Raw genomic sequence first — 114,779 nt, 5'->3', positions numbered from 1 at the left:
GCCGTTCAGGAACAGATGCACCGCCAGGCGGAATGGCGGATGGCCGACATTTCGCGCGCCAAGGCCGATCTCGAACGCCTGCGCAGTGAACTCATCGAAACGCTCAACGAAGACACGTTCGGCCCCCTGCTCGTGGAAGTGGTGGCCCGCCGCCTGAAAGCGACCGCCGCCGAGGCCGACCGGCTGGCGCAGGAGCAGATGCGGCAGGAGGCCAAGGTCCGCGAGGAGGCGCTGCGCCTGAAGCGGGCCGAACGCATGCACGAGAACGTCTCGCGCCAGTATGACCGGCACCAGGAGCACATCATGGTCGCCGGTATCCTGGAAGGGATTGCCGCCCGGCTTTCCCATGCGAAGGACGACGAGCCCGGCGCGCCGGGGGATGCAAGCCTCACATAAGCAAAGTTTCGGACAGTCACGGCCGATCATTCCTCAATCCGTGACTGTGTGAGATGGCCATCCAACCTCCCTCAGATATCGTCCTCGACGTCATGCAGGCGGCGGACCCGGCCAAGGCGCAGAAGGTGACCGCCAACCTTCAGCGGCTGGCGACCTCCGCGTCCTCCGGCGTGTTCGACACGATGGTGCAGGGCGTTGCCGGGGGCTTTTCCGGCGGCCTCTCGTTTGCCTCCACCAGCACCACGTCGCTGCACAATCTGACCAATCTGTCGAAGCGGCCCGGTGCCGAGCCCGGCGAGGCCGCCTCCGAGCTGATGGCGAAGGCGGGCAACGACCCGCTGCGCAAGTTCGAGGCCATGGTGCTCTCCACGTTCGTGGAAAGCATGCTGCCTAAGTCCACGGCGGTCTATGGCGCCGGCAACGCCGGCAATGTCTGGCGCTCCATGCTGGCCCAGAAGATGGGTGACCAGGTGGCGGAAGCCGGCGGCATCGGCATCGCCAAGACCATCGCGGCGCGCCATCCCGAGATGCGCACCGTGAGCGGCGCCCAGGTGGCCGGCGCGCCGACCGCCGCGGCGGCCCGGCTGACGACGGTCCAGCCGTCGGGCGGCGAGGCCGACAAGGATACGACCACCGGCACTGACATTTCCATTTGAGGATGGCTGCAATGAGCGACAAGTCCGTTGAAGGCGAAAGCCTTGGTTTCTCTCTTGCGGCCCAGCTCGCCTGGACCGACGTGGATGCGCCGATCGCCGAGCTGAACGCCCCCGATCAGCCCGCCCTGTCGCCGGAGATGGCGACGCTGGTCAGCTCGCTCGACCGGCTGGAGATCGTGATCGATCAGGAAACGGCCGCTCTGGAGGCCCACCAGCCTGTCGATCTGGCGGAGATGAACCGCCGCAAGAGCCGCAGCCTGCTGGAGCTCAGCCGAGCGCTGCGCGGCCTGCCGGACGACGTGGATTCGAGCCTTGGCGAGCGCTTGACGGGCATCAAGGCCAAGCTCACGCGCAACTGCGAGGTTCTGGCCATGCATCTGGCTGCGGCGCGCGAAATTACCACCATTTTGAATGGGGCTTTGCGGGCCGCTGAGTCCGACGGCACCTACAGCACCGCACTGCTCGGGGGACGCACGGCATGATCAAGTTCGTGGTCATCGGCGTCTGGGTATGCGCGGTGACGCTGGCCTCGAGCTATGGCGCGGCCTATTGGGCCGCGGGCGCCAACCTCGGTAAGGCGGAAGACCCTTACCTGCCAGGGCTCGAGTACAAGCGCGTGCCGACCATCACCGTGCCGATGATCATGGACGGCCAGGTGAAGGGCTATGTGATCGCAAAGCTCGTTTTCACCGCCGACGCCGGAACGCTCAAGAAATTAAGTGTCGATCCGGTTGTATTTGTGGTCAACGACGCCTTCTCGGAAATCTATAATAACGGTCGTGTCGAGTCTGGGAAAATCTCCAAGTACAACCTGAAGGACATGACCGACCGCGTGAAGGAGAAGGTGAACGCCCGCCTCAACGGGCCGGTGATCCAGGAAATCCTGATCGACGGCATCAATTACGTCGACAAGAACGACATACGGACGGTGGCTAACCAACAGCAACAATCGTCCAAAGGCCAAGACAAGGGCGATGCTAAGCCGAGCCATTGATCCGAAGCCAGGGAGGGGCGGAGAGGAAAACGAAAATGAAGATTGCGGGGAAGATCTACAGCATCGTCGGCATTCTCGGCCTCACCACGCTGATCGTGTGCGTCATGGGCCTGAGTGCGCTGAGCGAATTGAACGGCACGTCGGATCGGCTCGACGCGACGGCGCAGCGCGCCTTCGTGGCTGAGAAGCTGAACGGCGCGATCACCGCCGTCGTCATGGAATCCCGCGGCATCTATGCCGCCCCCGACATCGCGGCCGCCAAGCCCTTCGCCGCCGGCCTGCGCAAGCAGCTCGATAACGTGGACCAGCTCGCCGCGCAGCTGAAGCGCCTCAGCGGCAACACCGACGCGCAGGCGGTGGATGCCGTGCTCTCCGACCTCGCCAAGTTCCGCGAGTTCCGGGTGGAGACGGCGCGCCTCGGCGAGAGCGTGAGCCCGCAGGCCGCCAATGTGCAGGGCAACAATGATGCGAACCGCGCCAACCGCCGCGCCCTCCAGGCCTCGGTGGACCGGCTGACGGACCAGATCCGCAATGAACTCGAGCCTCTGCGGGCGCGCATCGATGGCTTGCAGAATCAAACCTGGTGGCGCCTCGTGATTCTCACCGGTGTCGGCCTCCTCATCGGCGGTTCGATCGCCATCTGGATCGGCACGCAGACCATGAGCCGGCCGCTGCGCCGCGCCTCCGAGACGCTCCGCCGCCTCGCTTCGGGCGAGCTGGACGTGGCCGTCGAGGCACAGCGCTCGAAGGACGAGATCGGCGACCTGTGGCAGTCCACCAAGCAGCTGCTGGAGGAACTGCGCCAGGCCGACCGGCTGCGGATCGAGCAGCGCGAGCTGGCGGTCCGGGCCGAGAGCGACAAGCGCGCGGCCATGCATTCGCTTGCCGATGAATTCGACCGCGAGGTCTCCGGTGTGGTCCGCACCGTGGCCGAGGCCGTGTCCACGCTGGAGCGCAACGCTGCGACCATGAGCGCCTCGGCGGACCAGACCTCCCGGCAGTCCACCGTCGTCGCCGCGGCGGCGGAGGAAGCTACAAGCAACGTTCAGACGGCAGCCTCCGCTGCGGAAGAACTGGCTGCCTCCGTCCGCGAGATCGGTACCCAGGTGTCCACCGCCGCGAAGATCGCGGAAGAGGCCACCGGGCAGGCAGCCAAGACGGCAGACGTGGCGCGCGGGCTTTCCGCCAGCGCGACGCGGATCGGACAGGTGGTGCAGCTCATCACTGATATCGCTTCGCAGACCAACCTCCTGGCGCTGAACGCGACCATCGAGGCGGCGCGCGCCGGCGATGCCGGAAAGGGGTTCGCGGTGGTGGCGAGCGAAGTGAAGTCGCTCGCCGAGCAGACCTCGAAGGCGACCGACGAAATCTCGGCTCAGGTTTCCGCCGTGCAGGGGGCGACCGACGAGGTGGTGCGGGCCATCGAGGGCATCTCGGACACCATCCGCAAGATTGACGACATCTCCTCGGCCATCGCCAACGCCATCGATCAGCAGGGCGCGGCGACCGGAGAGATCGCACAGAACGTGAGCCAGGCGGCACAAGGCACGCAGGAGGTCTCCTCCAGCATCACCGGTGTTTCCGCCGCGGCTCAGGCCACGGGGCGTGTCTCGACCGACATCGTGCACGCCGCAACCGATCTCTCGGCGCAGGCAAGCCGCCTGCGCAGCCAGGTCGACACTTTCGTCGCACGGGTCCGCGCGGCCTAGCCGCTCCGTGCTTAACCCTCACGGGAGAGGGGGGAATGTCCGAAGGGCCTGCGGGCCCTGAGGGCGGACCACCTTCTTCCACTCCTGTGTCGCCAGGGCGGTACCGCGCGGTACGGCCTCGGTGCAAACCGGGAATGGACCGGGGCTTGTCCCGGCACCGCCTGGCAACACAGGGGCGCTTGAATGCCAGCCCGCTGGAGTGACAGATGGATGATCTGCTGCGCGAGTTTCTGACGGAAACCAACGAGAGCCTCGACGTGGCTGACGTCGAGCTCGTCAAGTTCGAACAAGATCCGAATAATGCTCAGATCTTGAACAACATTTTCCGTCTGGTCCACACCATCAAGGGCACCTGCGGCTTCATCGGCCTGTCCCGCCTCGCGGCGCTTGCGCATGCGGCCGAGACGCTGATGGACAAGTTCCGCGAAGGCGCGCCGGTGACCACGGATGCGGTGGGCCTGGTGCTCCAGACCATCGACCGCATTAAGGAACTGCTGGCCGAGCTCGAGGCGCGCGGCGGCTCCGAGCCGGAAGGGTCCGACCAGGACCTCATCGGGCAGCTCGAACTCATGGCCGAGAACGCCCACAACGCGCCGGTCGCGGTTGTCGAGGCGCCCAAGCCCGCCGCGCCTGCGGCGCCTGCCGGTTTCGGCGGCCAGCTGGAGCGTGATCTGCTGCCGGGCGAAATCCCGCTCGACGAGCTGGAGCGCATCTTCCGCGAGACCGAGGTCGAGAAGCCGGCCGCCAAGAAGAAGGAAGTCGCGGTCAGCGAGCCGGCCAAGGCCGCGCTGCCGGCGACCGCCAAGAGCACCGCTCCGGCCACCACGGCTCCGGCGCCCGCTCCGGCCGCCGCTGCTCCGGCCCCGGCGCCCTCCACCGCGGTGGCGCGCAAGCCCGCCGAGGATGAGCACAAGGCGGCCCCCGCCGCGCGCGGCGACGATCACGCCGGCAGCGTCTCGTCCCAGTCCATTCGCGTGAACGTGAGTGTGCTGGAACACCTGATGACCATGGTCTCCGAGCTGGTGCTGACCCGCAACCAGTTGATGGAGATCGCCCGTCGCCAGGAAGACTCCGAATACAAGGTCCCGCTGCAGCGCCTGTCCAACGTGACGGCGGAGCTGCAGGAAGCGGTCATGCGGACCCGCATGCAGCCGATCGGCAATGCCTGGCAGAAGCTGCCGCGCATCGTCCGCGATCTGGCGCAGGAACTGGGCAAGCAGATCGAGCTGGAGCAGATCGGCGCCGAGACCGAACTCGACCGCCAGGTCCTCGACCAGATCAAGGACCCGCTCACCCACATGGTGCGCAACTCCGCCGACCACGGCCTGGAGATGCCCGAGGATCGCCGCAAGGCCGGCAAGCCGGAGAAGGGCACGATCCGCCTCTCGGCCTATCACGAGGGCGGCCACGTCATCGTCGAGATCTCCGACGACGGCAAGGGCCTCGACGTCGCGCGCATCAAGCAGAAGGCGCTCGACAACGGTCTCGCCACCGAGGCCGAACTGGCCAAGATGTCGGACCAACAGGTGTTCCGCTACATCTTCGCGGCCGGCTTCTCCACCGCCGCCAAGGTGACCAGCGTGTCGGGCCGCGGCGTCGGCATGGACGTGGTGCGCTCGAACATCGAGATGATCGGCGGCACGGTGGAAGTGCGCTCCAAGCAGGGCGCCGGCTCCACCTTCGTCATCAAGATCCCGCTTACCCTCGCCATCGTCCCGGCCCTCATCGTCGAGGCTTCGGGCGAGCGCTTCGCGGTGCCGCAGAGCGCGGTCATCGAGCTGGTCCGCGTGCAGCCCAATTCCGAGCATCAGGTCAAGCGCCTGAAGGAATCCCCGGTGCTGTGCCTGCGCGACAAGCTGTTGCCGATCGTGAACCTCGGCAAGCTGCTCGGCATGGCGCCGCAGGGCGAGGACAATCTGGACGACCTCCTCATCGCGGTGATGCAGGTGGGCAACCAGACCTTCGGCGTGGTGGTGGACGCGGTCTCCCACACCGAGGAAATCGTAGTGAAGCCCATGTCCTCGGTGCTCCGTCAGCTGCCGATGGTGTCGGGCTCGACCATTCTCGGCGACGGCCGCGTGATCATGATCGTGGACCCGGCGGGCCTTGCCCAGGTGGCGGCCAGCCCCGAAGAGGAGCGTTCCAACTTGGGTGCCGACGGTGCTGCCCATCTGCGCGACCAGGGGGCGACCACCTCGCTGCTCCTGCTGCGCGCCGGCAACAACGACATCAAGGCGGTGCCGCTCTCGCTGGTCACCCGCCTCGAGGAGCTGGAGCTCGAGAAGGTCGAGACGGTCAACGGTCACCCGGTCATCCAGTACCGTGGCGCGCTGATCCCGCTGGTGCACGTGAACGACAAGGTGAAGCGCGCCACCACCGGCACGCAGCCCATGCTGATCTTCTCCGACGAGGGCAAGGTCATGGGTCTCGTGGTGGACGAGATCGTCGACATCGTCGAGGCCCGCCTCGACATGCAGCTCTCTTCCGATGCGCCGGATGCGCTCGGCGCGGCCATCATCGACGGCCAGGCGACCGAGATCCTCGATGTCGGCCACTTCCTGTCCATCGCCTTCGGCGACTGGTTCGAGCGGCATGACAGCGAGAAGCAGACGAGCTTCGGCAAGGTGCTGCTGGTGGATGACAGCCTCTTCTACCGCAACCTCATCGAGCCGGTGCTGAAGGGCACGGGCTATGAGGTCACCGCCTGCTCGTCCGGCCGCGAGGCGCTCGAGAAGATCGCCGCCGGCGCCCGCTTCGACGCGGTGGTCAGCGATCTGGAGATGCCCGACATGGACGGCTGCCAGCTGGCCCGCGCCCTGCGCGCGGATGCGGCGACCGCCCACCTGCCGATCATCGCCTTGTCGAGCGACCGTTCTTCGGAGAGCATCGAGCGGGCCCGCGTGGCCGGCTTCACTGACTACATCGCCAAGTTCGACCGTCCCGGTCTCATCGCCGCGCTGAAGGAATTCGCCGGCACTGCCCATGGAGAGGCGGCATGACCAGCACCAGTCTCGTCCTCGCACGACAGGAAAACACCGGCGCGGGCGCCCAGTATGTGACCGTCCGGATCGGGCCGCAGCTCTTCGGCCTGCCGATCGAGATGGTCCACGAGGTCTTCGTACCGGACCACATCACGCGGGTGCCGCTCTCGAACCATGAGATCGAGGGCGTCCTCAACCTGCGCGGCCGCATCGTGACCATGATCAACATGCGCAGCATGCTCGGCCTGCCGGCGCTTGAGGACACTCGCCGCATGGCGGTGGGCATCGAGCATCATGGCGAATCCTTCGGACTGATGATCGACGAGGTGGGCGAAGTGCTCGTCCTCGATCCGGCCCGTAAGGAGACGAATCCGACGAATCTCGATCCCCACTGGGCCGATATCGTCACGGGTGTCTATCGGCTGAAGGGGCAGCTCATGCTGGTCCTCGACGTTGACCTGGCGCTTGGCCGGCTCAACACGGCGCGCGCCGCCTGAGCGCCGCCTCGAATTTCAGGAGAGGAACATGAAGACCTGCCTAGTGGTGGATGATTCAGGCGTGGTGCGTAAGGTGGCCCGTCGCATCTTGGAGGATCTGTCCTTCAACGTGCGCGAGGCGGCCGACGGGCAGGCGGCTTTGAAGGCGTGCGAGGAAGCCATGCCGGACGGCATCCTTCTGGACTGGAACATGCCCGTCATGGAAGGCATCGAGTTCCTCGAACTCCTGCGCAAGACCGAGGGCGGCGACGTGCCGCGCGTGATCTTCTGCACCACCAACAACGACATCGAGCACATCACGCGCGCGATCGAGGCTGGTGCCAACGAATACATCATGAAGCCTTTCGATCAGGACATCCTGCGCGAGAAGCTTGAGGAAGTCGGTCTGCTGGAGAAGGCACCCGCTACATGAGCACTTCCGCGCCTTCAGCGGATACGGGAGCCGTCGAAGATCCGATCCGCGTGATGATCGTGGATGACAGTGTCTTCATTCGCGGAATCCTATCCAACTGGCTCGGGGAATCGCCAGACCTGCGGGTCGTCGCCACGCACGCCAACGGCCGCCGCGCCGTGGACGACGTGCAGAAGTCGCTGCCTGACGTGGTCATCCTCGACCTCGAAATGCCGGAGATGGACGGGCTTACGGCCCTGCCCCTCATCCTTGAGAAAAAGCCGAACACCGTTGTCCTGGTGGCCTCCACGCTGACCCGGCGCGGGGCGGAAGTCTCGCTGAAGGCGATGAGCCTCGGTGCGGCCGACTATGTGCCGAAGCCGGACGCCGGCCGCGGCATCTCGGCCGCCGACGAGTTCCGCCGCGACCTGACCGCGAAGGTGCGCAGCCTTGGACAGCGCGTGCGTCGCCGTGGCAGCCTGCCGCGCGTGATGGCCGCTGCTGCCGCATCCGCGGCTGCGGCGCCTGTCGCAGCTCCGGCCACTGCGGGTGCGGCTGCGCCGGCACCGGCCCGGCCCGCGGCACCTGCGGCGGGAGCGGCTCCCGCGGCTCCGGTCTCGGCCTTCGCAAAGCCGAAGGTGAACGACAAGCGCCGGCCTTATTCCATGTCGCCGGTGACCGTGCTGGCGGTGGGCAGCTCCACGGGCGGGCCGCAGGCCCTCACGCGCCTGTTCACCGACATCGGGCCGTCCATCGCCAACGTGCCCGTGGTGATCGTGCAGCACATGCCGGCCACCTTCACCGCCATTCTCGCCGAGCACGTGGGACGTGCGGCGGGGCGTCCGGCGGCGGAAGGCATCGATGGCGAGGTGGTGAAGCCTGGCCACATCTATATCGCGCCGGGCGGCAAGCACATGGTGCTGGAGAAGTCCGGCAACGACAAGGTGATCCGCCTGCATGACGGGCCGCCGGTGAATTTCTGCAAGCCGGCCGTCGATCCGATGTTCGACACCGTTTCGGAAATCTACGGCCGCAACGCGCTGGCGGTCGTACTGACCGGAATGGGCAGTGACGGGGCCAAGGGCGCCGGCCGTATCGCCGATGCCGGTGGCAGCGTGATTGCGCAAGACGAAGAAACAAGCGTCGTTTGGGGCATGCCCGGTGCGACCGTCCAGATGGGGAACGCCTCCGAAGTTCTCTCCATCGCAGACATCGGCCGCAAGGTGTCTCGCTTGCTGACGGGAGGACGGGCATGATCAGCGCCGCCGACTACGAATTCTTCAAGAAGTACCTGAAGCAGCACTCCGGTCTGATCCTGTCGGACGACAAGCACTATCTGCTCGAGAGCCGCCTCGTTCCCCTGCTGCGCAAGTTCGAGATCGCCGATTTCGGCCGCCTCGCGGCGGTGCTGCGGGACAATTCCTCGTCTGCCGTGGCCGAGGCCGTGATCGAGGCGATGACCACGAACGAGTCGCTGTTCTTCCGCGACAAGACCCCGTTCGAGGTCTTCACCAGCATCATGCTGCCGAAGCTGCACGCCGCCCGCTCGCCGAGCGCGCCCCTGCGCATCTGGTGCGCTGCCGCCTCGACGGGGCAGGAGCCCTATTCGCTGGCGATGACGCTGAAGGAAAATCCGCATCTCGTCGGCTCGCGCCGGGTGGAGATCTTCTGCACGGATCTGTCGAACGAGGTTCTGGAGCGGGCCGCCTCCGGCCGCTACAACCAGTTCGAGGTCCAGCGCGGCCTGCCGATCCAGATGCTGATGAAGTACTTCAAGAAGGTCGACGACATGTGGGAGATCTCTCCCCAGTTGAAGACCATGATGACCTTCCGCAAGTTGAACCTGCTCAACCCGTTCGTGGGCCTCGGCACGTTCGACATCGTGTTCTGCCGCAACGTGCTCATCTATTTCGATGCGCCGACCAAGACCGACATCCTGAACCGGCTCGCCAAGGTGACGGCGGCGGACGGCTATCTGGTGCTCGGCGGTGCGGAGACGGTGATGGGCCTCGGCGACGCCTACAAGCCGCTGCCCAACCAGCGCGGCTTCTATGTGCCGAACGTTCCGGCCGCTGCGGCGCCGGCGGCCATGGCCTCCCGCTGACGGGAACATAAACCCAAGGATAGCGGCCCCGGCGGACAGTCGGGGCCGTTTTTATTTGCGCAACTGATTATTTGAGGCTCATCTTACCTGTGGATGACGCACGCGACGCCATCCTCGCGAAAGCGTGGCCGTACAGCATGGGGCGCCCGTTAAGAAAAAGGTGCGGGCGGATCGGACGCGTCGTCAGCTTTTGCGCGTCCTGACCGGGAGGAACTCGCCGCACCACCGCGTGCCGCGAAACGGGATGGTCCCATGACACAAGAAAGTCTGAGCCAGCGTCTGAATTTCATCGGCATGGACAAGGCCCTTCAGGCCAGCCTGCGCGAGGCGCGCGATCTGGTGGTCGCCGCGATGCCGAAGATCCTGGATGGCTTCTACGACCACCTGATGACCTATCCGGACATGGCCCGGATGTTCCCCACGGCCGCCGTGCGCGCCCACGCCAAGGCGATGCAGATCAAGCACTGGGGCGTGATCCTCGATGGCCGGTTCGATGCCGCCTATGTGGAATCCGTCACCCGCATCGGCCAGACACATGCCCGTCTCGGCCTTGAGCCCCGCTGGTACATTGCGGGCTATGCCCTTCTTCTGAGCGGCCTCGTCGCCGCCATCGAGACCGGCTTCAAGGCCGGTCGCTTCGACCGCACGGCGCCCGAACGGAAGGCGCGGCTGATCGAGGCGGTCATCACCGCCGCCCTGCTGGATATGGATTTCGCCATCTCGGTCTATCTCGATGCCGGCATCAAGGCGAAGCGCGAGACCCTCGATCGGGTTGGCGCGGCCTTCCGCAGCATCGTGACGACGGTTTCCGACGCCGCCGCGCATCTGGAGACCACGGCGGCCTCGCTGGCCGACACGGCGCAGAGCACGCGCGCGCTATCGTCCGCCGTCGCCTCTTCCTCCGAGCAGGCCTCGTCCAACGTGCAGTCGGTGGCGACGGCCTCCGACGAACTGGCCGCCTCCATCAACGAGATCAGCCGCCAGGTGCGGGAATCGAGCCGCATTGCCGGTGAGGCGGTGGAGCAGGCGCAACGCACCGATGAGCGCATCCGCGAGCTCTCCAGCGCCTCGGCGCGCATCGGCGATGTCCTGAAGCTCATCACCGCCATCGCGGAGCAGACCAATCTCCTCGCGCTCAACGCCACCATCGAGGCGGCGCGCGCGGGCGAGGCGGGGCGCGGCTTCGCGGTGGTGGCGCAGGAAGTGAAGGCGCTCGCCTCTCAGACGGCCAAGGCCATCGAGGAGATCGGCGGCCAGATCACCTCCATGCAGTCGGCGACGCAGGACAGCGTGTCGGCGGTGAAGGAGATCGGTCACACCATCGAGCGCCTCGCCGGCATCTCGGAAACCATCGCCCATGCGGTGGACAGCCAGACCGAGGCAACGTCCATGATCACCGCCAATGTGGCGCGCGCCGCCGTGGGCACGGAGGAGGTGGCGACCGCCATCGCCTCGGTGCGGACCCAGGCGGTCAACACCGGATCGGCGTCCGAGGAAGTGCTGGGCTCCGCCCGGATGCTGAGCTCGGAAAGCCAGAGGCTGAACGAGGAAGTGGAGACCTTCCTGAAGACCATCGATGTGGTCTGACGGACAGCCTTCTTTCGGACGCGGCTGATCTCTGCTTCGCCGCGTCCCTCCTGACGCTCCGGCCGGCCTTGCGCCGGCCGTTTGCGTTTCAGGGGTGTGTTAGATGCCCCGGTCGCGGGGCTTGGGCCCGGAGAAGCGGATGAGCAGCGGGCGAGAGGAGATGATCGGCCCGAAGCGGCTCGTCACCGGCAGGGGCAGGCACTTGTCGAGGCTGGTCAGGGCCGCCGCCACGAACTCCTTCTGCTCCGCAATGGTGCCCGGCAGCTTGGAATAGCTCGCCACCGGCTTGCCCTTCAGATTGCCCTTGTGGTCCAGCGCGAAGCGCAGCGTCATCTCCGCCCCTTCCGGCCCTGGAACGGGATCGAGGCAGGTGGCGAAGGCGGCGTCGAATTCCTTCCAGTTGTCGATGGGCTTCTGCGGCGGCGGGAGGGCGGGCGGGGCGCTCTCCGCCTGGTTCTGCTCAGGCGGCAGCGGCGGTTCGGGCGTGCGGATCCGCGGCGTCGTCGGCGGCGTTGCCTTCGCGGAGGGCATCATGTCCGCCGGCAGGTCCCCCGCCGTCGCCAAACGTGCGCCTGTCATCCCGCGCACGGCCATCTGCACGTCAGATGCCGTCGCCTCGGGCGCGGCGGACGCCGCCGCCCCGACGGTGAGCATCAGATAAAGAGCCGCCGTGCCGGCAAGGCCGGCGGGGAGAGACATCAGGTGGGAGGGCAGGCGAAGCGAGGCGGCGGCGCGGGAGGTCATGTCAGTTCGTGGTCCGCAGGGGAGGAGGCGAAGGCGGCAGTGTCCCCTGCTCCAGGTGGTCCGCCACTTCCGTGAGGGCCTGGGCGAGCGCGCGCAACTGCTCGGCATTGGCCGAGATCTGCACCGCGGGCAGGGGGAGGCCGGGGCGCGGCTTGCCCACTTCGAGGCGCAGGCCGCCGGCCGTTCCATCAAAAAGCGCGGTCGTGAAGCCCTGCAGCGGCCACACCTTGAGGCGGCCGTTTTCGTCCTTGTCCCAGTCGTCGAATTGCATGTCTGAGCCTTCCGATGTCGGGATGGACCTGAGGTCATCGCGAGAGACGCGGAGCCACGGGGGAGGTGAGCACCGGAAGGCCCGCTGCGCCGCGCGCTGGAACGCGCATGCGCCAGGGACAAGTGCGGCTCCGACCGGGCGGATGCCCGGGTGTGGAACCCTTGCCTGTGCGGGGTTTCGTTGCATCGACCGGCCCGCCGCGCCGTCCGAGCGGGCGGAATGTGCGCCCGAAATCCGCGTTCGACAATCGCCTTTTGCGGTTCTGGTCTAGGAGATGTGAACAGTGGGGCCAGCGCGCCACACCCCTCCCTTTCGCCCTGTCGTCTGCAACCCTTGATGGCTCTTGTGCGGTGCGGCAATCAGGTGCGTCCGCGTATCGACGAACATGACCGTCAACGCTATAGCTGGATACAGTCGGGGAGCAGGTTGCGCCGTTGATTTCCGTCATCATTCCCACCAAGGATTCGGAACGTGAGCTCGTGCCGGTGCTCTCCGCGCTGGTGGCCGGCGTGACCGCAGGCATCCTGCGCGATGTGATCCTGGTGGATGGTGGTTCTGTCGACGAGACCGCCAAGATCGCCGATGCGGCGGGCTGTCTCTTCATTCCCTCGGTCAATGATCCCGGCCTGCGCATGAAGCAGGGCGCGCAGCATTCGCGCGGCCGCTGGCTCCTGTTTCTCGGCGCCAATGCCGTGCTGGCGGAAGGCTGGGCCCGTGAAGTGGGCGCTTTCCTCGAAACGGCGGAGCGGCGTGGCGCCGCCGATCGCATGGTCGCGACCTTCCGGCTCTCCGTGGACGGCTTTGGTCTGCGGCCACGCTTCGGCGAAGCGGTGGCGGCGGCCAAGCTTGCCGTTTTCGGCCGTCCCAAGGCGGGGCAGGGGCTGCTGATCAGCCGCAAGCATTATGAGCGCATCGGCGGCCATGCCGCTGGCGTTGCCACCGAACGGCGTCTGTTCAGCCGCATCCGGCGCCGAGACATGTACGTCTTTCAAAGCCGTGTGATGCTGGCGGAAGCGGATGTATCCGCGCCCTGACGGCGCCTGTGTAAAACTCTCGGCTCCCCTCTGGACCCGCCGCAGTGAATTGCGTATAGAAGCGCCCTCGCCGCCGGATAACGGTGGCGCCGCTTCCAAACGGGCGGGGCGAAGCCGGAATGCCGGTGCGAGCCAAATCGCTTGGGGGATAGTTCAACGGTAGAACCGCGGACTCTGACTCCGTTAATCCTGGTTCGAATCCAGGTCCCCCAGCCACTGTTTTTGCATCACGACACATCGATATCGGCGGGCTTGTCGTTCTGTCGTTACGTCTGCTCCGGACCGCCGGTGCTGTCGCTCGCGCCTATTCCCCCGTGGGGATGACCTCGACGGTGGTCCAGAGAGGGCGGCCGGTGTCGGAGAGATTGTACTGCGCTTCGGCACGGTAGCGCGTGCGGCGGACGGTGCTGCCCGGGCCGGCGAAATCGATATAGCCGTTCACGATGAATTTCTGGTGCTCGGGGTCGTGCCACACGGTGGTGCTGGGACCCGGGCAGGGCTCGAGTTGGGCGCGCTCGGAGAAGCGCTCGGCCACCTTGGCAAGGATGGCCGCGCAGGCGTCCGCGGCCGAGGCGTTGATGCGGAAGGCCGCGTCGCTGGCTTGGGGCGCAGGTTCCTTGGTGCTCGCCGGGCCCTGCAGATAGAAGCTGGCCGCAACTGCAAGCATCGCAACGGTCGCTGCCGCAAGCCCGTAAGAGCCCTTGCCCATCCCCACGTGTGCCGCCTCAAACCACGGTTGATGCCTGTTCATACCGCTTGCCCCTTGATCCGCCAACCTTTCCGGTTGGTCTGAGGGCCTGATGGATGCGGAGGTGGTATGCGCTGGCGTCGGGCGTATCGCCCGACAGCCTGTTCTCTGGAAGGCCCGGCTCAGGCGGCGTGCAGCATCACGCCGGGCGCCGTGGCACGCACGGCCTCGATCCAGGTAGTAATCGCCCGCCAGGCGCGGGCCTGCAGGTCGGGGCTGGCGGCAGCCTCGACCTGGTCCACGAGCAGTTCGCAATATTCGGTGAGAGGGTGCTGGAGGCCGCGCACCAGAGCGACGGCATCGTTCAGCGTGCGCAGGACGTGGCGGCGGCCATCGATCCAGATGTGGAGGGACGTCTGCATGGGCGCGTTCGCTTCTCTGTTCATTGCTTGATCCCCGTATGGACCGCGGTAGACGGCGAGCGTCGCCGGCGATCCGCGGCAGAAACGCGAAACCTGCGGATGGGTTCCATGGCTTCCGATCACGCTTTTGAAATCCGGCGGCACGCGGCTGGGCCGTATCTCTTTACAGTTCCGCCTGAACCCGCGAGGCGGCACGGAGGATATTTCCGCCAATTCAGGATTGAGACAAATCAATTATTCTTGGGAATTGGCATTGGCGGGATCATAGAGTGAGTGGCTTCTTGTATCAATTTCAAGTTTTTGTGCGATTGCTTGTTTGAATTGTGCAAATGCGAGAAAGCGGGCCGGAGCGTTGCTCCGGCCCTGTGTCTTGGTTGCTTGGGGGGCGGTCGGGCGGATGGCCGTAGCCTCAATCCGTCTCAGACCGTCAGCTCTGGCCGCCCTTCCGGCCCGCCTCGGAGGCGAGGTCGTGGTCCTGCGAGAAGGAGCGCTTTTCGTCCGGCACCGACTGGCCACCCTTGCGTCCGGCTTCCGCCGCCCGCTCGGGGTTCTGCGCGAAATTGCCGGAACCGCCCTGCTGGCCCATGTTGCCGCTGGACTGGCTGTGCTGCTGCGTGGACTGGCCGCCCTTGCGGCCGGCTTCGCTGGCCTTCTCGCGATCATTGGCGAAGTTGCCGGAGCCGCCCTGCTGATTGTTGGCCATGAATGCCTCCCGTCTTTGATGCTCCCCAGCCACCAGACAACGGGTCTAGCGGGAGCCTGTTCCCGGGAATGCGTGCGTTTCACGTCAATCTTCCGGCCCGATGCGCCCGGCTCAAGCTCATGATGCAGTGCAGGAATTCGGCCCGGAGCGTGGCGGGAGGTCATGCTCATTCAAATGAAAATATTGATTGATTGTAGAAAAATAACTCCATTGATTGATGATCGAAAACGACGATGCTGGAGGGCGGAAGGATCATCCCATGTCGCTCAATTCCCCCATCCCCGCTCCCGCCGCCGAAGGCCGCCCGTCGTTTCTCTCGCGCCTGCAGGTCACGCATCTCGCCCCCGGTCTCGCGCTGTCCGCCGGCCTCGTCGCGATCGCCTATCTCCTGCGCACCGTGCTGAACGTGCCGGCGCTGAGCCCGCTGGTGGTCGCCATCTTCCTCGGCATGGCGTTCCACAATTTCATCGGCACGCCGAAGCGGGCCGTGCCGGGCGTGAAGTTCGCCATGCGCCGGGTGCTGCGCGGGGCCATCGTCCTGCTGGGTCTGCAACTCACCTTCACGCAGGTGCGCACCGTTGGGCTGGATGGCATGGCCATCGTAATCATCACGCTCGTCTCCACCTTCTTCGTCACCCGCTGGCTCGGGCGGCGGATCGGTGTGGAAGCCGGCCTGTCGGAGCTGATCGCAGCGGGCACGTCGATCTGCGGTGCTTCCGCGGTGATCGCCACCAATACGGTGACCCGCGCCTCCGATGAGGATGTGGCCTATGCGGTGGCGTGCGTGACGGTGTTCGGCTCGCTCTCCATGTTCCTCTATCCGGTGCTGGCGCCGCTCACGGGCTTTGACGCCCATGCCTATGGCCTGTGGGCGGGCGCCTCCATCCACGAGATCGCGCAGGTGGTGGCCGCCGCCTTCCAGGGCGGGCAGTCGGCCGGCGAGTTCGGCACCATCGCCAAGCTCAACCGCGTCATCCTGCTGGCCCCGCTGGTCCTCGCGCTCGGCTTCGCCGCTGCCCGCAAGGCCCGCGCCTCGGGCCACGGCGGCAAGGTGGAGGCCCCGCCGGTGCCGTGGTTCATCCTCGGCTTCCTCGCGATGATCGTGGTGAACAGCTTCGGCCTCGTCCCGGCCTCCGTCACCAGCACGGTCGCCCCCATCACCACCATGCTGCTGGCCGTGGCGCTGGCGGCGATGGGACTGGAGACGGACGTGCGCAAGCTCAAGGCCCGCGGCTGGCGGCCTCTTGCCCTCGGCACCGCCTCGTGGCTGTTCATTTCCGCCCTCAGCTTCGGCCTCATCTGGCTGTCGCCCCGGCTGTTCGGATAAGGGGCGCGAGAGAGGCGCGATGACGCTCGATCAGCTCAAGGTCTTCGTGGCGGTCGCGGATCATCTTCACATGACCCGCGCCGCCGAGGCGCTGCACATGACGCAATCGGCCGTCAGCGCCTCCATCGCCGCCCTCGAACAGTCCTGCGGACAACCCTTGTTTGACCGGGTCGGCCGGCGGATCGAACTCACCGCCGCCGGCCGCCTCTTTGTGGGAGAGGCGCAGGCCATCCTGAAGCGGGTGGCGCAGGCGCGCGATGCGCTCTCGGACCTCGCGGGCCTTGCGCGCGGCACCCTCACTCTCCACGCCAGCCAGACCATCGCCAATTACTGGCTTGCCCCGCGCATGAATGCCTTCCACGCCGCCCATCCGGGCATCCGGCTGGAGCTTGGCATCGGCAACACCACGCAGGTGGCGGCGGCGGTGCGGGACGGACTGGCGGACCTCGGCTTCGTCGAGGGCGAGGTGGAGGAGCCGCTCATCGTGCGTAGGCGCGTGCCGGGCGATGAACTGGTGCTGGTGGCGTCGGCGGACGCGCCCTATGCCGATCTGGACACCCTCTCCGCGCACGACATCGCCGCCATGCCCTTCGTGCTGCGCGAGCCGGGCTCCGGCACCCGGCAGATGTTCGAGGCCGCCTGCCGCCGGCTGGGGGTGAAGCCGCAGGCGGTCACCATCGTCTTCGAACTGCCGTCCAACGAGGCGGTGCTGAGCGCGGTAGCGGCCGGGGCGGGGGCGACGGTGATTTCGCGGCTGGTGGCGGAAGCGGGCTTGAAGGCGGGGACGCTGAAGGCCCTGCCGCTCGCCCTGCCGCCGCGCAATTTCTATGTGCTGCATCATGGCGAGCGGGATCGCTCGCGGGCGGCGGAGGCCTTTGTGGGCTTCATCGCGCCGCCCAAATGAAAACGGCCCGCCACCGGGGCGGGCCGTCTGCTCATTGCTGCAACGCGCTCAGGCGAAGGTGACTTCCAGCTCGCCCACGTTGGCGACGCCGCCCTTCAGCACGTCGCCGGACTTCACCGGGCCGACGCCCGCGGGCGTGCCGGCGAAAATGAGGTCGCCGGGCTGGAGCGTGAAGAAGGTGGAGAGGGTGGCGATCATCTCAGGCACCTTCCAGATCATCTGGTTGAGGTCGCCGTCCTGCTTCGTCTCGCCATTCACCGAGAGCCAGATGCGGCCGGTGGACGGGTGGCCGATCTCGGACGCAGGCACGAGGCCGCTCGCCGGGGCGGACTGCTCATAGGCCTTGGCGATGTCCCATGGGCGGCCGAGCTTCTTCTGCTCCGCCTGAAGGTCGCGGCGGGTCAGGTCGATGCCGACCCCGTAGCCGAACACGTGGTCGAGTGCCTTCTCCACCGGGATGTCATCGCCGCCGGTCTTCAGCGCGACGATCATCTCGATCTCGTAATGCACGTCCTTGGTCAGCTTCGGATAGGGAATGGTCGAGCCGCTGGGGACGAGATTGTCGGGGTTCTTCTGGAAGAAGAAGGGCGGCTCGCGGTTCGGGTCGTGACCCATCTCGATGGCGTGGTCGGCGAAGTTGCGGCCGACGCAATAGATGCGGTGAACCGGAAAGAGCGCATCCGTGCCCTTCACCGGCAAGGTGGGGACAACGGGGGCGGGAATGACGAAGCTGGCCATGGAGGGCTCCTCGATAGACGCTCCCGCTTAGAGCAAGTCGCCGTCGGTTTGAAGCCGATTAAGCCGTATCCGCCGCTTCAAATGCCTGAAATCACACGGCCGTAGCGTAAGAGGGCGCCCGGCTCGGCCGGGCGCCCGATGCTCACTGGGCCGCGACGCCCACCCCGATGGGGCAGGAAACGCCGGTGCCGCCAAGCCCGCAGTAGCCGCCGGGATTCTTCGACAGATACTGCTGGTGATAGTCCTCGGCGAAATAGAACGGCCCGCCGTCGATGATCTCGGTGGTGATGGGTCCGAAGCCCTTGGCCTTCAGCGCGGACCCGTAGCTTGCCTTCACCGCCTCGGCGACCGCCTTCTCCTGCGGGTCGCTCGTATAGATGCCGGAGCGATACTGCGTGCCCACGTCATTGCCCTGCCGCATGCCCTGCGTGGGGTCGTGGCTCTCGAAGAAGAGCTTCACGAGATCGGCATAGGAGATGACGGCCGGGTCATAGACCACCAGCACGCCTTCTGTGTGCCCGGTGCGGCCGGAGCACACTTCCTCATAGGTGGGATTGGGCGTGAGGCCGGCGAGATAGCCCACCGCCGTGACCCAGACGCCGGGCGTGCGCCAGAAGGCGCGCTCCGCGCCCCAGAAGCAGCCGAGGGCGAAGACCGCCGTCCGGAACCCATCCGGATAGGGGCCCTTCAGCGGATTCTGGTTCACATGGTGCAGGCGGGCGGTGGGAATGGCGTCGGGGCGGCCCTTGAGGGCGGTCTCGGGCGTCGGAAGGTCCAGGGGCTTCTTCGACCAGAACATGGCGCGCTCCTTTTGTGTTCGAGCGCAGATATGGGGTGCCGCCCGCGGTTCCGCGAGAGGCGCCTCAGGCGGCCTCGAAGGGCGAGCGCTCCCGCACACGGCCAATGGAGAGCAGCACGGCGCCCACGAGCCCCAGCAGGAAGAAGAGCGGCAGGTTCAGCAGCGGGGCGCCGACATGCGTCCAGAGGAAAGGTGACAAGGCCGTGAGCTTGGCCTGCGCAGCGTCATAGGTGCCGGGCGAGAGCGAGACCCACGCGCGATAGGCGGAGGTGTAGACGATATCCGAAGCGGCAATGGAGCGCGTGCCGTCCACGACCAGCGCCACGAAGGCCCCGGCCATGAGCCAGAAACCCAGGAAACGGAACAGGAACCGGATCATCGCGCCTCGCGTCCACGTGCCGGCGGTCCGCCGCCGACATCCCATCCTTAGATCAAGATGGGAGCGGCGGAAACTCTGCCGGTTCCAGCGGTAGCGGCCGGCCGTTGCGTTCGAGAAGGCGGCGGGATGTCGCTGCCGTCCTGCGGTGGATGCGGCCCTGCGCCGGACGCAAGGCTCTTGAAGAGCGCGGCCGTTCTTGCTTCCATGGACGGCATGACGACAGGCCTTATCGAGATCCGTCGGGCCCGGCCGCAGGACGCTCCGTCCCTTGCGGAGGTGCATGACGCGGCCTGGCGCACCGCCTATCGCGGCCTCATTCCCGGCCTCGAGCTGGAGCGGATGATCGAGCGGCGCGGGCCGAAATGGTGGCAGTCCGCCATCCGCCGGGGCAGCCGCATCTCCGTGCTGCTGGTGGGCGACGAGGTGGCCGGCTACACCAATTACGGCGGCAACCGCGCCAAGAACCTGCCCTTCGGCGGCGAGATCTACGAGATCTATCTCAAGCCCGTCTATCAGGGCCTCGGCTTTGGACAACGGCTGTTTTCGGCCGCGCGGCGCGATCTCTCGCTCGCCGGCCTGCCGGGCCTCGTGGTGTGGGCGCTGTCCGACAATCAAGGCGCCATCGGCTTTTACGAGGCCCTGGGTGGACAGGCGGTCGCAGCCTCCACCGAACGCTTTGGTGGAAAAGTTCTGGACAAAACGGCTTTCGGTTGGCAGCGGTAGCGCCGCCGGCGAGATCGGCGGTTCCCGAGGGCTGGATCCGGCCAGAGCACATCTGGCTGCCGCATTCACCTCATGTCTTTAACGCGAGCGCGGCGTGCGCCCCCCGGATGCGGGCGGCGCGGGGCGCGCTCCAGGCTGCAAGTGAGCGCAACACTCATGCGTATCGACGCGATTCCGGTCGGCAAGAACCCGCCCCATGAAGTGAACGTGGTGATCGAGGTTCCGATCGGCGGCGAGCCCATCAAGTATGAGATGGACAAGGATGCCGGTGCCCTGTTCGTGGACCGCTTCCTCTACACCGCCATGCGCTATCCGGGGAATTACGGCTTCATCCCGCACACCCTCTCGGGTGACGGCGATCCGTGCGACGTGCTCGTGGCCAACACCCGCGCCATCGTGCCCGGCGCCGTCATGTCCGTGCGTCCCGTCGGCGTGCTGCTGATGGAAGACGAGAGCGGCGTCGACGAGAAGATCATCGCCGTGCCCGGCCCCAAGCTCACCAAGCGCTATGACAAGGTGCTGAGCTACAAGGATCTGGCCGACATCACGCTCAAGCAGATCGAGCACTTCTTCGAGCACTACAAGGATCTGGAGCCCAACAAGTGGGTGAAGATCATCCGCTGGGGCGATGCCGAGGAAGCCCACAAGCTCATCCTCGAAGGCATCGAGCGGGCCAAGTCCAAGGCCTGAGCGTTCCGGCTGTCTCGTCCCTCTCCCGTGCGCGGGGGAGGGATCATTGCGGATCGGGCGGGGTCTTCGGCTTGCGCGGATGCGTGGAGGAGAAGGCGGCCGCCTGATCGGCATCGGCGGCGGGCGCTTCCGCCGTGCAGCGCGTGGTCGGCGGGCTGCCGCAGACCCGGCCGATATTGGCCCAGCCGACACATCGTCCGTCCGGCCCGCGATAACCGGGGCCACCCCGGCTTCCGCAGCCGCGTTCGGCCGCGACCGGCCCTGACATCATCACAATCGAGGCGGTGACAACCGCAAGCAATGCACGCTGAAACATGGCGTGCGTGTGCCATCGCCCGTGCCCGCTGTCGAGCGGGCGTCAGGCGGGGGCCAGCATGTCCCCGAGCAGCGCCTTCAGCTCCGGAAGGCAGGAGCCGCAATTGGTGCCCGCCTTGAGCCGCGCACCGATGGCGGCGGCATCATGCGCCCCCTCGCGGATGGCCTGCGCGATCGCGCCGCGCGGCACGCCGAAGCAGGCGCAGACCAGCGGCCCGCAGGCGGCCGCCCCATCCGAAGCGCGGCCGGAGAGCACGAGGCGCTGATCTTCCTCGGTGAGCGTGTCGCGTGCGAGCCGCTGCACCCACACATCCCAGGCCGGCACCTCGGCCTCCGGCGCCAGCACCAGAGCAAAGGCGAGCGCGCCTGAGGCGGTGAGGGCGGCGGCGCGATAATGGCCGCCCGCCGTGTCCGCCATGTCGCAGAAGCTGTCCGCAAGGCCAAGATCCTCGGCGAGGGCCTGCGCATAGGCGGCCCATGCGGCGACATCGACAGAGCCCGCGAGCCGCCAGCCGTGTCCACCCTCCAGCCGCGCGCGGGCAAAACCAAGGCCCGGCGGTGGCGAGACGCGGCTGCGGGCGAGCAGGAACCCCCGCGCGGGCGCGTCCACCGGCGCGAGGCGGGCCGGCGTCGCCTTCAGGTCCGGTTGGCCGGAGACGGGATCGGTGAGCGGATGCACCAGCGCGCCCACACGCCCGCCGGAGGAATTGGCCGCGCTCCAGTGGATGGGCGCGAACACTGTGCCGGGTCGCTGGCCCTCCTCGGTGCGCACCTCCAGCACGGCGCGGCCATGGGCGGTCTCCACCTGCGCCAGAGCGCCGTCGGTCAGGCCGGCGGCCCGCGCGTCGTCCGGATGCACGGTCACGAAGGGCGCTGGGATGTGGCTGCCGAGCCGGGGCGAGAGGCCCGTGCGGGTCATGGTGTGCCACTGGTCGCGGATGCGGCCGGTGTTGAGCAGCAGCGGGAAGTCTTCCGCCACCGGGGCCGGGGCGACGGGGGCGGGGGGCACGAAGCGCGCTCGGCGGGAGGCGGTGAAGAAGCCGCCGGTGCCGAACAGCCGTTCGGTGCCATGCGGCCCGTCCGATGCCGCGCGCACCGGCCATTGCACCGGGGCAAGGGTCTCATAGGCGGCGTCGGTGAGGTCCGCGAGACCGGAGAGATCGAAGTCGCGGGTGCCCTCATTCTCGAAGGCGGAAAGCGCGGCGTGCTCACGGAAGATGTCCGCTGGGCCGCGCCAGCCGAAGGCGTCCCCGTGGCCGAGGCGGCGGGCCACCTGCGCCAGCGCCCACCAGTCGGGCTTCGCCTCGCCCGCCGGGGCGAGGAAAGGGCGCTGGCGGGAGATGCGGCGCTCGGAATTCGTCACCGTGCCGTCCTTCTCGCCCCAGGCGACGGCTGGAAGCAGCACATGGGGCGCGCACCCGGCCGTATCGGTGCCGAGGACGTTCTCGGACAGCACGAAGAGATCGAGCCCGGCCATGGCGTGGCGGGCGGCGTCCGCACGCGGCAGGCTGACGGCGGGATTGGTGCCCATGACCCAAAGCGCCTTGATCTCTCCGCGCTCCATGGCGGCGAACATGTCCACCGCCTTCAGCCCCTCCGCCTGCGCCATGTGGGGCGCGCCCCAGAAGCGGCGCACGCGGTCCACTTCAGCGGGAGAGAAGCCCATATGGGCGGCCAACTGGTTGGCGAGCCCGCCCGCCTCGCGCCCGCCCATGGCATTGGGCTGGCCGGTGAGCGAGAACGGCCCCATGCCTTCGCGCCCGATGCGGCCGGTGGCGAGGTGGCAGTTGAGGATGGCGTTCACCTTGTCGGTGCCGCGCAGGGACTGGTTGACGCCCTGCGAATAGCAGGTCACCGCGCGCTCGGTGGCCCGGAACAGCGCGAAGAAGTGCGCCACATCCGCTTCGGCTAAGCCCGTGATGCGGGCGGTGGCGGCAAGGTCCGGCGTCTCTTCCCGCGCGGCCGCCAGCGTGTCCGCAAAGCCCTCGGTGTGCTGCGCGATGAAGGCCTCATCGAGTGCGCCGGTGTCCGCCAGATGCACCAGCAGGCCGGAGAACAGCGCCGCGTCCGTGCCGTGGGCGAGGGGCAGGAACAGGTCCGCTTCCTCGGCCGTGGTGGTGCGGCGGGGGTCGATCACCACGAGCTTCGTGCCGCGCGCCTGCCGCGCCGCTACCATGCGGCGGAACAGCACCGGATGGCACCAGGCGGTGTTGGAGCCTGTGAGGACGATGAGGTCGGCTTGTTCCAGATCCTCATAGGACCCAGGCACCGTATCCGAGCCGAAGGCCCGCTTGTGGCCGGCGACGGACGAGGCCATGCAGAGGCGCGAATTGGTGTCCACGTTCGCGGTGCCGAGGAAGCCCTTGGCGAGCTTGTTGGCGGCGTAATAATCCTCGGTGAGCAGCTGGCCGGAAAGATAGAAGGCCACCGCCTGCGGCCCATGCTCCGCGCGCACGCGGCGGAAGCCCTCCGCCACCCGGTCGAGCGCCGCATCCCACGTCACCCGCCGCAGATCGCCGGCGCCCTCGCGCATCATGGGATGGAGCAGGCGGGTTTCAAGCCCGATGGTCTCGCCCAGCGCCGCGCCCTTGGAGCACAGCCGGCCGAGATTGGCCGGGTGCGCGGCATCGCCCTCGATCAATGCGCCGCCGAGCCCATCGGGGGTGGCCTTCACGCCGCAGCCGACGCCGCAATAGGGACAGGTGGTCGATGTCGCCTGAGGCGAGGAAAGCGGGGCGTTCATGAGGCGCTGTCTCCGGTTTTCCTGCGCTCAGTAGACGTCCGCCTGATAGCGGCCGGCCTTCTTCAGTTCCGCCACGAAGCGGGCACCGCCCTCGGCCCCGAGCCCGCCATGGGTGGCGGCCACATCCGCGACGGCGGCCTCCACATCCTTGGCCATGCGCTTGGCATCGCCGCAGACATAGAAATGCGCGCCTTCCTCGAACCACGCCCAGAGTTCGGGGCCGGCGGAGCGGATGCGGTCCTGTACATAGACCTTCTCCCCGCCCTCGCGGGACCATGCGGTGTCGAGGCGGGACAGCACGCCCGTGGCCTGCATGCCGGCGAGTTCCTCCTCATAGAAGAAATCGGTGGCGGAGCGCTGATGGCCGAAGAACAGCCAGTTCCGGCCCGGCGCCTTGGTGGCCATCCGCTCGTGCAGGAAGGCGCGGAAGGGGGCGATGCCCGTGCCGGGGCCGACCATGACGACGGGTCGCGCCGCATCCGCCGGCAGGCCGAAGCCGTGGGCCTTCTGCACATAGGCCTTCATCCGCGTGCCCGGCGCCACGCGCCCGCCGAGGAAGGTGGAGCACACGCCGAGCCGGGTACGGCCCTGATGGTCATAGCGCACCGCATCCACTGTCAGCGAGAGCCGGCCGGGGGTGGCGGCGGGGCTGGAAGAGATGGAGTAAAGGCGGGGCTGGAGCGGCTCCAGGCACTCCACGAAGGCCTCCGGGTCCGGCCGGATGCCGGGGAATTTCTCCAGCGCCGCCAGCACGTCGAGGGTCGCCGCATCGCCATCCGGGTCCTCGCCCGCCGCCAGTGCCTTCGCCTTGTCCTTACGGGCGCCGCCGGTGATGTAGGAGATGAGGGTGAAGAGCGTGTCGGGCGGGGATTTCAGGCACACCTCCTCGGTGAGCACCTGCTCCAGCGTCTTCTCGCCGATGGGGAAGTCGGCAGGGGCATGCAAAGCGGCGAGAACGTCCGCCACGAGGCCGGGATCATTGACCGGGAAGAGGCCGAAACTATCGCCCGCCTTGTAGTCGAGCCCCGAACTTTCGAGGTCGAAATCCACGTGCCACGTCTCCTTCTCGGAGCCGTCCTTGTTGAGGCGGAAGCGGCCGAGGAAAGTAACCTCGGCGGGATTGTCGCGCGTGCCTTTCGGCGCCGCGGAAGCCGGGACGGGTGCGGCCTCGGCGGCGGGCGCGGTGGGCGCCGCTGCGGGGGCGCCATCCAGCTCGGTGGCGAGCTGCTTCAACATCCGCAGCGTCTCCTTGCCGCCGGGGGCGCAGAGATTGAGCTTGGTCTCGGCGCCCGAGGCGAGGGCCTTGGAATAGCTCTCGCAGATATAGCCGCACTGGCCGCAGTCCTGCTGCGCCATGGCCGCCATCATCCGCCGGGCGAGCGGCTTGCCCTCCGCCAGCTTCATGCGTTCGTCGAGCGGCATCGAGGCATCATGCCAGGGCGCGCCGTCATCTTCCTCGGCGCTGGCGGGCGGGGCCATGAGCGCCGCGCCCTCGGCGGGAGACAGGACGGTGGCGCCGGCCGGCGCCTCGCCGGAGAAAATGCCGGCGAAGAAGCCGTTGAGCCAGGCCCGCTGCTCGGCCGAGAAGGGCGCGCTTTCCGGCAGGAAGGGCACCAGAGGGGTTCGCGTCTGGAGGGTCATTCGGCGCGCTCCATGGCGGTCTCGACGAGGGATTTCAGGGCGGCGGGCCCAAGGCGGCGGGTGAAGGCGGCGAAGGTCTCGCCCGGCAGCCTTTGCGCAGTCCAGCCGCTGAGCAGGCGCTCCACGAGGGCGGGTGCGTCTTCCGCCTTCACATTCTCGAACAGCTCCTGCGCGATGGCGGCCTCCGTGCCGAAACCGCCGCCCACCAACAGGTTGTAGCCGTCCACCGTGTCGCCATCCTCATTGATGGCCACGCGTGCGCCGATGAGGCCGATATCGCCGATATAATGCTGGGCGCAGGAATTGTGGCAGCCGGTGACATGGATGTTCACCGGGCTGTCCAGCGCCACGCGCGGGCCGCAATAAGCGGCGATGGCGCGCGCGGTGGCCTTGGTGTCCGCATTGCCGAAGCGGCAGCCGGCCGCCCCCGTGCAGGCGACGATGCCGGCCTGAAGCGCATCCGCATCCGCCGTGAGGCCGAGCGCGGTGATGGCGGCCTTCGCCTCCGTCACCCGTGCATCCGGCACGCCGGAAACGAGGACATTCTGCCAGACGGTGAGGCGCAGATCGCCATCCCCGAGGCTCTGGGCGATGTCCGCAAGGCCGCGCATCTGGACGACCGTCATGCGGCCCACGGGGACGCCGATGCCGATCCAGTTGAGCCCCGCCTGCTTCTGCGGCCGCACGCCGAGATGCGCCATGCGGTCCGCCTCCGGGCGCGGCTTCACGGCCTCCGCCGGCACGCGGACGAAGGGGGCGCCCAGCCGCTCTTCCACCTTCTTCAGGAAGCCGTCGAAGCCCAGCGCGTCGAGCACATATTTCAGGCGCGCCTTCTTGCGGTCGGTGCGGTCGCCGGTGTCGATGAAGACGCGGATGATGGCGTCCGCCACCTTCGTGGCGTCGGCGGGGGGCAGGATCACGCCGGTGTCGCGGGCGAAATCCTTGTGGCCGGTGATGCCGCCGAGCGCAAGGCGGAACCACACGCCGGGTTCGACGCCGAAGCCCTCCTTCACCTCCACGGCCTGGAAGCCGATGTCGTTGGTGTCCTCCAGCGCGCCGATCTGGCCGGCGCCGTCGAAGGCCACGTTGAACTTGCGCGGCAGGCCGTAGAGCGTGCGGGTGTTGAGGATGTGATGGTGCCACGCCTTGGCGTAGGGGCGGGTGTCCAGCAGCTCCTGCGGGTCGATGCCCGCGGTGGGCGTGCCGGTGACGTTGCGGATGTTGTCGCCGCCGGAGCCCTTGGCGGTGAGCCCCAGATCAACCAGCTTCTCCAGCAGGATCACGCCATCGGTGGCGGGGATCTCGCGGATCTGGAGATTGGCGCGCGTCGTCACGTCCGCATAGCCGCCGCCGTGGATTTCGGCGATGTCGGCAATGCCTCGGAACTGCCAGTGGGTGAGGATGCCGTTGGGCATCCTGAGGCGGCACATGAAGCTGTCCTGCGCGGGGGCCACATAGAACAGGCCGTGATACTTCCAGCGCAGGATGTCCGGCCCCTTGGGGTAGACGCCCTCGCGCGCGGCCTCTTCCATGCGGGGCCAGGCATCGAGGCCCATTTCCTCGCGCTTGGCCTTCTCCTCCGGGCAGAGCTTCCTGCCTTCCGCTTCCGTGCGCGCCATGGCCTTGAGGCTTGGCGCATCCGGGCCCGTGGGCTCGGCAGCGGCGGCGGGAGCGGCGCCGCCGGGCGCGCGGCCCGCGCGGGCCACCTGCGCGCCGGACATGAAGCCTTCCAGATAACGTTTCTGATCCACTGTAAAGTCGCCGCTCATGATGTCTCTCTCCTCACGCCGCCAACGCCGGTCGCCCGAAGGCGAGCGCGGCGCGCAGCGGCGCGATGGGGGTGCGGTTCGTGATGAGGTCGAGGAAATAGAGCCCATCGGCGGTGTCGCCGAAGAGCACGGCGCCGGCGAGCACGCCGTCGCGGATGAAGAGGCGGCGATAGATGCCATGGGCGCGGTCGCGCAGCACGATGTCCTGCGCCCCCTCGCCGGAGATGTCGCCGGCCGAGAAGACCGGCACGCCGGACACCTTGAGGTTCGTCGAAACGATGCTGCCTTCATAGGCGGCGGGCTTGCCTGCCAGATGCCGCGCGAGCACGCGCGCCTGCTCATAGGCGGGGGCGACGAGACCATAGGCCATGCCCCGGTGCTCGGCGCATTCGCCCAGCGCGAAGATGCCGGGATCGCTGGTGGCGAGATGATCATCCACCACCACGCCGCGATTGCAGGTGAGCCCCGCCGCGCGGGCAAGGTCCGCATTCGGGCGTACGCCGCAGGCCATCACCACCAGATCGGCGGGCAGCACCTCGCCATCCGCGAGCCGCAGGCCGGTGACGCGGCTGTCGCCTTCGATGGCGGCGCTATGGGCCAGAAGCCGCACGGTAACGCCGCGCGCTTCCACCGCCTGCCGCAGCAGGCCGGCGGCAGTGGCGTCGAGCTGGCGCTCCATCAGCCGGTCCATCAGATGGACGAGCGTCGTCGCGACGCCTGCGCCTGCGAGGCCGATGGCGGCTTCCAGCCCCAGGAGGCCGCCGCCGATCACTACGGCGCGCACGCCGGGCTTGGCCGCCGCGAGCAGAGCCGAAACATCCGCCAAATCGCGGAAGGTGGTAACGCCGGGCAGGTCGGCGCCCGGCAGCGGCAGGCGGATGGGGTGCGAGCCGGTGGCGAGTACCAGCCGGCTGAAGGGCAGGCGACGCCCATCCGCCAGCACCACGGCCCGGCTTTCCCGGTCGATGGAAGCGGCGGGCGTTCCATAGAGCAGGGTCACGCCCTGCTTCGCCCACCAACTGGCGGGCTTCATTTCAAGATCGGTGGCCGGCAGCTTGCCGGCGAGCACGTCGGAGAGCAGCACGCGATTATAGGCAAGGCCCGGCTCCGCTCCCACGACGGCGACGGAATAACGGCCGAGCCCGCAGGCCCCGAGCTCCTCGCAGAGCTTGGTGGCGGCCATGCCGTTGCCGATGATGACGAGAGGCTCGCTCACGTGCGCATTCCGTTGCTGGGGATCATGGGCCTCAGATCATTCCGCCGGGACGGCAGCGCCCTCGGCCGCCTCGATCATTACGCCGGAGAGCAGCCCATAGGCCTCCGCCCAAGCGGCCTTCACCTCGGGCGTGAAGTCGGGGCCAAGGCCCTGTTCCAGCGTCCAGAGGAGAGCGGCGCCGACCGGGGCATAGTGTTCGCGCGTCACGCCATAGGCGACGTGGCGGCGGGCCAGCGCCTGCGCGGCCGGCACGATGGTCTCAAGCTTGGAGAGGCCGTTCACCACGACGGAGAGGGTGCCCATCAGCTTCTTCCCCTGCTCCGAGATGTCGCCCTTGAAGAGGGGCTTCACCTCCGGCGCGATCTCGAACAGCCGGCCATAGAACAGGCCGGCTGCGGTCTCGGCGATGGGCGCCACCTTGGCGAAAGAGGACTGCACCAGTTCCACTTGGCTCGGGGTCATGACAGGCTCCTGGCTGGGCGGGTTCCGGATGGGGCTAAGGGGCCGGAGCGGTGCCGCACCGGCCGCGCAATCAGGCGGCCTCGACGAAGCGGTGGCGCTCGTGGAGGAATTTCAGCACCGCCTCGCGGGCCTTGAGGTAGGTGGGATTGGCCACCAGTTCGAGGCGCTTGCGCGGGCGCGGCAGGCCGACCTCCAGCACCTCGCCGATGCGGGCGGAGGGGCCGTTGGTCATCATCACGATGCGGTCGGAGAGCAGCACGGCCTCGTCCACATCGTGGGTGATCATGAGGATGGTGTTGCCCAGCGTGGCGTGGATCTGCATCACGCTGTCCTGCAGATGGGCGCGGGTGAGCGCGTCCAGCGCGCCGAAAGGCTCGTCCAGCAGCAGCACCTTGGGCTCCATGGCGAGCGCCCGGGCGATGCCCACGCGCTGCTTCATGCCGCCGGAGACCTCAGAGGGGCGCTTGTCCCGCGCGTGGCCCATCTGCACCAGCTCGAGATTGTGCATGGTCCAGTCGTGCCGCTCGGCCCGCGAGCGGGTGCCGGAGAACACCTTGTCCACCGCGAGGCGCACGTTGTCATAGACCGTGAGCCAGGGCAGCAGGGAGTGGTTCTGAAACACCACGGCGCGGTCCGGGCCGGGGCTGTTGACCTCCCGCCCATCAAGGATCACGCCGCCGCTCGTGGCGGGAGTAAGGCCCGCCACGATGTTGAGCAGCGTGGACTTGCCGCAGCCCGAATGGCCGATGATGGAGATGTATTCGCCCTTGGCGATGTCCAGCGAGACCTCGCGCAGCACCTCGGTGGTGGCGGCGCCGCGGGTGAAGGTCTTGCCGATCTGGCTGAGCTCGAGATAGGCGGGCATGGGGATCTCCTTCAGGACGCCGCGGTGCCGCGGGTGACGATGCCGGCGACACCGGCCACGAGACGGTCGAGAACGAAGCCCACCACGCCGATGTAGACGAGGGCGACGATGATGTCGGGCAGGCGGGAGGAGTTCCACGCATCCCAGATGAAGAAGCCGATGCCGACGCCGCCGGTGAGCATCTCCGCCGCCACGATGGCGAGCCAGGACAGGCCGACGCCGATGCGCAGGCCGGTGAAGATGTAGGGCGCCGCCGAGGGCAGCATGATCTTCCAGAAGAATTCCAGCGGGTTCAGCCGCAGCACCTGTGCCACGTTCCGATAGTCCTGCGGGATGTTCCGGATGCCCACCGCCGTGTTGATGATGATGGGCCAGATGGAGGTGATGAAGATCACGAAGATGGCCGAGGGGTTGCTGTCGCGGAAGGCGGCGAGCGCCAGCGGCAGCCAGGCGAGCGGCGGCACCGTGCGCAGCATCTGGAAGATGGGATCAAGCCCGCGCATGGCCCAGACCGACTGGCCGATGAGCGCCCCGGTGAGCACGCCCACAACGGCGGCGAGGCCGAAGCCCACCGCCACGCGCTGGAGCGACACGAGAACGCGCAGGCCGAGGCCAATATCCTGCGGGCCGGCGATGAAGAAGGGATCGACGATCAGATCCTTGCTGTCGGTCCAGATGCGGCTCGGCGGGGGCAGGGTCGCCCCGGCGCCGCGGCACAGCAGTTCCCACAGTAGCAGCAGCAGGGCTGTGACGATGAGCGGTGGTAGCACGCTCACTGCGAACCAGCGTGCGGCGGCCATGAGGCGGGCGGAGACGGGCGGACGCGACCGCTTCAGGCGGACGACCTGCGCGACGCTCGCAGGCGTGGCGGCTTCGGGACGCCGCTGCGGCTCGGCCTCTTTGAGGGCGGTGACGGACATGGCGGGCTCCTCAGGCAACGGAACAGGGGGCACAACGGCCGCCAAACAGGTGAGTCATGCCCGGGCTTGTCCCGGCCATGACCATCGCGAGGGACGGCGCTGAACGTGAGGTCAGTTCGCGCGCGCAGAGGGTCGCCATCTCAGACCTCCACCCGCTTGATGCCGAGGCTCTTCAGATAAGCGGTGGGATTGGCCGGGTCGAAGCTCTTGCCGTCGAAGAAGGTCTCCACGCCGCGCGAGGTGGAGGTGGGAATTTCGGCCGCCGGCACGTTCAGTTCCCTGGCGGCGGCGCGCCACAGGTCCTCGCGGTTCACCTTGTCCACCAGGGCCTTGATGTCGGTGGTGGGTTCGAACTTGCCCCAGCGGATGTCCTCGGTGATGAACCAGGCGTCGTGGCTCTTGAAGGGATAGGAGGCGTTGGCCTGCCAGAACTTCATGTACTGGTCGGAGCCCTTCACCACGCGGCCGTTGCCGTAATTGATGTCGCCGATGGTGCGGCCGTAGATGTCGGCGACAGGCACGTTGAACCACTGCCGCTTGCCGACGATCTCGGACATCTCCTTCTTGTTTTCCATTTTGTCGCACCACTGCTGGGCTTCCAGCACGGCCATGAGGATGGCCTTGGTGGCGTTGGGGTTCTTGTCCACGAAGTCGGCGCGCATCCCGAGCGCCTTTTCGGGATGGTTCTTCCAGATCTCGCCGGTGGTGCAGGCGGTGTAGCCGATGCCCTGGTTGACCAGCTGCTCATTCCACGGCTCGCCCACGCAGAAGGCATCCATGTTGCCCACCTTCATGTTCGCTACCATCTGGGGCGGCGGAACCACGATGGTGGAGACGTCCTTGTCCGGGTCGATGCCGGCGGCGGCGAGCCAGTACCGGATCCAGAGGTCGTGCGTGCCACCGGGGAAGGTCATGGCGACCTTCACTTCCTTGCCCTCGGCCTTCTTCTTCTCGAAGGCGGCCTTGAGCGCCGAGGCGTTGGCGGTGGCCTTCAGGTCCTTGTATTCGTTGGAAACGGAGATGGCCTGCGCATCGAGATTGAGACGCGCGAGGATGTACATGGGCGTCGGCGCGTTGTTCTGCGTCACCTTGCCGGTGGAGATGAGGTAGGGCATCGGAGTGAGGATGTGCGCCCCGTCGATGCCGTTGGCGCCGCCGCCGAGCACGAGATTGTCGCGGGTGGCGCCCCAGGAGGCCTGCTTCACCACCTCCACGTCCGGCACGCCATGTTTGGCGAACAGCCCCTTCTCCTTGGCGATCACCAGCGGAGAGGCGTCCATGAGCGCGATGTAGCCGAGGACGGCCTTGGTGGTTTCCGGCGCCGCCGCATGCGCGGAGGGCACGCCGCCGGGGAAGACCGTCCGCACCGCCTCGAACAGTGCCGCCGTGCCCATGGCCGCGACGCCGCCCTTGAGCAGCGAACGGCGCGAGACGCCCTCGTGCGCGGTCCCCTCGGGGGCAGCCGAAGACGCCGTCGGAGAGGGGGCGGCGGGCGACACAACGGACAGCGCAACGGACTTGGGCTCGGAGGCGTCGGTCATCTTCAGGTTCCCCTCGTGGTGGCGTCGGTGGGCAAAAACGAAAAAAAAGCCGCAGACATCCGCACGGCGCGGTTGGCGCCATCGGTGTCAGCGGCTTTGCTGCGGTCCCGCCCTTGGGACGAAATTTGGGAAGCGCCATCCCCGTTGACGGCGCACGCCCTTCCTTATTCAAGGGGCGTGCCAACCGGGGCGTGTGACGAAGGTTTTGGAATCGCTAGAGAATGCGAAAGATCAAAAAAAGAGCATGATGTCCTGATGGGCAGTGATCTGGCGGCGGGGTGAGCAACTGCCTCAGGATTGTGCGGTGCACCGGTGGCTCAGGAGCGCTCGGGGCGGGTTTCCGACATGAGAGCGATAATCTCCTTTCCCGGCAGCGCTTCGGCGGCATAGCTGAAGGTGCCCAGCATCCGCACCTCCTGCGCCGCCCGCATCAGGGCGCCGAGCGCGGCCCGCGCGAAGGAGCCGCCGACGCTCACCCGGCGCACGCCGGCCGCCGAGAGTTCGGCGACGGAATAGGAGGGGCCGCGCAGCCCCATCACCACATTCACCGGCTTGTCCACGGCGGCGCAGACGGTGCGGATCGCCTCGAGGTCCGGCAGGCCGGGGGCATAGAGCACATGCGCGCCGGCGGCGGAAAAGGCCTGGAGCCGGCGGATGGTGTCATCGAGATCCGGCCGGCCGCACAGGAAGTTCTCGGCCCGCGCCGTCAGCAGGAAGGGCAGGTCGCGCGCCGCCTCGGCTGCGGACTGCACGCGCTCGACCGCGTGCGCCAGATCATAGATGGGCGTCGCGGGATCGCCCGTTGCATCCTCGATGGAGCCGCCCACGAGGCCGATGGCGCAGGCGAGGCGGATCGTTTCCGCGCAGGCTTCTGGCGCCGCGCCGAAGCCGTCCTCCAGATCAGCCGAGACGGGCAGGTGGGTGGCGCGGACGATCTCGGAAGCATTCTCCAGAATCTCGCCCCGCGTCAGGCTCGCGGCGGAATCCCGCTTGCCCTTGGAGAAGGCGTAGCCGGCGCTGGTGGTGGCCAGCGCCTCGAAGCCGAGGCTGGCGAGAAGGCGCGCCGAGCCGGCATCCCACGGATTGGGGATGACGAAGGCCTGGGCCTGCTGGTGCAGCGCCTTGAAGCGCTCGAACTTGGCAATCTGCTCGGACACGCCGGTCTCCAGCGGAACGGGAAAGGGGAGGTGGGGGGCTCCGCCCGTGGTCTCAGGGCTTCAGCTTGAACTGGGTCGCGAGGAAAGCGCCGACGTCCTTGTGGGCGGCGGCCGCCGCCTCGGCATTGCCGCCCACATGCGGGCCCAGCTGGACGCAGGCGTCCTTGTAGGTGAAGGGCTGGCCGGTGGCGGCGTTGGTGAGCACGCCCGGTTCCGTCTCGCGGATGGTGCAGGCCCGCACCGTCTGGGAGGTGGGCGCCTCCACGCGCCCGATCGGGAAGGGAGTGTCGAAGCCGTGCTCGGCACCGGCATATTCTTTCACCACCACATCCCGGCCGGCGGCCTTCAGGCGCGCCACATAGGGCTGGCACACGGACACCGGATCATAATCGTCCGCCGCGCCGTGGAAGATGCGGATGGGCACGCCAGCCACGTCCGTCTCGCCCATGAAGCTGATGGCGCAGTCGGGATAGAAGGGCACATAAGCGGCGAACGTCACGCCCGAGCGGTTCCACATCTTCTGGAAGCGGTCGAGGCTCGCATAGAGCGCCGCCTGCCCGCCGCGGGAGAAGCCCATCAGGGCGATGCGGCTGGTATCGATGCGCGGGTGCTTCGCGAGGATGTCCAGCGCCCGGTAGATGTCGAGAATGAAGTTGAGCCGCCCGAGCTTGGCCTGGTCGGAACTGACCGAGGTGAGGCCGCGGCCGGTGAAGCCATCGATGACGAGCGTCGCCATGCCCATGGCGTTGAACTGCTCCACCCACGGCTCGATGTTGGCACCGACGCCGCCCGAGCCGTGCATGAGCACCACGACGGGTTGCTTGCCGGACGCCTGCGAGAGCCGCAGCTCCGCCGCCAGCGTCACCGGCTGGCCGGTTTCCTCGCCCTTCAGGAAGGCGCTGTCGGGCAGGGTGCGGGAGGGGAAGGGGTGAAGCTCCACCCGCGCGGGAATGCTCGCCGGATCGGAGGTCGCCGGGCTTTGCGCCGGGCCGGGGCCTTGGGCCCGCGCCGCCACGGGCAGGCTCAGGAGCAGGGCGGCGACGAGACCGGCTGGCAGCAGTTTCATGGGGCACCCGATTCGCGATGGACCGGGCGTAGCATGTCAGCCAAAGCGGCTGCTGTCAGGTTTAGTGCACTGCAAAACAAGCATTTTTCGACGGCGGCGGCCCGAAGGGCGAGCCGCTCAGTCGTTGTCGCTGCTGGCGCCCTGGAAGAAGTCCTTCATCTTGGCGAAGAAGCCGTTGGATTCCGGATGGGTGTCCGTGGAGGAGAGGCCCTCGAACTCGGCGAGCAGTTCCTTCTGGCGCTTCGTGAGGTTCTGCGGCGTTTCCACCACCACCTGCACATACATGTCACCGAAGGAGCGCGAGCGCAGCACGGGCATCCCCGCTCCGGGCAGGCGCAGGCGCTTGCCGGACTGGGTGCCCTCGGGGATCTTCACCTTGGTCTTCTCGCCGCCGATGGTCGGCACTTCCACCGTGCCGCCGAGCGCCGCCGTCACCATGGAGATGGGCGCGCGGCAATAAAGGTCCGCCCCTTCCCGCTGGAAGAAGGTGTGCGGCTCGATGGAGAGGAAGATGTAGAGGTCGCCGGGCGGTCCGCCGCGGACGCCCGCCTCGCCCTCGCCGCCGAGACGGATGCGGGTGCCGTCTTCCACGCCCGCCGGGATCTGCACCTGAAGCGTGCGCTCGCGCGTCACACGGCCGGCGCCGCCGCAGTTCGGGCAGGGGTCCTCGATCACGGTGCCACGGCCCTGGCACGAGGGGCAGGTGCGCTCCAGCGTGAAGAAGCCCTGGGCATGGCGGATCTTGCCGGCGCCATTGCAGGTGCGGCAGGTCTTGGGCTGGGTGCCGGCCTTGGCGCCGGAGCCCGAGCACACCTCGCAGGAGATGGACGTGGGGATGCTGATCTGGGCGGTCTTGCCGGAGAAGGCTTCCTCCAGCGTGATGTCCATATTGTAGCGCAGGTCCGCCCCGCGCGCCCGGCCGCCGGCGCTGCGGGCGCCGCTGCGGCCCATGGAGCCGCCGAACAGGTCGTCGAAAATGTCGGCAAAGGTGGAGGCGAAGTCGGCGTTGAAGCCCGCGCCGCCCGGCCCACCACCATTCTCGAAGGCGGCATGGCCATAGCGGTCGTAGGCGCCGCGCTTCTGCGGGTCCTTCAGGACCTCATAGGCCTCGGAGATTTCCTTGAAGCGGATTTCGGCTTCCGGGTCGCCCGGATTCTTGTCCGGGTGCCACTTCATCGCCAGCTTGCGGAACGAGGCCTTCAGCACCGTTTCATCGGCACCGCGATCACAGCCCAGCACCTCGTAATAGTCACGCTTCGCCATGGTCTCGCTTTTCCGTCGCCCGCGAGGCGTAGCCATCCGGGCTCATCAGGTCCGAAAGAGCGCATGCCCGTCGAACGGGTCCTGAACAGCGCCTCGAAATCTCTTGTGCCGCATCGGCCTTGCGCGGGCACCGCAGCGTCCGTGCCGTCCCGCTGGCGCCCGACGACCCCGCCGGGACCGCGCCCGCCACCGGACGTCCTCTAAACGCAACCGCGGCACAAGGAAAGATCACGGGCGCATCCGCCACCCAAAGGGGCGACACGATCGGGAGGCCTTGCGCCGGCGCCGCTCGCCCGCGATTGGGGCCCCCTTCTGCCGCAGTCCGGGCAGCATCTTCGGCACAATCACAGCGCCACCCCGCACATGGGCGGGGTGGCGAAAGACAGGCCCGGCGGCAGCGCCGCCGGGAGCGTCCGCTCAGGCGGACTTCTTCTTGTCGTCGTCGACCTCGGTGAACTCGGCGTCCACCACGTCGTCCTTCTTGGCCGCGCCGGGCTGCTCGCCGCCCTGCTGGGCCGAGTACATGGCCTCGCCGAGCTTCAGGGACGCCTGGGCCAGAGCCTGGGTCTTGGCCTGGATGGCCTCCGCATCCTCGGTGGTGAGGGCGGTCTTCAGCTCGCCAAGGGCGCTTTCGATGGCGCCCTTCTCGGCCGCGCCGACCTTGTCGCCGTGCTCGGAGAGGGCCTTCTCGGTGGAGTGGACCAGAGCCTCGCCGTGGTTCTTGGCTTCCGCCAGCGCCCGGCGCTTCTTGTCATCCGCCGCATGGCTCTCGGCGTCCTTCACCATCTTCTCGATGTCGGCGTCATTGAGACCGCCCGAGGCCTGGATCCGGATCTGCTGCTCCTTGCCGGTGCCCTTGTCCTTGGCGGACACCTGCACGATGCCGTTGGCGTCGATGTCGAAGGTGACTTCGATCTGGGGCACGCCACGCGGCGCCGGCGGGATGCCGACGAGGTCGAACTGGCCGAGGATCTTGTTGTCCGCGGCCATCTCGCGCTCACCCTGGAAGACGCGGATGGTCACGGCCGTCTGGCCGTCCTCAGCGGTGGAGAAGACCTGGCTCTTCTTGGTCGGGATGGTCGTGTTGCGGTCGATGAGCCGGGTGAACACCCCGCCCAGCGTCTCGATGCCCAGCGACAGCGGGGTCACGTCGAGCAGCAGCACGTCCTTCACGTCGCCCTGGAGCACGCCGGCCTGGATGGCGGCGCCGATGGCGACCACTTCATCCGGGTTGACGCCCTTGTGGGGCTCCTTGCCGAAGAACTGCTTCACCATCTCCTGGACCTTCGGCATGCGGGTCATGCCGCCGACCAGAACCACCTCGTCGATCTGACCGGCGGAGAGGCCCGCATCCTTCAGCGCGAGCCGGCAGGGCTCCATGGTGCGCTGGATGAGGTCTTCCACCAGCGCCTCGAACTTGGCGCGGGTCAGCTTCATGGTCAGGTGCTTGGGGCCCGACGCATCGGCGGTGATGAAGGGCAGGTTGATCTCGGTCTGGGTCGCGGACGACAGCTCGATCTTGGCCTTCTCGGCCGCTTCCTTCAGGCGCTGAAGGGCGAGCTTGTCGTTGCGCAGGTCGATGCCCTGCTCCTTCTTGAACTCATCCGCCAGGTAGTTCACCAGGCGCATGTCGAAGTCCTCGCCGCCGAGGAAGGTGTCGCCGTTGGTGGACTTCACCTCGAACACGCCGTCGCCGATCTCGAGCACGGACACGTCGAAGGTGCCGCCGCCGAGGTCATAGACCGCGATGGTGCCGGAATTCTTCTTGTCGAGGCCATAGGCGAGCGCGGCCGCCGTGGGCTCGTTGATGATGCGCAGGACTTCGAGACCGGCGATGCGGCCGGCGTCCTTGGTGGCCTGACGCTGGGCGTCGTTGAAGTAGGCCGGAACGGTGATGACCGCCTTCTCGACCTTCTCGCCGAGGAACGACTCCGCCGTCTCCTTCATCTTCTGCAGGATGAAGGCGGAGATCTGCGAGGGCGAGTACTTCTTGCCGTCGGACTCGACCCAGGCGTCGCCATTGTCGGCGCGCACGACCTTGTAGGGAACGAGCTTCTTGTCCTTCTCGACGGTCGGATCGTCATAGCGGCGGCCGATGAGGCGCTTCACCGCGAAGAAGGTGCGCTCGGGATTGGTGACGCCCTGGCGCTTGGCCGGCTGGCCGACCAGACGCTCGCCATCTTCCGTGAAGGCGACGATGGACGGCGTGGTGCGCGCGCCTTCGGCGTTCTCGATGACTTTTGGGCTGGCGCCTTCCATCACCGCGACGCAGGAATTGGTTGTGCCGAGGTCGATGCCGATGATCTTGGACATATACTTCTCCTTGTCGGCAGACCGGCCGGGCCTTTTTCAGCGCCCGCGGGGGAAACCACGGGCCCCTCCCGCAGCCTTCCGCCGGTCCCCGGAAATTGGGGTACGTCGCATCCTCAAACTGAATACGGCGTTCGAGGCCGATATAGGAGGGGGGTTCTGGCGCCGCAAGGCGTCGCGCGCCTAGTCGCGACGCTTTTTCACGATATGGAGAGGCGGCTGAGACTTCGCCCCCGGAAGCTGCCGGCGCTGGCCGCCCGACCAGACCTCACGCAGCCTGCCACGCCTCAGCGGGTCTCTGTGACGAAAGCTACTCAGGATTGTTCGGTAATTCGTCATCATCCATGGGTTGCTGCCCTTGGGTGGCGAATGCCAGGAGAGATCCGATGCGTCACAACCTTCTGTCCGCCGTCACTCTTGCTGCTGCCCTGATTGCGGCTCCTGCCGTGTGTTTCGCAGACTATGCAATGGTCCTCACCTCGACGCTCTGCCAGAACCAGTATGACGCGATGAACGTGGTCTGGGCTCGGACCCATCCTGCGGGACCGGGAACGCAGAAGCTCTTCTATTTCGACGGCACCAATTTCACCGCCGTCGGCCATACCGCGACATTTGACAGCCTGTCAGAGGTGGTTGTCTCCGCCCACGGTAACAAAGGGTCGATCGGGCCGAAGTCTGCGGCCGACTTCGCGACAGCCTTTTTGGACAAACACGCTGCCACGCCGAATTCGGTGACACTGCTCACCTGTTATTCGGCCACGGGCTCGACCGGAAAAAGCGTGATGGGTGCGCTGGCGGCGAAATATCCGTCGGCCGGTTCCGCGGGCACGTTGGTCGCCAACCTTTACGGTTCCAAGGTTTGCAGCGCCTTGCGCAAGCCTGCGTCCGGGACTGCCGCTGTGATCTCTGAGGCGATCTATTACGACGGGGTTGTTAGTAGCGAGGAGGGAAAAAAGATCGTAACCGCACTGGTCGATGACTGGAATAAGAAGATTTATCCGGGATTGGGTGGCAAGGATCAGACGTTCGCAAGCTATTGCACTGCCGTCCTGAGCGACGTGACGGCCCTTCCGGACTTTATTACGGCGGTGGATGGCCAATACGGAGTCCGCTATCTCGAACTGATCAACGACAATGGCGGAGGCTCCTCACAGACCCGATGCGGCGCGGCCGAGCCGGCAAAGGTCTGCGACTAGAGCGCGATTCACCGAGCCCGTTGAAACCCAGGCGTTTCAATGGGCTCGGATACGGCTCTAAGCCGACTTCCCTTGGCTTATTCCCCCGTTGCCAGGAAGCGCTCCTTGTCGAAAACGGGGCCGAACTGGGTGGCCACGCAATCCGGTTCGCGCGGCGGGGAGGGGGGCGCCGCTCCCACCGCCGCATCAAAGATGTCGGGCCGGTAGACCGAGATGGCTTCCCTTGCGGCATCCGGCGCCCAGTCGCCCTGATGGGCGGCGACGATCTGGTGATACATCCACAGCGCATGGTCCGGATCGGGGCGGTTGGCGCCCTCCCGGTGGAGGACCAGATAGTCCGGATGTGACCGCTGCACGCCGCCGGGGGCGGTGTGCAGGCGCCCGTCGAGGGTCCGGCGCAGGATGTCGGCGGGCAAGGAGAGGTGGCGCGGCTCGCTGAGCAGGCGGGCGAGGTCGGCGTGGTTGGCCGGGTCCTCGCACCAGGCGGCGGCGGCATTCAGCGCCCGCACCAGCCGGTGCAGAACTTCGGGCTCCGCATTGGCGAAGCGCGCATGGACGCCCAGCACCTTCTCCGGCACCCAGCCGAAGATCTCCGCCCCCAGCACCGCGATGCGGCCCACGTCCGCATCCACCGCCACGCTGTTCCAGGGCGAGCCCACCGAGAAGCCGTGGATGAGGCCGTTGCGCAGGCTCTCGGCCATGAAGGGCGGGGGGATCACCACGAGCCGCACGTCCCGGTCCGGGTCGATGCCGCCGGCGGTGAGGAAATGGCGGATGAGATAATGGTGGGTGGAGAAGGTATAGACCGCCGCGAAGGTGAGCGGGTCCTCGCCGCGCTCCCTGCGGTCGATCACCACCTTGCCCAGCGCCTGCGCCGCCCCAAGGGCGGAGGTGAGATCGCCGCCCGTCTCGCCCATGGCGGCATAGACGGATTTCGCGATGGTGATGGCGCTGCCGTTGAGGTTGAGCGCGAAGGGCACCACCAGGGGCACCCGCACGTGGCCGAGGCCGAGCGAGGAGGCGATGGCGAGCGGACCCAGCATATGGGCACCGTCCAGCAGGCCCACATTCACCTTGTCGCGGATGTTGGCCCAGGAGACTTCCTTGTGCAGCTCGATCTCGATGCCCTCGGCCATGGCGAAGCCGCGTTCGGCGGCGGCGATCAGCACGGCGGCGTCGGTGAGGGGGATGAAGCCGATGGACAGCCGTTTCATCGCAGCAGCTCCGCGGCGGTGATGATGGATTGGGCGATGTCGGCGATGCGCTTCTTCTCGTTCATCGCGGTGCGGCGCAGGAGGCTGTAGGCGTCTTCCTCGCTGATGCCCTTCATTTTCATGAGCAGGCCTTTGGCCCGGTCCACCGTCTTGCGCTCCTCGAGCTGGCTTTTGGCCTCCTCCAGCTCCGCCTTCAGCCGGGCGAAGGCGCGGAAGCGGGAGATGGTGGTCTCCACGATGGGCCGCACCCGCTCCTTGCGCAGGCCGTCCACCACATAGGAGGCGACGCCGGCCTCAATGGCCTGCTGGATGGTCTCCCCGTCCGACTGGTCCACGAACATGGCGACGGGGCGCTTCACCTCGCGGGAGACGTGCAGCATCTGCTCGATGACGTCGCGGCTCGGGTCCTCAAGGTCGATGAGGATCACGTCCGGATCGATGGCATAGATGCGTTCGAGAATGTTGGTGCGGCCTTCGAGGCGCAGCACATTCACATAGCCAGCCTCATGCAGCCCCTCGCTGAGGATCGCGGCCCGCACCGGACTTTCATCGACGATGACGATCCTGAGCTGAAGGTCGCTGGACATGAAGCTCTTGGGGCTGACGAAGCACGAAACGCAACGGCGCCAGTGTGCACGCACTCGGGCACCGTTGCGTAGCGTTTTTTAAGGGCACAGGCGGGATGTCCCCGCCGGCGGCCGGATCGGTCAGGGCGCGGCTGTCGCTCCGGCATAATCGATGAGCTTGCGTCGCAGGGCGGGCAGGTTCGGCTTCTGCTTCTCGAAGCCCACCCAGTCGCCGGGGATGGCCGCGAAGATCTCGTCCCGCAGGGCCTTGGCCTTCGGATCGCTCGCGGCCCGCCCGTCCAGCCACTGGAGGAGGCGCAGGTCGGTGATGCCGTCGCCGGTGGCCACCACCATGGCGTCGACGGTCGGCACGCTCTGGCAGCGGTCGGCGGTGAGGGGCAGGAACATGAAGTCCGGCTCGCGCCCGTCCGTCGGGTCGGATGGGTCGGCGGTGGCGGCGCGGGCGTGCCACTGGATGTAGCCCTCCGCCCCCACGCGCCAGAGCAGGAAGCCCGCCGCCGCCTCGATGTCCGGCATGTTGTAGAGCCAGGGCGTGATGCCCTGCGCCTTCAGGTCCGCGAAGTCGCGGGCCGAGACGCCAAAGCCGGTGTTGACCAGCACGGTGTCGAAGAAGGGCAGGAAAGGCTTGTCCTTGATATCGTTGAGCTGGCCCGCGATCTTCGCCCTGGGGGCATAGACGCGGATGGCGTCGCGCAGGCGCTTCAGGTCCATCATCGGGCTCTGGAGGTTCTGCGGCTCGTCGGCGATGGACCAGAGCGGCAACGGCAGGCCGGCGGCGGTCAGCGCAGCTTCGGTGGCGCCGATATTCTCGCCCATGGCCTGCACGCCTACCTTGTCGGCCAGCAGCTTCACCGAGACATAATCGAAGAAGGGCGGCGAAAAGCCGGCATCCTTCGCAAGCCGTGTCTGTTCCAGATAGCGGGCGCGCTGGTCCGCCGTCGGCGTCACGAGATCGGGCGAGAGGCCGGTGAGGCCGAAGCGGCGCAACGCCTTGAGATCGCAGGCCATCAGCCGGTCGGCGGTGGCGGGCTTGGGCGGGAACCAGAAGTCCGGATTGGGCGCGGCCATGTAATAGCCCACCGGCGTCGCGGTGGCGGGCAGGGGGACCGGCGCCACCTCCACATCCGCCCGCACTTCCACGCTGGCCCCGCCGATGTTCATGGCCAGCACCACCGGCAGGGTGCCGCTTGCCGTTTCGGGCACGGTGAAGGTGATGTTCATGCGGCGGGGGATGCCGGCGGCGATGCGCAGGCGGGAGAGGTCGCCTTCCAGCACGTCCGAGGTGATGGAGAGCGAATTCTCGCCGCCACCCCGGCGCATATAGGTCCACTTGCCCCAGCGCACTTCGCCGGTGACGCCCTCGGGCAGCTTCATGGCAACGTCTGGATTGGCGTCGCTCTGGTCGGAGAAGGCGAGGAAGTCGATGGAGACCATCTGGCCGCGCAGGGCCTTGAGGCGCGTCTGTGTGGGCAGGTTCGGGTCCCAGAAGGGATGCTGGCTGCGGGGCGTGCCATAGGGCAGCACGCGCAGGGTGGTGCCCTGGGCCAGCTTCGGGTCCACCGGCTTGTCCACCACCGGCCAGCGCTCCATGTAGCGCCCGCGTCGCCAGGCTTCCACCGCCTCGGCGGCGGCCGTGGAAGCGCCGGGGGCAATCACCATGGCGGCGATATAGCCGTCGTTCGGCGGCTGGTCGGAGGAGATCTGCACGGTGATCTTCCCGTCGATCACCGGCACGGTGGCGGTGACGAGCCCGGCGCGGCGGGAGGCATAGACTTCCCACGGGTCGCCATCGATCATCGCCTCCTTCCAGAGGCCGCGATGGAAGACCTTCTCCACCCATTCGTCGGGCCGGTAGTCCTCCTTCAGCGCCACCTGACCATTGATGATGAAGGTGCGGTGGAGGGAGTGGGGGAAGTATTCCCACTCGCCCTGATCCTCGGTCCAGAGCGAGACGGTCGCGGTGTCGCTCCTCGTCCAGGGCACGGTGATGGTCCGTACGCCGTTGAGGCCGCTGGAGAGGAGCGGATCGTTCTGGGTGCGCACGAGATCGCGGCCGGCCGGGGAGAGGCGGGGATCGTTCCGCGTCACCGTCTCGAAGCCGGGCACGGACACGTCCGCCGGGCCGAAGCGCAGGCCGAGGGCGTCCTTGGGCAGCGGGCTGCCGCCGGCCACATGCACGTCGCCGAGCCGGATCGGGCCTTCCCCGTCGCCCAGCGAGATGACGAAGCGGGCGACCCTGGTGCGGTCCAGCCGCGCCTTGGAGGGCGTCACCCAGGAACTCACCGGCGAGCGGAAGGTGAAGGGGCCGGGCGGCACTGTCACCGTGGCATTGACGCGGGAATTCCAGTTCTTCGAATTCACGTCGTCGATGCGAAGGTAAAGGGTGATGGGCTTGCTGTCCGTATTGGTACCGGTGACCACCACCTCCTGGTCCTGCGCGAAGGACATCGGCGGATAGAATTCCTGCTCGGCGGTGGTGCGCGCCCCCTTCAGCCAGCTCTGGCCCATCTTGGCCTCATTGGCCGCGCCGCCGGTGGAGCCGGTGGTGTCCCCCGCGCCGGGGCGGTTCTCGATGCTGGCGCTGGCGATCTGCGCCGCCGGCTGGTTTTCCGGCGAGAACAGGATGATGCGGGTGATGGCCTTGATGTCCATCTCTCGTTTGTTCTGATCGGCCAGCCCCTTGAAGGGCACGATCCACTCAAAGGGGCCGGGCGGCACGGATTTCGCCATGCCGAAGCGCGAGCCCCAGTCCTTCGAGGCGCTGTCGTCGATGCGCAGGTCCACCTCGATGGCGCTGCCGGTGGGGTTGCTGCCCTTGATGACGAGCGCATCGTCCGGCCCGAAGGCACGGGGCGGGGCATAATTCTGCTCCAGCGCCGGGCTGGTGCTGGCATCGGTGAACAGAGCGGCACTGGCGCGCGCGGGCGCGGCACCGGGCGCAGAACCAGCTGCCGCCGCCGCCGGCTGCGGCCGGCGCTCCAGCGTCACGCTCGCGATCTGCGCGGCCGGCAGGTTCTCGGGCGAGAAGAGGATGATGCGGGTGATGGCATTGATGTCCATCGCCCTCTTGTTCTGATCGGTCAGGCCCTTGAAGGGCACCACCCATTCGAAGGGACCAGGGGGCACCGTCTTCACACCGCCGAAGCGCGAGCCCCAGTCCTTGGACGCGCTGTCATCGATGCGCAGGTCCACCTCCACGAAATCATTGGAGGCGTTGCGGCCCTTGATGACCAGCACGTCGTCGGGGCTAAAGGCATGGGGCGGGGCATAATTCTGCTCCAGCGCCGGCGCGGTGCGGGTGTTGGCAAAGAGGACCGTGCCGGATGCGGCCGGGGCGGATGCGGGCGGCGGGGCGGAGGTGTCGAGCGTGCTCTGGGTCTTGCGGGTCAGCGCCCGCTCGATCCGCTCATAGGAGAGCTTCTCCCAGATATCCGGCCGGAACACCGCGATGCCCATGACCACGCTGGCCATGACGCCGAGCATGGCGCCCCAGGCAAAGCCGCTGAGCCACAGCCGGATCTTGCCCATGTTACCTCTCCCGCAGGCCGCCAATGGCCCTCTTCGGCTCTAGACCATCGTCCCGCGCAGGAAAAGGCGATGGCGCATGTGCGGCTGGGAAAATGGCGGCGTGCGGTGTCGCGCCTGTGACTCTGCGGCGCGAAGCTGCGCCATGCTTCCGCCGAAGTCCCCCGCCATTGCCTCGACCGGCGACAAGCGGGGTGTCATGCGGCAGCGATTCGCGTTTCTTCTGGCGGCAGCCCTGAGCTGCCTTGGCGCGGGCGTGGCCGAGGCGCATCCCCACGTGTGGGTGACCATGCGCACCACCATCATGTTCGATCCGCAGGGCAATTTCGTCGGCCTCAGGAACGACTGGACCTTCGACGAGGCCTTCACCGCCTTCGCGCTCCAGGGTTTCCCGAAGGATGCCAACGGCAATTATGCCAAGGAAACGCTGGCGCCGCTCGCCGAGGTGAACGTCACCTCGCTGAAGGAATATGACTATTTCGCCCACGGCAAGACGGCCAAGGCGAAGATGGCCTTCAAGGATCCGGTCGATTATTCGCTGACCTTCGACAATGACCTTCTGACGCTGCACTTCACCTTGCCGGTGGCCAAGCCCGTGCCCTCCAAGGGCTCGCTGACCTTCGAGCTCTATGACCCGACCTATTTCGTCTCTTTCGATTTCGAGGAGAAGGACCCGGTGCGCCTCGAAGGCGCGCCCGCCGGCTGCACCTTCTCGGTGGTGACGCCGAGCCAGCCGCAGACCATGCAGGTGGACGAGAGCTTCTTCACGAACCTCACCTCGTCCAGCACCTATGGCGCCCAATATGCCGACAAGATCCTGGTGAAGTGTCCCTGATGACCGCCTCCCGCACCCGCTTCCTCCGATTGCTCATTCTGGCATGTGTGGGGGCGGGTACGGCGCTTGCCCTTGCGGAGCCCGCCGTGGCTCAGGCCTTTGGGCAGGCGGGAGCCAAGACCACCCCCTTTGGCCTCGGCGGGGGCGGCCCGGCGCCCACCGGCTTCACCGGCTATCTCATCGCCAAGCAGAGCGAGTTCTATCGCGCCCTCATCCAGGCCGTGCGTGCCGCCAAGGCCGATGGCCATGCGCTCTATCTGCTGGCGGGCCTCTCCTTCGGCTATGGCGTCTTCCACGCCGCCGGCCCCGGCCATGGCAAGGCGGTGATCTCCTCATACCTGCTGGCGGACGGCGGCACGCTGCGGCGGGGCGCGCTGCTGGCGCTGGGGTCGGGCATGGTGCAGGCCATCGCCGCCGTGCTGTTCGTGGGCGTGATGGCGCTGCTGCTCGGCTCCACCGCCGCCACCATGGCGCAGGCCATGAACTGGGTGGAGATCGCGGCCTATGGCGGCATCGCCCTCTTCGGCGCGCTGCTGGCGCTCACCAAGGCGCGGGCGCTCATCGGCGTGCTGCGCGGCAGCCCGACCCATGTGCATGACGCCGAATGCGGCTGCGGTGACAGCCATGCGCCGGACCCGCGCCTGCTGGACGGGCGCGGCGGCTGGAAGCGGGCGGCGGTGGCGGTGATCTCGGCCGGCGCACGGCCCTGCTCGGGCGCCATCCTCGTGCTCACCTTCGCTTTGTCGCAGGGCGTGTTCCTGACCGGCGTTGCGTCCGCCTTCGCCATGGGGCTCGGCACGGCGCTCACCGTCACCGCCATCGCGGCACTCGCCGTCTATGGCAAGCGGCTCGCGGTGCGCTTGGCGGTGCTGGCCTCCGGGCGGGGCACGGCGCTGATGCTGGTGGTGGAACTGGGCGCGGCCGTGCTCGTCTGCCTGTTCGGCCTTGCCCTCCTCACCGGCTATGCGGTGAGCGAGCGTCTGCTGCCGGGCTGACGGGCGCTTGAGTCCGGCCGGCGGCTCAGGCTGAATGCCGCCGGGGAGGACGCCATGGCCGACAACATCATCCGCACGCTGACGCCCGCCGAGGTGGACCTCGCGGTGGACTGGGCCGCACGGGAGGGCTGGAACCCCGGCCTGCACGACGCGCCCGCCTTCCTCGCGCAGGACCCGGAGGGTTTCCTCGGCCTGTTCCGCGATGGCGAACTGGCCGCCTGTATCTCGCTCGTCACCTATGGCGCGGCCTATGCCTTCCTCGGCTTCTACATCTGCCGGCCGGATCTGCGCGGGCAGGGGCTGGGGTGGACGCTCTGGCAGGCGGGCATGGCCCGGCTCGGCGCGCGCACCGTCGGGCTCGATGGCGTGGTGGCGCAGCAGGAGAATTACAAGAAATCCGGCTTCGTCCTCGCCCATCGCAATGTGCGACACGGCGGGGTGGCGCGGCCGGTCGCGAGCGATCCGCAAGTGCGCCTGCGGCCGGTGGCAACGGACCTGATGCCCGCGCTCATCGCCTATGACACCGCCTGCATGCCCGCCGCCCGCCCCGATTTTCTCAAGCACTGGCTCGCCCCGCCGGACGGTCTCGCTCTGATGGCGGGCAATGGGGAGCGGGTGCTCGGCTATGGCGTCATCCGCCATGCGCGGACCGGCTGGCGGATCGGTCCGCTCTTTGCGCAGGCTCCGGGCATCGCCGGCGCGCTCCTGAATGCGCTGGCGGACCATGCGGGCGGGGCGGACGTCTTCATCGACGTGCCCGAGCCCAATGGCGCGGCGCTGGCACTGGTCGAGGCGGCCGGGCTCGTCCCGGTGTTCGAGACCGCCCGCATGTACAAGGGCGATGCGCCCGTTCTGCCGCTCGATGCCATCTACGGCATCACCACGCTGGAACTCGGGTGATGGCCTGTCGCTATGGCAGCCGCAGGCCCTTCTCCCAGACGGGCGGGCTGCCGAAGGCGCGGCGCAGGTGCTCGATGAGCGCCCGCAGCTTGGCGGAGGCGGAACGGTCCAGCGGATAGGCCGCGTGCAGTTGTGCGCCTTCCGCTGGCACGCCCACATCCACCACCTCCAGCGTCCCCGCCGCCAGTTCCTCATGACAGAGGAAGGTGGGCAAGAGCGCGAGGCCGAGGCCCGCCACGGCGGCGCCCCGCATCATCACGCCGTTGTTCACCCGAAGGCCGGGACGCGGACGCACCGCCACCGCCCCGGAGGGCGTTTCAAAGCGCCAGTCGGTCTCGCGATTGGCGTAGAGGATGGCGCGGTGGGCCGAAAGGGCGTCGAGGCTCGCCGGTGTGCCATGGGCCTCCAGATAGGCGGGGGCGGCCACGAGAAAGCGCCGGCTGGTGGCGAGCCGGCGGGCGGCGAGCCGCGTGTCATGCACCTGCCCGTGGCGGATCACCAGATCGAAACCGTCCGCGACCACATCCACGAAGCGGTCGTCCAGTTCCAGCGTCAGCTCGATGCCGGGATGGGCGGCGAGGAAGGGATGAAGCGCCCGGCCGAGATGCAGCGTGCCGAAGCTGACGGGCGCGGACACCCGCAAGGGGCCGGCGAGCAGGCTTTTCTGCTCGGCGATCTCGGCCACCGCCTCCTCCGCCTCGCGCAGCAGGCGGCGCCCGCGGGTGAGGAAGGCGGTGCCGGCTTCGGTGAGGGCGAGGCGACGGGTGCTGCGCTGCATGAGGCGGGCGCCGAGCAGCCGCTCAAGTTCCGCCAGCCGTTCGCTGACGACGGATTTCGCAAGGCCGAGCCGCCGCGCCGCCTCCGAAATCGAGCCGGCGTCCGCCACCGCCACGAACGCGGCCACCCCGTCGAGCTTGAGCATTGTTCGGCAAATCCGGAAACGGGTTTCGCCTTCTGCCGGCTAACCCGGACAATGGAGCTTTGCCATTCTCCTGTCCAGACACACGGTCGTCCCGCCGCACCGGCTCGGAGAGCGGCGGCGGGAGACCGGACAGAGGATGACGACAATGACCCAAACGACGAACACTCTCGTGTTTCCCGACACGTTCCAGATCCGCGACATTCCCGCCAACGGCACCACGCTCCACGTCCGCACGGGCGGGCAGGGGCCGGCCGTCCTGCTGCTGCACGGCTATGGCGAGACAGGCGACATGTGGGTGCCGCTTGCCACGGATCTCGCCTCCGATCACTTCGTCATCGTGCCGGACCTGCGCGGCATGGGGCGCTCCGCCAAGCCCGAGGGCGGCTATGACAAGAAGACCCAGGGGCAGGACATGGCCGGCCTGCTCGATGCCCTCGGCATCGCGGCGGTGGATCTCGTCACCCACGACATCGGCAACATGGTCGGCTTCGCCTTCGCCGCGCAGCATCGCGACCGGGTGCACAGCTTCGTCCTGATCGACGCACCCTTGCCCGGCGTCGGGCCATGGGAGGAGATCCTGAAGAACCCGCTGCTGTGGCATTTCCGCTTCGGCGGGCCGGACATGGAGCGCCTCGTGGCGGGGCGCGAGCGCATCTATCTCGACCGCTTCTGGAACGAGTTCTCGGCCACGCCCGCCCGCTTCAGCGAGGCCGCGCGGCAGCATTATGCGGCGCTCTATGCGCAGCCCGGCGCCATGCATGCGGGCTTTTCCCAGTTCGCCGCCTTCGATCAGGACGCCATCGACAATCAGGCCTTCCTGAAGGCGGGCAAGCTGACCATTCCGGTGCTCGCGCTCGGCGGAGAGAAATCCTTCGGCCTCGGCATGGGGCAGGTGATGGCCTTTGCGGCGGAGGACGTCACCAGCGGCGTGGTGCCGGATGCCGGCCACTGGATCATGGAGGAAAACCCCGCCGCCACGGTGACGCTGGTGCGCGACTTTCTGCCGAAGGCCTGAAGCCGCATCGAGCCCGGTGCGCGCCGGGCTGTCCTTTCCTCTCTGTGGCGATGGCCCGCAGCCTTTCGCTCGGGTTCCGGCATCGCCGCTTCTGAGGGGGTATGAACGGCTACCGGGCGGGTGGCGGGGGCTCGGCGGCGGTAGCGCCCTTGTCGGTCCATTCGGGCGGTGTACCGACCACGCCGCTGACCAAGCCGGCAACGCCCGGCGCGCGGCCGAAGGCATCGCAGGCGGCATATTTCGGGGCGCCGCCCGCCAGCGCCTGGATCCGCTCCACCGGCGGCGGGCCGGAGAGGGATTTGAAGGGGTTTTCGCCCGTCACCAGCAGCTTCGAGAAATCGTCGCCAAAGGCGCCAGCCAGTTCGTAGGCATCGCCCGTCTTGGACACGCGGGCGGAACCCGAGAGGAAATTGGCTCCCCGGCCCCAGACCATGGCGGCCTCCGGCGTTCCGCTCGCCCCGCGTGCCTCGGCCTCCATGGACAGGCTGCCCAGCCCGACCGGAAGGCGCGGTGTCGGCACCGGGACACCCGGTAGAAGGACGGACTTTGCCACCGAGACCACCTTGGTGGCGGCTACGGCGTTTTCGTCCGTGATTTCCATGTGGGTGACCACCGCATGGACGGTCAGGTCCGCTGGCTGGGAGGCCGGCACCACTGCCAGCCGGTCGCTGAGGCCGAGGCAGAGCGAGCGGTCGATGGCATTGGCCACCAGCGCGCGCTGCTCCTCCGTGATGCCGCCCTGTTTCGCGCCGCGGGCGAAGACCGTGGGCACGATGCGCACGGTTCTGGCCGCAAGCACCTTGTCCTTGTTGACGCGGATCCTGGATTTGGCGAGCAGGCCATCTGCCTGCTCCAGGTCGGAATAGGAACTGAGCGTGCCGCTCTGCTCCAGAGGCGCGTTCGCGCACCCCGCCATCAGCAGCGGGAGGCCAAGCAGTCCCGCTGCCCGGCCAAGCGTGCGTCTCACCATGTGCCCTGTTCCCTTAGCCGGCGCGCGCCCACATTCGCGCGACCTAAGGCCCCCAACGCACCTAAGCTTGGGGATTGAGGCTTAATTGCGAGGCATGCCGTGGCAGCGCAGCCCGATGGCGCCGCCGGCCCGCGTCATGGCTCATGGGAACGCGAGCCGGCTTCTGCCCTCACTCCGCCGCCTGCGCCGGGGCGACGGGCGGGGTGCGGAAGGTGGAGAGGAGGGCAGCCTCCTCCGCCTTGGCGGCCGTGAGGTGGCGCAGTTTCACATGGCCGAAGCCGCGGATCTTCTCCGGGATGGAGGCGATGGCGACTGCGGTTGCGTGGTTCTCGCGGGTGAGGGCGCCGAGCAGTTCGCTGACCGTGCGCTCATAATCCGCGATCAGCGCCCGCTCTGTGCGCCGCTCCTCGGTGCGCCCGAAGAGGTCGAAGGCGGTGCCGCGCAGGCCCTTCAGCTTCGCCAGCAGGCGGAAGCCCTTCATCATCCACGGGCCGAGGCGCATCTTGCGCGGCTCGCCGGTATGGGGATCGACGCGGGCGAACAGTGGCGGCGCGAGGTGGAACTCGTAAGAGAGCTTGCCCTCGAAGGCGGCATCCACCTGCTGCTGGAAGGCGCCGTCGGCAAACAGCCGCGCCACCTCATATTCGTCCTTATAAGCCATGAGCTTGTGGAAGTTGCGCGCCACGGCTTCCGTGAGCCCGGAGCGGCCCGGCGCGCGGGTGGCCTCGGCAGCCGCCACCTTGTCCACCAATGCCTTGTAGCGGGCCGCATAGGCGGCGTCCTGATAGGCGGTGAGGGCGTCCACCCGGCGGGTGATGATCTCGTCGAGGCTCTCCGACAGGCGGCGCGCATCGGTGGCGGCTTCCTTGGCGGTGAGGAGGGCGGCCATGGCCTCCGGGTCATGGGCGGCGCGGCGGCCCCATTCAAAGGCCGCCTTGTTCATCTCCACCGCCTCGCCGTTGAGTTCAATGGCCTTGAGGATGGCTTCGGCAGAGAGCGGCAGGCCGCCGAACTGGTAGGCATAGCCCACCATGAAGATGTTCTGCGGCAGGGAATTGCCGAACAGCGCGGTGGAGAGACGGCTCGCCTCGATGAAATGCGTCTGCTCGGCGCCCACCGCGCCGGAGATGGTGCGCTTCAAGCGTTCCGTGGGGAGCGAATAGTCGGCATTGCGGGTGAAGTCGCCGGGCAGCACCTCATGGGTGTTCACCACCACAAGGGATTTGCCCGGCTTCACCGCCGCCAGTACCTTCTTGGTGCCGGCCACCACCAGATCGCCGCCGAGGATGAGATCGGCGCCGCGCGCCGGCACGCGGATGGCGGCGATGTCCTCCGGCTTCTTCGCGAGGCGCACATGGCTGTAGACCGCGCCGCCCTTCTGGGCGAGGCCGGCCATGTCGATCATGCCGCAGGCCTTGTCCTCCAGATGCGCCGCCATGCCGAGGATGGCGCCGATGGTGACGATGCCCGTGCCGCCGACGCCCGTGACGATGATGCCGTAGGTGCCGTCAATCTCCGGATGGGCGGGCTCGGGCAAGGGGGCAAGGTCGCTCATCTTGCCGGCGACGCCCGCCGCCTTGCGGGGTTTGGCCCCATGCACGGTGACGAAGGAGGGGCAGAAGCCGTTCACGCAGGAGAAGTCCTTGTTGCAGGACGACTGGTCGATCTCCCGCTTGCGGCCCCATTCCGTCTCCAGCGGCTGCACCGAGACACAGTTGGACTTCACGCCGCAGTCGCCGCAGCCCTCGCACACGCGCTCGTTGATGATCACGCGCTTGTCCGGGTCCGGAAAGGCACCGCGCTTGCGGCGCCGCCGCTTCTCGGAGGCGCAGGTCTGGTCATAGATAAGCACGGTGACGCCGGGCACGGTGGCGAGCTCGCGCTGGATATGGTCCAGTTCGTCCCGGTGGTGGATGGTGAGGCCGGCAGGCCAGTTGATGCCGGCGGCATATTTGTCCGGCTCGTCTGTGACGAGCACCACGCGGGCAACGCCCTCCGCCGCCACCTGCCGGGCGATGACCGGCACGGTGAGGTCGCCCTCATGGCGCTGGCCGCCGGTCATGGCCACCGCGTCATTGAACAGGATCTTGTAGGTGATGTTCACCTTGGCCGCGACGGCGGCGCGTAAGGCGAGATAGCCCGAGTGGTTGTAGGTGCCGTCACCCAGGTTCTGGAACAGGTGGCCGCGCTTGGAGAAGGGCGCCTCGCCGATCCAGTTGGCGCCCTCGCCGCCCATCTGGGTGAAGCCGACCGTCGCGCGGTCCATCCACTGCACCATGTAATGGCAGCCGATTCCGGCGGAGCCGCGCATCCCCTCCGGCACCTTGGTGGAGGTGTTGTGCGGACAGCCGGAGCAGAAATAAGGGATGCGGGTGGTGACGTCGGAGGTCGCTGCCAGCACCCGCTGGGCCTCTTCCAGTTCCGCGACGCGGGCGGCGATGTCGGGAATGTCGCCATAGCGCAGCAGGCGCCGGCCGAGCTGGATGGCGATGTCATTGGGGTCGAGTGCGCCCTTCACAGGGAAGAGCCAGCGGCCTTCCTCGTCCTTCTTGCCGATGCAGACGGGCTGGTTGGCGGTGCCGTACAGCTCCTCGCGCACCTGGACTTCGATGAGGGAGCGCTTCTCCTCCACCACCATGATGAGATCGAGCCCGCGCGCGAACTCATAGAGCGCCTGCGTCTCCAGCGGCCAGGGGCAGGCCACCTTCCAGAGGCGGATGCCCAGATCATTGGCCCGCACCTCGTCGATGCCCAGTTCATCGAGGGCGAGGCGCACGTCGAGATAGCTCTTGCCGACGGTGGCGATGCCGATGCGCGGGCGCGCGCCGCCGGATGTGATGAAGCGGTTGAGCTTCTGTGCCCGCAGGAAGGCGAGTACGGCGTCGCGCTTGTATTCCTGAAGCCGCTCCTCCTGCGCCGGGGGCGTATCCGCGAGCCGGATGTTGAGCCCGCCATCGGGCATGCGGAAATCATGCACGGGCGCGATGCGCACCCGGTCCAGCCGCCCGTCCACGATGCCGGTGGATTCGATGGTGTCCTTCACCGCTTTCAGGCCGACCCACGTGCCGGCGAAGCGGGAGAGCGCCCAGCCATAAAGGCCGTAATCAAGGATTTCCTGCGCGCCCGCCGGGTTCAGCACCGGGATCATCACGTCCACGAAGTGGAATTCGCTCTGGTGGGCGGTGGTGGAGCTTTCGCATGTGTGGTCGTCGCCCATCAGGGCGAGCACGCCGCCGTGCCTGGAGGTGCCGGCATTGTTGGCGTGGCGGAAGACGTCGCCGGAGCGGTCGACGCCCGGCCCCTTGCCGTACCAGAGGCCGAAGACGCCATCGAACTTGCCTTCACCCCGCAGTTCCGCCTGCTGGGAGCCCCACAGAGCGGTGGCGGCCAGATCCTCATTGAGGCCGGGCTGGAAGCGGATGTCATTGGCGGTGAGGAGCTTTCCGGCCTGCCCGAACTGCTGGTCGAGCCCGCCCAGCGGCGAGCCGCGATAGCCGGTGACGTAGCCGGCCGTGTTCAGGCCGGCCTGCCGGTCGCGTTCCTTCTGCATCAAGGCGAGGCGGACCAGCGCCTGCGTGCCCGAGACGAAAACGCGCTCCTGCGCGAGATCGTATTTGTCGGCGAGGGAGACCTGCTTCAGGCCCATGGAACGCCTCCTCCTGGAGCGACGGGATCTGGCCTCTTGGGAGGCCGAGCGGTCTTGGAGCCGCAGGTCGCTTTGGACAGTCAGGCTGACATGAGTGCGGGCCAGCGGCAATTTCGTTGTTTGGAAGCGTTACGAAACGAAATTGCCGCAAAAGCAGGCTTGGCGCATTTTGGCGCATCGCACCCGAAAATGGGTGCGGTGCGGGGGTGGAGCAGAGGGCTGCGCTAGGGTAGGCCTTTCTATACCTGATAGCGTATAGCCATAACCTATACGGGTTTGCGTATGTTAGGGAAAGATACGCGCGCGCGTATATGGCGCTTTAATACGTTTTCGCGTATATCTCTCGGAGGAGGCGCTCCGATGGATCAGATTGCCCGCACGGAAAAGCAACTCGGCGCCATTCTGCGCCGCGCCCGGAAACAGGCTGGGCTGACGCAGGGGGGGCTCGGCGAACGCATCCATCTCAGACAAGGGACGGTCTCCCGGCTGGAGGCGGGGGCGCCAGCGCTCCAATTGCGCACGCTCATGGCGGCCCTGTCCGCCCTCGATCTGGAGCTGGTGGTGCGCCCCCGTGGCAAGGCTGACCCCGCAGACATCGAAGACCTGTTCTGATGGCCCGCCGCCCGACTCATGTGCCGCTCAACGTGTTCCTGAATGGAAGACTGGTGGGTATGCTGCGGCGGGAAAGTTCCGGTGCCATCGATTTTCGGTACGCCGAAGCTTGGCTCGGCTGGGAGCGTGCCTTCGCCGTGTCCCTCTCGCTGCCTTTGCGCGAGGACCGTTATGTGGGGCAGCCGGTCCTCAATGTATTCGACAATCTGCTGCCGGATAATGACGCCATCCGCCGCCGCATCGCCGAACGGGTCGGTGCGGGCGGCACCGATGCTTACAGCCTGCTCGCGGCCCTCGGCCATGATTGCGTCGGCGCACTCCAATTCCTGCCAGACGAGGTCTCGCCCGGTCCCACGGGTGGCCTTGATGGCATTGCTGTGAGCGATGCAGACATTGGCGAGATGCTTGCCAATCTCTCCCGCGCCCCGCTCGGTCTCACCGCCGATCAGGCGTTCCGCATCTCCATTGCCGGCGCGCAGGAAAAAACGGCTCTGCTGCGCGTGGGCGGGGCGTGGCTGAAGCCGACCGGCACCACCGCCACAACGCACATTCTGAAACCCCAGATCGGCACGCTGCCGGACGGTGTCGATCTCTCCTACAGCGTCGAGAATGAATATCTCTGCCTAAAATTGCTCGCGGCCCTTGGCGTGCCGGTGGCCGCGGCCGAGATGGCCTCCTTCGGCGGACGGCGGACCTTGGTTGTGGAGCGTTTCGATCGCCTTTGGACCCGCGACGGCCGGCTGTTGCGCCGGCCGCAGGAAGATTTCTGCCAAGCGCTTTCCGTGCCGCCGACGCGCAAATACCAGTCCGAGGGCGGGCCGGGCATGATCGCCATCCTGCGGCAGCTTCAGGCCAGTGACACGCCGGAGGTGGACATCGCGCTCTTCGTGCGGGCCAACATCCTGTTCTGGATGCTGGGCGCGACGGATGGACATGCGAAGAATTTCAGCATCGCCCTCACGCCCGCCGGCGGGTTCCGCCTGACGCCGCTCTACGACGTGCTGAGCACGCAGCCGAGCCTCGATGCTGGGCTTATCCAGCGGCGGGCCTTCCGGCTTGCCATGTCTGTCGGCACCAACGGCCATTATCAGGTGGACGACATCGTGCCTCGTCACTTCATCCAGACGGCGGCGCGTGCGGGCGTGGGTGAGGCGCTGGTCCGCGCCATCTTCGAGGACCTTGCGCAAAGCGCGGGAGCGCGGGCGGAGGTGGTCTTTTCCACGTTGCCGGCCGGCTTTCCGGAGGAGCTTGTCTCGTCCATCCAGGCCGCACTCGCCCGGCGCGTCCGCCTCTTGTCAGGCGCCGCCTGAGCCCTCAGCCGGCAAGGCGTTCCAGGAAGCCGGCGAGGTCTTCCGTCACATAGTCGATATAGGCGTCTTCCCGGCCCTCGAACTCCCAGGTCTCGCGGCTCTCGATCTGCTCGGTGGGCGGCACCACGAGGATGGTGGTCATGCCGAGGCGGTGGGGCACTTCGAGGTTGCGGGCGAGATCCTCGAACATGGCGGCGCGGGTCGGCTCGACCCCGTGGGCGCGCAGGAAGCGCAGATAGGCTTCCTCCGTCGGCTTGGGGTGAAATTCGGCGGCCACGATGTCGTGAATGGCCGAGAAGTGGGTATCGAGTCCCAGCTTGCCGAGCACGTTCAGGGCGTGGCGCTCGGAACCGTTGGTATAGACGAGCTTGGTGCCCGGCAGCCCCTCCAGCGCCGCCGCGAGGCGGGGGGAGGGCTCCAGCGTCGAGAGGTCCACCTCATGCACATGGTCGAGGAAGGCATGGGCGTCGATGCCGTGCTCGATCATCAGGCCCCGGAGCGAGGTGCCGTAGCGCCGGTAATAGTCCTTCTGCCGCGCGAAGGCCTCCTCGCGGCTGATGTTCAAAAGGCCGGCGATATAGTCGCGCATCCGCGCGTCGATCTGGCCCCAGAGATCGTGTTGGGCGGGGTAGAGCGTGTTGTCGAGGTCGAAGACCCAGGTCTCCACCTGATCGAAGCCGCGCGCGCCGGAGGCGGAGGAATGGGGCAGCGGCAGATCCTGAGCGGTCATGGGTGTTCCGTGTGAAAAGGGCGCGCCCGGTGAGGGGCGCGCCCGGGATGTCAGCGGGTGATGAGGGTGCCGATGCCGTGGTCGGTCAGCAGCTCCAGCAGCACCGAGTGGGGCAGCTTGCCATCCATGATGACCACGCCTTCCACGCCCTTCTCCAGCGCGTAGATGCAGGTCTCCACCTTCGGGATCATGCCGCCGGAGACGGTGCCGTCGGCAATGAGCGCGCGGCATTCGTCGATGGTGAGGCGGGGGATGAGCTGCTTGTTCTTGTCGAGCACGCCCGGCACGTCGGTGAGCAGCAGCAGGCGCTTGGCACCCAGCGCCCCGGCGATGGCGCCGGCGAAGGTGTCGGCATTCACATTATAGGTGCCGCCGTCCACGGCCGAGGCCACGGGGGCGAGGACCGGGATCAGCTCGCGGCCGAGGATCTGGTCCAGCACCATGGTGTCGACCGTGTCCGGCTCGCCCACGAAGCCGAGGTCGACCACTTCCTCGATATGGCTCTGGGGATCGACGATGGTGCGGGTGGCCTTGCGGGCGCGCACCATGTTGCCGTCCTTGCCGCACAGGCCGATGGCCTTGCCGCCCGCCTCGTTGATGAAGCCGACGATCTGCTTGTTGATGGAGCCGGCCAGCACCATCTCGACGATCTCGATGGTGGCCTTGTCGGTGATGCGCAGGCCGGCGGCGAATTCGGACTTGATGCCGAGCTTCTCCAGCATGGCGCCGATCTGCGGGCCGCCGCCGTGCACCACCACCGGGTTCACGCCCGACTGCTCCAGCAGCACGATGTCCTGGGCGAAGTGACGGGCCAGTTCGTCATTGCCCATGGCGTGGCCGCCATATTTCACCACGACGATGGCGTCGTCATAGCGCTGCATGTGGGGGAGGGCCTTGGTGAGCACCTCGGCCTGGAGTTGGGCTTCCGCGACATTGTCGGCGATGGACGCGCTCATGGATGGGCCTGATCTTGGAGGGCGATCTTGAAAGCAGGCTGTCGCTGGCTGGCCAGCGCTCCGCCGGCTTAACTCCTGTGTGTTGCAGATTTTCGTCCCCGCGCCGCGGGGCATCGGGAAATCTGCGGGCGGCGTGTTCCCGAAGCCGGGACAGCCGTTCCTCCCGGAGCCGGCCGCCCGCATGTCCGGGCCGGCGGTCCCTCACGGGAAGGTCCGCCACCGGGCGCCCTTCTAGCGGTTTCGCCCGCACGGGGGAAGCCGGGGCCCGCCGACGGCGGTACAGGAGGCGCACAGCCACGGAACCACCACAATAAAGCCCTTGCGCTGGCCTCAGAGCCGGTTAATGCCCTGCTGGAATTTCCCCGCCTGATTTTCCGAAGGCCCATGTCGCCCAAAGCTCCGCTTCCTCCCCGCCGGGCCCTCGATCTGTCGCCGCGCCTGATCCTGCTGCTGTCGCTCGTCTGCTTCGTGCTCGTGGCGATCCCCATCGTCACCCATCCGCTGCCGCCGCTGTCCGACTATGTGAATCATCTGGCGCGGATGAAGGTGATCGCGACCCCGAAGGATCCGGACCTCGCGCGCTTCTATTTCCTGGAATGGAGCGTCCTGCCCAATCTGATGATGGACATGGTGGTCCCGCTGCTGGACCGCTTTGCCGACATCTATGTGGCCGGCGAGATGTACACGCTGATGTGCTTCGCGCTCATCATCTTCGGCACCATGTACCTCCACCGGGCGCTGTTCGGCAGTTGGTCGGCCATCCCGCTGGTGGCCTTCCCGCTGCTCTACAACAACATTTTCCTCATCGGGGTGATGAACTACATCTTCGGCATCGGCCTGTGCCTGTGCGGCCTCGCCAGCTGGGTGATGCTGCGGGACAAGCCCTGGCCGTGGCGCTATGCGGTCTCCTGCCTGTTCGTCCTCGCCCTGTTCTTCTGCCACCTCTTCGCGACGGGCGTGTATGGCGTCGGCATCCTCTCCTACGAGCTGATGCGGCTGTTCGACCGCAAGGGCGGGGCGCTCAAGGGCCGGCTGGTGGCGTTCGTCACGGCGGGCTTCCCCTTCGCGCTCACGGTGCCGCTGCTGCTGATGAGCCCCACCTGGGGCCTCAAGGGGGAGAATTACTGGGAGCCGCGCGGCAAGATCGACGGGCTCGAATTCGTCATCAACGTCTATTACGACTTCGTCGCCTTCGCGCTCACCGCCGTCATCGTGCTGGCGGCGGCCTGGGCGGTGCGGCACCGGCTGCTGCGCACCCACACCTTCCTGTTCTTCCTGCTGGTGATCGCGGGGGCGGTCTATCTCGCCCTGCCGCGCACCGTGTTCGCCACCTACATGGCCGACCAGCGCATGCCGGTCGCCATCGCCTTCATGGTCATCGCCTCCATCCAGATCGACCTGCGCCACCGCCTCGCCCAGCGGGGCTTTGCGGTGATGCTGGTGCTGCTGGTGGCGGTCCGCGTCACCGAAGTGCAGATGGTGTGGAACAACCTCACGCAATGGACGGTGGCGTTCCACGACTCCATCGCCAAGATCAAGCGCGGCTCCAAGGTGTTGGTGGCCTATGCCGACCCGTGGGGCGGCTCGGCGGCCACCGACCTCGGCCTTGTCCATGCGGCCTGCCTTGCCATCATCGAGCGCTCCTCGCTGGTGACCACCGCTTTCACGGTGCCGGGCAAGCAGATCCTGCGCGTGCACAAGCCCTATACGGACTGGGTGGACACCGAGGACGGCACCCCGCCCAGCGTCGAGCAGCTTCTGGTAACCGAGGAAGACGGCACGCCCGGCGGCCCGCGCTACTGGGATTACTGGCCGCAGCATTTCGACTATGTCTATCTGCTGTTCACCGAGCCTGGCGATCCCAACCCCGATCCCGACCGGCTTGAACTCGTCTATGCGGGCGACCGGTTCCAGCTTTACAAGGTCATCCCGCCCGCGCCGCTCCACTAGAGCACGCGCCGGTCAGATTGCATCGCAACCTGATCGGATCACGCGTTCTCTTTCTCGAGTTTAGAGGGCGATTCACCGGGCGGATTGGTTCGCTCCGCTCGGATCGCCCTCCAAGTGTCACCGGCCCGTCATGAAGGCATGACACGAGGCCGGCTCCGCGTGCCGCTCCCCGCCCAGCCCGAAAGGTCCGCCCCATGGAAACCGTCTTCACCAATGCCCGGCTCGTGCTCGAGGATGAGGTGATCGACGGCACGCTGGTGGTGCGGGACGGGCGCATCGCGGCGGTGGAAGAGGGGCGCTCGTCCCTCTCGGGTGCGGTGGATTGCGCGGGCGACTATCTCGCCCCCGGCCTCATCGATCTGCACACGGACGCGTTGGAGAATCATTTCGTGCCGCGGCCGAAGGTCATCTGGCCGGACGCGCGGGCGGCGGCGCTCGCCCATGACGGGCAGACGGTGGCGGCGGGCATCACCACCGTGTTCGACGCCATCTGCGCTGGCGGCTTCGACCAGACCAAGTCCGCGCGGAAGGAACTCTTCACCATCATGCTGGATGCGGTGGAGGAGGGCGCACCCTATTTCCGGGCCGACCACCACATCCACCTGCGCTGCGAACTCACCGACCCAGGCCTGCTGGAACTGGCCGAGCCCGAGCTGAACCGGGGCCGTCTCGGCCTTGCCTCGCTCATGGACCACACGCCGGGTGCCCGGCAGTGGCGCAATGTGGACCAGTTGCGCACCTATCTGCTCGGCATCGGCAAGACCACCGAGGATGTGGAGCGGGAACTTGCCGAGCGCACGGCCCGCGGACAGGCGGCGGTGGCGGCCAATTTCGACCGGCTGGCGGCGCTGCTGCGCGACGCGGGCGTGGCGCTGGCGAGCCATGACGACACGACGCCCGAGCATGTGGCCGACGCCAAGGCCGCCGGCTGCACCATTTCCGAGTTCCCCACCACGCAGGAAGCGGCCCATGCCGCCCATGCGGAGGGGCTCACCACCATCGGCGGGGCGCCCAACGTGGTGCGCGGCGGCTCCCATTCGGGCGGCGTCGCCATGAAGGATCTGGTGGCGGCGGGCCTGCTCGATGCGCTCGCTTCCGATTACGTGCCGGCCAGCATGCTGCAGGCGGCGGTGAAGCTCTCGCAGGACGGCGTGAGCCTGCCGCGGGCTCTCGCCCTTGTGACCGCCCGCCCGGCGGACCTTGCGGGCCTCTCCGATCGCGGCCGCCTCGCGCCGGGGCTCCGGGCGGACCTCCTGCGCTTCCGCATCGTCGGCCCGACGCCGGTGGTGCGCGAGGTGCAGGTGGAAGGCGCCCGGGTGTTCTGAGGCTGCCTGCCTTCCCTCCGGCCCGGCCGGCCGTTAAGCAGAAACGACGCCTTTGTCCGGGGAGCCGCAGCGTGTCCGTTCGCTATGCCATCTATCTCGCGCCGCCCCCCGACAGCCCTTTGTGGCGCTTCGGCTCGTCCGTGGTCGGCTATGATGCCGAGACGGGCGAGGACATCGCCCCGCCCGCCCTTGCCGGCTTCACGGCGGAGGAATGGTTCGAGCAGACCCACGAGCCCCGCCGCTACGGCTTCCACGGCACGCTGAAGGCGCCCTTCCGGTTGGCGGAGGGCGCGGACGAGACCGACCTCTTCGCCGCGCTCGCGCGCTTTGCGGCCGGGCATCACCCCTTCGAGCTGCCGCCGCTGGAGGTCCGCCAGATCGGCACCTTCATCGCCCTCGTGCCGCCGGCGCCGGTCCCGGCGCTGGAGGATCTGGCGGCGGATGCGGCGGAGGAACTGGACGCCTTGCGGGCGCCGCTCAGCGAAGCGGAGATCGCCCGCCGCAAGCCGGAGCGCCTCTCGGCGCGCCAGCTCGCCTATCTGCACCGCTACGGCTACCCTTATGTGCGGGAGGAATTCCGCTTCCACATGACACTCTCCTCCGCTCTGGCGGAGCCGGCGCTGGGCCGGGCCACGCAGGCGCTGTGTGACGCTTATGCGGCCAGCGGGGCGCACCTGCCCGTCAAGGTGGAGGATGCGGCGCTCTATGTGCAGGAGGCGCCGGGCATGCGCTTCCGCATTCTCCACCGCGCGCCGCTGGGCGCCTGAGCCGGGCTTCGAGGCGCGAACGTGGCGGCAGTCCGCCCGGGCCGTCGGACCGTCGTACGGCTGTCATCGGGGCGTCGCATTTTCCGCCGCCTCCGGAGACAGGACTGTCATGAAGAAGCTCGGCCTCGCCCCTCTCATCGACCCCACCGCCAGCGTGAAGGACTCAAGCCTCGGCCGCTATACGGAGGTGGGCGCGCGGGTGAAGCTGCTGGAAGTGGCGATGGGGGACTATTCCTACATCGAGCATGACAGCGACATGGCCTACACGCAGGTGGGCAAGTTCTGCTCCATCGCGGCGCTGACGCGCATCAATCCCGGCAACCACCCCATGTGGCGGGCCAGCCAGTCCCATTTCACCTATCGCGCCTCCACCTATTTCGACGATGCCCAGGACGAGCCGGACTTCTTCCAGTGGCGGCGTGACCATGGCGTGACGCTCGGTCATGACATCTGGGTCGGACATGGCGCCGTCATCCTGCCCGGCCGCACCATCGGAACCGGTGCCGTGGTGGCTGCGGGCGCTGTCGTCACGAAGGACGTGCCGCCCTATGCCATCGTGGCCGGTGTGCCGGCGCGCATCGTGAAATGGCGCTTTCCCGAGACCATTGCGGAACGCCTTCAGGCGCTCGCCTGGTGGGACTGGGACCATGGGTCGCTGCGCGCCGCGCTGGAGGATTTCCGCGCGCTGCCCGTGGAAGGCTTCCTTGAGAAATATGAGGGACAGGCGTCGGCCGCCGCCGAGTGAGGCGACAAGGCCCTCCGCCTGCGCCGGGGGGATATGTCGGGCCGGAAACTCCCCTTGGCCGGCGAACAGTGCTATGGCCTCGCCATGACTGGCGCTTCCTCGACGAAAGTCGACACATCCGTGACCGAGACCCGTTCCCCGGCCATCGCCTCCGCTCTGTCCACCCTTGAGACCGAGGCGGCGGGCCTTGCCGCGCTGATCGCCGCCGTGGGCAACGGCCTCGGCGAGGCGTTCGAGGCGGCGGTCGCGACCATCCTCGGGGCCAAGGGTCGGGTGATCGTCACCGGCATGGGCAAGAGCGGGCATGTGGCGCGCAAGATCGCCGCGACGCTGGCCTCCACCGGTACCCCGGCCCATTACGTCCATCCCGCCGAGGCGAGCCACGGCGACCTCGGCATGGTGGCGCCGGAAGACGTCATCATCGGCCTGTCCTGGTCCGGCGAGACGGCGGAACTGCGCGACATCGTGGACTATGCGCTGCGCTTCGACGTGCCGCTCATCGCCATCACTTCCAATCGCGAGAGCGCGCTCGCCCGCGCCGCCCGCGTGGTGCTGGCCCTGCCGCTGTCGCCGGAAGCCTGCCCGCTCGGCCTTGCGCCCACCACCTCGACGCTGATGCAGCTCGCCATGGGCGATGCGCTGGCCGTCGCCTTGCTGGAGAGCCGTGGCTTCACCGCCAAGGATTTCCGCACCTTCCACCCCGGCGGCAAGCTGGGCGCCAACCTCAAGTTCGTGCGCGACGTGATGCGCGCCGGCGAGGCGCTGCCGCTCGCCCGGTCGGGCGCGCTCATGGGCGAGGTGCTGGTGGAGATGAGCGCCAAGGGCCTCGGCTGCGTCGCCGTGCTCGATGGCGATGGCCGGCTGGCCGGGATCGTGACCGATGGCGACCTGCGCCGCCACATGGCGAACGACCTGCCGTCCCGGCCGGTGGACGCCATCATGAGCCGCAGCCCGAAGACCATCCGGCCGGATCAGATGGTCTCCGAAGCCCTGCGGCTGCTCAACACGGCGAAGATCACCGCCCTCATGGTGGTGGAGGACGGCCGCCCGGTGGGCGCCATCCACATCCACGACCTGCTCCACGTGGGCGTGGCCTGAATCTTTCTGCGGGGTTGGAAGCGGCGCTCTTGCGGCGGCCGTTCTACCCCCCTCCCAACCGCTCCCGCAAGGGGGGAGGGCTTTCAGGTGGTTCCAGGCGGAGCCCTGCCTTCCGAGCGGATAACTCCCTCCCCCCTTGCGGGAGAGGGCTGGGGAGGGGGTAATGCCGCCCGCCCCAAGTCCGACCTTGCAGAGGTCGGGCACACCCGCCAACCCCGCCCGCTCCGGGACCCAAGCCCGGACCGTGACCCACCCTTCCGGCGGCCGCGCCGCCTTGCATCCGAGGATGACAGATGAGCGCGACGCGCCTTGACGTGCCCGTGGTCCGCCTGCCGCATGGCATGGACCTGCCTTTGCCCGAATATGCCACGGCCGCCTCGGCGGGCATGGACCTCATGGCCGCCGTGCCGGCCGAGGTGCCGTTCGTGATTGCCCCCGGTGCCTGGGCGTTGGTCCCCACTGGGCTGGCCCTCGAATTGCCCGAGGGCATGGAGGCGCAGGTGCGCCCCCGCTCCGGCCTGGCGCTCAAGTTCGGCGTCACCGTGCTCAACGCGCCGGGCACCATCGATGCCGACTATCGTGGCGAGGTCGGCGTCATCCTCATCAACCACGGACGCGAACCCTTCACGGTTTCCCGTGGAATGCGCATCGCACAGATGGTGATTACGGGAGTTCAACAAATAACGCTGGTGGAAACTGGAAATTTGGGCGAAACTGCACGCGGCGTCGGTGGTTTTGGCTCGACTGGGCTCGACCGGACGCCCTAACCGGGATAGCCACAGCCCCATGCCGCGTTTGTCCGACAAGAGTCTTCTCGCCATCGCCGCCGTCGTCGATGTCGCCGTTCACGCCCGTGGAACGCCGGTGGCCGCCAAGTCCCTCGCTGCCCGTCACGGCCTGCCGCCCCGGCGGCTGGAGCCGGTGCTGCAGGCCCTCGTCCATGCGGGCGTGCTGAAGGGCGTGCGCGGGCCGCGCGGCGGCTATGAGCTGGCGCGCGAGCGCCGCCGGGTCTCCGTGGCGGAGATCGTCCGCGTGGTGGAGGGCGCCGAGGAGGAGAAGGAAATCATCCTCCCGCCGCTGGTGACGGAAGTGGTGCAGCCCGCCGTTGCCGCTGCCGAGCAGACCTTCGACACCGCGCTCGACACCGTGACCCTGGAGGATCTCTGCCGCGCGGCGGACCAGAAGGGTCATGGCATCGAGAACGACCGCATCGATTTCATCATCTGATCGTTCAACCCATACGTCCGACGGGCGCCGCGCGCCGTCCAATCCCTGAGGAGACCGTCCAATGGCGACGTCCGCTGCCAAAGCCGCCTCTGCCGCCCCGCGTCCGGGCCGGGGCCGTGTCTATGATTCCATCACCGAGACCGTCGGCAACACGCCGCTGGTGCGCCTGCACCGGCTGCCCGAGCTGCGCGGCGTGAAGGCCAACATCCTGGCCAAGCTCGAGTTCTTCAATCCCATCGCCAGCGTAAAGGACCGCATCGGCGTCGCCATGGTCGATGCCATCGCCGAGGCTGGCCAGCTCGACCCCGACACCGTGCTGGTGGAGCCCACCTCCGGCAACACCGGCATCGCGCTCGCCTTCGTCGCCGCCGCCCGTGGCCTGCGCCTCATCCTCGTCATGCCCGAGAGCATGTCGGTGGAGCGCCGCAAGATGCTGGCCCTGCTGGGCGCCGAGCTGGTGCTGACGCCTGCCAATCTCGGCATGCGCGGCGCCGTCACCCGCGCCGAGGAACTGCTCAAGGAAATCCCCAAGTCGGTGATGCCGCAGCAGTTCAAGAACAAGGCGAATCCCGCCGTCCACCGCGCCACCACGGCGGAGGAGATCTGGAACGACACGGACGGCGCGGTCGATCTCGTCGTCTCCGGCGTCGGCACCGGCGGCACCATCACCGGCATCGGCCAGGTGCTGAAGCCCCGCAAGGCCTCCCTGCGCATGGTGGCGGTGGAGCCCGAGGACAGCCCGGTGCTCTCCGGCGGCCAGCCCGGCCCGCACAAGATCCAGGGCATCGGCGCCGGCTTTGTGCCGGACGTGCTCGACCGTTCGATCATCGACGAGGTGGTGACGGTGGGCAATCAGACCGCCTTCGACACCGCCCGCGCGCTTGCCCGCTATGAGGGCATCCCCGGCGGCATCTCCTCGGGTGCGGCGGTGGCCGCGGCGCTGGAGATCGGCGCCCGCAAGGAGAATGAAGGCAAGAACATCGTGGTGATCGTGCCCTCCTTCGCCGAGCGCTACCTCTCGACGGCGCTGTTCGAGGGTCTCTGATCCTCTCTTCGTCCCGCGTTCTGCCGCGCCTCTCCCGCCCACCGGCGGGGGAGGCGTTTTGTTATTGGGGGCCCCCGTCCCGAATCGGGACGTCGGCGAAGGGCCAGGGGAACGGCGGGAGATCAAAGGGTGTCCGAATCGGCGGCGGGACCTAGTTCGCGCTCTGTCCACCGACAATGCTGCCGGGGCCTTCCGCGCAAAGCCTTGGCGGGGCACAGGGTTAACGGACCCTTAAGCATCGCGGCCCTATGCGGGTGAGGCTCCGGCTTCTATGGCCGGGGAGCCTCGACTAGGATGACACCCTTGATTCGCAGTAGCGGCGCGGCGCTCCCAAAGGGCGCTCTGGCGAACGGAAGGATGCGGGGGCGAATGGCTGAGCGAAGCCGGACCTTCGGCGCGCCGGACGCGGATGGCGTCGGCCGCGATCAGGATCGCCCCGTTTCCCGTGTCCCTTCCTGTCTTCCCCGCCGCATGATCCTTGCCCTTTCCGACCGCCCTCTGGCGCGTGTGCTGGCCCGCTTCGTGCCGGCGGCGGCCGTGCTGTCCTCCGCCGTGCCCGCCCATGCCGGGCCGCTGGAGGCACTACCATCGTCTGGCGCTCTCGCAACGCTGGCGGCGGGCGCCTCGCTCATGGCCCTGGCGGCCGGGATCTATGCCGTCCGGGCGCGCACGCGGCGCAGCCGGGCCGAGCGGCACCTGTCCGAGCGGGCGCAGGCCTTGCGGGCCGACGTGCAGGCCCTGCGCGCGCTCGCGGCCGGCAGCGCCCGCGGCTTCATCCTGTGGCGCGACGGCGGCCGGCTGGAATCCTTCGGCGATGCCGCCAGCGCCTTTTCCGATACGGCCGACGCCCATGCGCTTGCCAACGGCCTCGTCGCCTGGGTGGGCGTCGAGGCCGTTGCCGCGCTGGAAGGCCCCCTCGCCGCGCTGGTACGCGAGGGCACGCCCTTCCGCATTCTGACGCGCGACCGCGCCGCCGCACCGCTTCAGATCGAGGGGCGTGGCGTGGCCGGCCTCCGGGTCATCGCGGCCGGCGAGCCCGCTGCCGGGGAAGGCGTCGGCGCCTCGACGCAGGCGCAGGCCCTGCGCGCCATCTTCGACGGCGCCCCCGTGCCCATGTGGTGGCGCAGTCCGGATGGCACGCTGGAGGCCGTCAACGCGGCCTTCGAGAAGGCGGTGGCCTGCGGCGCGCCCGAAGGCGCGGAGCGTTCGGAACTGCTCGATCAGGCCGCGCGGGAGGCAGCCGAGGCCGCCCACCGTCAGGGGCAGCCTTATGCCGCCCGCGTGCGCGTGGTGGCCGGTGGCAAGCGCCGCCTGCTGGACGTGGTGGAAGCGGCCGGGCTCTATGGTGCGGCGGGCGTGGCCATCGATGTGACCGACCAGGAGGCCGCCCGCGTCGAGCATGAGCGCAGCCTCGCCGCCCATCGGCGTACGCTGGATCAGCTCAACACCGCCGTCGTCATCTTCGGCCCCGACGACCGGGTGGACTTCCACAACACGGCCTATGAGCGCCTGTTTGATCTGGAGCCGGCCTTTCTCGACCAGCGCCCGAGCCAGAGCGAAGTGCTGGAGCGCCTGCGCGCGGCCCGCAAGGTGCCCGAGCAGGCGGATTTCCGCGCCTGGCGCGAGCAGTTGCGGGAATCCTATCGCGGCCTCGAGCCCATGAACGACTGGTGGCACCTGCCCGGCGGGCAGATGCTGCGCGTGGTTGCCGCGCCCACCGCCGAGGGCGGCGTGACCTTCCTGTTCGACGACATGTCCGAGCACATGGCGCTGGAAGGCCGCTACAACAGCCTCATCCGCATCCAGGGCGAGACGCTGGACGGGCTTGCGGAAGCGGTCGCCGTGTTCGGCTCGGACGGGCGTCTGCGGCTCTACAATCAGGCCTTCCTGCGCCTGTGGTCCCTGAGCGCGCAGGCGCTGGGCGAGCGCCCGCATATCGATGCGGTGGCCGCCATGTGCCGACCCAAGCATGGCGAGAGCGGCGCCTGGGCGCGCATCCGCAACGTCATCACCGCCCTTGACCACCGCGAAGGCGAGACGCTCCGGCTGGAGACCGCCGACAAGCGGGTGCTGGACGGCGCCGCCCAGCCGCTGCCGGATGGCGGCACCATGGTCACCTTCCGCGATGTGACGGACAGCGTGAAGGTGGAGCGCGCCCTCATCGAGCGCAACGAGGCACTGGAAGCCGCCGATGTGCTGAAGAACGCCTTCGTCGGCCACGTCTCCTATCACCTGCGCACACCGCTCAATTCTCTCATCGGCTATGCCCACATGCTGGCCGAGGGCGTGGCGGGCGAGATGAACCCGCGCCAGCGCGAGTTCATGACCCATGTGAACCAGTCGGCGGACGCCCTGCGCGAACTCATCGACGACATTCTGGACCTCGCCACCATCGATGCCGGCGCCATGGCCCTCGACCTCGACGCTGTGGACGTGACTGCGACACTGGAAGCCGCGGCCGATTCCGTGCGCGATCTGCTGGAGAGCGCCGGCGTGAGGCTGGAGCTGGAATGGTCGGGCGAGCCCGGTACCTTCATCGCCGACGGGCGGCGGGTGCGGCAGATCCTCTTCAACCTCCTCTCCAACGCCATTGCCGTGGAGCCTCCCGGCTCCGCCGTTACCCTGCGGGCGGACCGGCTGCGGGATGCGCTGGTGCTGACCGTGCGCGACCACGGCCCCGGCATCGATCCGGCGACGGTGGAGCAGCTGTTCCAGCGCTTCGAGAGCGCGGGCGGCAAGCGGCGGGGCGTGGGGCTCGGCCTCTCCATCGTGCGCTCCTTCATGGAACTGCACGGCGGCACCGTGACGCTGAAGCCCGCGCCAGGCGGCGGCACCCTTGCCATCTGCGTCTTCCCGTTGGATCAGCGACGGCATGAGGCCGCCGCATGAGCCTGTCCTTCGAACGCGTGCCCGGCCGTCCCGCCACCCTCGCCGTGGAACTGCGGACGCTGGCCGATACGGCTCAGCTCGCCGCCACCCTCACGCCCTGGCTGTCCAATGGCGACGTGGTCGCCCTGTCCGGGGACCTCGGGGCCGGCAAGACGGCGCTCGCCCGCTTTCTGGTGCGGGCGCTTGCGGGCGATCCGCGCCTCGAGGTGCCGAGCCCGACCTTCTCCCTTGTCATCACCTATGAGTTCGGCCGGGGGAAGGTGACCCATGCCGACCTCTATCGCCTTGCCGATCCGGAGGAACTGGACGAGATCGGCTGGGACGAGATGTGCGAGGACGGCATCCTCATCGTCGAATGGCCGGACCGTGCCGGCTCCCACATGCCAGCCTCCCGGCTCGATGTCGCGCTGGAACTGGCGCCCGACCTCGGGCCGGATGCGCGCCGCGCCCTGCTGGTCGGCTCCGGCGCCTTCGCCGAGCGACTCGACCGCCTGAACGTCGCGGAATATCTCATCGAAAGCAGCGGCTTCGGCAAGGCCGAGCGGCGCTATCTCCAGGGCGATGCCTCCAGCCGCTCCTATGCCCGCCTCGTCCTGCCGGACCGATCCGCCGTGCTGATGAACGCGCCGCGCCGACCGGACGGGCCGCCGGTGAAGCGGGGGCTGCCCTACAGCCGTCTGGTGCATCTGGCCGAGGACGTGCGCCCCTTCATCGCCATGGCCAAGGCCCTGCGCCACGAGGGCTTCTCGGCGCCGGAAATCTATGCGGCCGATCTCGACCGGGGGCTGCTCATCCTGGAGGATCTGGGCTCCGACGGCGTGGTGGCGGGCAATCCGCCCGAGCCCATCCGCGAGCGCTATGCCGCCTCCATGGAGCTGCTGGCGAACCTGCATTCCCGTCCGCTGCCGAGCGTGCTGCACATCGCCCCGCAGGTGGAATATGTGCTGCCCACTTACACGATCGAAGCCTTCCTGATCGAAGTGGAGCTGATGCTCGACTGGTACCTGCCGTTCCGGGGCGCGCAGGCCGATCAGGTGGTGCGGGACGAATTCCTGCTGCTGTGGCGCGGCGCGCTCTCGACCGTGCTGCACGAGCCGCAGACCTGGGTGCTGCGCGACTATCACTCGCCGAACCTGATCTGGATGGATCACCGCCGCGGCCTCGGCAAGGTGGGCCTCATCGACTTCCAGGACGCGGTGCTGGGACCGGCCGCCTATGACGTCGCCTCGCTGGCGCAGGATGCCCGCGTGGACGTGCCCGAGACGCTGGAGGTCGATCTCCTCGACCATTACATCGACATCCGGCAGGAAGCGGAGCCGACCTTCGACGCCACGCGCTTCGAGCATCTCTACGCGCTCATGGGCGCGCAGCGGGCCACCAAGATTCTGGGCATTTTCGCCCGCCTGAACGCCCGCGACGGCAAGCCGCAATATTTGCGTCACCTTCCGCGTATTAGGCGGTATCTCGCCCGGTGCCTCTCCCATCCCGAACTCGGATCGTTGAGGATGTGGTACGAGGCCGTGTTGCCATCGAGGGAATTCCAGACGTGACCACGATTTCGCGCGCCATGGTGCTTGCGGCAGGCATGGGCACCCGCATGCGCCCCTTGACCGACCACCGGCCGAAGCCGCTGGTGGAGGTGGACGGCCGCGCGCTGATCGACCATGTGCTCGACCGCCTGGAGGCCTCCGACATTCGCGAGGCGGTGGTGAACGTCCACCACCATGCCGACCAGCTGGAACAGCATCTGGCGCTGCGCACGGCGCCGCCGCGCATCCACATCTCCGACGAGCGCGGGCAATTGCTGGAAACCGGCGGCGGCATCCGCAAGGCGCTGCATTTCTTCCATGGCGAGCCTTTCCTCGCCATCAATGCCGACACCATCTGGATCGAGGGCGTGCAGCCGAACCTGAAGCGGCTCATGGCCCGCTTCGACCCGGCCACCATGGACGCCCTGCTTCTGGTGGCGGGCGCAGCCACCTCGGTCGGCTATGACGGGGCGGGGGATTTCCTCATGGATCCGAACGGCGTTCTCGACTGGCGCGGCGAGCGTCTCGTGGCGCCCTTCGTCTATGCGGGCGCCTGCGTGCTCAAGCCGGACCTGTTCGAGGGCACGCCCGAGGGCGGCTTCTCGCTGACCAAGGTCTTCGCCAAATCCATCGAAGCCCGCCGCCTCTATGGCCTGCGGCTCGAAGGCGTGTGGATGCATGTGGGCACGCCCGACGCCATTCCCGCCGCCGAAGAAGCCATCCGCCGCTCGAGCGACTGAGCGGGCCGGCGGTTCCCGCTCGCTGTCTCCAGCCGGGTGCGCTCTCTGAGCCGGCGCCCGGCCAAAGCCCGACCCGCACGCGGGAGAGGGACTGTGGCGCTTTGGGTGGAGGTGTTCCGTCTTCCCCGCACCCTTGCGCAGGAGGGCGGGAGGGGGCGTAAAACGGGCGCTCCACTGCGCGGGGGATTCGTTTGAGGCCCGCCGCCCCGAGGACGCCTGAGGCGAGGGGAAGACATGAGCCGCGTTTTCACCATTCCCTCCTCCGCGCCCTTCCTGAAGACGCTCGCTCACGCGCTGCTCGACGGCCACCTCGTGCCGGGCTTTGCGCCGCGTGGCGATCCGCTGGCGCTTGCCTCCGCCACAATCTATCTGCCCACCCGCCGCGCCGGACGCCTGTTTGCCGATGCCATGCTGGAGGCGGTGGGGGGCGAGGCTGTGCTGCTGCCGCGCATCGTGCCCCTGGGCGATGTGGATGAGGATGCGCTGGCCTTCTCCGAGGAGGCCGCCTTGCTCGCACCGCCGCAGGCGGTGGCGGGCGTGCACCGGCGCATCGCGCTCGCCGGCCTCGTCGCGCGCTGGCGGGATGCGCTGGCGGAAGGCGAGGGGCAGGCGATGGTCGCCGCCGGTCCCGCCGCCACCATGGCGCTGGCGGATGAACTGGGCCGGCTGTTCGACCAGATGACCACGGCCGGCATCGCATGGTCGCGGCTCGACGATCTCGTGCCGGAAGAGCACGACGCCTATTTCGAGATCAGCCTCCAGTTCCTGCGCATCGCCCGTCAGGCGTGGGGCGCGCATCTGGAGGAAATGGGCCTCGTGGACCCCGCCGAGCGGCGCGATGCGCTGGTGGGGGCGGAGGAACGCCGTCTTGCCGCGCTGGGCGCGGGCGCCGGCCCGGTGATCGCCGCCGGCTCCACCGGCTCGCTCCCCACCACGGCACGGCTCCTGAAAGCCATCGCCAGCCTGCCGCAGGGCGCAGTGGTGCTGCCGGGCCTCGACCTCCACATGGAGGAAACGGCCTTCCAGCTTCTGACCGCCGACGCCACCAGCGCGCCGGACCATCCACAATTCGGCCTCGCGAAGCTCCTCGGCACCCTCGGGTTGGAGCGGCGGGATGTGACCACGCTCGCCACGCCCGCCCCCTGGGGCCGCGAGGCGCTGCTGAGCGAGGCGCTACGACAGTCCGAGACGGCCGAGCAATGGGCCACGCTCTCCGAACGCCTGCCGGACGCGGTGCGGGCGCAGGCGCTTGCCGAGGTGCGGGTGGTGAAGGCGCTGGACCCGCGCGAGGAGGCCCTCGCCGTGGCGCTGGAACTGCGCGATGCGCTGACCAAGCCGGACATGCGCGCCGCCCTCGTGACCCATGACCGCGACCTCGCCCGGCGCGTGGCCGCCGAGCTTGAGCGCTTCGGCATCGCCATCGACGATTCCGCCGGCGTGCCGCTGGGCGAGACCCAGCCGGCCCGTCTCGCCCGCCTCGTGGCGAAGACGGTGGCCGAAGGCTGCGCGCCGGTGCCGCTGTTCGCGCTTCTCTCCCAGCCCGGCCTCTCGCTCGATCTCGCGCCCGAGGTTCTGGCGGAAGCGGTGGCGGCGCTGGAGCTGATCGCCCTGCGCGGCCCGCGTCCCCGCTCCGGCGCGGCGGGGCTGGCGGCGGCGGTGGCGGCCTTCGATGCGGCCAAGGTCCATGAGCGCGACCCGCGTCGGCGGGTGGGCGAGGACCGTCAGGCGCTGGCGGCTGACCTCGTGGCGCGGCTGGTCACGGCGCTGGAACCGCTCTCGGCGTTGGCTGAGGCGGGCAAGGTGCCGCTCGCGGACCTCGTGGCCGCGCACATCACCACCATCGAAAGCCTGACCGCTCCGCTCGATCCCGATGCGGAGGAGCCGGCATGGGCCTCGCTCGCGGAAGCCCTGATCGACATTCGCGATGGCGCGCCCGCTGGCCCGGCCATGACGCTCGCCGCCTATGCTGACGCCATCTCCGCTCTGCTGGCGGATCGGGTCGTGCGCCCGCGCCAGAGGGGCGAGGAGCGCATCCGAATCCTTGGGCCGCTGGAAGCCCGCCTCGTGGCGGTGGACCGGGTGGTGCTGGGCGGGCTGGTGGAGGGCTCATGGCCTCCCGAGACCCGCACGGACCCATGGCTCAGCCGCCCCATGCGGGCGGAACTGGGCCTCGACCAGCCGGAGCGCCGCATCGGCCTCGCCGCCCATGACTTTGCACAGGCCTTCGGCGCCCGCGAGGTGGTGCTGACCTATCCGGACAAGGTGGGCGGCACCCAGAGCGTGCCCTCCCGTTTCCTCCAGCGCCTCTCCACGGTGGCCGGCGAAGACCTCTGGCAGGCGGCCATCGCGCGCGGCGAAGCCTGGCGGCAGGCGGCGGCGCGGCTCGATGACGGCCCTCGCGTGCCCCGCGCCGCCCAGCCGGCGCCGAAGCCCCCGCGCGAATTGCGGCCGAAGAAGCTCAGCGTCACGGAGGTGGAGACCTTCCTGCGCGACCCCTATTCCATCTTCGCCCGCCACGTCCTCGCCCTCCAGCCGCTGGAGGCGCTCGACGCCGCGCCGGGCGGGGCGGAGCGGGGCAGCGCGCTGCATGATGCGCTGGGCGCCTTCGCCAAGGACTATCCGGAAGACCTGCCGCCCGACGCCCATGCGCAGTTGCTCGCCTATGGCCGGCGCGCCTTCGAGAAGCTGGAAGTGTTTCCCGCCGAGCACGCCATCTGGTGGGCGCGTTTCGAGCGGGTGGCGGCCTTCGTGGTGGAGTTCGAGCGTGAGCGCCGCGCCAGCCTGAAGCGTGTGGTGGCGGAGACGGGCGGCGGCCTACCGATCCGCCTCCTGCATTCCGATTTCCAGCTCACCGGCCGGGCCGACCGCATCGAGATCCGCACCGATGGCGAATTGAACATCCTCGACTACAAGACCGGCACCGCCCCCTCCGCCAAGCAGGGCGCGACCTTCTCCCCCCAGCTGCCGCTGGAGGCCGCCATGGCGGCGCGGGGCGGCTTCCGGGATGTGCCGGCCGCGAATGTTGCCAACTTCCTCTATGTGGAACTGAAGGGCGGCGCGGTGGCGGGCCGGGAGAAGCCGGGCGTGGACGAGAAGTCCAGCGCCATGGCCATGGCCGAGGATGCGCTGGAGCGGCTGAGGGAACTGCTGCTCGCCTTCGAGAATGAGGAGCAGGGCTATCGCGCGCTCGCCGCCCCGCAGTGGCGCGGGCGGTTCGGGCCTTATGATCATCTCGCCCGCGTGCGCGAATGGGCGCTGGGCGCCGAGGAGGGCGGGGAATGAGCGCGCATCAGGCGAGCGAAGCCCGCTCCGATTCCGCCGCCAAGGCGGAAGCCTCCCGCCGGCAGGGCGTTGCCGCCTCGCCGCAGATTTCCGCCTGGGTGTCCGCCAATGCGGGCTCGGGCAAGACCCACGTGCTCGCCCAGCGCGTCATCCGCCTGCTGCTTCAGGGCACGCCGCCGGGCCGCATCCTGTGTCTGACCTATACCAAGGCGGCGGCGGCCAATATGGCGAACCGCGTGCTGAAGATCCTGAGCCGCTGGGCCGCGCTGGATGATGCGGCGCTTGATGCCGAATTGATGCGCATGGATGGGATGCCGCCCACGCCCGGCTTGCGCATTCAGGCGCGGCGCCTGTTCGCAGCCGCGCTGGAAACGCCGGGCGGCCTCAAGATCCAGACCATCCACGCCTTCTGCGGCGGTCTGCTGCACCGCTTCCCGTTCGAGGCGGGCGTCGCCGCCGGCTTCCGCGAGCTGGATGACGTGGGCCGCATGGAGCTGATGGCCCGCATCCGCGCCGACCTCGTGGTGGAAGCCGCCCGTGCGCCGTCCTCCACCCTCGGCCGTGCGCTGGCACGCCTGATGGAGGAGATGTCGGACGGCGGCATTGACGATCTGCTGGAAGCCGCCATCGCCGCGCGCGCCACCATCGCCGCTCTGGGTGGCGGGGAGGAGGAGCGGCGCGCCCGCGTCGCGGCGGTGCTCGGGGTCGCGCCGGGCACCACGGCGGCTGACATCGAGCGCGAGATGCTGGAGAGCCCGCATCTGCCGCAGGCCCACTGGCCGGACATCGAGGCCGTCTATCTCACCTCCGACAAGGCCAATGACCGCAAGCGCGCGAGCGCCTTGCGCGCCGCCATCGAGGCGAAGGACGAGGCCGAGCGCCTTGCCGCCTTCCGCGACCTCTTCTTCAAGGCCGATGGCGATCCGCGCAGCGACAAGGATCTCCTGACCAAGGGCCTGCGCGACGGCTTCCCGCACATTGCTGAAAAGCTGGAGGCCGAGCGCGACCGGCTGGTGGCCCTTACCCAGACCCTGCGGGCCGCCCGCGCGCTGGAGCGCACCGAGGCGGCGCTGGCGCTGGGCGCGGAAGCCTGCCGCCGCTACACCGCCGAGAAGGCGGCGCGCGGCCTGCTCGATTTCGACGACCTCATCGACCGCACCGCCGAGATGCTGGGGCGCGTGCCCGCCTCCTTCGTGCACTACAAGCTCGATCGCGGCATCGACCATGTGCTGGTGGACGAGGCGCAGGACACCAGCCCCGAGCAGTGGCGCGTGGTGCGCGGCCTTGTCTCCGACTTCTTCTCCGGCGAGGGCGCGCGCGAGGGGGTGAAGCGAACCCTGTTCGTGGTTGGCGACGAGAAGCAGTCCATCTTCTCCTTCCAGGGCGCCGATCCGCGCGCCTTCGGCGACATGCGCCTCGCCTTCCAGCGGGAGGCGGGGCAGGAGGATTTCCGGCAGGTGAGCCTGCCCCATTCCTTCCGCTCTGCCCCCGGCGTGCTTGAGGCGGTGGACGCCATCTTCCAGCGCGCTGAGGCGAGCGCCGGCCTCACCATCGACAATGTGGCCCCGCCCCACGCCGCCATCCGGGCCGACGCGCCCTCGCTGGTGGAGCTGTGGCCGACCGTCGTCCCCGCCGCCAAGGTGAAGGTGGATGACTGGCGCCGCCCGCTGGACGAGATCGCCGGCGACGATCCGGTGAGCAGGCTCGCCGAGCGCATCGCCTCCTTCGTGCGCACGGGCATCGCGCAAAGGCTCGCCATCCCCTCGCGGGGCGGGCGGCCCATGCGGGCGCAGGACGTGCTGGTGCTGGTGCGCCGGCGCGGGCGGCTGTTCGAGGCGGTGATCCGCGCGCTGAAGGAAGCGGGCGGCGGCGTCGATGTGGCGGGCGCCGACCGCCTGGTGGTGGCCGAGCATATCGCCGCCCTCGACCTGATGGCGCTGGGCGATGCGCTATTGTCGCCCGACGATGATCTGGCATTGGCGAGCGTGCTCAAGAGCCCGCTGTTCGGCCTCACGGACGATGATCTCCTGCGCCTGTGCCCGCGCCGCGAAGGCCGGCTGCTGGATGTGGTGGCGACGGGTGACGGCTCCATCGCGGAACGCCTGTCCCGATGGCGGGGCGAGGCCCGCGAACTGCGGCCCTTCGACTTTTACGCCCGTGTGCTCGGGCGCGACGGCGGGCGGCGGGCCATGCTGGCGCGGCTCGGCCCCGAGGCGGCGGACGTGCTGGACGAATTCATGGCGCTCGCCCGCACCTATGAGAGCCTGGAGCCGGCGACGCTGCCGGGCTTCCTCGCCTTCCTGCGGCGGGGCGGCGCCGAGACCAAGCGCGACATGGAGAGCGGGCGCGACGAGGTGCGGGTGATGACCGTGCACGGCGCCAAAGGGCTGGAAGCGCCCATTGTCATCCTCGCGGACACGGTGGACCTGCCCAAGGCCCGTACCTCCGGTGGCCTGCTGCATGTGCCCACCGCCGATGGCGCGACCGTGCCCGTGCTCGCGCCCCGCAAGCCGGAAGACCCGCCGAGCCTTGCCGCCGCCCGCGCCGCCGTCACCGCGCGGGAGCTGGAGGAGTATCGCCGTCTGCTTTATGTGGCGCTCACCCGTGCCGAGGACGCCCTCATCGTCTGCGGCGCCGAGACCCGCGCCGCTGCCAAGGACAAGACCCACGCCCGGCCTGCCGGCTGCTGGTATGAGCTGGTCCATGCGGCCCTGATCGAGGAGGCCGAGCCTGTCCCCGCTATGGGGTGGGAGGGCGAGGTGCTGCGCTGGCGCAAGTCCGGCCGCACGCTGGCGCCAGCGGAAGGCACGCTCTCCGCGCCCGTCGCGCCGCCCCCGCCACGACCGGCGCGGCTGGAGGACCTGCCGCCGGTCCTCGTCTCCACCGAGGCCATCCGGCCCTCGCGCAGTGCGGCCGCCAGCTTCCGGCCGCCGGCGGACGGCAGCCTTGATCCGCGCGTGCGGGGCGATCTGGTGCATCGCCTGCTCGCCGGCCTCGGCGCCTTGCCGGAGGACCAGCGGGAGGCGGCGGGCGAGCGTCTGCTGGACCATGTGGCTGAGCAGGTGGCGCCCCATCACCGGGCCGAGGTGATGGCCGAGGTGATGGGCGTTCTCACCCATGCGCCGCTCGCGGGTCTGTTCGGCCCCCACAGCCTTGCGGAAGTGCCGGTGGTGGGCCGCCTCACCGCTGCCGACGGACGGCTCGTCACGGTGAACGGCCGCCTCGACCGGCTGGCGGTGACGGGCGACCGGCTGATTCTGGCCGACTTCAAGACCGACCGCGTGCCGCCGCAAAGCCTTGACCGCATTGGCGAGGGCTATGTGGGCCAGCTCGCGCTCTATGCCGCCGTGCTCGCCCGCGCCTTCCCCGGCCGCACGGTGGAGGCGCATCTCGTCTATACGCGCGGGCCACGCATCCATGTGCTGCCGGAGGCGCGCTTGCGGGAGCGGCTGGCCGAACGGCTTGCCGAACCGTCGGGGGACACCGCGTCACGCCGCCGTGACGCGCCTTGACGGAGAGGGGAGGGGCTTCTTACGTTGAGCCCAAGATCCAGTGGATCGCTTGTGAAATCCCTACGAGGTATACGCTCATGGCCGTCGAAAAAGTATCCGATCAGAGCTTCGATGCCGACGTGCTCCAGTCCTCCACCCCGGTGGTCGTGGACTTCTGGGCCGAGTGGTGCGGCCCCTGCCGCATGGTCGCCCCGGTGCTCGACGAGCTCTCCGGCGAGCTTGGAGACAAGGTGAAGATCGTGAAGCTGAACGTGGACGAGAACCCGGTGACGGCGTCCAAGTACGGCATCATGTCCATCCCCACCCTGCTCCTGTTCAAGGATGGCAAGATCGCCTCCCGTCAGGTGGGCGCCGCCGCCAAGGCTAAGCTCGCGAGCTGGATCGGCTCCGCCGCCTGAGCTGCGGGCTGGTCGTTCGGGAAAGCAAAAGGCGGGTCCTTCGGGGCCCGCCTTTTTGTTTGTCCATCTGCCTTGGGCCGCCGCAGCGACTCAGCGGGCGAGGGTGCGGAAGTCCCGGTGCCAGTAGAGGAGGGGGCGCGCCGCATCGTCGACGCGCGTCGCCAGCACACGGCCGAGCACAATCATGTGAGAATGGCGCTCGATGATCTCGTCGAGCCGGCAGTCGAAGGCGACGAGCGCGTCGTCGATCACCGGCGCCCCCGTCTCCATCACCGACCAGGGCGTGCCCTCGAATCGGGCCGCCCCGTGCAGGCCGGTCATGCCGGCGAAGGTCTCCGCCACGCGGCGCTGGCCCTCCGCCAGGACATTCACGGCGAAAACCTTGCGCGCCAGTAGCTCCGCGCGCACGGACGAGGCCTTGTTGATGCAGATGAGCAGGGTCGGCGGGTCCACCGCGAAGGAGGTGAGCGAAGAGGCGGTGAGGCCGGTTCGGCTGTCGCCCTCGCCCACGGTGAGCACGCTCACGGCGCCCGCCAGATGGCGCATGCCCGCGCGATAGCCCTCGGAGGGGGAGTGGCCGGCGGTGGCGGCGGGCGCGGTCACGCGCGGGTCCCGGCGGGCGAGGCGGAGGGCGGCAAGGCGGGCATGGATCGTTCCGGACCTGAAGTCCCGACGGGGACGGATGTTGCTGTGCAATGTAGGCGGGGCGCGCCCGCTTTGCGAGGGTACGAGTGCACAGCTCAGGCTGGATCAAACCAAATTAGGTCAGTTCTTGGCGATTGGCAGCGCGGGTGCGGGAGGCTATCAGGACGCTCATCATTGTGTTTCGGGGGAACCATGTTGTTCTTGTCCTTTCTTTCGCGCCGTCCGCTGGGCCTTCTCGCCGGGGCTGCCGCCGGGGCGCTGATCGTTGCCTCGGGGGCCCTTGCGCAGACGGCGCAGACCGCGCCCAAGCCGGCGGCCCCCAAGCCGGCCGCGGCTGCTCCCGCCGCCGCTCCGGCCAAGGGGCCGGAACTGGGTGAGGACGGTCCCTCCCGCACCACCGCCACCTATGACGACTGGGTGGTGCGCTGCGAGCGGTCCGAGGTGGTCGGCGGCGCCAAGGTCTGCGAGGCGGCCCAGACGCTGCAGATCGGCAATGCCCAGCAGCAGCTTGGGGCGCAGGTGGTGTTCGGCCGCCTGACCAAGGAAGCGCCCATGCGCATCGTGGTGCAGCTTCCCGTCGGCGTGTGGCTGCCCAATGGCGCCCGCTTCGTGCTGCCCGGCGACAAGCCGCGCACCATCGCCATGCCCTACAAGTTCTGCATCCGAGCCTGCATCGCCGACGCCGATCTTTCGGCGGACGACGTGGCGGCGCTGAACACGAATGCCGGTCCCGCGAAGCTCGAATTCCTGGACCGCAACCAGCAGCCGGTGGCGCTGGAAATTTCCTTCAAGGGCCTTCCGGCCGCCCTGGCGGCCCGCGACAAGGGCTGACCCGGCGCGGTGGGCTTCAATGTCGCAGCGGGCGGGAGCATGCCGCCGCCGCTGCGGCAGAGGCCGGCCCTTTGGTTGCAACGTGTTGTTTTTTCGCCATCTTCCGCTGCTTCAAGGGGCGGATGGTGGCGGGAAATTTAAGGGTTAACCAAGCCGGTCGCCTCATGTAGCATGCCGGTGCAAGCCTAGGGGCAGCCAGCGGGCGCAATGCTCGTGATGCGTGGTTGGGCTCGCGGAGGTGACGGCGGGGCGCGGGGGTTTTCGAATTATTTACCGAGACCCGGTGTAGTTGCACGCAGGGTCCGGGGTAATCAGCCAATCCTGGCGTGACGGGATCGGGCGCGTGAGGCTCTCTGCATGTGCGGCAGGGGCGTAGCCCGGTGAACCGTCCCGGAAGCAGTCGAGTAACGTGCATTATGACCTATTCGGCCTGGATTGATGAGGACGACTACGATGCGGCGCCGGCTGCGGCAGCGCCCAGGCTTCGTCCCATCCTGAAGGCGGGCGTCATCGTCGGATTCGGCGTCGTCGCCGCGGCTGTGATGATGGTGGCTGTGGGCGGCGCGCGCGGCGTGTCCTCGCCCGACGCCGATCTGTCCGCCAGCGCCCCGGCGCTCGTGGACCCTCCGGCCCCGATTCGTGTCTCCCGGTCCCACGCGCTGGGCGAGGTGGAGGCCATTCCCTCGTCCGGTACGGTGGCCGACGGGCGCGACTGGATGTTCGCACCTTCCGTTCCTGGCGAGCCCACCGCCTTCCGCGGCGCCCGCCCGATGATGGCCGCCGTCGATCCGACTCCGGAGCCGACGGTGCAGGACATCCGCGTGATGCCCATGCCCTCCGCCAATCCGCTGTTCGCCTCCCGCGGGGTCGGCAACGAGCCGGCCGACAAGGCGCAGCTCAAGGAACTCAGCCAGCAGCTCGTGGCGCCGCCGCTGCCGACGCGCAATCCGCTGATGGCGGGCCGCCGCCAGCTCGCGGAACTAGAGCCGGCCGACCGTGCGACCCCGGCGCCGGAAAATCGTGCCCCGGCCGCCGCCACCCCGCCGGTTCCGGCGGACGCGGCCAAGTCGCTCCTGCCTGGCCCCGGCGACAAGTTCGCGCTCTATGACATCAAGGGCCGCGTCGTCTACATGCCGAACGGCGAGAAGCTCGAGGCCCATTCGGGCTATGGCGACATGTTCGACGACCCGCGCTACGTCCACAAGCGCATGGTCGGCCCGACCCCGCCCAATATCTATGAGCTGAAGATGCGCGAGGCGCTGTTCCACGGCGTCGAGGCCATCCGCATGAAGCCGGTGGGCGACCAGCCCATGTATGGCCGCGACGGCATTCTCGCCCATACCTACATGCTCGGCCCGCGCGGTGACTCCAACGGCTGTGTATCGTTCCGGGACTATGAAAAGTTCCTGGCGGCCTTCAAGCGCGGCGAGGTGACCCGCATGGTGGTGGTGACGAGCCTGCCCACCAAGCCGGAGCCGAACAATCCGATCGTCGCCTTCTTCGCCAAGATGGCGGAGCGCTGAGCGCGGACCCGATTCCACCGACAGCGTCCGATCCCAGATCCCACCCCGGCCGAGTGCCGGGGTTTTCTTTTGTCCGGCGCCCGCCACGGCACGCATCAGCCTCGCACCATCTTGGTCAGCCAAGCTGACCTTCAGACTGGGGCGTGCCGTGTTGACGCCGGCTCATCGTGAACCGCGGTCGGAATGCAGCGGGGGCTGCTTCTGATCCTGCGGGCTCCCGATCGGGACCCGGGCACGCCCTCTCATTCGCCGGGGCTTGGGAGCGTGCGATGTCGTTTCGAAATCTGAAGATCGCCTACAAGATGACGTTGGTCCTCCTGATCATGGCGGCCACGACGCTGGCCGCCGTGCTCTATGCCAATGTGAAGACGGGGCAGATCATCACCGATTATGCGGACCTGACCGAGAACCGGTCGCCGGCGCTGCTGGCGGTGGTGCGGGCGAACGTGCGGGCGAACAATTTCGACATCTCGCTGGTGCGCGCGATCACCTTCCCCAATGAAGACCTCGACGCGGTTCTGAAGAACGCGGCGACCTACAACAAGGAAATGCGCGACTATCTCGGGCAGGCGGCGAAGCTCGATCCCGAGAATGCGAGCTTCTATCGCCAGTATGCGCAGGGCTTTGATCCCTTCTACGCCGACATGGTGCGGGGCATCGAACTGGTCCGCGCCGGCAAGCTGGAGGAGGCGAAGGCGCTGGCGCAGAAGTTCCTGCCCGCCATCACCGCGCACCGCCGCTCCTCGACCCCGGTCATTAATGCGGTGGGCACCCGCATCTCCACCAATTCGGACCGCCTCCAGGATGAGGTGGCCGGTGTGCGCCTCACCAATTACCTGGTGGTCGGCGGCGGCATCCTCGTCGCGCTCATCATCGGCTTCCTGATCAGTCGCGGCGCGGTGGCGGCGCCCATCATCCGGCTCGGCGCCACCATGCGCCGGCTCGCCGAGGGCGATCTCTCCGCCGATGTGGAGGGGCAGGACCGGCGCGATGAGGTGGGCGGCATGGCCCAGGCGGTGGAGGTGTTCAAGCAGAACGCCATCGCCGCCCGCGATCTGGAAGAGCGCCAGAAGGAGATGGAGGCGGAGACACAGCGCCAGCGCAAGGCGGAACTGGCGCGTCTCGCCGACATGTTCGAAGGCGCGGTCGGCTCCATCGTCTCCGGCGTTGCCACCGCCACCGTGCGCCTTCAAGGCACGGCCTCGACCCTGACCCAGACCGCGGCCTCCACCCAGAGCCTGTCCTCCGGCGTGGCGAATGCCTCCGATCAGGCCTCCAACAATGTGCAGACGGTGGCCGCCGCCGCCGAGGAACTGGCGAGCTCGGTGTCCGAGATCAGCCGGCAGGTGGAGACTTCCAGCCAGATCGCTACGGAGGCGGTGCGCCAGGCCCAGAAGACGGACGCCCGCATCGGCACCCTCTCGCAGGCGGCGAGCCGGATCGGCGACGTGGTGGAACTCATCACCGCCATCGCCGGCCAGACCAACCTCCTCGCGCTCAATGCCACCATCGAGGCGGCGCGCGCAGGCGATGCCGGCAAGGGCTTCGCGGTGGTGGCGCAGGAAGTGAAGGCGCTCGCCGCCCAGACCGGCAAGGCGACTGAGGAGATCAGCGGCCAGATCACCGAGATCCAGCAGGCGACCGCAGAATCGGTGCAGGCCATGAAGGAGATCGGTGAGACCATCAACCGCATCGCCGAGATCGCGCAGGCCATCGCCGCCGCCGTACAGGAGCAGGGCACCGCGACGGCCGAGATCAGCCGCAACATCCAGCAGGCGGCGGCCGGCACCGCGCAGGTGAGCACCAACATCGCGGAAGTGACACGCGGCGCCGCAGCCACCGGCGAAGCCTCCGAGGACGTGATGCAATCGGCCCGCGCGCTGGCCCAGCAGGGCGAAAGCCTGAAGGTGCAGGTGGACGGCTTCCTCAACACCGTCCGCGCGGCCTGATCCCTTCCGAACCCGGCGCGGGGATGCATCCCGCGCCCGGTTCGGCTATGGCCCTTGCGAGATGCGGACGGGCGTCCGCCGTGACGTGTGAGGGCGAGAATGGACACTGCGGGCAATTCCCCGGCCGACGTGGCCGCCATGGTGCGGGCGCGCCAGGGCATCGAGATCCGTCCTGAAGAGGCGGCGGCCTATGCCGCCCTCGTCGCCCAGCTCAATGCCACCGTGGCCGCAGGCGCGAAGGCGCGCGTCGATATCGACGGCTGCCCGTGGAGCTACGCCAACCTGCTCGCCGCTGTCGCCGAGCGCGGGGAGGGCGAGGCGTGAGCGCGCTCCACGACCTCGGGCTCGTCGAGACGGCGGACGCCATCGCGCAGGGCGCCATCACCTCCGAAGCCGCGACCGCCTCTGCGCTGCACCGGCTGGAAGCCCTCGGCCCGCGCTACCACGCTGTGATGCTCATTGACCGCGACGGCGCGCTGGAAGCCGCGCGCGCGGTGGACCTTGCCCGTGCGCGAGGCGAGGACATCGGCCCGCTCGGCGGCGTGCCGCTGGCGCACAAGGATCTGCTCTATCGTGCGGGCCGCGTCTGCACGGGCGGCTCGCTCATCCGCAAGGACTTCGTTCCCGACGTGACCGCCTCCGTTCTGGAGCGGCTCGACGGCGCGGGGGCGCTTGATCTCGGCACGCTGCATCTCGCGGAATTCGCCCTGTCGCCCACCGGCTTCAATGCCCATTACGGCCATGGCCGCAGCCCCTGGAACCTCGATTACGGCTCCGGCGGCTCATCTTCCGGCTCCGGTGCGGCGGTGGCGGCGCGGCTGGTGAGCGGCGCGCTCGGCTCCGACACAGGCGGCTCCATCCGCCATCCCTCGGCCATGTGCGGCGTCACGGGCCTGAAGCCCACCAACGGCCTTGTGCCGCTTTATGGCGCCATGCCCATGGCGCCGAGCCTCGACACCATCGGCCCGCTCACCCGCTCCGTGCGCGATGCCGCGCGGATGCTCAGCGTGATCGCGGGGCCGGATGTGCGCGATGCCACGACGCTGGCGGCACCCGAGCGCGATTATGAAAGTGGCCTTTCCGGCGACCTCAAGGGCGTGACCATCGCCGTGCCGCAGGGCTATTACCGCACAACGGCGGATGGCGAGATCCTTGCGCTGATGGACGAGAGCCTCAAGGTGCTGAAGGAGGCCGGGGCGAAGGTGGTGGAGACCACCGTGCCCGACATGGCGCTCATCAATGCCCTCATGCAGGTGGTGATGACCTGCGAGGCTGCCACCCTGCATCGTCAATGGCTGGAGGAGCGGCCGGGCGATTATGGGGCGCAGGTGCGCGCCCGCATCCTGCCCGGCTTCGCGCTGCCCGCGACGCGCTATGTGGAAGCACTGATGATGCGGGCCAAGGTGGCGGAGGACTGGCTGCACCGGGCCATGGGCGGCGCCGACATGGTGCATATCCCGACCCTGCCCATCGCCGTGCCGAGCATCGCGGAGACGACGCAGGGGGCGCCGGAGGACGTGGCGGTGGCTATCGCCCGCGTCACCCATTGCACGCGGGCCATCAATTATCTCGGCCTGCCCTCGCTCTCCGTGCCCTGCGGCTTCACCGCCAACGGCCTGCCGGCCGCCTTCCAACTGGTCGGCCGTCCCTTCGGCGAGCCGGTGCTGCTCCGGGCGGGCGACGCCTATCAGCGGCGCGCCGACTTCCACCTGCGCGTGCCGCCCGACTGCGGGCCGATCTGAGGCGGGGGAGCGCCCGGCTCTTCGATGATCCGAAGGCGGCGGGAAGTCCGCCGCCTTCGCGCGCCTCAGCGGAAGAGGTTGCGCTTGGCGAGTTCGAGCAGTTCGTCGCCGCGTCCGTTCAGGATGGCGCGGGCGGCATAGAGCGAGAAGCCCGCCACCTGCTCGGCCTTGATGGCCGGGGGCATCACCAGTTCCATCTTGTCCGTCACCACATCCACCACCGCCGGGCCGTCATGGGCAAAGGCCTTCTGAAGTGCGCTCTTCACGTCGGCGGGGTCTTCCACGCGGATGCCGAGGATGCCGATGGCATTGGCCATGGCGGCGAAATCCGGGTTCTGAAGGTCCGTGCCCACGTTCAGGAAGCCCGCGGCCTTCATTTCCATGTCCACGAAGCCCAGCAGGCCATTGTTGAAGATCACGATCTTCACCGGCAGTTGGAGCTGGCGGAGCGAGAGGATGTCGCCCATCAACATGGCGAAGCCGCCATCGCCCGAAAGCGAGACCACCTGACGGCCGGGATGGGCCGCCTGCGCGCCCAGCGCCTGCGGCATGGCATTGGCCATGGAGCCGTGGATCAGCGAGCCGATAAGACGCCGCTTGCCGTTCATGGCGATGTAGCGCGCGGCCCAGACCGTCGTCTCGCCCACATCCACGCTGAACAGCGCGTCCTGCGCCGCGACTTCGTCGATCACCTTGGCGAGATATTGCGGATGGATGGGCTTGGTGCCCGGATTGCCCACCGCCAGCGCGTCGAGGTCGCGGCGGGAGGTCTTGTAATGCTCCTGCACCTTGGCGAGGAAATCGCCGTCCGTGCGGGGCTTCAGGCGCGGCAGCAGGGTGGCGAGGGTCGCCTTCACATCGCCCACGAGGCCGAGGTCGAGCCGCGTGCGGCGGCCGAGGTTTTCAGGCCGGATGTCGATCTGCGCCACCTTGGCGTCGGTGGGATAGAACTGGCGATAGGGGAAGTCGGTGCCCACCATCAGCAGCAGGTCGGCCTCCAGCATGGCGTGATAGCCGGAGGGGAAACCGATGAAGCCGGTCATGCCCACGTCGTAGGGATTGTCATATTCCACGAAGGGCTTGCCGCGCAGCGTGTGAACCATGGGCGCCTTCAGCGCGGCGGCGAGGGCCACCACCTCGTCATGGGCACCCTCGCAGCCGCCGCCGGCGAGGATGGTGATGCGCTTGGCGCCCTCCACCAGCGCGTTGAGCTTCTCAAGCTCGCTGTCGGCGGGCACCACAGTGGGCGGCACGATGTCGGTCCAGCGTGGCTCGGTCGGGCCTTCCGCTGCCTGGAGCGCCACGTCGCCGGGAATGACGATCACCGCCACGCCCTGCTTCTGGATCGCCGTGCGCATGGCGATCTCCATGATGCGGGGCATCTGGGAGGGGCTGGAGACGAATTCGCAGTAGTGGCTGCATTCCTTGAACAGCTGTTCGGGATGCGTCTCCTGGAAATAGCCCGAGCCGATCTCCGCGCTCGGAATATGGGCAGCGATGGCCAGAACCGGCGTGCGGGTGCGGTGGCAGTCGAACAGGCCATTGATGAGATGCAGGTTGCCCGGCCCGCAGGAACCGGCACACACGGCGAGCTTGCCGGTGAGCTGGGCTTCGGCCCCGGCGGCGAAGGCGGCCACTTCCTCGTGGCGCACGTGCATCCACTGCACCTGCGGAATGGTGCGCAGGGCGTCGGTGAAGCCGTTGAGGCTGTCGCCCACCACGCCCCACACCCGCTCCACACCGGCGGCCGCCAGCGTGCGCGCCATGACGTCCGCAACTCGTACTCCGGCCATGAGGTCCTCCATCCGTTTGCTGCGGCCCGCCCTCATTGCCTGGGGCAAGTCATTGCGTGCCTTGCGGTTCCCGGCATATCCGGAAAGCATGTCGGCAAGATGCACGGCTATCATCCGCGCGTCACAGGCGGACGCAAGGGTACAGCAATGGTTTCATGTTGCCGTCTGGCGGTGCGGCCAAAGAATGCCGGGCGGCGGCAGAGCGGGGCAGGCGATGCGGAGGGAAAACGGGCTGCTGCGGCGGCTGAAGACGGCGACGCGGTGGCTGTCGCGCGCCCCCGTCCGCACGGCGCACCGCTTCGAGGCGGAGGCCCGCGCCGATGTGGCCGCCTTCACGGTGCATGGCCGGCGGGCGCAGGTGGCGTTGCGGGTCACGCTGGGGGTTCTGGTGGCCATCGCCATCGCGCACGCCCTGGGACTGGAGATGCCCGTCTGGGCGGCCATCAGCGTGGTGCGGGTGTTCCAGAACGACCGGACCGCGACCGTGATGCGCGGGCTGGAGCGGGTGGCCGGCACCATCGGCGGCTGCGCTGTCGCTTATGCCATCCTGAAGATCAGCGGTGCGCACGCCTGGGTCTATATGGCGACGGGGCTCGCCTGCGCGGCGGCGGTCTATGCGCAGGCCGTCACGCGCTACAGCTATGCCTTCGTTCTGGTGGGCTTCACCGTACCGCTGATGACCTATCACGCGGTGGTCTCGCCCGAGCCCATGACGCAGGTCATCCTCATGCGCGGCATGGAGGTGATGGTGGGCGTCTGCGTCGCCTGGGCGCTCGATTTCCTCACCTCGCCCGCGCGGCCGAAGGCGAAGCCGAAGCCGCTCTATGCGGGCATGGATGCCATCTTCATGGGCCATGCGCTCACCGTGGGCATAGCCGTGACGCTGGTGCCGGTGGTGTGGACGGTGCTGCATCTGCCGGGCTTCGAGCAGACGCCGATCACGGCCTTCATCGTGGTGGGCGCGGCCCGTGAGGGCATCGGCTGGAAGTCGCTGAACCGCTGCGTCGGATGCGCGCTCGGCGCGGCCTTCGGCTTCCTCGGCGTGCTGACGCTGGACGGCAGCCTGCTCACCTGGGCGCTGTTCGTCTTCGCCGGCCTGTTCGTCTTCACGCAGATCGGCTTCGGCGGCAGCGTGGTGGCCTATACGGGCATTCAGGCAGCCATCGCCTTCCTGCTGGTGGTGGTGCAGGAGCCGATCCCCCATCTCGATCTCGACGCGGGCGTCGGGCGCATGTGGGGCGTGATGGGCGGCATTGCTCTGGTGATGCTGGTGGGCCTCGCCACCTGGCCGATCCGCCGGCGGATCACCGAGCGTCTCCAGCCGCGGGCGGCCCACGAGGCCGCCCACTGAACTCGCCCCGGCCGAACGGCGGCCGGGAGGTCCTTGTGCGGTCAGGCCGTGCGGACCGTGCCGAGGAAGCGCTGCATTTCCGCTTCGAGGCGCTTGGCCTGATCGGTGAGGGCGGCGGCGGCGGTGAGCACCTGGCCGGCAGCCGAGCCGGTCTCGTCGGCGGTCTGGGCCACCTCCGAGATGTGGGCCGTGACGCTGTTGGTGCCGGTGGCCGCCTGGTCGACGTTGCGGACGATCTCGCGGGTGGCGACGCCCTGTTCTTCGACGGCGGCGGAGATGCTGGTGGCCACGTCGCTCATCTTGCGGATCTGCGAGCCGACGCCCTCGATGACCTGCACCGCCTGCTTGGTGGTGGCCTGGATGGCGCCGATCTGGCTCTCGATCTCTTCCGTCGCCTTGGCGGTCTGGGTGGCCAGCGCCTTCACTTCGGAGGCGACCACCGCGAAGCCCTTGCCGGCGTCGCCCGCCCGCGCCGCCTCGATGGTTGCGTTGAGGGCGAGGAGGTTGGTCTGCTCGGCGATGGAGGAGATGAGCCCCACCACGTCGCCGATGCGGGCGGCGGCCTGTGCCAGATCCTGGATGACCGTGCCGGTCTTCTGCGCCTCGGCGACGGCGACGCTGGACATCTCGGCCGACTGCTGCACCTGCCGGCCGATCTCATCCACGGAGGAACCCAGTTCCTCGGCGGAAGAGGCGACCATGACGACGTTGGTGGAGGCTTCCTCGGCGGCGGCGGCCACCGCCGTGGACTTCTCCGAGGTGCGGCGTGCGGCTTCCGCCATGGTGCGGGCGGTGCCGTGGAGCTGGGTGGAGGCTGAGGCGACGCTGCCGATGATGCCGCCCACCGCACTCTCGAATTCCGCGGCGAGCTTCAGCATCCCCTCGCGGCGTTCGGCCTCGGCCTGCACGTGGGCGGCCTTGGCCTCGGCTTCCAGGGCCGCATTCCGAGCCATCTCTTCCTTGAAGACGAGAAGGGCCTTGGCCATGGCGCCCACCTCATCGTGGCGCCGGGTGCCGGCCACGTCCACCGCGAGATCCCCGTCGGCGAGGCGCTGCATGGTGGCGGTGAGGCCGGAGATGGGCCGGGTGACGCGGCGGATCACCACCACGAGCCCGGCGCCGGCGATCAGGAGGGCCACCACCAGCAGCCCGGCATAGAGCGCGAGGGACGCGCGGGCGCGTCCGGCGGCGGCCCCCGCAGCATCGGCCATCTCGTCCATGGCGGTAATGGCGACGGCACCGATGGTTTCGAGCGCGGGCACGGCGGCGCTGCGCCACTGGTCGAGCGTCAGCGGTGGCTTGCCGCCGTTGCTCAGGGTCTTAAGCGTGTCTTCCTTCAGCGTCTTGAAGTTGCCGGAGAAGAAGGCACTGTCGGCCTTGGCGACGGCCTCCCGCAGCGAAGCCGGGATGTCCTTGTTGTCGACCTCTTCCCTGACCATCGACCAGCCGAGCTGGCCGCGCACCTCTTCCGCCTGGACCTCCGTGAGATCCTTCGGCGCGAGCGGCTCGCCCTTGCGCAGGGCATTGCTGACGGCAAGAACGGTGTTGCCTTCGGAATTGCGCACGATGCCTGTGGTGCCGCGCACGGAGAGATAGGGCGTCAGAGAAATGTCGAGGCTGCGGATGCGCTTGCCGATGTCCTGCGAAACGTCGTCGAGGCGATCCAGCTCGCGGACGGTCACGTCATAGATGCGGGTGCTCAGCGTCTTGTCGCGGCTGTCGGGCGGCAGCTGGAGGGCGCGGTCGATGTCCGCGCGCAGATCCTTGATGGCCTTGCGGATGCCCTCCACGCGGCCGGCGAGATCCTTCGCTTCCGGCGTCCCCTGGCTGGACAGTTCTGTGAGAGCGACTGCGAAGCCGGCGTCCACCTTCTCCCGGCGCTTGGCTATGCCGGCCACCAGCGGCGGCATGGCGTCGAGTGGGCGGGAGAGAGCGGCGGCGCTGTCCGAGCGCTCGGTGCGCAGGGTGGTGAAGGCCTGGAACAGCCCGCGGTCGATTTCCGCATAGGCCTGTGCTTCGGCGGCGGCGAGATCGCGCTTGTAGGCGGTGAGCAGCGAAGAGCCGCAGAGCGCGGCCATGATCAGGCTGACCAGCCCGAACAGCGCCAGCAGGGTGAGCTTGATGGACAGGCGCACGGCAGCCCCCTGATAAGTCAGTTACCCTTCCCTATCCTGTGAGCCTTGTCCGAACCTTGTGGGTACCTTTGGTTGTGGTGTCTTGCCGGCAAACCGCCGGGCGTCGGACGCCCGGCGTCTCTCCTTCCCGCCTCAGGCGGCGCGGACCGTGCCGAGGAAGCGCTGCATTTCCGCTTCGAGGCGCTTGGCCTGATCGGTGAGGGCGGCAGCGGCGGTGAGCACCTGGCCGGCAGCGGAACCGGTTTCGTCGGCGGTCTGGGCCACTTCCGAGATGTGGGCGGTGACGCTGTTGGTGCCGGTGGCCGCCTGGTCGACGTTGCGGACGATCTCGCGGGTGGCGACGCCCTGTTCCTCGACGGCGGCGGAGATGCTGGTGGCCACGTCGCTCATCTTGCGGATCTGCGAGCCGACGCCCTCGATGACCTGCACCGCCTGCTTGGTGGTGGCCTGGATGGCGCCGATCTGGCTCTCGATCTCCTCCGTCGCCTTGGCGGTCTGGGTGGCCAGCGCCTTCACCTCGGAGGCGACCACCGCAAAGCCCTTGCCGGCGTCGCCCGCCCGCGCCGCCTCGATGGTGGCGTTGAGGGCGAGCAGGTTGGTCTGTTCGGCGATGGAGGAGATGAGCCCCACCACGTCGCCGATGCGGGACGCGGCCTGCGCCAGATCCTGGATGACCGTGCCGGTCTTCTGCGCCTCGGCGACGGCGACGCTGGACATCTCGGCCGACTGCTGCACCTGCCGGCCGATCTCATCCACGGAGGAACCCAGTTCCTCGGCGGAAGAGGCGACCATGATGACGTTGGTGGAGGCTTCCTCGGCGGCGGCTGCCACCGCCGTGGACTTCTCCGAGGTGCGGCGTGCGGCTTCCGCCATGGTGCGGGCGGTGCCGTGGAGCTGGGTGGAGGCGGACGCAACGCTGCCGATGATGCCGCCCACCGCGCTCTCGAACTCGGCGGCGAGGCGCATCATGCCCTCGCGGCGCTCCGCCTCGGCCTTGAGGCGGGCCGCCTCGGCTTCGGCTTCCAGAGCCGCATTCCGGGCCATCTCCTCCTTGAAGACGAGCACGGCCTTGGCCATGGAGCCCACTTCATCCTGACGGTGGGTATTGGGAATCTCGATGGCGAGATTGCCGCCGGCCAGCGCCTGCACCGCGGCCGTCAGCCCGGAGATGGGCCGGGTGACGCGGCCGATCACCACCACGAGGCCAATGATCGCGGCCGACAGAGAAACGATCAGCAGGCCCGCATAGGTGAGCAGCAGATGCCAGGCGTCCGAGGCGAGACCGTCGGCGGCCTTGGCGAGGCTGTCCACGGCGGCAAGCCCGACCGCAGCGAGGCTTTCCAGCGCCGGGACGGACTGGCCGCGCCAGGTTTCCGCATCCACGTTGGCCAGCTTGCCGTTGGACAGATCCTCGGCGAGCTGGTCGCGCAGGGTCTTCACGGGGCCGGAGAAATAATGGTCCTGCGCCTTGGCCATGGCGGACTTCAGCGTCTCCGGCATGTCCGGAGCATCCACCATCGTCTTCACCTCGGTCCATCCGGTCTGGACCTGCGCATTATGAGCGGCGAAATTGATGGTGTTGGCCGGCGTGAAGACACGCTTTTCGCGCAGGGCGGCGCTGATGATCAGCGACGCATCGCCCGCGCCCATGCGCGCGGTGCCGGCGGCGGCGCGCACCACGATGAAGCGCAGCAGGCTCGGTTCCAGAATGCGGATCTGGCGTTCCACCGCGTCGGTGGTCTGTTCCATCTGGCTGAGCAGGCCGAGGGATTCGGTCATGATCCGTCCGCCGAGCTTGCTGTCGCGTGCCTCCAGCGGAAGCTGGAGCGCGGCGTCGACGTCGGCCCGCTGCCGCTTGATGGCGGCATGGACGGTGCGCAGCTTTTCGGCGATGGCGCGCGCCTCTGGCACGCCGAGCGCGTCAAGCTGCGCGAGGGCGACGCCGATGCCGGTATCGGAGGTCACGCGGCGCTGCATCATGCCGGTGATGACCGGCTGGGCCCTTTCCGCGGGAAGGGGGAGGACCGAGCCGGCGTCGGCCCGCTCCAGCCGATAGGCCGAATAGGCGCCGAAGAGACCGTGGTCCGCGCGGACGTAGCGGACGGCGTCTTCCGCGGTCTGGTTGTGGCGGTAGGCCGTGAGCAGAGACGTGATGCAAATGGCCGCCAGAATGGCGCTGATCACCGAGAAAAGTGCGATCAATGTGGTTTTGATCGATAAATTCATGCCCGACCTCCGTACCCATTCCGTCGAGTAAGGCGCAGGGCTGTTGCGAAGCTTGCATTTGAAGGCGGCTGTACGCGCTAAAGTGGCGCCGGTCCGTGTAGACGGGAGCGTGTTGCCTGCGTTTTCCTCGGCTGGAGAAAGAAAAGAGCCTGTGCGCTCGGCTTTTATCTTGAGAGACGGGACGGCCGGGGATGATGTGTGAGCTGCAATCGGCGATTGCAAAGGTGCCCGTACCCCCGTGAAAAGGGCCAATATGTCGCAATTTCTAGTTGGCGAGGACGCCGGCCACCCGCCTGTTTTCTTGCCAAAGTACCGGCGGTGCGCCGTTTTTTCGGCCCGCGTCTTGTCCAGTGTCAATGTGGTGACATGCACACCCATTAGTCCGGCCTGCGGATGAAAGCCGGAGGGCGGGATGCAGCCGATTGTTCAGGCGAGCGACGTGCGCAAGCATTTCGATACGCACTGCGTGCTCGATGGCGTGAGCCTCGCTGCGCTGGAGGGGCAGCTCATCTCCCTCATCGGCCCCGCCGGCTGCGGAAAATCAACGCTGCTGCGTTGCCTCAACGGCCTCGACGTGCCGGATTCCGGCACCATCGAGATCGGCGGCGTGACCTGGGCGCGCGCGGCCGGCGGGCGCGCACCGGCACCGGAGGTGGCCCACGAGCTGCGCCGGACGGTCGCCATGGTGTTCCAGGGCGACAGCCTCTTTCCCCACCGTACGTTGCTCCAGAATGTGATGATGGCGCCCATGATGGTGCTCGGCGTGTCCCGCGACGAGGCGGCCATGGGCGCCGAGCTCCTGCTCAGGAAGGTGGGGCTGTTCGCGGAGATGGACCGCTATCCCGCCCATCTGTCCGCTGGCCAGCAGCAGCGCGGCGCCATCGCCCGCGCGCTCGCCATGAGCCCCAAGGTGATGCTCTATGACGAGCCGACCTCGGCCCTCGATGGCGGCATGGCACAGGAGGTGCTGGACACCATCGCCCTGCTGAAGGACGACGGCCTGACCCAGATCATCGCCACCCACGAACTCGGCTTCGCGCGGGCCGCCTCCGACAGCGTGATGTTCATGCAGAACGGTGCGGTGGTCGAGACCGCGCCGGGCGATGCCATGTTCCGCGCGCCGCAGGATGTCCGCGTGCAGCGCTTTTTCCAGCTCTTCGCCTGAGCGGCTGGCTGGTCCCTTTCCTCTTTGCGGATGAACCCCATGCGTGCGGTCCTTGCGGCCTTGGCCCTGGCAGTGCTTGCGCTGCCGGCCGGCGGGATGATGGCGGCGGCTCCGGCCCGCGCCCAGAGCATCTCCTCCCTCACCGACTATCTCACCCGGGACACCACGGCGAAGGCGCCGCCGCCGGCGCTGACCGCGCCACCGCCCGTCCTGCGCTATGGCGCCGACGTGGGCCGGGGCGCGCCCTATATTTTTCGCGATCCGGCGGCGCCGGCGCGCATCGTGGGCTTCGAGGTGGACCTGATGGCGCAACTGGGCGCGCGTCTCAGTCGCCTGCCGGTGCTGGTGCAGAGCGAGGCCGAGACCCTGCGGCCGAGCCTCGTCTCCGGCCTCTACGAACTGGCGGTCGGGGGCCTCGACGTGGCGGCGCCGGGGCAGGCCGGCGTCGAGTTCACCATTCCCTATTACGCGACCTTCGGGCAGATCGTGATCCGCCGGGACCAGCCGGCCATCAACCGGATGGACGCGCTCAAGGGCATGACCATCGGCGTGCTGAAGGGCAGCCGCCTGCGCGACACGCTGGCGGCCGTGCCGGATGTGGTGCTGCGGGTCTTCGACACCGCGCCGGAGGCCTATGCGGCGCTGAAGGCGGGAAGCCTCGAAGCCGTGGTGGCGGACTATCCGGTCGCCCTCTACCACGCCCAGCATGACCCCGCGGTGATGTTCACCGGCCCGCCGGTGGGGCGCATCGAATACGGCCTGGCGCTGAAGGCGGGCGCGCAGCCCGCCCTGCTCGGTGCCCTCAACACCGCCATCTACGCCATGTCCCGCGACGGGACGCTGCGCGAATTGCTGGATCGCTGGGAATTGTGGACGCCGGTGATGGCGCAGGAGACCGGCGACACGCGCCCGCTCCAGGCCCAGCCCACGGCCCGCGAATATGTGCTGGCGCTCACCATGCCCGACGGCGTCGTGCCGCGCCTCGAGCGCTATGTGCGCTTCCTGCCCCAGTTCGTGCGCGCGGCGCTGACGACGCTGGAGGTGGCGGTGCTCGGCCTGCTGCTGGCCCTCGCGGCCGGCGCCCTGCTGGCGGTGCTGCGCGCACGGGGCGGCCGTCTGCTGCGCGGGGCGACGGGCGCCTATGTGGACGTGATCGGCGGCACGCCGCTTCTCGTGCTGCTGCTGTTCGTCTGTTACGGCCTGCCCGAGGCGGGGCTGCCCATCGGCGTCTTCCTCGCCGGCGTCCTGGCGCTCGGCCTGCATCATGCGGCGGGCATGGCGGAAGCCTATCGCACGCGGCTTGCGGTGGTCACCCGCACGCAGATGGAGGCGGCGGTCTCGCTGAACATGTCGAGGGGGCAGGCATTCAAGGCGGTGGTGCTGCCGCAGGCGGCCCGCGCGCTTCTGCCCTCGACCGCGCGGGGCTTCGTGCTGGTGCTGAAGGATTCCTCCCTCGTCAGCGTCATCCTGCTCGCCGATCTCACCCGCACCTATGAGAGCGTCGCTTCGGTGCACCAGGACTTTCTCGGCATCGGCCTGCTGGTGGCGGCGATCTATCTGGTGCTCGGTCTGCCCTTCGCGCGGCTTGCCGCCTGGGCGGAGCGGGTGGCGGAGGAGACATTGCCGCCGGTACGCGGCTGAACGGACAAAAAAACGCGCGGCAGTCGCCTGCCGCGCGTCCGGTGAAGGGGCCGAAAGGGCTCAGGCCGCGTCGCGGATGAGCTTGCGCAGGATCGCCACCATGTCCTTGATCTGCTGCTCGGTGGAGATGAAGGGCGGCGAGAAGGCGAGGCTCTCGCCGGTGTAGCGCATGTAGAGGCCCTGCTTGAGACCGGCCTCGAAGATGCTGAGCGCCCGCATGCTCGGGCCGGCAGCGGAGGGCGAGAGCTCGACCGCGGCGGTGAGGCCGAAGTTGCGCACGTCCACCACGTTGGGCTCGCCCTTGAGGCTGTGGAACTCAGCTTCCATGAGGGGCTCCAGCGCCCGCACGCGGCCGAACAGATCCTCTTCCTCATACACGTCGAGGGTGGCGTGGGCGGCGGCGGCGGCCATCGGGTGACCCGAATAGGTGTAGCCGTGGCAGAACTCGATGGCAGCCGGCGGGCCGCTCATGAAGGCCTCGTAGATCTCCTGGCGGGCGATCACGCCGCCCATGGGGATGATGCCGTTGGTGATCGCCTTGGCGAAGGTGATCATGTCCGGGACGACGCCGAGGCGCTGGGCGGCGAACGCCCAGCCGGTGCGGCCGAAGCCGGTGATCACTTCGTCGAAGATCAGCAGGATGCCGTGCTTGGTGCAGATTTCGCGCAGGCGCTCGAGATAGCCGATCGGCGGCACGATGACGCCGGCCGAGCCCTGCATGGGCTCCACGATCACGGCGGCGATGGTGGAGGCGTCGTGCAGCGCAACGATGCGCTCCAGTTCGTCGGCGAGATGCGCGCCCCAGGCCGGCTGGCCCTTGGAGAAGGCCATCTTCGACTGGTCATAAGTGTGGGGCAGGTGATCGACGCCGTTCACCATGCCGGGGGCGAACATCTTGCGGTTGGCGACGATGCCGCCCACCGACATGCCGCCGAAGCCGACGCCGTGATAGCCCTTTTCACGGCCGATGAAGCGGGTGCGCGTGGCGTTCCCCGTAAGCCGGTGATAACCCATGGCGATCTTCAGCGCCGTATCCACCGCTTCCGAGCCGGAATTGGCAAAGAACACGCGGTTGAGGCCCTCGGGCGCCATCTCGGCCACGCGCTCGGCGAGCTGGATGGTGGTGGCGCTCGCCACCTGGAAGGACGGGGCGTAGTCGAGCGAGCGGACCTGCTTGGTCACCGCTTCGACGATGCGCGGGTGGGAATGGCCGAGCGGCGTGCACCACAGACCCGAGGAGCCGTCGAACAGCTTCACGCCATTTGCATTGGTGAAGTAGCAGCCTTCCGCCGAGATCATCGTGCGGTCGGACGGGTCGGCCTTGAAGCGGCGGTTGGAGGTAAACGGCGCCCAGTAGGGATCCACATTGAGCTGACGCGCGAGCGCGCCGGTGTCGGTCACCTGATCCATTGTTCTCTCCTGAAAGGTCGCGCGTCCGCCGCAGCGAAATTGGCATGAGCACAATAGACCCCGCGGCGCTTTTGTATATATACAGATGCGCGGCCGCCTGCTGAAGCTGTTATGGTCGCCTGACCGATACAGTGAAGGGGCGGCCAGCGTCGTCTGGCCTTTGTCCGTGAACCGTTTGTCAGCCTGCCTGCGCCTTGGGCGGCGGTGGCCGCGATAAGCATCAGGCTGAACTGTACATAGGCGCTCACGTCGCGCCGGAGCGGGAGGCTCCCGACATGCTTTCGATCACGCTCGATGCCGGTGGCAAGGTGCCGCTCGTCTCGCAGATCGTGGCGGCGGTGGCGGAGCAGATCGCCGAGGGCGTGTTGGCCCCCGGAGCACGCCTGCCTTCGGTGCGGCAACTGGCCGCCGAATGCAGCGTCAGCACGCTCACCGTCTCCAATGCCTATAACCGGCTCGTGGCGGAGGGCTATCTGGAGGCGCGCCGGGCCAGCGGTTATTACGTCGCCATGCGGAAGGCGGCGCGGGAGCCGCAGCGGCGGCAGGCGCAGAATTCGGTCCCCATCGATGCCCTCTGGCTGCTCCAGCGCGTCTATGAGGACGACCCCAACCTGCTGAAGGTGGGCTCGGGATGGCTCCCGGAAAGCCATCTCTTCACCGACGGGCTGCGCCATTCCCTGTCCGCGCTCGCCAAGAAGCCGGCTTCGGCCGTCTCGCGCTACGGCAATCCCCATGGCTATGAGCCGCTGCGGCGGGCCATCCAGATGCTGCTCGCCCAGCGGGCCATCGACTGCGAGCCGGACAACATCATCCTCACCCATGGCGCCTCGCAGGCCCTCGACATCGCCGCGCGCGGGCTGCTCCAGGCGGGCGACACCGCCTTCGTGGACGATCCCGGCTATTGCAACCTCTTCCCGACGCTACGGGCGCTTGGCGTGCGGATCATCGGCATTCCCCGCACGCCCCAGGGGCCGGATGTGGAGGCGCTGGAGGCTCTGGCGGAGCGCTATCGCCCCCGCGTCTTCTTTACCAACACCATCCTGCACAATCCCACCGGCACCGGTTGCCCGCCGGCGGTCATCTACCGCGTGCTGCGAGTGGCGGAGGACTTCGACTTCCACATCGTTGAGGACGACATCTTCGCCGGCATGGCCCCGGACCAGATGCCCAGCATCGCCAGCCTCGACCAGTTCCGCCGGGTGCTCTATGCGGGCTCCTTCTCCAAGACCATCTCGCCGAGCCTGCGGGTCGGCTATCTGGTGGTGGGGCGGGATCTCGTGGAACGGATGCTCTATCTAAAGCTTGCAGGCGGCCTCACCAGTTCGGAAATCAGCGAGCAGGTAGTGCATTCCATCCTGGTGGACGGCCACCACCGGCTGCATCTGGCACGCCTGCGCGACAAGCTGGCGGTGGCGCAGAAGACGGTGTGTGCCGGCCTTGAGAATGCCGGCCTCTCCATCTTTCATCGGCCAAACGGCGGCATGTTCGTATGGGCCGCCTTGCCGGGCGCACCGGACATGGAGGCGGTGGCCCATCAGGCCATGGAAGAAGGCATCATGCTCGCACCGGGCGCACTCTTCCGCGCCGACCAGAAGGCCACCCCCTTCATGCGCTTCAATGTGACCCACGCCGACCATCCAAGGCTCTATCGCTTCCTCGAACGGGTTTGCGAACGAGCACTGCGAGAGAAGGCTTGATCCGCAGACCGATATGGTTCACTCGGGTGGTATACCGCGTGTAAACCACCCTCTCCCGCGCTTCCAGACGGAGTTTTCCCATGCGCCTCACCGCCGATGCCAGCGGCCTCTTCCCGATCGCGCCCACCCCGTTCCATGCGGACGGCCGCATCGATGAAGCCTCCCTCGACACGCTGATGGAGCGCTATATCGCGGCCGGCGCCACCGGCGTGACGGTGCTCGGCATCATGGGCGAGGCCCCGAAGCTGGAGCCGGACGAGAGCCTCAACATCGCCGCCCGCTTCGCCAAGGGCATGGCCGGCCTGCCGGTGATCGTCGGCGTCTCGGCGCCGGGCTTTGCCGCCATGCGCTGGCTCGCCCGCAACGCCATGGACAAGGGTGCCGCCGGCGTGATGATCGCTCCCGTGCCGAGCCTGCGCACGGACGACCAGATCATCACCTATTACCGTCAGGCCATCGAGGCCATCGGCACCGACATCCCCTTCGTCATCCAGGACTATCCGCTCACCCTCTCGGTGCAGATGACGCCCAAGGTCATCCGCACCATCGTCGAGGAGCACCCCTCCTGTGTGATGCTGAAGCATGAGGACTGGCCGGGCCTCGAAAAGATCTCGACCCTGCGTGGCTTCCAGAAGGAAGGCACCATGCGCCCGATCTCCATCCTCACCGGCAACGGCGGCATGTTCCTCGATTTCGAGATGGAGCGCGGGGCGGACGGCGCCATGACCGGCTATGCCTTCCCCGAGATGCTCTCCGACGTGGTGAAGCTCCAGAAGGCGGGCAAGCGCGATGAGGCGCACGATCTGTTCGACGCCCACCTGCCGCTCCTGCGCTACGAGCAGCAGCAGGGCGTGGGCCTTGCCACCCGCAAGTATGTGCTGATGAAGCGCGGCTTCATCTCCTCCGACGCCCAGCGCAAGCCCGGCGGCACGCTCTCCGCCACGGCGCGCGCCGAGGTGGACTACCTGCTGGCCCGCCTCGCCAAGATCGACGCCCGCGCCCTGCCGCTGGCGGCCTGATCCGACAGAGCCGATCCGGGCCTATCGCAGCGCAATGCGCTCGATGGGCCCGGAGAAGCCGTCTTTTTTCAACGAGATAACGGGCAGATTTTCTGCGCAGCTTGATGCAGTCTGCGGGAATCGCATTCCCATCCGCCGCGCGGGCTTCGTCTGGGCGGCCTCTGTCTCGGTCCCTTCCGGAGAAGTGCCATGCCCCGCCACGCTCTCGTTACCGGCGCCTCCCGCGGCATCGGCCGCGCCACGGCTCTGCGTCTCGCCCGTGACGGCTTTGCCGTCTCCGTGGGCTATGCCGGACAGGCCATCAAGGCGCAGGAAGTGGTGGCGGAGATCACCGCTGCCGGCGGGCAGGCCATCGCCCTTCAGGCGGACATCGCCAAGGCCGCCGATGTGGAGCGGCTGTTCGGTGACGCGGAATCCGCCTTCGGCCCGGCGAACGTCGTGGTCAACAGCGCCGGCGTGCTGAAGATGGTCTCCATGGCCAAGGCCAGCGACGCCGATCTTGCCGCCATCCTCGCCACCAACGTCACTGGCGCGTTCAACGTGCTGCGGGCGGCGGCGAACCGGGTGCCCGATGGCGGGCGCATCATTTCGCTCTCCACCACGGTGGTCGCCACCGCCTTCCCGAACTACGGCCTCTATTCGGCCTCCAAGGCCGCTGTGGATCTGTTCACCCGCACGCTCGCCAATGAGCTGCGCGGCCGCAACATCTGCGTGAATGCCGTGGCACCGGGCCCGACGGGCACGGAACTCTTCTTCGAGGGCAAGTCGGAGGAACTGGTGGAGCGCCTCGCCAAGGCGCCCCCGCTGGAGCGCATCGCGACGCCCGAGGAGATTGCCGCCGTCATCGCCTTCCTCGCCGGTCCGGACGGCGGCTGGGTGAACGGCCAGATCGTCCGCGCCAATGGCGGCCTCGCCTGAACCGCCCCAAGAGGACCAACCGATGCTTCAGCTTCCCCCCGCCGAACCCGGCATGCGCGAGGACGAGGTCGATACCCCGGCTCTCATCCTTGATCTCGATGCCTTCGAGGCCAATCTCGACGCCATGGCGGCGCTGCTGAAGCCTACGGGTGCGAAGCTGCGCGCCCACGCCAAGACCCACAAGAGCGCCGTCATCGCCCGTTTGCAGATGGAGCGTGGGGCGGTGGGCCAGTGCGTGCAGAAGGTGGGCGAGGCGGAGGCGCTCGCGCAGGCCGGGATCAACGACATTCTGGTCAGCAACGAGGTGGTGGAGCCGCGCAAGCTGAAGCGGCTCGCCGCGGTCTCCGCCATCGCCCGCGTGCAGCTCTGCGCCGATGATCCGGCCGCGATCCCGCTGATCGAGGCGGCGGCCGAGGCGGCGGGCATCCGCCTGTCCGTGCTGGTGGAGATCGAGGTGGGCGCCAAGCGCTGCGGCCTTGAGCCCGGTGCGCCGGCGGCGGAGCTCGCTGCGCGCATTGCCGGCTCGAAGCACCTCACGTTCGGCGGCCTCCAGGCCTATTACGGCAGTGCCCAGCACAAGCGCCAGCCGGAGGAGCGGCGGCAGGCCATCGCCTTCGCCGCCGGCTGCGTGGAGCAGACGCTGGACGCGCTGAAGACACGCGGGCTCGACTGCCCGATCATCGGCGGCGGCGGCACCGGCACCTTCGCCCATGAGGCGGCGAGCGGCCTGTGGAACGAGATCCAGGCGGGCTCCTATGCCTTCATGGATGCGGACTATGCCCGCAACGTCGAGCCGCCACCCTTCCGCCAGTCGCTCTTCATCCTCGCGCAGGTGATGAGCGCGCCGAAGGGCACCGGCCGCGCCGTGGTGGACGTGGGCCACAAGGCCGCCCCGGTGGACAGCGGCTATCCGCTGGTGGCCGGGCGCCCGGACCTGGCCTATGTGGGCGCCTCCGACGAGCACGGCGTGATCGAGGCCAAGGACGGCCCGCTGCCGGTGCTGGGCGAGAAGCTGCGCCTCGTGCCCGCCCATTGCGACCCGACGGTCGACCGCTACGACTGGTATGTGGGCGTGCGCAAGGGCCGGGTGGAGTGCCTGTGGCCGGTGACCGCCCGGGGCCTGATGACCTGAGCGGGGCGCTTTCGGCGTCCCGCCTGCCACCGGCTCGTGCGGGAGCCTGATCCCGTCTCGGGCGTCTCGACCTTCACCACGACGTTCGACCGTGGGGCCCTCTTCGATGCGCCCCAACTTCAGGATAAAGGGCCGCGCTAACGCACCTCGTCCAGCAGCACGCGGCTCTCGACCGCGAGCGCAACAGCGCCGGTATGCCGTACCCGGAATTCGAGATCGGTGGCGGTGAGCCCCAGGTGGAACGGCAGTTCCACGGGATTGTAGTCCCCGGGCTTGAGATCGCCCGCGGTCAGGGTGCGCGTCGCGTGGAGGTGCGCGCCGCCACCGGAGATGATGTCCACCTCGGCGATCGGCGTATCCTCGGCCGGCTGTGACTCCGGCTGGCCAAATCCCAAATGGAAGGTCGCGCGGTAGGCGCCCTTCCGCAGGCGCGTGTAGGGGCCGAACAGGAGATAACCCGGCTCGCCCACATCGCCGTGGATGCTCGTCCGTGCGTAATGCTCAATCCGGCGGCCGACCGTATGATGAAAGCGGTCGAAGGCGCGGGGGCGCTCGCCGATCTGGGACAGAAAACGCGCGCGTGCGGTGTCATAGACGACGGTGTCGAGCCGGGTGCGCAGCGCCAACAGCTGTTCCGTTTCCTCGCCGATCTCCAGCGTATCCAGCGCTTCGAAATTCTGCGGGTCTGCGGCGTAATTCTCGCGCGTGATGTTGGTCCACATCACCTCCCGCGGCGGCGCCAGATCGAAGGTCCGGCAGGCCAGGTCCACGCTTTCGGGCAGGTATTCGTAAATGCCGCAGAAATCGATCCGCTCCAGATTGGCGAGCGCCGCTTCCAGCATCTCCTGATCATCCCGCCACGGTATGCCTTGCGCGTTGAAATACTTTCCGCTCAGAAGCCGGGTGGTGAGATTGTCGATCTCGGGCAAAAGCGCCGGTACGGGAAGTTTCAGGAAGTCCTTGAGGCTGTAAAGCTTGGCGAGCCGGAGCAGGTGGATATTGTTGCGGTTGATGGCCTCGTCGCGATATGAGCGCCAATAGAGGTAATGCGACAGAAGCCGATCGATCGGCTCACGCAGAACAGTCAGCATCTGCCACGGCGGCGCGACGTGCTGAAGGTTCTGATAGCTGTCATGCATGGAAAAGAATTGATACTGGCGAAGTTGCTCTCCAGACCAAAAGCGGATTCCGTCCAGGCGTTCCGGGCAGATCTTGTCGGGATCGTAATAATTCCGGAAGATGCGATCGATTGTCGTGCCTGCGGTCTTCGGAACGTGCAGAAAAATGAGCCGTGGCAGGCCGGATACAATTTCGCGGTTGGGGTTGCCTGTCGGCAACCGGGCCTCGTCCGATATGTCAGACTTTGAGACGGACAGGAGGTTCGGATACCCGGGGGTTAAGCGTATGGCGGTACCACCTTCCATGTCCTGCGACGTTCGGGCGATCTTGTTGTCATGATTGGCAAATTTCGGCATGTTTTTGAGTGTGCAAGCAATCTGAATGGCAACTTAAATCGCGTCACATTTTGTGAGTGATCCGATTCATTATTTCATTATTCCCATTTTCACGTTCCGGAGAAGAGAAAATTTGTCCCGCCCGGTCAGGTGCGCTGTTTGTTTTTTGCAGTGCTTCGGCCGGATAAAATATCCCTTCGCCGGAAGATGCGGAAATCACATCTGAAATATAGGCTTGAGCTTTGCCTTTGTGTGATTGGGCATGCGGCGTCTCGTGCGAATTTGGAACGGCATCAGCGGATGTTGTGTGTGACGCCTGATAATCATACCGGATGATCCTCGTCCCGGCGTCTGGTGGAGGCTCAGTGGCGCGGTCGAGGCCGCCCATCTGCGTTCCCGGCACGCGGGGCGTGATGTCCCTTCGGCCCCTTTCGGTGTGCCTTCGCAGGTTGCGGATTTGCAGTGTCGAATAATAAGTGCGTGAATACTTATGGGGAGCAGCCGATCTTCCGGGGCGCCTCGCCCCGGTCCGTCACGGTCGTGGCCGCAGGCCCTTACGCCTCCGGCGCGTCCGCCCAGCGGGTGCCGGCGCGGCCCTTGGGGGTGAGGAGGCCGCGGAAGAAGAGATCCAGCGCCTGCTCAAAGGCGTCCCTGGCGGTGGCGCCGCTGCGGGTGAGCAGATCGGGCTCGTGAATGGCCTTCACGATCTGGAGCCAGTATTGGGTGACGAACTCGGGGTCGATCTCCGGCCGGATCATGCCCGCCTCCATCCCCATGCCGAGCAGCTGCCCGAATACGATGGGGATATTCTCCTCCTTGATGGCATTGATCCGGGCGTGGATCTCCGGTGCGTGGCGCGCCACGTCCTCCACGAAGGCGGGGGACATGGTGGCGAAATAAGAGGAGATGATGCGGAAGACCGTCTCCAGTTTCTCCGGATAGGCGACCGGTGCGGCGAGCGCCTCCATGACCCGGCGGCGGACCGTTGCGCCCGTGGCCGCGAGGATGGTGCCGACGATGGCCTGCTTGGAGGAGAAGTGCTGGTAGATGGTCTTCTTGCTCATGCCGAGCGCGAAGGCGAGCCGGTCCATGGTGAAGCCGCTGTAGGTCTCGCGCAGCAGCATCTCGCGCGCCGCCGTCAGGATGCGACCCGCAGGCCCGTCTTCCAGATCGAGGGGCGGCAAGGGCTCGGACAAGATGCAGGGGCCTCCTTCTCCGGCGGGCCGGAGGGGCCAAGGGTCCAGCCGGAACGCAACACGGGCGCGCCGGCCGGATCATCGCGGCATGTCAGGCCGACGGCGCCATCTGCGCCGGCCGTACCACACGATCGAGGTAGTTGGCGAGGCCCGTCAGGTCGCCCGCCTCCCCCCGAGCCGCCACCACCTGATCTGGCCGGATCAGCACCCAGCCGGCCTTGCGGATGCGGTAGCGTTCGCGCACGAGTCCTTGCGGATCGCTGGAGGGCGGGATGCTGAGGATGCGCAAGGCCTCGCCGCATCCCACCGTCGCGGCTTCCACCGTGAGGGGGGTCTGCGCGTCGGGAAAGAGCAGCAAGGTGTGCGCGGTGCCGTCGATCAGCGGCCAGAGCGCGGTGGTGACGCCGCTGTCCGGATGGGCAAACAGCGCCTCCAGCGCGCGGGTGCCCACTTCCGTGCGCTGCGGGCTGCGGGGCGGCGCTCCGAGGGCCACCAGCGGCCCCTCGTGATAGGTGATGGCGGTCTCCGACAATTCGGTCTGGAGCTTCTTCTGCGCGGCGGAGAGATTGCCGATCACCGTCACCGCCACATCGCGGACGAACTGGGTGATGCGGCTGCCGGCGAAGGCGACGTGCAGCTTCTGGGCGGCGCCCTTCACCACGTCGCGGGCGACGGGGCGGCGCTCGGCCTCATAGCTGTCGAGCAGCAGTTCCGCATCCCCCCGGCCCAGCAGCGCATAAGCGAGTTTCCAGCCGAGATTGAAGGCGTCCTGCACGCCCGTGTTCATGCCCTGTCCGCCGGCGGGCGAATGGATGTGCGCCGCGTCGCCGGCAAGGAAGACGCGGCCGTCGCGATAGCGGGCGGCGAGGCGCTCGTTGGTGCGGAACGCGGAGAGCCAGGTGGCGTCGCGCAGGCGGCAGCCGGGCGGGCCGTGGCGGTCCATATAGGCCTGAAGCTCCTCCAGCGTCGGAGGGGCGTCATTGGTTGCGTCGGCGCGGGCGCCGAAGATGCGCCAGGTGTCGGTCTCGAAGGGAAACAGGGCAGCGGTGGCGCCGTTCTGCCACCAGATGTAGATGCTGCGGTGGTCGAGCGCGCCGCCGTCGATCTTCACGTCGCCCAGCAGGAAGGTCTGTGGCTCCGTATAGCCCTCGAAGGCGATGTCGAGGCCCTGGCGCACGCTGCTGCGGGCGCCGTCGCAGCCCACGAGATAGGCCGCCCGCATCTCTTCCTGCCGGCCGTCCGGATGGGTCAGCGTGGCGGTGACGCCGCCGGCATCCTGCGTGAAGCCGGAGAGTTCGACCGTGCGCTCGATCTCGGCGCCCAGCGCCGAGAGCCGCTGCGTGAGGATGGCCTCGGTGCGCGACTGCGGCAGCAGCAAAGGGAAAGGGTAGGGGCTGTCGATGCCCTCGCCCACCGCCAGCGTGGCGAGCGGCTTGTCGCCCTCGCCCACGATCAGCGAATTGAGATGGGCGCCCTCGGCCATGAAGGCCTCCACGGCCCCCATGGCGCCGAGCGCCTCCAGGCTCGCGCTCCACACTGCCAGGGCCTTGGAGACCGTGGCCGCCTGCGGGGCCTTGTCGATGAGGCGTACGTCGATCCCGAATTGCCGCAGGACGATGGCCAGCGACAGGCCGGTGGGGCCGGCGCCGGCAATCAGCACCGGCCGCGTCGTGGCTTGAGACATTTCATCCTCCCCCTTTGACGAGGCACCAACTGGCCTGATCAGGAAACCGAAAAAACGATATCAGTTTCCTTGGTTTCCGCAAGTAGGCCCGTGACCTCTGGCGTAAGCGGGGCGGCAAAGGGTCGCGTGCCGGGGCGTAGCTTGTGCTGACAGACGCTTCATGTCAGCAACCGAGGAGGCAGAGGCGACGAGGACGGATGATGGTGGACCAGCAGCAGGGTGCAGGGCTGGCCGCGACCAAGGCGGGCGATCCCGCTGGCGGTGCGGCGGATCTCGTCATCGGCGAGGGGCGCACCCTCTCGGCCCACGCCATGCGGGCTGCCGTGATGGGCGAACTGCACGCGCGCCCGTTCTTTCCGGTCGAAACACCCCGCCGCTTCCTCCACGTGGCTTTCCTTACCTCGCCTGCCGATGCGCAGACCGAGCGGGCGCTGGTGACCGAGCTCTGCGCCAGCCGGGGCGTCCCCGGCCCGCTGCCGGGCGCCAAGCATCACCGCGTTTCGTTCGGCGGGGCCACACTGCGCTGGGAGGCCCATGCAGAGTTCTCCACTTATACGTGGGATCTGCCGGCCGTTGAGGCAACGCCCAACCAATTGCCGTTTCACCCGGCCGCTGCCGCTCTGGCGAGCCCGCTTACCCAGTTGCCGCAGCCGGGGCCTCTGCTCGTGGCGGTGGACCTGCACCTCGTCACCGACACCATGGAGGATGTGCAGCTCGATGGCGTGTTCGATCGCGGGAGCCTTGCCCGCTCGGACGTGAATGACGGTGCCGCCGAGATCGCCACCGATTTCAAGCCGGACCCGGCGGGCTTCGTGCGCATCCTCGTGCGCGACCGCGGCCTCGGCGCCGAGGCGGCCGGCGCCCTGGTGCAGCGGGTGCTGGAGATCGAGACCTATCGCACGCTGGCGCTGCTCGGCCTGCCGGAGGCGCAGAAGCTGGCACCGCTCATCTCCAAGATCGAGGCGCGGCTCGCGCAGGCCACCGCCGAGATGACCCGCTCGGTCGGCCTTTCCGCCAACAACCGTCTGCTCGACGAACTGGTCGCGCTGGCCGCCGAGCTGGAGGCGGACACCGCCCCGTCGCTGTTCCGCTTCGGCGCCAGCCGGGCCTATGCGGAGATCGTGCGGCTGCGCCTCGCCACCATCCGGGAGGAGGCGGTGCAGGGCTTCCCCACCTGGCAGCAGTTCCTCGACCGGCGGATGGCGCCGGCCATGCGCACCTGCCACTCGGTGGAGGAACGGCAGGGCAACATCGCCGCCAAGCTCGCCCGCAGCGCCGATCTCCTGCGCACCCGCGTGGACGTGGAACTGGAGCAGCAGAATCGCGACCTGCTCACCTCGATGAACGAGCGCACCCGCCTGCAGTTGCGGCTGCAACGCACGGTGGAAGGTCTCTCCGTCGCGGCCATCTCTTATTATGTGGCGAGCCTCGTGCACCTGCTCGCCGAAGGCCTGCACGCCAGCGGGGTCGTGATTCTCGGGCACCACGTCAATCCCGGCACGATCACAGCAATTGCTGTACCGATCTCGGTGATCGCCGTATGGTACGTCGTCAGGCGTATTCGCAACGCCCACGGTGAACATGAGTAACCGCGTCTCCGTCAGCGTTACGATGGCGGAGTGAACCCACCCGCGCAGGGGCGTCCGGGAACCGGAGCCGGCCCGCGCGGCTTGAGCCCGGATGCAGCCAGCAGCTCGCATCCTCGACAAGACCGGCCGCCGCCGTCCGGCGCGTGGCCCTCGGCCCTCGGCCGCAAGCTCAAAGAAAGGGGGTAAGCAATGGATTACGAATCCGAATACGACAACCGTGCCCGCGTGCCGGAATTCCCGGACATTGTTGCAGGCTGGATTTCCCGCTCGGCCCATCTGCGCGGCGATGTCGCCGCGGCCGATCTTGGCATCCCCCACGGGCCTTCGCCCCGCCAGTTCCTTGACATCCTGTGGCCCGACGCCACCCGGCAGGCGCCGGTCGTCCTGTTCTTTCATGGCGGCTACTGGCAGCGCCAGCACCCGCGCGAAGTCACCTTCGTCGCGGAGGGGTGCCTTGCCCATGGCGTCGCCGTCGCGCTCGCCGGCTATGACCTTGCCCCCCACGTCCCGGTCGGCAACATCGTCGCGCAGGCGCGCGGCGCGGCCATCTGCCTGCACCACCGCATCAAGCGGCGCATCGTCGTAAGCGGCCACTCAGCGGGCGGTCATCTGGCTGCCGCGCTCACCGCCACCCGCTGGCACGACATCGACGTGCGCGGCGCCGACGACATGGTGACCTCCGGCCTCGGCATCTCCGGCGTCTATGATCTGGAGCCGCTGGTGTCCACGCGCCTCAACGAGGCGCTGCGCCTCAGCGAGGCCGAGGCGCGGCGCCTTTCGCCGATCCATTGGGAGGTGCCGGCCGGCCGCACCTTCTCCGCCTTCGTCGGTGCCGAGGAGAGCTCGGAGTTCCGCCGCCAGAGCCGCGATTTCGCGGTGGCCTGGGACGAGCAGGGCGCGGTGGCGGACAGCGTCGAAGTGCCCGGCGCCAACCACTTCACGGTGCTCGACCAGCTCGCGGATCCGGCGTCCGCCATGGTCACCCGTCTCGTCGAACTGGCCCGTGCCAGCGAGGATGCGGCGTCCCTCGCCGCCTAACGGCTGCCGGGCGCGACAGGCAGGGGATGCCCTTGCGCCCGGGCTCGGCCGGTGTGAAAGCTCTCGCGTTACAAGCGGGGGCTTTTCCATGACGACGCTTCACCTTGGCGGAGATCGGGGACGTCCGGCCGCCACCGCCCGACGTCCCGCATCAGGCAGGGTCGCGATCGCGATGGTGTTCGCGGGCTGTCTGGCTGTTAGCCCCTCGCCCGTCATGGCCCAGACGGTGGAGGCCCCGCGCACCGCGACCATTCCGCTGCTCAAGCGGCCCGACCGCAGCGGCTTCTCCAATTTCATCGCGGTCACGGCCGGCGGAGGGGCCGGTGGCACGGTTCTGCTCGATACCGGCTCCACAGGCCTGCGCATCCGCCAGGAGGCACTGGGGCCGGATGTGAAGCTCACCGACATTCCGGTCGAATACTCCTATTCCAGCGGCAACGTTCTGCACGGTGTGCTTGGCTACGCGGTGGTGGCCTTTCCCGGAGCCTCGCCCGCGGTCGCCACCGCCAGGCCCATAGCCATCCAGGTGGTGCAGTCCATCACCTGCAAGCCGGAAAAGCCGAACTGCCCCAAATGGAAGCCGACGGAAGTCGGCGTGATGGGCGTCGCCTACAGCGGCGTCGCCGCCTTCAACCCGCTGGCCCAGCTTCCGGGGAACCTCTCCACCGGCTTCATCGTCCATGCCAACGACAAGGCGGACCCGAACCTCGTGCCGCATCTGGAAGTGGGGCTCACGCCGGAGAATTCCGCCGGCTATGCCTTCGCCGCCTTCCAGCCGGCGCAGGGCAACCAGCAGCCGGACGGCCTCAAGGCCTGGAACACCAAGAGCATCCCCACCTGCTTCCGCGTGGATGACGGTCCGGCCGGCTGCTATGCGACCGTGTTCGACACCGGCGCCGGTCTCGGCAGCTTCGAGACGCCGGGCCTGCCGCGCTCGCGCCTCAACAAGCGCGTGCCGCCGGGCCGCACGGTCACGACCTCGGTGGAGGGGGTGATGCAGCTCACGGTCACCGCCGGCCGCCGGCCCTGGCTCAACCGCTATCGCTACGAGCCGCCCCACGGCAGCGTTCCCGGGTTCAATTCCGGTGGCCTCGTCTTCCGGCATTACCGCGTGCTCTATGATGGTGTGAACGGGCGCATCGGCTTCTCGCCGACGACCCCCGTGGATGCCACCGCACGGTGATTAGCGGTTTTCATCCCGGCCCTTTCATGCTCTGAAAGGCGCCTGTTCCGGCCGCCGCGCGGCCCTCCTCCAGTTCCGGATGCTCCATGCAGCCCATCCAGATCGCCGTGGTGCCTGTCACGCCCTTCGACCAGAACTGCTCCATCCTGTGGTGCACAGCCACCAAGAAGGGCGCGGTCATCGATCCCGGTGGCGACCTGCCCCGCATCGAGGCGGCGCTCAAGGAAACCGGCATCACGGTGGAGAAGATCCTGCTCACCCACGGCCATGTGGACCATGCGGCGGGCGCGGCGGAACTCTCCGAGACTCTGGGCGTGCCGATCGAGGGGCCGAACGAGAAGGACCAGTTCCTGATGGACGGCCTGGTGGACTCCGCCGCCCGCTTCGGCATGGAAGGCGCGCGGAACGTCACGCCGAGCCGCTATCTGGAAGAAGGCGACACCGTCACCATCGGCGAGGTGACGCTGGAGGTGCTGGACGTGCCCGGCCACACGCCCGGCCATGTGGTCTTCGTCCACAAGGGCACCAATGTCGCCATCGTCGGCGACACGCTGTTCCGCGGCTCCGTCGGACGCACGGATTTCCCCTATGGCGATCCGGAACTGCTCATTTCCGGCATCGTCTCCAAGCTCCTGCCGCTCGGTGATGCGGTGGTGTGCCTGCCGGGCCACGGGCCGGTGACGAGCATCGGTGACGAGCGCCGCTCCAACCCATTCCTGAACGGCGCGGCCTGAGCGATCGCAGCCTGCGGGCGTTCAGCCCTGCAGGCTCGGCTCGGGTGAGATGACGATGCGATTGCGGCCGGAATTCTTGGCCTCGTAGAGGGCAAGGTCCGCGCGCTCGATCACCTTGTGCATGTCGCGGTCCTGATCGTGTGCCAGTGCGGCGCCGATGGAGATGGTGACGGCGATGGCCTCATCCTCGAAGACCACCTTCGTCGCCGCCACCGCCTCGCGCACCCGCTCGGCCAGCGCCTGCATGCCGGTCGCGTCGGTATCCTGAAGCAGGGCCACGAATTCCTCGCCACCGAAGCGGGCGAGATGGTCGTGTGCGCGCAGCGTTCTGACGAAGGTGTCCGCCACATGCTTCAGCACGGCGTCGCCGGCGGCATGCCCGTAGGTGTCGTTCACCTGCTTGAAGTGGTCGATGTCAGCCATGAGGATGCCGAGCTGGCCTGTGGCATGGGCACTATCCAGCGCCACATCCGCCATGGCGAGGAAGGAGCGCCGGTTGAGCAGGCCGGTCAGCGGATCGGTGTCCGCCAGCTCCTTCAGTGCCGCCACATCCTGCTCGTGCTTGCGGCTGAACATCTCATAGCGCGTCTCCGCCGAGGTCAGGCGCCGCAGGAGCGAGCGCAGGGCGTAGGAGAGGTGCATCACGTCCGCATTGCCGCGCAGGCGCGGCAGCATCGTGATCTTGGGGTCGCGGCCGATCTCCTCCGCGGCTAGGGCGAGCTGGCGCAGCGGGCGGCCCAGCCGCCGGGCGAACCACAGCGTGAGGCCGACGCACACCAGCAGCGCGATGGCGCCGTAGCCGATGATGCGGAATGCGACGTGATAGGCTGAGGCGAAGGCATCCTCTGCCGGCTGCTGCGCGACCACGATCCAGCCGAAGCCCGGGAAGTCCTGCTCGCCGTCGGAGATCGCATAACCCGTCAGGAGGTCGCCTGTGGGGCTCTTCTGGACGAAGGCACCGGTGCGGGTCACGGACATCCGCGCGATTCGGTCCTTCGTAAAGGGCGTATCGCCACGTTCGGGGCCGAGCAGGACGATGCCTTCGGAGGACATCACCACGATATTCACGCCCGGCTGGGCCTTGAGAACCGTGTCGCGCAGGCCCTCGACCCAGCGGAAATAAAGATGCGCGCCCAGCACGCCGAGCAGGCGACCGTCCCGCGAGTGAACCGGAAAGGCGATATCGACGAAGCGCTCCGGATCGCCGGTCGCGCCGAGATTGGGGAGGAGCTTCGCCAGCAGCACGGCCTCGTGCAGATCGCCGACCGCGGGGCCTTTCAATCCATCCCGGAACCATGGGCGGGAGAAGACGGACGTGCCCTCCAGCATGCCCTGCGTCGCCGCCACCACCTGGCCGTCGGGGCGGGCAAAGCCGATCCAGGCGAAGTGGCGCATGCCGGACTGGGCCTGGTTCAGCGCCGCGCGCAGCAGGGCGGCATCGCCCTCCCAGGCGATGTCCAGGGCCCGCAACTGCGCCAGATTCCGCACCTCGCGGTAGCGCTCGAACATGTCCACGTCCAGCCGGTCCGCGATGGTTGCGGCGGTGAGGGACATGTTCTGCTGGATGCGTTCCGCGATCGCCCAACCGCTCAGGCGGGCGGAGAAGATGGACACGACGATCAGGCCCAGGATGCACACCACGCTCAGCACCACGCCGAGCTGCTGGGCGATACTGGTGCTGTCCTGGAGCTTATGGAGCCTGTGCCGCAGGGCTTCTCGCACCGTTTTGGTCCTTTCTCCGCCTCGAATTACAACTTAGAGGTATTATAACCTCGAATGACTGCTCTAGGTTCTTTGTGCGTTGCGGGTCGGTGGAAACAGGGGACGCTCTGCGTGCAGCAGATTTTTCCGATTTACCCATGGAAAGGTCAACACGCGGCCGGGCGAGAACGAGAGGCTAGAAAGTAAGTTTCACTTACCGTATTGTGGGGGAGATATGTCTGAGACTCCGTTGGGATTTCTTTTCTTCGAGGTGTCGCGGCTCTATCGGGCGCGCACGGACCGTGCGTTCGAGCAGGGCGGCCTCGGCATCACCTCCGGTGAGGCCCGCACGCTGATCTACATCAATCAGCATCCGGGCCTGCGCCAGACGGCCCTTGCCGAGAAGATGAGCGTCGAGCCCATGACGCTGGTGGCTTCTCTCGATCGTCTCGAGGCGCAGAGCCTCGTGAAGCGCGAGCCCGATCCCACCGACCGCCGGGCGAAACGCGTGCTGCTGACGCCGGCCGCCGCGCCGCTGATCGCGCGCATCACCTCCATCGCGCTCGCCGCGCGGGAGGAAATCCTCAACGGCCTCTCGGAAGACCAGATCGCCAATTTCAGGACCGCCCTCGACCGGATGCGCCTGAACCTGGTGGCGGGGAGAGATGCGGACGACGCATGAAGCCAGTGATGAGTGAAAGCCGCACGGCGGTCATCGGTGCGATGATCGTCGTGCTGGGGCCGATCAGCATGTCGCTCTACACGCCGGCCATGCCGGCGCTCGTGGAGGCCTTTCACACCACTCCGGCCCTGCTGAAGCTCACGCTCTCCGTCTATTTCTTCGGCTTCGCCTTTTCCCAGCTCGCCTGCGGGCCGCTCTCCGATGCCTTCGGGCGGCGGCCCACGGCACTCGGCTTCTTCGCCATCTATCTGGCCGGCAGCGTGGTGGCGGCCTTCGCGCCCGACATTACCGCGCTGATCATCGGCCGCGGCCTTCAGGGGATCGGCGTGGCTGCGGGCCCAGCCGTCTCCCGTGCCATCGTGCGCGACCAGTTCACCGGTCAGCCGTCCGCCCGTATCATGAACCTGATCGCCACCATGCTGGCGATCGGGCCCGCCATCGCCCCGACGCTCGGCGGCCTCATCCTCTCGACCGTGGGCTGGTCGGCCATCTTTCTCGTGATGGTGATCTATGGCCTCGTGCTCGTGCTGCTGCTGGCGGTCCTCGTACCGGAGACCAATGCGGCCCCGCTGCGGGCCAACGCCCATCCGGCCACGGTTGCCCGCAACTATGCGACGCTGCTGTCGGACCGGCGCTTTCTCCAGCCGAGCCTGGTGATCGGTTTCACCCTCGGCGGCATCTATACGCTGGCTGCCATCCTGCCCTTCGTGCTCATCGAGCGGGTGGGCCTCTCGCCCATCGGCTTCGGCATCGCCATGATCTGCCAGACCGGTTCGTTCATGACCGGCTCGCTGGTCACCGGCCGGCTGCTCAGGCGCTTCAAGGCGGAGGCACTGGTGCCCTTCGGCCTCGCCATCGTGCTGGCGGCGGCGGTCGGCATGGCCTTCGCGACCCGCCTGTGGCCCCTCTCGGCGGTGGCCACCATGCTGCCGGTGGCGGTCTGGGCCTTCGGCATCGCCGTGCTGCTGCCCGGCGGCACCACGGGCGCGCTCGCCAATTTCCCGAGGATGGCCGGTGCGGCTTCCGCCATGATGGGCTTCATGCAGATCGGCGGCGGACTGCTGGGCACCATGCTGGCGAGTGCCTTCGCGGTGCCCGGCGACGCGCTGGTGATCGTGGTGCCGGGTCTCGCGGCGGCGGCGCTCGTTGCCTTCGTCCTGCTCCGGCCGGCGGAGCCGTCACGCGCGGCGGCCCGCATCAGCGAGCCGGATCTGGAGATCTCCACGGACCCTGCCGGCATCGTCGGCGCCGCAGGCGACGAGATCGAGGCCGAGGTCTTCCGCAAGCGCGCCTGACGCGCCCGCTGTCAGGTTCTCGGGGAGCCGCGCCTGCCTCGGACCGGCGGGCGCTACTTCAGTTCGATCTTATACATCTGCGTGAGGCAGTTGCCCGGCTTGCCGTCCTTTAGCCGGAAGGCCCACTGGTAAGACTGCTCGGGAATTTCCTGGCCGTTGATGCGCAGCGTCAGCGTGCCCGTGCACACCGGCCCCTTGCGGCTGTCGATCTGCACCAGAAGGGTATTTTCCCCCTCCTTCAGCAAGGGCTTGATCGCGACCCAGCGGCTGCGCAGCGAACCCTCCGCGATCGCGACCAGCTCGCCGTTCAGCGTGATTCGCATGCTGTCCTGCACATGCTCGGCGAGCAGTTCCGCGCTCCGGATATTCTTGAACACCATCGGGTCGGGTTTGCACATCACACCGGCGGTGCTGCAGGCCTGCGAGGAAATGGTCTCGCGCATCATAAAGGCGCCGCCGGCGAGCCCGCCACCGACCACGACGACGCTGCCGCCGACGATCGCCAGCGTCTTGACCGACGGCTTCTTGAACTTGAGACCGAATTTCCCCTTGGCCGCCGGTGCCGCCTCGTCCGTCTTCGCGGACGGGGCGGGCATGGGAGCCGGAGCGGCCTTGGCTTTCGCCTTCGACTTGCGGAAGGAGGGCAGTTTCAGCTTGGGCAGGCCGAGCTTCGGCAGCCGCAGCCATTTGCGCTTGGGCTTGGCCTTGACGGGTTCCGGTGCCGGGGCGGGCGGCTCCAGCATGTCCGGCATGGGCGGAAAGGCCGGCGCATCGTCATCGGCGTCGTCCGCCGGATCAGCTGCGGCGCGCTTGCTCTCCTCCGGGGGCATCGCCTCGGCGGGGGCGACATCGGCCTCCGGCTCTTCCTCTTCGACGACCGGCTCGGGGCCACCGGTGAAGTCACCGTTGAGAAGCGCGTCCAGTTCCTTCTGGCTGAGCGGCTTGCCCGCACGTCCCGCGGCGTCCTCCGGCTTGGGCTCGGCCTTCTTGCGCGGCGGCGGCGAGAAGCCGTCGTCCATCAGCGCGTCCAGCTCTTTCTGGCTGAGCGGCTTGTCGGACTTCGGGGCGGGAGCTTCGTCCTCCGCCTTCTTCTTGCGTGGCGGCGGCGAGAAGCCGTCGTC

At 68.1% G+C, this 114,779-nt stretch carries 93 protein-coding genes, 1 tRNA gene and 2 pseudogenes (1 of these 96 running past the window's edge); 56 read left to right on the top strand and 40 right to left on the bottom strand.

The genetic code is table 11. The features are described 5' to 3' along the window. From DFO45_RS22955 to DFO45_RS22905, 11 genes are all read left to right on the top strand, one after another. Window positions 1-396, top strand: the 3' portion of a protein-coding gene (locus DFO45_RS22955) for a hypothetical protein (protein WP_133866684.1). It extends 36 nt beyond the left edge of the window; 396 of the gene's 432 nt are visible here — the last part of the coding sequence; its start codon lies beyond the left edge, outside the window; its stop codon occupies window positions 394-396. Window positions 397-449: 53 nt separating this feature from the next. After that, the gene (locus DFO45_RS22950; RefSeq protein WP_133866683.1) at window positions 450-1,052 is read left to right on the top strand and encodes a rod-binding protein; all 603 of its coding nucleotides are present in this window, start codon (window positions 450-452) and stop codon (window positions 1,050-1,052) included. 11 nt (window positions 1,053-1,063) lie between these two features. Continuing rightward, complete coding sequence (locus DFO45_RS22945) at window positions 1,064-1,534, top strand: hypothetical protein (RefSeq protein ID WP_244421784.1); 471 nt, start codon at window positions 1,064-1,066, stop codon at window positions 1,532-1,534. Next, window positions 1,531-2,046 carry a hypothetical protein gene (locus tag DFO45_RS22940; protein ID WP_012169190.1) on the top strand — a complete coding sequence of 172 codons (516 nt, stop codon included), beginning with the start codon at window positions 1,531-1,533 and terminating at the stop codon, window positions 2,044-2,046. The genes DFO45_RS22945 and DFO45_RS22940 overlap by 4 nt, the downstream gene beginning before the upstream one ends. 35 nt (window positions 2,047-2,081) lie before the next feature. Next, window positions 2,082-3,755, top strand: coding sequence for a HAMP domain-containing methyl-accepting chemotaxis protein (locus DFO45_RS22935; protein ID WP_133866682.1), 1,674 nt, complete (start codon window positions 2,082-2,084; stop codon window positions 3,753-3,755). A 206-nt stretch (window positions 3,756-3,961) separates the two neighbouring features. After that, on the top strand, window positions 3,962-6,754 hold the full coding sequence (locus DFO45_RS22930) for a chemotaxis protein CheW (protein WP_133866681.1): 2,793 nt from the start codon (window positions 3,962-3,964) through the stop codon (window positions 6,752-6,754). Next, window positions 6,751-7,233 (top strand): chemotaxis protein CheW, encoded by a 483-nt coding sequence (locus DFO45_RS22925; RefSeq protein ID WP_012169193.1) that lies wholly within the window; start codon window positions 6,751-6,753, stop codon window positions 7,231-7,233. Before DFO45_RS22930 ends, DFO45_RS22925 begins: the two co-directional genes overlap by 4 nt. Window positions 7,234-7,261: 28 nt before the next feature. Next, window positions 7,262-7,645: a response regulator gene (locus DFO45_RS22920; RefSeq protein WP_012169194.1), complete on the top strand. Its 384-nt coding sequence runs from the start codon at window positions 7,262-7,264 to the stop codon at window positions 7,643-7,645. Further along, window positions 7,642-8,880 carry a chemotaxis response regulator protein-glutamate methylesterase gene (locus DFO45_RS22915; RefSeq protein WP_133866680.1) on the top strand — a complete coding sequence of 413 codons (1,239 nt, stop codon included), beginning with the start codon at window positions 7,642-7,644 and terminating at the stop codon, window positions 8,878-8,880. The genes DFO45_RS22920 and DFO45_RS22915 overlap by 4 nt, the downstream gene beginning before the upstream one ends. Further along, window positions 8,880-9,728: a protein-glutamate O-methyltransferase CheR gene (locus tag DFO45_RS22910; protein WP_173362988.1), complete on the top strand. Its 849-nt coding sequence runs from the start codon at window positions 8,880-8,882 to the stop codon at window positions 9,726-9,728. The genes DFO45_RS22915 and DFO45_RS22910 overlap by 1 nt, the downstream gene beginning before the upstream one ends. Before the next feature lie 252 nt (window positions 9,729-9,980). Continuing rightward, window positions 9,981-11,315: a globin-coupled sensor protein gene (locus DFO45_RS22905; protein ID WP_043878840.1), complete on the top strand. Its 1,335-nt coding sequence runs from the start codon at window positions 9,981-9,983 to the stop codon at window positions 11,313-11,315. Between the two features lie 99 nt (window positions 11,316-11,414). Here the strand turns inward: DFO45_RS22905 and DFO45_RS22900 are convergent, their stop codons facing one another. Both DFO45_RS22900 and DFO45_RS22895 read right to left on the bottom strand, forming a co-directional pair. After that, on the bottom strand, window positions 11,415-12,059 hold the full coding sequence (locus tag DFO45_RS22900) for a hypothetical protein (RefSeq protein ID WP_133866679.1): 645 nt from the start codon (window positions 12,057-12,059) through the stop codon (window positions 11,415-11,417). Window position 12,060: 1 nt separating this feature from the next. After that, on the bottom strand, window positions 12,061-12,330 hold the full coding sequence (locus DFO45_RS22895; RefSeq protein ID WP_133866678.1) for a hypothetical protein: 270 nt from the start codon (window positions 12,328-12,330) through the stop codon (window positions 12,061-12,063). A gap of 434 nt (window positions 12,331-12,764) precedes the next feature. Between DFO45_RS22895 and DFO45_RS22890 the strand changes: the two genes are divergently transcribed. Both DFO45_RS22890 and DFO45_RS22885 read left to right on the top strand, forming a co-directional pair. After that, a complete protein-coding gene (locus tag DFO45_RS22890) occupies window positions 12,765-13,364 on the top strand; it encodes a glycosyltransferase (protein WP_012169199.1) in 600 nt (199 codons plus the stop codon). A gap of 142 nt (window positions 13,365-13,506) precedes the next feature. After that, window positions 13,507-13,580 (top strand) — tRNA-Gln (locus DFO45_RS22885). An 88-nt stretch (window positions 13,581-13,668) separates the two neighbouring features. On the opposite strand, the gene DFO45_RS22880 is transcribed toward DFO45_RS22885, so the two are convergent. From DFO45_RS22880 to DFO45_RS22870, 3 genes are all read right to left on the bottom strand, one after another. Beyond that, entirely contained in the window at window positions 13,669-14,031 is a 363-nt protein-coding gene (locus DFO45_RS22880) for a hypothetical protein (RefSeq protein ID WP_043878841.1), read from the bottom strand. A gap of 203 nt (window positions 14,032-14,234) precedes the next feature. Further along, window positions 14,235-14,474: a hypothetical protein gene (locus DFO45_RS22875; protein WP_133866677.1), complete on the bottom strand. Its 240-nt coding sequence runs from the start codon at window positions 14,472-14,474 to the stop codon at window positions 14,235-14,237. Between the two features lie 427 nt (window positions 14,475-14,901). Beyond that, window positions 14,902-15,177, bottom strand: coding sequence for a KGG domain-containing protein (locus DFO45_RS22870; RefSeq protein WP_043878843.1), 276 nt, complete (start codon window positions 15,175-15,177; stop codon window positions 14,902-14,904). Between the two features lie 259 nt (window positions 15,178-15,436). Here DFO45_RS22870 and DFO45_RS22865 point away from each other — a divergent pair, with 259 nt between their 5' ends. After that, complete coding sequence (locus DFO45_RS22865; RefSeq protein WP_133866676.1) at window positions 15,437-16,504, top strand: YeiH family protein; 1,068 nt, start codon at window positions 15,437-15,439, stop codon at window positions 16,502-16,504. A 19-nt stretch (window positions 16,505-16,523) separates the two neighbouring features. After that, entirely contained in the window at window positions 16,524-17,408 is an 885-nt protein-coding gene (locus DFO45_RS22860) for a LysR substrate-binding domain-containing protein (RefSeq protein ID WP_012169203.1), read from the top strand. 48 nt (window positions 17,409-17,456) lie between these two features. Here DFO45_RS22860 and DFO45_RS22855 read toward each other — a convergent pair whose 3' ends face one another. From DFO45_RS22855 to DFO45_RS22845, 3 genes are all read right to left on the bottom strand, one after another. Next, window positions 17,457-18,146 (bottom strand): fumarylacetoacetate hydrolase family protein, encoded by a 690-nt coding sequence (locus DFO45_RS22855; RefSeq protein WP_133866675.1) that lies wholly within the window; start codon window positions 18,144-18,146, stop codon window positions 17,457-17,459. A gap of 142 nt (window positions 18,147-18,288) precedes the next feature. Next, window positions 18,289-18,945: a peptide-methionine (S)-S-oxide reductase MsrA gene (gene msrA / locus DFO45_RS22850; RefSeq protein WP_133866674.1), complete on the bottom strand. Its 657-nt coding sequence runs from the start codon at window positions 18,943-18,945 to the stop codon at window positions 18,289-18,291. Between the two features lie 64 nt (window positions 18,946-19,009). Next, entirely contained in the window at window positions 19,010-19,324 is a 315-nt protein-coding gene (locus tag DFO45_RS22845; RefSeq protein WP_043878844.1) for a hypothetical protein, read from the bottom strand. A 213-nt stretch (window positions 19,325-19,537) separates the two neighbouring features. Between DFO45_RS22845 and DFO45_RS22840 the strand changes: the two genes are divergently transcribed. Then, window positions 19,538-20,047: a GNAT family N-acetyltransferase gene (locus DFO45_RS22840; RefSeq protein ID WP_012169207.1), complete on the top strand. Its 510-nt coding sequence runs from the start codon at window positions 19,538-19,540 to the stop codon at window positions 20,045-20,047. 156 nt (window positions 20,048-20,203) lie between these two features. Next, complete coding sequence (gene ppa / locus DFO45_RS22835; RefSeq protein WP_012169208.1) at window positions 20,204-20,737, top strand: inorganic diphosphatase; 534 nt, start codon at window positions 20,204-20,206, stop codon at window positions 20,735-20,737. A gap of 43 nt (window positions 20,738-20,780) precedes the next feature. On the opposite strand, the gene DFO45_RS22830 is transcribed toward ppa, so the two are convergent. The 13 genes and pseudogenes from DFO45_RS22830 to dnaK form a co-directional block, all read right to left on the bottom strand. Beyond that, on the bottom strand, window positions 20,781-21,005 hold the full coding sequence (locus tag DFO45_RS22830; RefSeq protein WP_133866673.1) for a hypothetical protein: 225 nt from the start codon (window positions 21,003-21,005) through the stop codon (window positions 20,781-20,783). A 90-nt stretch (window positions 21,006-21,095) separates the two neighbouring features. Then, the gene (locus DFO45_RS22825; protein WP_133866672.1) at window positions 21,096-23,795 is read right to left on the bottom strand and encodes a nitrate reductase; all 2,700 of its coding nucleotides are present in this window, start codon (window positions 23,793-23,795) and stop codon (window positions 21,096-21,098) included. Between the two features lie 27 nt (window positions 23,796-23,822). After that, a complete protein-coding gene (locus tag DFO45_RS22820) occupies window positions 23,823-25,436 on the bottom strand; it encodes a sulfite reductase subunit alpha (RefSeq protein ID WP_133866671.1) in 1,614 nt (537 codons plus the stop codon). After that, entirely contained in the window at window positions 25,433-27,205 is a 1,773-nt protein-coding gene (locus DFO45_RS22815; RefSeq protein ID WP_133866670.1) for a NirA family protein, read from the bottom strand. The genes DFO45_RS22820 and DFO45_RS22815 overlap by 4 nt, the downstream gene beginning before the upstream one ends. A gap of 13 nt (window positions 27,206-27,218) precedes the next feature. After that, window positions 27,219-28,421 carry an FAD-dependent oxidoreductase gene (locus DFO45_RS22810; RefSeq protein WP_133866669.1) on the bottom strand — a complete coding sequence of 401 codons (1,203 nt, stop codon included), beginning with the start codon at window positions 28,419-28,421 and terminating at the stop codon, window positions 27,219-27,221. Window positions 28,422-28,457: 36 nt separating this feature from the next. Then, window positions 28,458-28,883 (bottom strand): globin family protein, encoded by a 426-nt coding sequence (locus DFO45_RS22805; RefSeq protein ID WP_133866668.1) that lies wholly within the window; start codon window positions 28,881-28,883, stop codon window positions 28,458-28,460. A gap of 70 nt (window positions 28,884-28,953) precedes the next feature. Further along, window positions 28,954-29,748, bottom strand: a complete 795-nt coding sequence (locus DFO45_RS22800) for an ABC transporter ATP-binding protein (RefSeq protein ID WP_012169215.1) — start codon at window positions 29,746-29,748, stop codon at window positions 28,954-28,956. Window positions 29,749-29,759: 11 nt separating this feature from the next. Beyond that, window positions 29,760-30,668 carry a nitrate ABC transporter permease gene (gene ntrB, locus DFO45_RS22795; protein WP_166657234.1) on the bottom strand — a complete coding sequence of 303 codons (909 nt, stop codon included), beginning with the start codon at window positions 30,666-30,668 and terminating at the stop codon, window positions 29,760-29,762. A 140-nt stretch (window positions 30,669-30,808) separates the two neighbouring features. Beyond that, complete coding sequence (locus DFO45_RS22790) at window positions 30,809-32,062, bottom strand: CmpA/NrtA family ABC transporter substrate-binding protein (protein ID WP_208299856.1); 1,254 nt, start codon at window positions 32,060-32,062, stop codon at window positions 30,809-30,811. Window positions 32,063-32,526: 464 nt separating this feature from the next. Continuing rightward, window positions 32,527-33,366 (bottom strand): isocitrate lyase/phosphoenolpyruvate mutase family protein, encoded by an 840-nt coding sequence (locus tag DFO45_RS22785; RefSeq protein WP_133866666.1) that lies wholly within the window; start codon window positions 33,364-33,366, stop codon window positions 32,527-32,529. A gap of 52 nt (window positions 33,367-33,418) precedes the next feature. Next, window positions 33,419-34,432 (bottom strand): dienelactone hydrolase family protein, encoded by a 1,014-nt coding sequence (locus DFO45_RS22780; protein WP_133866665.1) that lies wholly within the window; start codon window positions 34,430-34,432, stop codon window positions 33,419-33,421. Between the two features lie 117 nt (window positions 34,433-34,549). Continuing rightward, the gene (gene dnaJ, locus DFO45_RS22775; protein WP_012169220.1) at window positions 34,550-35,695 is read right to left on the bottom strand and encodes a molecular chaperone DnaJ; all 1,146 of its coding nucleotides are present in this window, start codon (window positions 35,693-35,695) and stop codon (window positions 34,550-34,552) included. Between the two features lie 417 nt (window positions 35,696-36,112). Then, a pseudogene (gene dnaK, locus DFO45_RS22770) lies at window positions 36,113-38,026 on the bottom strand (molecular chaperone DnaK); the annotation flags it as partial. A gap of 365 nt (window positions 38,027-38,391) precedes the next feature. Here dnaK and DFO45_RS22765 point away from each other — a divergent pair. Next, complete coding sequence (locus DFO45_RS22765) at window positions 38,392-39,201, top strand: hypothetical protein (RefSeq protein WP_133866664.1); 810 nt, start codon at window positions 38,392-38,394, stop codon at window positions 39,199-39,201. A 77-nt stretch (window positions 39,202-39,278) separates the two neighbouring features. On the opposite strand, the gene DFO45_RS22760 is transcribed toward DFO45_RS22765, so the two are convergent. The 3 genes from DFO45_RS22760 to DFO45_RS22750 form a co-directional block, all read right to left on the bottom strand. Then, entirely contained in the window at window positions 39,279-40,415 is a 1,137-nt protein-coding gene (locus tag DFO45_RS22760) for a CmpA/NrtA family ABC transporter substrate-binding protein (protein ID WP_133866663.1), read from the bottom strand. Next, window positions 40,412-41,002, bottom strand: coding sequence for an ANTAR domain-containing protein (locus tag DFO45_RS22755; protein WP_133866662.1), 591 nt, complete (start codon window positions 41,000-41,002; stop codon window positions 40,412-40,414). The genes DFO45_RS22760 and DFO45_RS22755 overlap by 4 nt, the downstream gene beginning before the upstream one ends. Window positions 41,003-41,122: 120 nt before the next feature. Next, window positions 41,123-44,530, bottom strand: coding sequence for a hypothetical protein (locus tag DFO45_RS22750; protein WP_133866661.1), 3,408 nt, complete (start codon window positions 44,528-44,530; stop codon window positions 41,123-41,125). 142 nt (window positions 44,531-44,672) lie between these two features. Here DFO45_RS22750 and DFO45_RS22745 point away from each other — a divergent pair, with 142 nt between their 5' ends. The 3 genes from DFO45_RS22745 to DFO45_RS22735 all read left to right on the top strand — a co-directional run bounded on the left by DFO45_RS22745 (window position 44,673) and on the right by DFO45_RS22735 (window position 47,257). Continuing rightward, window positions 44,673-45,362 (top strand): DUF1007 family protein, encoded by a 690-nt coding sequence (locus tag DFO45_RS22745; RefSeq protein WP_245518234.1) that lies wholly within the window; start codon window positions 44,673-44,675, stop codon window positions 45,360-45,362. Between the two features lie 86 nt (window positions 45,363-45,448). Beyond that, window positions 45,449-46,357 carry a nickel/cobalt transporter gene (locus tag DFO45_RS22740; protein WP_244421785.1) on the top strand — a complete coding sequence of 303 codons (909 nt, stop codon included), beginning with the start codon at window positions 45,449-45,451 and terminating at the stop codon, window positions 46,355-46,357. A gap of 54 nt (window positions 46,358-46,411) precedes the next feature. Then, complete coding sequence (locus DFO45_RS22735) at window positions 46,412-47,257, top strand: GNAT family N-acetyltransferase (protein ID WP_133866659.1); 846 nt, start codon at window positions 46,412-46,414, stop codon at window positions 47,255-47,257. A 10-nt stretch (window positions 47,258-47,267) separates the two neighbouring features. Here the strand turns inward: DFO45_RS22735 and DFO45_RS22730 are convergent, their stop codons facing one another. Then, window positions 47,268-48,179, bottom strand: a complete 912-nt coding sequence (locus DFO45_RS22730; RefSeq protein WP_133866658.1) for a LysR family transcriptional regulator — start codon at window positions 48,177-48,179, stop codon at window positions 47,268-47,270. Window positions 48,180-48,324: 145 nt separating this feature from the next. Between DFO45_RS22730 and DFO45_RS22725 the strand changes: the two genes are divergently transcribed. Further along, complete coding sequence (locus DFO45_RS22725; protein ID WP_245518233.1) at window positions 48,325-49,194, top strand: alpha/beta hydrolase; 870 nt, start codon at window positions 48,325-48,327, stop codon at window positions 49,192-49,194. A 109-nt stretch (window positions 49,195-49,303) separates the two neighbouring features. Here DFO45_RS22725 and DFO45_RS22720 read toward each other — a convergent pair whose 3' ends face one another. Further along, window positions 49,304-50,164 carry a DUF3313 domain-containing protein gene (locus DFO45_RS22720; protein WP_166657233.1) on the bottom strand — a complete coding sequence of 287 codons (861 nt, stop codon included), beginning with the start codon at window positions 50,162-50,164 and terminating at the stop codon, window positions 49,304-49,306. A 169-nt stretch (window positions 50,165-50,333) separates the two neighbouring features. Beyond that, window positions 50,334-53,810, bottom strand: a complete 3,477-nt coding sequence (locus tag DFO45_RS22715) for an indolepyruvate ferredoxin oxidoreductase family protein (protein WP_133866656.1) — start codon at window positions 53,808-53,810, stop codon at window positions 50,334-50,336. Window positions 53,811-54,170: 360 nt separating this feature from the next. Between DFO45_RS22715 and DFO45_RS22710 the strand changes: the two genes are divergently transcribed. Together DFO45_RS22710 and DFO45_RS22705 are read left to right on the top strand one after the other, a co-directional pair. After that, window positions 54,171-54,422, top strand: coding sequence for a helix-turn-helix domain-containing protein (locus DFO45_RS22710; RefSeq protein WP_133866655.1), 252 nt, complete (start codon window positions 54,171-54,173; stop codon window positions 54,420-54,422). Then, on the top strand, window positions 54,422-55,732 hold the full coding sequence (locus DFO45_RS22705) for a type II toxin-antitoxin system HipA family toxin (protein WP_133866654.1): 1,311 nt from the start codon (window positions 54,422-54,424) through the stop codon (window positions 55,730-55,732). Before DFO45_RS22710 ends, DFO45_RS22705 begins: the two co-directional genes overlap by 1 nt. A 4-nt stretch (window positions 55,733-55,736) precedes the next feature. On the opposite strand, the gene DFO45_RS22700 is transcribed toward DFO45_RS22705, so the two are convergent. Continuing rightward, complete coding sequence (locus tag DFO45_RS22700) at window positions 55,737-56,462, bottom strand: pyrimidine 5'-nucleotidase (RefSeq protein WP_133866653.1); 726 nt, start codon at window positions 56,460-56,462, stop codon at window positions 55,737-55,739. A gap of 50 nt (window positions 56,463-56,512) precedes the next feature. Then, on the bottom strand, window positions 56,513-57,418 hold the full coding sequence (gene argB / locus DFO45_RS22695; protein ID WP_043878847.1) for an acetylglutamate kinase: 906 nt from the start codon (window positions 57,416-57,418) through the stop codon (window positions 56,513-56,515). A 384-nt stretch (window positions 57,419-57,802) separates the two neighbouring features. On the opposite strand from argB, the gene DFO45_RS22690 reads away from it, so the two are divergent. The 14 genes from DFO45_RS22690 to trxA all read left to right on the top strand — a co-directional run bounded on the left by DFO45_RS22690 (window position 57,803) and on the right by trxA (window position 77,925). Continuing rightward, complete coding sequence (locus DFO45_RS22690; protein WP_133866652.1) at window positions 57,803-59,368, top strand: hypothetical protein; 1,566 nt, start codon at window positions 57,803-57,805, stop codon at window positions 59,366-59,368. A 194-nt stretch (window positions 59,369-59,562) separates the two neighbouring features. Then, window positions 59,563-60,693 carry an alpha-D-ribose 1-methylphosphonate 5-triphosphate diphosphatase gene (locus DFO45_RS22685; RefSeq protein ID WP_133866651.1) on the top strand — a complete coding sequence of 377 codons (1,131 nt, stop codon included), beginning with the start codon at window positions 59,563-59,565 and terminating at the stop codon, window positions 60,691-60,693. A 71-nt stretch (window positions 60,694-60,764) separates the two neighbouring features. After that, complete coding sequence (locus DFO45_RS22680; RefSeq protein ID WP_245518232.1) at window positions 60,765-61,460, top strand: DUF1045 domain-containing protein; 696 nt, start codon at window positions 60,765-60,767, stop codon at window positions 61,458-61,460. 109 nt (window positions 61,461-61,569) lie between these two features. Further along, window positions 61,570-62,205: a chloramphenicol acetyltransferase gene (locus DFO45_RS22675; protein WP_133866649.1), complete on the top strand. Its 636-nt coding sequence runs from the start codon at window positions 61,570-61,572 to the stop codon at window positions 62,203-62,205. Window positions 62,206-62,289: 84 nt separating this feature from the next. Further along, the gene (locus DFO45_RS22670; protein WP_133866697.1) at window positions 62,290-63,303 is read left to right on the top strand and encodes a KpsF/GutQ family sugar-phosphate isomerase; all 1,014 of its coding nucleotides are present in this window, start codon (window positions 62,290-62,292) and stop codon (window positions 63,301-63,303) included. Window positions 63,304-63,596: 293 nt separating this feature from the next. Next, complete coding sequence (dut, locus tag DFO45_RS22665) at window positions 63,597-64,070, top strand: dUTP diphosphatase (protein ID WP_133866648.1); 474 nt, start codon at window positions 63,597-63,599, stop codon at window positions 64,068-64,070. A 19-nt stretch (window positions 64,071-64,089) separates the two neighbouring features. Beyond that, window positions 64,090-64,530 carry an Rrf2 family transcriptional regulator gene (locus DFO45_RS22660; RefSeq protein WP_012169239.1) on the top strand — a complete coding sequence of 147 codons (441 nt, stop codon included), beginning with the start codon at window positions 64,090-64,092 and terminating at the stop codon, window positions 64,528-64,530. A 61-nt stretch (window positions 64,531-64,591) separates the two neighbouring features. Continuing rightward, window positions 64,592-65,575 (top strand): cysteine synthase A, encoded by a 984-nt coding sequence (cysK, locus tag DFO45_RS22655; RefSeq protein WP_012169240.1) that lies wholly within the window; start codon window positions 64,592-64,594, stop codon window positions 65,573-65,575. 369 nt (window positions 65,576-65,944) lie between these two features. Next, complete coding sequence (locus tag DFO45_RS22650; RefSeq protein ID WP_133866647.1) at window positions 65,945-68,464, top strand: PAS domain-containing sensor histidine kinase; 2,520 nt, start codon at window positions 65,945-65,947, stop codon at window positions 68,462-68,464. Beyond that, window positions 68,461-70,014, top strand: a complete 1,554-nt coding sequence (tsaE, locus tag DFO45_RS22645) for a tRNA (adenosine(37)-N6)-threonylcarbamoyltransferase complex ATPase subunit type 1 TsaE (protein ID WP_133866646.1) — start codon at window positions 68,461-68,463, stop codon at window positions 70,012-70,014. Before DFO45_RS22650 ends, tsaE begins: the two co-directional genes overlap by 4 nt. 17 nt (window positions 70,015-70,031) lie before the next feature. Then, window positions 70,032-70,733, top strand: coding sequence for a nucleotidyltransferase family protein (locus DFO45_RS22640; RefSeq protein ID WP_012169243.1), 702 nt, complete (start codon window positions 70,032-70,034; stop codon window positions 70,731-70,733). 234 nt (window positions 70,734-70,967) lie between these two features. Next, window positions 70,968-74,015 carry a double-strand break repair protein AddB gene (gene addB / locus DFO45_RS22635; protein ID WP_133866645.1) on the top strand — a complete coding sequence of 1,016 codons (3,048 nt, stop codon included), beginning with the start codon at window positions 70,968-70,970 and terminating at the stop codon, window positions 74,013-74,015. After that, window positions 74,012-77,527, top strand: a complete 3,516-nt coding sequence (gene addA / locus DFO45_RS22630) for a double-strand break repair helicase AddA (RefSeq protein ID WP_166657232.1) — start codon at window positions 74,012-74,014, stop codon at window positions 77,525-77,527. Before addB ends, addA begins: the two co-directional genes overlap by 4 nt. Window positions 77,528-77,604: 77 nt before the next feature. Further along, the gene (gene trxA, locus DFO45_RS22625) at window positions 77,605-77,925 is read left to right on the top strand and encodes a thioredoxin (RefSeq protein WP_012169246.1); all 321 of its coding nucleotides are present in this window, start codon (window positions 77,605-77,607) and stop codon (window positions 77,923-77,925) included. Between the two features lie 90 nt (window positions 77,926-78,015). Here the strand turns inward: trxA and DFO45_RS22620 are convergent, their stop codons facing one another. Further along, window positions 78,016-78,528: a flavin reductase family protein gene (locus DFO45_RS22620; protein WP_245518231.1), complete on the bottom strand. Its 513-nt coding sequence runs from the start codon at window positions 78,526-78,528 to the stop codon at window positions 78,016-78,018. A gap of 243 nt (window positions 78,529-78,771) precedes the next feature. On the opposite strand from DFO45_RS22620, the gene DFO45_RS22615 reads away from it, so the two are divergent. The 5 genes from DFO45_RS22615 (at window position 78,772) to DFO45_RS22595 (ending at window position 84,615) form a co-directional block, all read left to right on the top strand. Beyond that, complete coding sequence (locus DFO45_RS22615; RefSeq protein ID WP_012169248.1) at window positions 78,772-79,401, top strand: invasion associated locus B family protein; 630 nt, start codon at window positions 78,772-78,774, stop codon at window positions 79,399-79,401. Window positions 79,402-79,817: 416 nt separating this feature from the next. Then, entirely contained in the window at window positions 79,818-80,924 is a 1,107-nt protein-coding gene (locus DFO45_RS22610; RefSeq protein WP_052285846.1) for a DUF2778 domain-containing protein, read from the top strand. A gap of 269 nt (window positions 80,925-81,193) precedes the next feature. Beyond that, entirely contained in the window at window positions 81,194-82,873 is a 1,680-nt protein-coding gene (locus DFO45_RS22605) for a methyl-accepting chemotaxis protein (RefSeq protein WP_133866643.1), read from the top strand. Between the two features lie 99 nt (window positions 82,874-82,972). Beyond that, on the top strand, window positions 82,973-83,197 hold the full coding sequence (locus tag DFO45_RS22600) for a hypothetical protein (protein ID WP_133866642.1): 225 nt from the start codon (window positions 82,973-82,975) through the stop codon (window positions 83,195-83,197). After that, entirely contained in the window at window positions 83,194-84,615 is a 1,422-nt protein-coding gene (locus DFO45_RS22595) for an amidase (RefSeq protein ID WP_133866641.1), read from the top strand. Before DFO45_RS22600 ends, DFO45_RS22595 begins: the two co-directional genes overlap by 4 nt. A 65-nt stretch (window positions 84,616-84,680) precedes the next feature. Here DFO45_RS22595 and poxB read toward each other — a convergent pair whose 3' ends face one another. Beyond that, window positions 84,681-86,408 (bottom strand): ubiquinone-dependent pyruvate dehydrogenase, encoded by a 1,728-nt coding sequence (gene poxB, locus DFO45_RS22590; protein WP_133866640.1) that lies wholly within the window; start codon window positions 86,406-86,408, stop codon window positions 84,681-84,683. A gap of 214 nt (window positions 86,409-86,622) precedes the next feature. On the opposite strand from poxB, the gene DFO45_RS22585 reads away from it, so the two are divergent. Further along, window positions 86,623-87,759 (top strand): FUSC family protein, encoded by a 1,137-nt coding sequence (locus tag DFO45_RS22585; protein ID WP_166657231.1) that lies wholly within the window; start codon window positions 86,623-86,625, stop codon window positions 87,757-87,759. Between the two features lie 41 nt (window positions 87,760-87,800). Here DFO45_RS22585 and DFO45_RS22580 read toward each other — a convergent pair whose 3' ends face one another. Further along, window positions 87,801-89,894 carry a HAMP domain-containing methyl-accepting chemotaxis protein gene (locus tag DFO45_RS22580; protein ID WP_133866638.1) on the bottom strand — a complete coding sequence of 698 codons (2,094 nt, stop codon included), beginning with the start codon at window positions 89,892-89,894 and terminating at the stop codon, window positions 87,801-87,803. A 132-nt stretch (window positions 89,895-90,026) separates the two neighbouring features. Next, entirely contained in the window at window positions 90,027-92,120 is a 2,094-nt protein-coding gene (locus DFO45_RS22575) for a HAMP domain-containing methyl-accepting chemotaxis protein (protein ID WP_166657230.1), read from the bottom strand. A 412-nt stretch (window positions 92,121-92,532) separates the two neighbouring features. Between DFO45_RS22575 and DFO45_RS22570 the strand changes: the two genes are divergently transcribed. Together DFO45_RS22570 and DFO45_RS22565 are read left to right on the top strand one after the other, a co-directional pair. Further along, entirely contained in the window at window positions 92,533-93,285 is a 753-nt protein-coding gene (locus DFO45_RS22570) for an amino acid ABC transporter ATP-binding protein (RefSeq protein WP_133866636.1), read from the top strand. Between the two features lie 39 nt (window positions 93,286-93,324). Next, the gene (locus DFO45_RS22565) at window positions 93,325-94,926 is read left to right on the top strand and encodes an ABC transporter substrate-binding protein/permease (protein WP_166657229.1); all 1,602 of its coding nucleotides are present in this window, start codon (window positions 93,325-93,327) and stop codon (window positions 94,924-94,926) included. A gap of 60 nt (window positions 94,927-94,986) precedes the next feature. Here the strand turns inward: DFO45_RS22565 and DFO45_RS22560 are convergent, their stop codons facing one another. Further along, window positions 94,987-96,336, bottom strand: coding sequence for an aspartate aminotransferase family protein (locus DFO45_RS22560; protein WP_043878852.1), 1,350 nt, complete (start codon window positions 96,334-96,336; stop codon window positions 94,987-94,989). Window positions 96,337-96,611: 275 nt separating this feature from the next. Between DFO45_RS22560 and DFO45_RS22555 the strand changes: the two genes are divergently transcribed. The 4 genes from DFO45_RS22555 (at window position 96,612) to DFO45_RS22540 (ending at window position 101,102) form a co-directional block, all read left to right on the top strand. Further along, window positions 96,612-98,033, top strand: coding sequence for a PLP-dependent aminotransferase family protein (locus DFO45_RS22555; protein ID WP_043878853.1), 1,422 nt, complete (start codon window positions 96,612-96,614; stop codon window positions 98,031-98,033). An 80-nt stretch (window positions 98,034-98,113) separates the two neighbouring features. Then, complete coding sequence (locus tag DFO45_RS22550) at window positions 98,114-99,052, top strand: dihydrodipicolinate synthase family protein (protein WP_133866634.1); 939 nt, start codon at window positions 98,114-98,116, stop codon at window positions 99,050-99,052. A 189-nt stretch (window positions 99,053-99,241) separates the two neighbouring features. Then, on the top strand, window positions 99,242-99,970 hold the full coding sequence (locus tag DFO45_RS22545; RefSeq protein WP_133866633.1) for an SDR family oxidoreductase: 729 nt from the start codon (window positions 99,242-99,244) through the stop codon (window positions 99,968-99,970). A 22-nt stretch (window positions 99,971-99,992) separates the two neighbouring features. Beyond that, a complete protein-coding gene (locus DFO45_RS22540) occupies window positions 99,993-101,102 on the top strand; it encodes a DSD1 family PLP-dependent enzyme (RefSeq protein ID WP_133866632.1) in 1,110 nt (369 codons plus the stop codon). Window positions 101,103-101,239: 137 nt separating this feature from the next. On the opposite strand, the gene DFO45_RS22535 is transcribed toward DFO45_RS22540, so the two are convergent. The 4 genes from DFO45_RS22535 to DFO45_RS22520 all read right to left on the bottom strand — a co-directional run bounded on the left by DFO45_RS22535 (window position 101,240) and on the right by DFO45_RS22520 (window position 105,436). Then, window positions 101,240-102,577, bottom strand: coding sequence for a sulfotransferase family 2 domain-containing protein (locus DFO45_RS22535; protein ID WP_133866631.1), 1,338 nt, complete (start codon window positions 102,575-102,577; stop codon window positions 101,240-101,242). A 43-nt stretch (window positions 102,578-102,620) separates the two neighbouring features. Beyond that, entirely contained in the window at window positions 102,621-102,944 is a 324-nt protein-coding gene (locus tag DFO45_RS22530) for a hypothetical protein (protein ID WP_133866630.1), read from the bottom strand. 166 nt (window positions 102,945-103,110) lie between these two features. Continuing rightward, complete coding sequence (locus tag DFO45_RS22525; protein WP_133866629.1) at window positions 103,111-103,752, bottom strand: TetR/AcrR family transcriptional regulator; 642 nt, start codon at window positions 103,750-103,752, stop codon at window positions 103,111-103,113. Between the two features lie 91 nt (window positions 103,753-103,843). Then, window positions 103,844-105,436 carry an FAD-dependent monooxygenase gene (locus tag DFO45_RS22520; RefSeq protein ID WP_133866628.1) on the bottom strand — a complete coding sequence of 531 codons (1,593 nt, stop codon included), beginning with the start codon at window positions 105,434-105,436 and terminating at the stop codon, window positions 103,844-103,846. 311 nt (window positions 105,437-105,747) lie between these two features. Here DFO45_RS22520 and DFO45_RS22515 point away from each other — a divergent pair, with 311 nt between their 5' ends. From DFO45_RS22515 to DFO45_RS22500, 4 genes are all read left to right on the top strand, one after another. Further along, complete coding sequence (locus tag DFO45_RS22515) at window positions 105,748-107,025, top strand: DUF3422 domain-containing protein (protein ID WP_245518236.1); 1,278 nt, start codon at window positions 105,748-105,750, stop codon at window positions 107,023-107,025. 189 nt (window positions 107,026-107,214) lie between these two features. Further along, on the top strand, window positions 107,215-108,063 hold the full coding sequence (locus tag DFO45_RS22510) for an alpha/beta hydrolase (protein ID WP_133866627.1): 849 nt from the start codon (window positions 107,215-107,217) through the stop codon (window positions 108,061-108,063). A gap of 214 nt (window positions 108,064-108,277) precedes the next feature. After that, the gene (locus tag DFO45_RS22505; protein WP_133866626.1) at window positions 108,278-109,246 is read left to right on the top strand and encodes a hypothetical protein; all 969 of its coding nucleotides are present in this window, start codon (window positions 108,278-108,280) and stop codon (window positions 109,244-109,246) included. A gap of 86 nt (window positions 109,247-109,332) precedes the next feature. Continuing rightward, complete coding sequence (locus DFO45_RS22500; RefSeq protein ID WP_133866625.1) at window positions 109,333-109,980, top strand: MBL fold metallo-hydrolase; 648 nt, start codon at window positions 109,333-109,335, stop codon at window positions 109,978-109,980. A gap of 21 nt (window positions 109,981-110,001) precedes the next feature. Here DFO45_RS22500 and DFO45_RS22495 read toward each other — a convergent pair whose 3' ends face one another. Then, a complete protein-coding gene (locus DFO45_RS22495) occupies window positions 110,002-111,702 on the bottom strand; it encodes a sensor domain-containing diguanylate cyclase (protein WP_133866624.1) in 1,701 nt (566 codons plus the stop codon). A 229-nt stretch (window positions 111,703-111,931) separates the two neighbouring features. Between DFO45_RS22495 and DFO45_RS22490 the strand changes: the two genes are divergently transcribed. Both DFO45_RS22490 and DFO45_RS22485 read left to right on the top strand, forming a co-directional pair. After that, a complete protein-coding gene (locus DFO45_RS22490) occupies window positions 111,932-112,363 on the top strand; it encodes a MarR family transcriptional regulator (protein WP_245518230.1) in 432 nt (143 codons plus the stop codon). 8 nt (window positions 112,364-112,371) lie between these two features. Continuing rightward, window positions 112,372-113,658 (top strand): multidrug effflux MFS transporter, encoded by a 1,287-nt coding sequence (locus DFO45_RS22485; protein ID WP_245518229.1) that lies wholly within the window; start codon window positions 112,372-112,374, stop codon window positions 113,656-113,658. A 53-nt stretch (window positions 113,659-113,711) separates the two neighbouring features. On the opposite strand, the pseudogene DFO45_RS25025 reads toward DFO45_RS22485, so the two are convergent. Beyond that, a pseudogene (locus tag DFO45_RS25025) lies at window positions 113,712-114,779 on the bottom strand (hypothetical protein); the annotation flags it as partial.

Origin of the sequence: Azorhizobium sp. AG788 (genome assembly GCF_004364705.1) — a bacterium.
GTDB lineage: Bacteria > Pseudomonadota > Alphaproteobacteria > Rhizobiales > Xanthobacteraceae > Azorhizobium > Azorhizobium caulinodans.
This window is presented reverse-complemented; position numbering and strand designations above follow the sequence as displayed.

Excerpts from the sequence above, each read along its gene's own strand:
- DFO45_RS22950 (WP_133866683.1), top strand. The coding sequence starts at position 450 with ATGGCCATCCAACCTCCCTCAGATATCGTCCTCGACGTCATGCAGGCG.
- DFO45_RS22945 (WP_244421784.1), top strand. The coding sequence starts at position 1,064 with ATGAGCGACAAGTCCGTTGAAGGCGAAAGCCTTGGTTTCTCTCTTGCG.
- DFO45_RS22940 (WP_012169190.1), top strand. The coding sequence starts at position 1,531 with ATGATCAAGTTCGTGGTCATCGGCGTCTGGGTATGCGCGGTGACGCTG.
- DFO45_RS22935 (WP_133866682.1), top strand. The coding sequence starts at position 2,082 with ATGAAGATTGCGGGGAAGATCTACAGCATCGTCGGCATTCTCGGCCTC.
- DFO45_RS22930 (WP_133866681.1), top strand. The coding sequence starts at position 3,962 with ATGGATGATCTGCTGCGCGAGTTTCTGACGGAAACCAACGAGAGCCTC.
- DFO45_RS22925 (WP_012169193.1), top strand. The coding sequence starts at position 6,751 with ATGACCAGCACCAGTCTCGTCCTCGCACGACAGGAAAACACCGGCGCG.
- DFO45_RS22920 (WP_012169194.1), top strand. The coding sequence starts at position 7,262 with ATGAAGACCTGCCTAGTGGTGGATGATTCAGGCGTGGTGCGTAAGGTG.
- DFO45_RS22915 (WP_133866680.1), top strand. The coding sequence starts at position 7,642 with ATGAGCACTTCCGCGCCTTCAGCGGATACGGGAGCCGTCGAAGATCCG.
- DFO45_RS22905 (WP_043878840.1), top strand. The coding sequence starts at position 9,981 with ATGACACAAGAAAGTCTGAGCCAGCGTCTGAATTTCATCGGCATGGAC.
- DFO45_RS22900 (WP_133866679.1), bottom strand. The coding sequence starts at position 12,059 with ATGACCTCCCGCGCCGCCGCCTCGCTTCGCCTGCCCTCCCACCTGATG.
- DFO45_RS22895 (WP_133866678.1), bottom strand. The coding sequence starts at position 12,330 with ATGCAATTCGACGACTGGGACAAGGACGAAAACGGCCGCCTCAAGGTG.
- DFO45_RS22880 (WP_043878841.1), bottom strand. The coding sequence starts at position 14,031 with ATGCTTGCAGTTGCGGCCAGCTTCTATCTGCAGGGCCCGGCGAGCACC.
- DFO45_RS22875 (WP_133866677.1), bottom strand. The coding sequence starts at position 14,474 with ATGCAGACGTCCCTCCACATCTGGATCGATGGCCGCCGCCACGTCCTG.
- DFO45_RS22870 (WP_043878843.1), bottom strand. The coding sequence starts at position 15,177 with ATGGCCAACAATCAGCAGGGCGGCTCCGGCAACTTCGCCAATGATCGC.
- DFO45_RS22865 (WP_133866676.1), top strand. The coding sequence starts at position 15,437 with ATGTCGCTCAATTCCCCCATCCCCGCTCCCGCCGCCGAAGGCCGCCCG.
- DFO45_RS22860 (WP_012169203.1), top strand. The coding sequence starts at position 16,524 with ATGACGCTCGATCAGCTCAAGGTCTTCGTGGCGGTCGCGGATCATCTT.
- DFO45_RS22855 (WP_133866675.1), bottom strand. The coding sequence starts at position 18,146 with ATGGCCAGCTTCGTCATTCCCGCCCCCGTTGTCCCCACCTTGCCGGTG.
- msrA (WP_133866674.1), bottom strand. The coding sequence starts at position 18,945 with ATGTTCTGGTCGAAGAAGCCCCTGGACCTTCCGACGCCCGAGACCGCC.
- DFO45_RS22845 (WP_043878844.1), bottom strand. The coding sequence starts at position 19,324 with ATGATCCGGTTCCTGTTCCGTTTCCTGGGTTTCTGGCTCATGGCCGGG.
- DFO45_RS22840 (WP_012169207.1), top strand. The coding sequence starts at position 19,538 with ATGACGACAGGCCTTATCGAGATCCGTCGGGCCCGGCCGCAGGACGCT.
- ppa (WP_012169208.1), top strand. The coding sequence starts at position 20,204 with ATGCGTATCGACGCGATTCCGGTCGGCAAGAACCCGCCCCATGAAGTG.
- DFO45_RS22830 (WP_133866673.1), bottom strand. The coding sequence starts at position 21,005 with ATGTCAGGGCCGGTCGCGGCCGAACGCGGCTGCGGAAGCCGGGGTGGC.
- DFO45_RS22825 (WP_133866672.1), bottom strand. The coding sequence starts at position 23,795 with ATGAACGCCCCGCTTTCCTCGCCTCAGGCGACATCGACCACCTGTCCC.
- DFO45_RS22820 (WP_133866671.1), bottom strand. The coding sequence starts at position 25,436 with ATGACCCTCCAGACGCGAACCCCTCTGGTGCCCTTCCTGCCGGAAAGC.
- DFO45_RS22815 (WP_133866670.1), bottom strand. The coding sequence starts at position 27,205 with ATGAGCGGCGACTTTACAGTGGATCAGAAACGTTATCTGGAAGGCTTC.
- DFO45_RS22805 (WP_133866668.1), bottom strand. The coding sequence starts at position 28,883 with ATGACCCCGAGCCAAGTGGAACTGGTGCAGTCCTCTTTCGCCAAGGTG.
- DFO45_RS22800 (WP_012169215.1), bottom strand. The coding sequence starts at position 29,748 with ATGCCCGCCTATCTCGAGCTCAGCCAGATCGGCAAGACCTTCACCCGC.
- ntrB (WP_166657234.1), bottom strand. The coding sequence starts at position 30,668 with ATGTCCGTCACCGCCCTCAAAGAGGCCGAGCCGCAGCGGCGTCCCGAA.
- DFO45_RS22790 (WP_208299856.1), bottom strand. The coding sequence starts at position 32,062 with ATGGGCACGGCGGCACTGTTCGAGGCGGTGCGGACGGTCTTCCCCGGC.
- DFO45_RS22780 (WP_133866665.1), bottom strand. The coding sequence starts at position 34,432 with ATGAAACTGCTGCCAGCCGGTCTCGTCGCCGCCCTGCTCCTGAGCCTG.
- dnaJ (WP_012169220.1), bottom strand. The coding sequence starts at position 35,695 with ATGGCGAAGCGTGACTATTACGAGGTGCTGGGCTGTGATCGCGGTGCC.
- DFO45_RS22765 (WP_133866664.1), top strand. The coding sequence starts at position 38,392 with ATGCGTCACAACCTTCTGTCCGCCGTCACTCTTGCTGCTGCCCTGATT.
- DFO45_RS22760 (WP_133866663.1), bottom strand. The coding sequence starts at position 40,415 with ATGAAACGGCTGTCCATCGGCTTCATCCCCCTCACCGACGCCGCCGTG.
- DFO45_RS22755 (WP_133866662.1), bottom strand. The coding sequence starts at position 41,002 with ATGTCCAGCGACCTTCAGCTCAGGATCGTCATCGTCGATGAAAGTCCG.
- DFO45_RS22750 (WP_133866661.1), bottom strand. The coding sequence starts at position 44,530 with ATGGGCAAGATCCGGCTGTGGCTCAGCGGCTTTGCCTGGGGCGCCATG.
- DFO45_RS22745 (WP_245518234.1), top strand. The coding sequence starts at position 44,673 with ATGCTTCCGCCGAAGTCCCCCGCCATTGCCTCGACCGGCGACAAGCGG.
- DFO45_RS22735 (WP_133866659.1), top strand. The coding sequence starts at position 46,412 with ATGGCCGACAACATCATCCGCACGCTGACGCCCGCCGAGGTGGACCTC.
- DFO45_RS22730 (WP_133866658.1), bottom strand. The coding sequence starts at position 48,179 with ATGCTCAAGCTCGACGGGGTGGCCGCGTTCGTGGCGGTGGCGGACGCC.
- DFO45_RS22725 (WP_245518233.1), top strand. The coding sequence starts at position 48,325 with ATGACCCAAACGACGAACACTCTCGTGTTTCCCGACACGTTCCAGATC.
- DFO45_RS22720 (WP_166657233.1), bottom strand. The coding sequence starts at position 50,164 with ATGGTGAGACGCACGCTTGGCCGGGCAGCGGGACTGCTTGGCCTCCCG.
- DFO45_RS22715 (WP_133866656.1), bottom strand. The coding sequence starts at position 53,810 with ATGGGCCTGAAGCAGGTCTCCCTCGCCGACAAATACGATCTCGCGCAG.
- DFO45_RS22710 (WP_133866655.1), top strand. The coding sequence starts at position 54,171 with ATGGATCAGATTGCCCGCACGGAAAAGCAACTCGGCGCCATTCTGCGC.
- DFO45_RS22705 (WP_133866654.1), top strand. The coding sequence starts at position 54,422 with ATGGCCCGCCGCCCGACTCATGTGCCGCTCAACGTGTTCCTGAATGGA.
- DFO45_RS22700 (WP_133866653.1), bottom strand. The coding sequence starts at position 56,462 with ATGACCGCTCAGGATCTGCCGCTGCCCCATTCCTCCGCCTCCGGCGCG.
- argB (WP_043878847.1), bottom strand. The coding sequence starts at position 57,418 with ATGAGCGCGTCCATCGCCGACAATGTCGCGGAAGCCCAACTCCAGGCC.
- DFO45_RS22690 (WP_133866652.1), top strand. The coding sequence starts at position 57,803 with ATGTCGCCCAAAGCTCCGCTTCCTCCCCGCCGGGCCCTCGATCTGTCG.
- DFO45_RS22685 (WP_133866651.1), top strand. The coding sequence starts at position 59,563 with ATGGAAACCGTCTTCACCAATGCCCGGCTCGTGCTCGAGGATGAGGTG.
- DFO45_RS22675 (WP_133866649.1), top strand. The coding sequence starts at position 61,570 with ATGAAGAAGCTCGGCCTCGCCCCTCTCATCGACCCCACCGCCAGCGTG.
- DFO45_RS22670 (WP_133866697.1), top strand. The coding sequence starts at position 62,290 with ATGACTGGCGCTTCCTCGACGAAAGTCGACACATCCGTGACCGAGACC.
- dut (WP_133866648.1), top strand. The coding sequence starts at position 63,597 with ATGAGCGCGACGCGCCTTGACGTGCCCGTGGTCCGCCTGCCGCATGGC.
- DFO45_RS22660 (WP_012169239.1), top strand. The coding sequence starts at position 64,090 with ATGCCGCGTTTGTCCGACAAGAGTCTTCTCGCCATCGCCGCCGTCGTC.
- cysK (WP_012169240.1), top strand. The coding sequence starts at position 64,592 with ATGGCGACGTCCGCTGCCAAAGCCGCCTCTGCCGCCCCGCGTCCGGGC.
- DFO45_RS22650 (WP_133866647.1), top strand. The coding sequence starts at position 65,945 with ATGGCTGAGCGAAGCCGGACCTTCGGCGCGCCGGACGCGGATGGCGTC.
- tsaE (WP_133866646.1), top strand. The coding sequence starts at position 68,461 with ATGAGCCTGTCCTTCGAACGCGTGCCCGGCCGTCCCGCCACCCTCGCC.
- DFO45_RS22640 (WP_012169243.1), top strand. The coding sequence starts at position 70,032 with ATGGTGCTTGCGGCAGGCATGGGCACCCGCATGCGCCCCTTGACCGAC.
- addB (WP_133866645.1), top strand. The coding sequence starts at position 70,968 with ATGAGCCGCGTTTTCACCATTCCCTCCTCCGCGCCCTTCCTGAAGACG.
- addA (WP_166657232.1), top strand. The coding sequence starts at position 74,012 with ATGAGCGCGCATCAGGCGAGCGAAGCCCGCTCCGATTCCGCCGCCAAG.
- trxA (WP_012169246.1), top strand. The coding sequence starts at position 77,605 with ATGGCCGTCGAAAAAGTATCCGATCAGAGCTTCGATGCCGACGTGCTC.
- DFO45_RS22610 (WP_052285846.1), top strand. The coding sequence starts at position 79,818 with ATGACCTATTCGGCCTGGATTGATGAGGACGACTACGATGCGGCGCCG.
- DFO45_RS22605 (WP_133866643.1), top strand. The coding sequence starts at position 81,194 with ATGTCGTTTCGAAATCTGAAGATCGCCTACAAGATGACGTTGGTCCTC.
- DFO45_RS22600 (WP_133866642.1), top strand. The coding sequence starts at position 82,973 with ATGGACACTGCGGGCAATTCCCCGGCCGACGTGGCCGCCATGGTGCGG.
- poxB (WP_133866640.1), bottom strand. The coding sequence starts at position 86,408 with ATGGCCGGAGTACGAGTTGCGGACGTCATGGCGCGCACGCTGGCGGCC.
- DFO45_RS22585 (WP_166657231.1), top strand. The coding sequence starts at position 86,623 with ATGCGGAGGGAAAACGGGCTGCTGCGGCGGCTGAAGACGGCGACGCGG.
- DFO45_RS22575 (WP_166657230.1), bottom strand. The coding sequence starts at position 92,120 with ATGAATTTATCGATCAAAACCACATTGATCGCACTTTTCTCGGTGATC.
- DFO45_RS22570 (WP_133866636.1), top strand. The coding sequence starts at position 92,533 with ATGCAGCCGATTGTTCAGGCGAGCGACGTGCGCAAGCATTTCGATACG.
- DFO45_RS22565 (WP_166657229.1), top strand. The coding sequence starts at position 93,325 with ATGCGTGCGGTCCTTGCGGCCTTGGCCCTGGCAGTGCTTGCGCTGCCG.
- DFO45_RS22560 (WP_043878852.1), bottom strand. The coding sequence starts at position 96,336 with ATGGATCAGGTGACCGACACCGGCGCGCTCGCGCGTCAGCTCAATGTG.
- DFO45_RS22555 (WP_043878853.1), top strand. The coding sequence starts at position 96,612 with ATGCTTTCGATCACGCTCGATGCCGGTGGCAAGGTGCCGCTCGTCTCG.
- DFO45_RS22550 (WP_133866634.1), top strand. The coding sequence starts at position 98,114 with ATGCGCCTCACCGCCGATGCCAGCGGCCTCTTCCCGATCGCGCCCACC.
- DFO45_RS22545 (WP_133866633.1), top strand. The coding sequence starts at position 99,242 with ATGCCCCGCCACGCTCTCGTTACCGGCGCCTCCCGCGGCATCGGCCGC.
- DFO45_RS22540 (WP_133866632.1), top strand. The coding sequence starts at position 99,993 with ATGCTTCAGCTTCCCCCCGCCGAACCCGGCATGCGCGAGGACGAGGTC.
- DFO45_RS22535 (WP_133866631.1), bottom strand. The coding sequence starts at position 102,577 with ATGCCGAAATTTGCCAATCATGACAACAAGATCGCCCGAACGTCGCAG.
- DFO45_RS22530 (WP_133866630.1), bottom strand. The coding sequence starts at position 102,944 with ATGGGCGGCCTCGACCGCGCCACTGAGCCTCCACCAGACGCCGGGACG.
- DFO45_RS22520 (WP_133866628.1), bottom strand. The coding sequence starts at position 105,436 with ATGTCTCAAGCCACGACGCGGCCGGTGCTGATTGCCGGCGCCGGCCCC.
- DFO45_RS22515 (WP_245518236.1), top strand. The coding sequence starts at position 105,748 with ATGCGGGCTGCCGTGATGGGCGAACTGCACGCGCGCCCGTTCTTTCCG.
- DFO45_RS22510 (WP_133866627.1), top strand. The coding sequence starts at position 107,215 with ATGGATTACGAATCCGAATACGACAACCGTGCCCGCGTGCCGGAATTC.
- DFO45_RS22505 (WP_133866626.1), top strand. The coding sequence starts at position 108,278 with ATGGCCCAGACGGTGGAGGCCCCGCGCACCGCGACCATTCCGCTGCTC.
- DFO45_RS22500 (WP_133866625.1), top strand. The coding sequence starts at position 109,333 with ATGCAGCCCATCCAGATCGCCGTGGTGCCTGTCACGCCCTTCGACCAG.
- DFO45_RS22485 (WP_245518229.1), top strand. The coding sequence starts at position 112,372 with ATGAGTGAAAGCCGCACGGCGGTCATCGGTGCGATGATCGTCGTGCTG.